Below are 114343 nucleotides of genomic sequence, written 5' to 3' on the forward strand. Positions count from 1 at the left end.
ACCTGCTCGATGTACTTCAGGAACTCCTTGTTGGGCCCGACGACCAGCGAGCCGCCCCGGCGCAGCCGGTCGCGGTGCGCGTAGAGCAGGAAGGCGACGCGGTGCAGCCCGACCGCGGTCTTCCCGGTGCCGGGCGCCCCCTGGACGCAGACGCTGACGTTGACGTCGGCCCGGACGATCTCGTCCTGCTCCGGCTGGATCGTCGACACGATGTCGCGCATCGGCCCCGAGCGCGGACGCTCGATCTCGTCGGTCAGGATGCGGCTGGCGCCGGGCTGCCCGGCGGGCGCGACCGCACCGGAAGCGGCGCCCCCGGCAGCCCCCGCGGCGTCGGACAGCGGCTCGTCCTCGTAACCGGTGATGGCCCCGTACGCGAACCCGAAGCGCCGTCGCCGGTCCAGGCCCATCGGCACCTTCGGCGTCGCCCGGTAGAAGGCGGTCGAGACCGGCGCACGCCAGTCGATGACCATCGGCTCGCCGGTGGCGTCGTGCACGTGCCGCCGCCCGATGTAGTAGCGCTCGGTACGGAACTCGCCGGCGTCGGCGCTGTCGCCGTAGTCGAGCCGGCCGAAGAACAACGGGACGTTCGGATCGTCCATCAGCGCCTTGGCCCGGGCCCTCAGGGCGGCGAGGAGGTTCTCGGTCGAGACGGCGTTGCCGCCCTGGGCCTTCAGAGTCAGTGCGTCCTCGCGCATCGCCTTCAGCGCGGCGCGGGACGCTTCGAGATGGGACTGCTCGCCGACCACGATCGGATCAGCGGCATCGCTGGATTCGGGCATGCCGGACTCCTGAAGAAGTAGAGGAAGGAACGCGCGCACGCCGGATCGGCGCCGATGCGCGTTGGAGGTTCTTCAGGCAGAGGTCCGCGCGGTTCGGTAAGAGTCGGAACCGCCGTACGTGCCGGGCAAGGCGCAGTAGCCTAGCACAAGGGCGGCGTGGAGGCGGCATCGTGAATTCTCAGTGTCCCGGGCCGCCCGACGGCACCCGGGGCACTGTGGTTGACCTGCGCCTCACTTGTCCCAGCGGTACGCGCGCTCGACCTTTGCGACATGCACCGCATAGTGCTGATACCACTTGGCCCGGCCGTTGTCGCGGGTCTCGGCGTGCTCGGGATGGCGGTACCACTGCCGGATCGACTCCTCGTCGGAGAAGTACGCGACGGTGATCCCGAAACCGTTCGCATCGCGCGTGGAGTCGGCGCCGAGGAAGCCCGGCTGGCGGGTCACCAGTTCGGCCATGCGCTCGGCGGCTTCGGCGTAGCCATCGTCGCCCTCCAGGCGCTGCGAGGCGAATACGACCATGTAGTACGGCGGCTCGGGTGTTTCCGCAGGGCGGGTGGACATCGGGACCCCCTCGGGCGACGCTCGGCGATGGAGCCCCAGTGTGGCAGAGATGATCAACTCAGGGCGGATCGCGCTACCCCAGCTGCTGGCGCCAGACCGCGACCTTCTCCGCGTCCACCGGCGAATCCCAGGTCCCTGACACCCGTACCGCGGTCCCGACGTGGAACGCGTTCAGCCCGGCGGCACGCAGCCCCGGCAGCGCCTCCCGCGTCAGGCCGCCGCCGACCAGCACCCGCGGCCCGCCGAGCTCGCGCTCGCGCTCGGCCTCGGCGCGCAGCACCTCGGTGCCGTCGCCGGAGGCCTTGAAGCCGCCGGAGGTCAGGACGGTGTCCAGGCCGGGCATCTTGCGGATCGCGTCGTACACCGCGGCGCGGTCGGGGGCGGTGTCGATCGCCTTGTGGAAGGTCCACTTCGCGCCGCCGAGGGCGTCCAGAACCGCGCGGACCGCCTCGACGTCGACCGTGCCGTCCGGATCGAGCCAACCCAGCACGAACTCGTCGGCGCCGGCCCGCCGCAGCGCCTCCGCCGTGTGCACGAGCTCTGCCACACCCTGCACGCCGCCGGCTGAGAAGCCGTCGCGGCGGCGGACCATCACCCGCAGCGGAACGTCCACGGCCGCGCGGATCGCCTCGAAGGTCTCCAGCGACGGGTCGAAGCCCGAGTACTCCATCGACGAGACCAGTTCCAGGCGGTCGGCACCGCCGGCGACCGCGGCACGGGCGTCGTCGGCGTCGACGGCGATGACTTCCAGCAGGGGCGTCGGATCAGACATAGGTGGCAGCCTGCCATGGATCGGTGATCGAGACGAACACCTGGCGGGGTGGGTTGTGTCGCTAAGTCACCGCCGGTAACTCGTCCAACTCGGGATCAGGCTCCCGCCCGGGTGTCTTCAGGTCCAAGAACTTGATCGCGAACGTGAAAAGCACGTAGTACACCACGAAGTAGATCGGCCCGATGATCAGGATCAGCCACGGTTTCGTCGCCTTCCCCCAGTTCAGCGCGAAGTCGATGAGGCCGGCCGAGAAGTTGAACCCGTCCTTGCATCCCAGCCCCCACATCAGCGACATCGAAATGCCGGTGAGGATCGCATGGATCACGTACAGCACCGGCGCCACGAACATGAACGAGAACTCCAGCGGCTCGGTGACCCCCGTGACGAACGAGGTCAGCGCCGCCGAGATCAGGATCGAGCCGGCCACCTTGCGCTTGGTCGGCAGCGCCGAGCGCCACATCGCCAGGGCCGCGCCGGGCAAGCCGAACATCATGATCGGGAAGAAGCCGGTCATGAACAGGCCGGCGGTCGGGTCGCCGTTCAGGAAGCGCGCGATGTCGCCGTGGTAGGTGCCGGTGGCGTTGGTGTACGTGCCGAACTGGAACCACGGGAAGGCGTTCAGGATGTGGTGCAGGCCGAAGGGAATCAGGGACCTGTTCAACGCGCCGTAGATGAACAGCCCGATCGAGCTGTGCCGGGTGATCCACGTCGACAGGTCGTTGATGCCCTGGCCGATCGGGGACCAGATCCAGCCCATCAGCACGCCCAGGAACAGGCAGGCCACGGCCGTGGCGATGGGCACGAAGCGCCGGCCCCCGAAGAACGCCAGCCAGGTGGGCAGCTTGATCCGGTAGTACCGCTGCCACAGCAGCGCGGCCATGATGCCGACCAGGATCCCGCCGAGCACGCCGGTGGGGTTCGGCAGGTTCATGTCCAGGCCGAACTTCAGGCCGCCGGCCGGGACCGGGTCGTTCACGCCCTGGTCCGGATTCTTGATCACCAGACCGAGGACCTGGGACTTGAGTTTGGAGCCGGAGAACATCTGCATCGAGACGGCGTTGTAGACCAGGTAGCCGACGATGGCGGCGACCGCGGTGGTGCCGTCGGACTTCTTGGCGAAGCCGATGGCCACGCCGATGGCGAAGATCACCGGGAGGTTGTTCAGCAACGAGTTGCCGCCGGTGGACATCACGGCCGCGACGTTCTTCAGGAACGTGTTGTGGAAGCGCCCGAGCATGTCGTCCTGCCCGAAGCGGACCAGAAGACCGGCGGCGGGAAGCGTGGCGATCGGCAGCATCAGGGACTTGCCGATGCGTTGCAGCACGGCGAAGGCCTTGCTCCCCCACCCCGGCTCCTTCGGGGCCGCCGCTGCGACTTCTGCGCTCATCAGGTGGTCCTCTCGGTGTGCCACGTAATGCCAAGCCCCGCTGTCGCGGGATGCGTGGTGAGCGCGCCCCGCCCGGTTACGGGTTGCGGACTATCGGACGCGCCGCCTGCGCGAGCGGCACCCAGAGCTGGTACCGGTCCGCGCGATAGGCAGACGTCGCATATTCCACTTGCACATCTTCTGCAAAAGAACGCCTCGCCATGACCAGGACTACGCCGTCAGAGCGAATGCCGAGCAGCGGCGCGTCCTCCGCGGTGGTGGTCGCGGCCTCGATCGACTGTTCGCCCCAGGTGAGTACGATCCCGTATTCCTCGGCAAGGTACCGGTATAGCGACTCCGGGGCGCCCACCTCAACCAAACCCGGCACGATCCGCTCCGGCAGGTGCGTGCGCTCGATGGCCATCGGGATGCCGTCGGCGTAGCGCAGCCGCACCAGGCGGACCACCGGCTCGCCGGATTCGACCTCCAGGTGGCCTGCGAGGGCGCTGGAGGCGTGGATGCGTTCGAAGGACAGCGTGCGGGAGCTGGCGGTCATGCCGCGGCGGCGCATGTCCTCGGTGAAGCCGACCAGGCGGATCTGCACGTCCATCTTCGGCTGCGCGACGTAGGTGCCGCGGCCGAGCCGGCGCTCCAGGCGGCCGTCGGCGACGAGCGCGTTGATCGCCTGACGCACCGTCATCCGGCTCAGGCCGTGCTGTTCGGCCAGATCGCGCTCGGACGGGATGGGGGAACCGGGCTCCATCCCGTCCGCGATCATCCGCCCCAGCAGGTCCTTGAGCTGCAGATGCTTGGGCACGGAGCTGGTCGGGTCGATGCCCGCGGCCTCATCGCTCATGTCACCGGACTAGACCACCGGGGCCACATCGGTGTCAACTGGTGCCAACCGCTCGCGCAGGCTGCACGCCGCCGTCGGCCCCCCGGCTCGCGCCGAGGCGGGCCGACGGCGGCGACGACGACCCCACAGACGGCGCAACCGGGCGATCGGCCATCAAGTCTTCGACCGTTTAGTGGGATAACGTCCGAGTTGTCAGCAACCCGGGCCCGCGGCAGCGCGGGCCCGGCGCCAGTGAGGAGAGTTGCCGTGAACAAGGCCGAGCAGATCATCGCCGGACTGGGCGGCGCCGACAACATCGTCGAGCTGGAGCCCTGCATCACCCGGCTGCGCACCGAGGTGCGGGACGGCTCCAAGGTGAACGAGGCCGTGCTCAAGGCGGCCGGGGCGCACGGCGTGATGAAGGTCGGGAACAACGTGCAGGTGGTGGTCGGCCCGGAGGCGGACACCATCGCCAACGACATCGAGGACCTGATGTAGCCGCACCCGGCACGGCACCGGCCCCGCGCGTGCGCACCCATCGGCGACCAGCGCCCCGAGCACGACGAGCGAGCACCATGGACATCTACATCTCCTCCCCGCTGACCGGCACCGCCATCGGCCTGGCCCAGGTCCCCGACCCGGTGTTCGCCGGATCCATGGTGGGCCCCGGCGCCGCCGTCGACCCCGAGCGCGCGCCGCAGGTCGCCGTGGCCCCGATCGCCGGCCGGCTGGTCAAGCTCAAGCCGCACGCCTTCGTCGTGCAGTCCGAGGACGGCCGCGGCGTGCTGGTCCACCTGGGCATCGACACGGTGAACCTGGACGGCGAGGGCTTCGAGCTGATCGCGGCCGAGGGCGACGAGCTGCGGGCCGGCCAGCCGATCGTGACCTGGAACCCGGCCCTGGTCGAGGCCGGCGGGCTGTCCCCGGTCAGCCCGGTGATCGCGCTGGACGCCGAGTCCGCGGCCATCGACGCGATCGTCAACGGCGCGGTGGCCGCCGGCGACGAGCTGTTCCACTGGCGCTGATCCGCCCTCTCCCCGAAGGACAGAAGGACCCTGACATGCCCGAGCGCACCGTGACCGTGGCCTCCAAGGTGGGGCTGCACGCCCGGCCCGCGGCCGTCTTCGTCAGGAAGGCCAAGGAGCTGCCGGTCCCGGTGACCGTGGCCAAGGACGGCGGGCGCCCGGTGAACGCCAAGTCGATGCTCGCGGTGATGTCGCTGGACGTGCGCGGCGGCGAGCGGGTGACGCTGGCCGCGGCCGACGGCGAGGGCGCGGCGGCCGCGGTGGACGAGCTGGCCGAGCTGCTGGAGACCGACCTCGATGGCTGACGGGGCGCACTCGGGACGCTCGACCGACTCGACCGGCGCGAGCAGCCCTCTCGGCGCGAGCAGTTCCCCCGGCGCGAGCGGCCCTCCCGGCGCGAACGACTTCCCCGACGCCTCCGACTCCATCGAGTACGAGGGCGTCGGCGTCGGCACCGCCGCGGTCGCCGGACCGGTCGCCCGCATGGGCCGGCCGCTGCCGGAGCCTGCCGACACCCCGGCCGCCGACTCCCCCGGCGAGGAGCGCGCCAAGGCCTTCGCCGCCCTGGCCGCGGTGGCCGCCGACCTGCGGGCCCGCGGCACGGCGGCCGGCGGGGCCACCGCCGACGTGCTCGAAGCCCAGGCCATGATGGCCGAGGACCCGGAGCTGGAGGACGGCGTCCAGGCCCGCACCGACGCCGGCAAGACCGCCGCCCGCGCCATCCACGAGACGTTCGCCGAGTTCCACGCGACGCTGGCCGCCCTCGGCGACTACATGGCCGGCCGGGTCGCCGACCTCGACGACATCGCGGCCCGCGCGATCGCGGTCGCCTCCGGCGTGCCGATGCCGGGCCTTCCCAGCCGCACCGAGCCCTACGTGCTGGTGGCCGCCGACCTGGCGCCGGCCGACACCGCGCTGCTGGACCGGCGCCTGGTGCTGGCCCTGGTCACCGCCGAGGGCGGCCCGACCTCGCACACCGCGATCCTGGCCCGCGCCATGGGCATCCCGGCCGTGGTCGGCGCCGCCGGGGTGCTGGCGCTGGCCGACGACACGCCAGTGCTGGTGGACGCTGCGACCGGGACCGTGGTGGCGCGGCCGTCGACCGAGGCGATGGAGGAGGCGGTCGCCCGCTCCTGCGCCGCGTCGGCCGCGGCCGCGCGCACCGGACCGGGCCGCACGTCCGACGGGACCAAGGTGCTGCTCCTGGCGAACATCGGCGGCGCGGACGACGTGCCGGCGGCGCTGGCGGCCGGGGCGGAGGGCGTGGGGCTGTTCCGTACCGAGTTCCTGTATCTGGACTCGGACCAGCCGCCGACCTTCGACGCGCAGGTCAAGGTCTACAAGGACGTGTTCGACGCGTTCCCGGAGGGCGCGCGGGTGGTGGTGCGGACCCTGGACGCCGGGGCCGACAAGCCGCTGCCGTTCGTTCCCCTGGGCGAGGAGCCGAACCCGGCACTGGGCGTCCGCGGACTGCGCGCGTTCCGGGCCTTCGACGGCCGCAACGAGCCGGTCCTGCGCTCCCAGCTGCTGGCGATCCGGGAGGCGGCCGGGACCAGCGCGCCGGAGGTGTGGGTGATGGCGCCGATGGTCGACGAGGCGACCGAGGCGGAGTGGTTCTGCGAGCTGGCGGCGGCCTGCGGCCTGGACGTGGCCGGCGGCCGGGTCGGGATCATGGTCGAGACCCCGGCGGCCGCGCTGACCGCCGGCCCGATCCTGGCCGGCCGCACCGGCTTCGCCTCGATCGGCACCAACGACCTGACGCAGTACACGATGGCCGCCGACCGGATGCTCGGCGCGGTCGGGACGTTGCAGGACCCGTGGCATCCGGCGGTGCTGAAACTGGTCGGGGCGGCCGGGGCCGCCGGGCGCGCCGCGGGCAAGCCGATCGGCGTGTGCGGGGAGGCGGCCGCCGATCCGCTGCTGGCGTGCGTGCTGGTCGGGCTGGGAGTCCGGTCCCTGTCGATGGCGCCTTCGGCGATCGCGGACGTGCGGGCGGCGTTGGCGGCGCAGACGCTGGAGCACTGCGAGGCGATGGCCGCGCGGGCCTCGGAAGCGGCCACGGCTCGAGACGCCCGGAAAGCCGCGGCGGCGTAGGCTGCGACCATGGCGCTGTCGCTTCACAACCGCTGGCTGGCCCTGGCCGGCATCACCCCGGAGAGCATCCGCCTGGGCGACGAGCTGGTCGCGCGCTGGTCCGAGCCGCACCGCCGCTACCACACCCTGGACCACCTGGTCCGGGTGCTGGACGGGGTGGACGAGTTCGGCGGATACGCGGACGACGTGGCGGCGGTGCGCTACGCGGCGTGGTTCCACGACGCGGTCTACGACGGCGGAACGGCGAGCGCCGACAACGAGGAGCTGAGCGCACAGCTGGCCGAGACCGAGCTACCGCCGCTGGGGATGCCCGAGGCGCGGATCGCCGAGGTGGCGCGGCTGGTGCGGCTGACGAAGGGGCACGCGGCGGCCGACGGGGACCGGAACGGCGCAGTGCTCTGCGACGCCGACCTCGCGGTCCTAGCCGGCGATGTCAGCGCGTACCGCGCCTACGCGCACGCGATCCGCCAGGAGTACGCGGAGGTGCCCGACGAGCTGTTCCGGCCGGGCCGCGCCGCGGTGCTGCGCGGGCTGCTGGAGCTGCCGAACCTGTTCCGGACGCCGGTCGCGGTGGAGCGGTACGAGCATCGCGCACGGGCGAATCTGGCTACTGAGATCGAGGAGCTGGAGGGCTAGCGCCGGATCATGCCGGCGGCCGTCAGAGGTTGCGGATGTCCCAGCCGGCGAAGATCTGACCCGGCTGGCACTCGGCGTAGCCGGTCCCCGAACCTTCCTTGATGCCGCCGTAGTAGGTGTGCTCGTAAGTGTCTTCTTGATTCGAGCAGGTGAGCGCGACGTCCCAGTGGTCGGTCGGCGCGACCCCGGTGCACGTGGCCGAGTACAGGGGGCCGTTTCCGCCGCTCCACGTGCACTGGGACTTGAGGACGGTCGCGGCGGCCGGGCCGGCCGTGTAGGCGGCGAGTCCGGCAGCCAACAGGCCTGCCGCCGCCAACGAGATACCCGCGCGAGAGAACATACGTACCCTGCTTTCCGGTGGGGAGGTGGTGCCTCACGGTTGCGGTCATCATCTGCGGCACGCCATTGACCAGCAATGTCGCACTGGTGCGACGTGCTTCCGCACTTGACAGCGCTGGGCCGGCACCGCAGACAAGTTCTCCTTCCGACCTATCCCCACTGCCCGCGCGACCGGGCCCGCACGTGCACGCGTTCCCCCTGCGGCCCGAACAGCGTCAGCACCTCCACCGGCGCGGGCCCGGCGGCGCCGAACCAGTGCGGGACGTGGGTGTCGAACTCGACCGCCTCGCCCTTGCCGAGCAGCAGATCGTGCTCGGCGAGCAGCACCCGCATGCGGCCGCTGAGCACGTACATCCACTCCCAGCCCTCGTGGGTGCGCAGCTGCGGGACCGGGTCGTCGTCGCCGCGGGGCGGGAGCGTCATCTTGTAGGCGCGCAGCCCGCCGGGCTCCTTGGTGAGCGGCACGATCACCCGGCCGTCGCCCTGCTTGCGCGGCGGCTCGGCCCGGCCGACCAGCTCGTCGAGCGAGACCTCGTAGAGGTCGGCCAGCGGCAGCAGCTGCTCCAGCGTCGCGCGCCGGCCGCCGGTCTCCAGGCGGGACAGCGTGCTGACCGAGATGCCGGTGGCCCCGGCGGCCTCGGCGAGGGTCAGGGGCCGGGCCCGGCGGGCGGTGCGCAGGCGGGTGCCGATGTCGGCGGCGAGCTGGTCGTCCATGCCCCCAGTTTGCCAAGTCGGCAATATTTCTTGCCCGCCGGCGCGCCGCCGACGCATCCTCGGCAGCGGAGGAGATCACATGAACATCATGGGCAATACGACCGATACCACCGATACGGCCACGACGGACCACCGGCAGGACTACGACGTCGTCATCGTTGGCGGCGGCGCAGCGGGCCTGTCCGCGGCGCTCATGCTCGGCCGCGCACGGCGCAGCGTGCTCGTCGTGGACGCTCGCGCGCCCCGCAACGCCAAGGCCGGCCACATGCACGGCTACCTGTCCCGCGACGGCATGCCGCCGCTGGAGCTGCTGGAGCACGGCCGCGACGAGGTGCTGTCGTACGGCGGCGTGATCGTGACGGACTACGCGGAGAAGGCCGAGCAGACCGCCGACGGCTTCCGCGTCACGCTGGCCAGCGGCTGCGTCGCGACCGGACGGCAGCTGCTGGTCACCACCGGACTGACCGACGTGCTGCCGGACGTGCCGGGCCTGGCCGAGCTGTGGGCGGGGGACGTGCACGTCTGCCCGTACTGCCACGGCTGGGAGGTCCGGGACACCCCGCTGGCGACCCTGGCGACCGGCCCGATGTCGACGCACCACACCCTGCTGATCCGCCAGTGGAGCGCGGACCTGGTGTACTTCCTGAACGGCCACCCCCTGGAGGACGCCGACCGCGCCAAGCTCACGGCGCGCGGGGTGCGGATCGAGGAGCGTCCGGTCCGGCGCCTGGTCGCCGAGGACGACCGGCTGACCGCGATCGAGCTGGCCGACGGCGCCCTGGTCCCGCGCGAGGCGGTGTTCCTGGTGCCGCGGTTCGAGCCCAACAGCACCCTGCTGGACGCGCTCGGCTGTGAGAAGGACGCTGAGACCGGCTGGCTCAAGACCGGGCCCGCCGGCCGCACCTCGGTTCCCGGGGTGTGGGCCGCCGGGAACGTCGCCGACCCGACCACCGGGGTCATCGCGGCGGCCGGGGCGGCGACCGCGACCGCCGCGCAGATCAATGCGGCGCTGGTGGAGGCGGATGTGGAGGCTGCTGTGGCGGCCCGTTCCGATGTGCTTTGATGACCGAGTGATCCTCATCGACCCGCCGACCTGGCCCGGCCACGGTCGACTGTGGTCGCACCTGGTGAGCGACACTTCTTTCGCCGAGCTGCACGCGTTCGCCGAGCGCTTGGGCGTGCCGCCGCGCGGCTTCGAACGCGACCACTACGACCTGCCTGCGCACCTCTACGAGCAGGCGGTCGCCGCCGGGGCGCTGCCGGTGCGGTCGCGGGAGTTGCTGCAGCGGCTGACGGCGGCCGGGTTGCGGCGGCCCAAGCATCCCCGGGGACCGCACGGCGCCGGCTGACACGGCCGACCGACTCCGGCCTCCGACTCCGACCGACCCCCGGCGGGCATGCCGGACCCGGCGCCCCTGGCGGGAAGCGCCGGGTCAGAACCCTGCGATCCTACGGCCCCGGCGGGCTTCGGAAGGCCGGAAGCTCAGCCGGCGGTGCAACCGAACCCGGAGGCTCAGGCGTGTCCACTGCGATGGACACTAAGGAGAGGACCCTGGTCCTGCTGATCGGCGGCCTGACCGACGGGGCCGTGGCGCACCGCCTGGGCGTCAGCGAGCGGACGGTGGAGCGGTACGTACGGGCCCTGATGGACGGCGCGGGCTGCCGCAACCGCATGCAGCTGGGCCGGTACGCGGCCCTGGCCGGCCTGCCGGCGCACGGCCCCGAGCCGGTCCCGCGCCCGCGCACCCTGGACCGCGAGACCCGCCGCCTGCTGGAGCTGATGCTCGCCGACTCCGGCGCCACCGCACCGCGCTCGCTGCACCTGAGCCGGCGCAGCGTCGAGCGCCGCATCGGGGATCTGATGACGCTGGCCGGGGCGCGGAGCCGGGTGCAGCTCGGGTGGCTGGTGACGCGGTGGGGGTGGCTGTGAAGGCCGCCGCGGGCGAAACAAGGCGGCACAGAGCGCCGTAGGGCCGCGCAGAGCGACGTGGACGGCCTGGAACAGCTGCCGAGTAGACCAGGGTGTATCAGGACTCAGCGATGCCCTACAGCCGCGGCTCACGCCTCCTGAGCGCCACCCGCGCCCAGCGCCGACCCCACCGCCGGCCGCTCCACCGCCGTCGCCGCCGTCCCCAGTGCTGCGGCTCGAAAGTCGCCGCGACTTCCTTCGCGCCGGCCTCGGCCCGCGCGGCGGCCGCCCGATCCCCGGTCGCCCGCAGTGCTTTCGCCAGGTCGGCCAGGATCTCAGCCTCCTGCCACGGCTCCTCGTAGCGGGCCGCGGTCGCCGCCGCCTCCCGGTACAGCCGCACCGCGTCGGCCGTGCGGCCCTGCGCCATCCACACCGAGGCCTGCATCCAGCGCACCCGCATCAGGCCCCACGGGTCCTGGTACCGCTCGGCCAGCGCGGCGGCGTCCTCCAGGTGCTGGTCGGCGACGTCCAGCCGGCCCTCCTCGCGGCGCGCCCAAGCGAGCACCCGCAGCGTGTAGCTCTCCCACAGGCCCAGGCCCAGCTGCTGGAACGTCTCCAGCACCGGCATCATCAGCTCCACGGCCTCCTCGACCCGGCCCTGCTCCAGGCGGAGCATCGCCAGGCGGCGGCCGACGACCGCGGTCCAGTAGCGGTAGCCGGAGTCGTTGAAGGTGTCGAAGGACTGCCACATCAGGGCCTCGGCCTCGATCGGGCGGTGCTGGCGCAGGCGCAGCATGGCCAGGTCGAAGACCGCCGAGGCGCGCCAGAACCAGTGGCCGAGCTCGGTCAGGGTGTCGACGGCGGAGGTCAGCTGGCGCTCGGCCTCGGCGAACTTGTAGCGGCGGTTCAGCAGCACGCCGAGGTCTCGGCGGGCCCGGGCGGCCTCGGCGGGCTGGCGCACGTCCCAGTCCGCGCCCTGGTCGACGGCGTCGCCCTCGAACAGCGCCAGCGCCGCGCGGATCGCCTCCTCGGCGTCGGTGAAGCGGCGCAGTCCGGCGTAGGCCTCGCACAGATCGCGCAGGACGCGGGCCTCGGCGAGCTTGTTGCCCAGCACCCGCGACAGTTCCAGGGCCTGCTCCAGGTCGTGCACCGCCTCGGCGAAGTGGCCGGCGAAGTAGTGGCCGCGGCCGATCCAGCGCAGCGTGTAGGCCTCGCCGGGGCGGTGGCCGATCTCGCGGCACAGCCGCAGCGCGACCGTGAAGTGCTGCTCGGCCTCGTCGAAGCGGTCCTGGTAGTGGCGCAGGACGCCGTAGCCCTGGTGGATGATCGACTCGGCGCGGCGGTCGTCGCGGCGGGTGGCGGCGTCCAGGCCGTCGTGCAGGACGTCGTCCCAGCGGTTCCAGACGGTGTAGACGGTCTCCAGCACCCGGGCCAGGACCACCGACAGCTCCCAGCACAGGTCCCAGAGCTGGGCGGCGTGCGCGCGCTCGACCATCCGGCCCAGGCGGCGGCAGTCGCCGAGCAGCCAGCGGGTCGGGCCGTACTCGGCGTAGCGGAGCAGGTCGGGGTCGTCGACGTGCCAGTGTTCGGCACTGGACGGCAGCGCGCCGCCGGCCCGGCCGTGGCGCGGGACGGTGGGGTCGGTGAGGTGCTCGGCGTACTCGGCCAGCGCGAGGAAGGCGCCGCCGAGCCGGGCCAGCGCGGCGCGCTGCTCGTCGGCGGCGTCCTCGGCGGCGAGGCGTTCCTCGGCGTATTCACGCACGAGGGCGTGGAAGCGGTATTCGGTGCCGTTGGAACTGCCGCGCGCCGCACGCTCCAGCAACTGGGCCTCGACGAGGTCTTCCATCACCTCCAGGGCGGCCGCCACCGGAATGTCGAGCAACGGCGCCGGGGCCCACTCCCGCAGGGATATGGAGGGGAACAGCGTCAGCAGCCGGAAGGCTCGGCGGCTGCGCGGGTCGAGCTCGGCATAGGAGACCTCGATGGCATCGCGGACGCGGACGTCGCCGGAGCGGAACTCGTCGAGGCTCAGGCGCGCGGCGAGTTCGGCGAGGGTGCGGTGGTTGTCGGCGGCCAGCCGGGCGGCGACCAGGCGCAGGGCCAGCGGCAGGCCGCCGCAGGCGCGGATGATCTGGCGGGCGGCGTCCGGCTCGTCCTCGACGCGGCGGGCCCCGACATGCCGGACCAGGAGCTCGCGCAGCGAGTCGTCGTCGAGGCCGCCGACGGTGAAGGGCTCGGCCTCCAGCAGGCCCAGAGGACGGCGGCTGGTGATGACCGTGGCGCAGCCGCGGACCCGCGCGAGCAGCGGACGCACCTGCGCGGCGGACTTGGCGTCGTCGAGGACGACCAGGACCCGGCGGCCGACGAGGCGGTCGTGGTAGAGGCGGCGGCGCGCGTCCGCATCAGGCGGCACCTCCCCGGCCCGGACGCCGAGCGCGGCCAGCAGGCGCCCGAGGGCGGTGGAGGGATCGGGGGCGTCGCGGCCGGAGGGCCCGCCGGCGCTCAGCGAGCTGAGCGAGAGGTGCAGCACCCCGCCGGGATAGTCGCTGCGCACCTCCTCGGCGAACTGCACGGCCAGCGAGGTCTTGCCGACGCCGCCCATGCCGTACAGGGCGAGAACCGGGGCCCCGCGGCCGTCATTGGCGACCCGCTCCAGCATGTCGCGCAGCTGATCGAGCTGCTGCCGCCGGCCGACGAACTGCTCGTCCGCAGGCGGCAACTCCAGACTCGGCGGCGCGGCCCCGTTGACCACCCGCGGATCCGGCCAACTGGCCCGCCGCCCCTCCGACGCCTTCCCCGCACCCTCGACGATGAGCCACTCGGTACCGATCGCGAGGATGCCGGTGATGAGCGAGACGGCGATCAGCGCCAGCGTCCACACCACAAGATTCCCGCGCGCGGAAACCTGCAGAACGATGGCACCGGAGGTGACGATCGTGTTCCCGATGACCAGGATGAACCGGCGCCGCTGCCCCGGACTCAGGCGCACCAGCCGCCGCGGATGGTTCAGCCACCGAAGAATGCGGTGGCGTCCGCGCGCTGGTGAGGCCATGCAGTCTCCCGTCTCATAAGGCTGATGTGTTCATTACGCCAGAGAGCCGAGACGGGGACAAGGGGTGGGCCGGGGGTTGGATACGGGCAACGGGGGCGGGGCGCAGCCGGTCAGAGCTCGCGGGGGCGCGGTCCCATCGGAGCGAAGTCGGTCAGCGTGAAGGAGAACGGTGCCGGGAGTTCGAGAGCGTCACCGAACGGGACGCGGATGTCAGCGCGGTAGTCCTTGGCTTCGACATCAGGATGGCTGAACAGCACCGTCTCGCCGCGACCGCGGTCGACCAGCAAATACAGCGGGATGCCCACGGCAGCGTATGCACGGCGCTTGGCCTCGCGGTCATCCGCCGGCGCGGATGACGTCACCTCGACAGCCATCAACCATCCCGAAGGTGTACCCCACGAGGGCTCGCCCTCGAAAGCTCCCGGCTCAGCCACCGCCAGATCAGGGATGAAGTTGCCGAAAGGCGTACTCAGGCCGCGATGTCCCGAAATCCAAACCGGAATCGCTGAATCACGCACAAGCTGAGTGTTCAGTTTGGCGAGCACTGATTCGTGGTCTCCGACCGGAGCTGGGTTCACGACAATCCTCCCGTCGATGAGCTCGGCGCGGTACTTGGGGCCGAGCGTCGCGTCGAACTCGAGGAAGGCTTGCCGCGTTTCCGCCGTGACCGTCATGAGTGGCTCCCTGCTGCCGCCGTGGGCATCGGAGTGTCCCGTTGTCGTCACACTCCGAGCATAGACTCACATGCGGGCCGCAGCGCGAGGGAAGCGAACCGGAAAGTAATCACCCAGAAGAGTAAATATCCGTTCGAACACGCCGAAGGCGGCCCCGGCCGAAGCCAGAGCCGCCCTCCGCGTACAGCAGTTACCGCAGTTCCGAACCAGAACCCTGAGCCGAGGCTCAGAAGTCCATGTCGCCGCCGGGCATGCCGCCGCCGGCCGCGGCCGCCGCCTTCTCCGGCTTGTCGGCGATGACCGCCTCGGTGGTCAGGAACAGGGCGGCGATGGAGGCCGCGTTCTGCAGCGCCGAGCGGGTGACCTTGGCCGGGTCCAGGATGCCGGCCTTGATCATGTCGACGTACTCGCCGGTGGCGGCGTTCAGGCCGAAGCCGGTCTCCAGGTTGCGGACCTTCTCGACCACGACGCCGCCCTCGAGGCCGGCGTTGACCGAGATCTGCTTCAGCGGGGCCTCCAGGGCCAGGCGCACGATGTTCGCGCCGGTGGCCTCGTCGCCGGCCAGGTCGATCTTCTCGAACGCCTGCTTGCCGGCCTGGATCAGGGCCACGCCGCCGCCGGCGACGATGCCCTCCTCGACGGCCGCCTTGGCGTTGCGCACCGCGTCCTCGATGCGGTGCTTGCGCTCCTTGAGCTCGACCTCGGTCGCCGCCCCGGCCTTGATCACCGCGACGCCGCCGGCCAGCTTGGCCAGGCGCTCCTGCAGCTTCTCGCGGTCGTAGTCGGAGTCCGACTTCTCGATCTCGGCGCGGATCTGGTTCTTGCGGCCCTCGATGGAGTCGCTGTCGCCGTCGCCGTCCACGATCGTGGTCTCGTCCTTGGTCACCACGACCTTGCGGGCCTTGCCCAGCATCTCCAGGCCGACGGAGTCCAGCTTCAGGCCGACCTCCTCGGAGACGACCTGGCCGCCGGTCAGGATCGCGATGTCGCCGAGCATCGCCTTGCGGCGGTCGCCGAAGCCGGGGGCCTTGACCGCGACCGACTTGAAGGTGCCGCGGATCTTGTTCACGACCAGGGTGGCCAGCGCCTCGCCCTCGACGTCCTCGGCGATGATGACCAGCGGCTTGCCGCTCTGCATCACCTTCTCCAGGATCGGCAGCACGTCCTTGACGTTGCCGATCTTGGAGTTCGCGATCAGGAGGTACGGGTCGTCGAAGGACGTCTCCATGCGCTCCAGGTCGGTGGCGAAGTAGGGCGAGATGTAGCCCTTGTCGAAGCGCATGCCCTCGGTGAGCTCCAGCTCCAGACCGAAGGTGTTGCTCTCCTCGACGGTGATGACGCCTTCCTTGCCGGCCTTGTCCATCGCCTCGGCGATCATGTCGCCGATCGCGGTGTCAGCGGCGGAGATCGAGGCGGTCGCGGCGATCTGCTCGCGGGTCTCGACGTCCTTGGCCATGCTGGACAGCTCGGCGGACACGGCCTCCACGGCCGCCTCGATGCCGCGCTTGAGCGCCATCGGGTTCGCCCCGGCGGCCACGTTGCGCAGGCCCTCGCGGACCAGCGCCTGGGCCAGCACGGTGGCGGTGGTGGTGCCGTCGCCCGCGACGTCGTCGGTCTTCTTGGCGACTTCCTTGACGAGCTCGGCCCCGATCTTCTCGTACGGGTCCTCGAGCTCGATCTCCTTGGCGATCGAGACACCGTCGTTGGTGATCGTGGGGGCGCCCCACTTCTTCTCCAGCACGACGTTGCGCCCGCGCGGGCCGAGGGTCACCTTGACCGCGTCCGCGAGCTGGTTCATGCCGCGCTCGAGGCCGCGCCGGGCTTCCTCGTCGAACGCGATGATCTTCGACATTGTGGTACAGACCTCCCACACCAGGGATTCCTTGGCGAACCGCCAGGCGCCCGCGACGGACGGCCCGTCACCCCGCCGGTCCCTGCCGGTGAGACGATGTTCGAGCCTCGCCTGAGAGGTTCTCTCGTTTGGCACTCTCGGTGTGAGACTGCCAAGGTCCATGATTAGCACTCTCCCCCGGGGAGTGCAAGCCGGTCGACAAGCTTCAGGGCCCGCTCCCGTACGTGGGAGCGGGCCCTGAAGGCTGTTGTGCGGAGTTGTCGTCGGTCGGGCGGCGGCGCGAAAGCCCCGAATGGTCGCGACCCGGTGATGGGAACCAGTGTCGATCGCAGGGATGGTCTGCTAGACGATGACCCGGACCATGTCGGCCTGCGGGCCCTTCTGCCCCTGCGAGATCTCGAACTCGACGCGCTGGTTCTCTTCCAGGCTGCGGTAGCCGTCCATCTGGATCGCGCTGTAGTGGACGAAGACGTCCGACCCGCCGTCGACCGCGATGAACCCGTAGCCCTTCTCCGCGTTGAACCACTTGACGGTGCCCTGAGCCATTCCGTACTCCCCTTGCTCCGGCTCTAGAGGAGTGGGCTACCCCCTGTGGAACCCCACCCCAATTCCGGCCCGCACCCCGCGGGCCAGGGTCGTTCGCCGCCGTACCACCCGCCGTACCAAGAGGGTTGAGCTGGAGGGATCTCGCCGAATCGTTCGACCGGCGCTGAGACTAGCCAATGTGACGCTCAGTACAACAGGTCTAAATCTCAGAGATTATTCAGAGGTTCGTAAGTGGTGCGCAGACAAATACGGACCGATCCCCGCGTATCTTCTCGCCCTGTTCACGGTGAGTAGATAACGATACGGGAACCGGCCCTCGTTCCGGGCACGCCGAAGCGCCGCCGCATCAGCCCCCTGCGACGGCCGGGATGATGGAGACGTTGCCGCCCTCCGGCACCGCCGTCCCCAGTCCTTCGGCGAAGCGCACGTCGTCGTCGTTCACGTAGACGTTCACGAAACGCCGCAGCTTGCCGTCGTCGTCCAGGACCCGCGCGCGGATCCCGGTGTGGTCGGCCTCCAGCTGGTCGATCACCTCCGCCAGAGTACCGCCCGGCACCGACACCTCGGCCTTGCCGTCGGTGTAAGTACGCAGGATGGTGGGAATCCGTACGGTGATGCTCATAGCCATGCTCCTTACTCGATCCCCTCGCGGGGCGTCATGCCGATGAAGATTGCGCGAACAGCTTGATCCGCACCCGCGCGGTGCGGGAGCCCGGAAGCGGTCAGAGCGTCGCGCGGAAGGCGTCCAGGGACGGCTTGATGACCGCCGTGGGCCCGCAGTCCGAGACCGCGTCGAGGGTCTTGAGCCCGTCGCCGGAGTTGATGACCACGGTCAGCGCGTCCGGGTCCAGCCGGCCGGCGTCGGCGAGCTTCTTCAGCACCCCCACCGTCACCCCGCCCGCGGTCTCGGCGAAGATGCCCTCGGTGCGCGCCAGCAGCTTCACACCCGCGCGGATCTCCTCGTCGGTCACGTCCTCGACCGTGCCGCCGGTGCGCCGGGCGATGTCCAGCACGTAGGGGCCGTCGGCGGGGTTGCCGATCGCCAGCGACTTGGCGATGGTGTCGGGCTGCTTCACCGGGCGGATGACGTCGATGCCGTCCTTGTAGGCCTGCGACACCGGGGAGCAGCCGGAGCCCTGGGCGCCGATCACCTTGTACGGGGTGTCCTCGACCAGGCCGAGCTTCACCAGCTCCCGGAAGCCCTTGTCGATCTTCGTGAGCTGCGATCCCGAGGCCACCGGAATCACGATCTGCTCCGGCAGCCGCCAGCCGAGCTGCTCGGCGATCTCGTACGCCAGCGTCTTGGAGCCCTCGGCGTAGTACGGCCGCAGGTTCACGTTGACGAAGCCCCACTTCTCGCCGAGCTCGTCGCCGATCAGCTCGCTGCAGAAACGGTTGACCTCGTCGTAGGTGCCGTCGATGGCGATCAGTCGGCCGCCGTAGACGGAGGCGACGACGATCTTCTCCTTCTCCAGGTCCGACGGGATGAACACGCAGGAGTCCAGCCCGGCCCGCGCCGCGGCGGCCCCGACCGCGCCGGCCAGGTTGCCGGTGGAGGAGCAGGAGAGAGTGGTGTAGCCGAAGGCGTGGGCGGCCTGCACGGCGATCGCGACGACGCGGTCCTTGAAGGAGTGCGTCGGGTTGCCGGAGTCGTCCTTGACGTGGAGGTTCGTCAGGCCGAGTTCGCGGCCGAGGTGGTGCGCGCGGACCAGGCGGGTCCAGCCGGGGTTCGTGGTGGGGCGGGTGGCGACATCGGCCGGGACCGGCAGCAGCGGGGCGTAGCGCCAGATCGACGCCGGGCCGGCCTCGATCTGCTCGCGGGTGACGGTGCCGAAGTCGTAGGAGATCTCCAGGGGGCCGAAACACTCTTCACAGGCGAACTTCGGGCCGAGCTCCGTGGTGTGACCACACTCACGACAGGACAGATGCGCCGCGGGGCCGAAGGGGGCGGTCGTGGAGGGTGCCGTCGACAGGGTTGCGGACATGACGCGAGGTTCCTTTCCTCATCTTTCCCACGGCTCGGCGGCTGCCGGGTGGGCCGGAGTTGGCACCGCGCCGTGCCACGATGAGGTGGCAGAACGGATGGTTGCCGGAGCGTCGTAGGGCCGGTCCCTCAGCTCCTCTGGATGAGCACTTATTGAGTTGTTGCTATGGAGCGTAAGCCTCCGGTGGCCAGGTGGGACCTACCCGTCCGGATCCCGAGACGACGGCGGCTCCGGCCGAGGGACGGGCCCAGGGCCCCTACTTACACACCGATCGAAGACCCGGCGAAGCCGGGTCTGGGTCGGGGGCGGGTGGGTAGGGATCTACTCTTGAAGAGGTTGCCGATAGCCGATTTCAGAGTGGAGAGCCCGGTGCTGGAAGAGGTGGAGCGGTGGCTTGACGCGCGCTCCTCGAAGGCCTCGGACTGGCCTCTGGAACGGCTGCTCGCCGCGAAGGCCGCCACCGGGGCCCGGATCAGCGTGGTACTGCCCGCGCTGGACGAGGAGGAGACCGTCGGCGCGATCGTCACCGCCATCCGCGAGGACCTGGTGGAGGCCGCGCCGCTGGTGGACGAGCTGCTGGTGGTGGACTCCGGCTCGGCCGACCGCACCGCGGAGAACGCCGCGGCGGCCGGGGCGAAGGTCCTGCACCGCGACGAGATCCTTCCCGGCATCCCGTCGGTGCGCGGCAAGGGCGAGGTGCTGTGGCGGTCGCTGGCCGCGACCACCGGCGACCTGGTCTGCTTCATAGACGCCGACCTCAGGGAGTTCTCCTCCACGGTGGTCACCGGCGTGCTCGGGCCGCTGCTCTGCTCCCCCGACAACGACGCCATCCACCTGGTCAAGGCCATGTACGACCGGCCGCTCGTGGCCGGCTCCGCGGTGCTGCCGGCCGGCGGCGGCCGGGTCACGGAGCTGGTGGCGCGGCCGATCCTGAACCTGCACTGGCCGCTGCTGGCCGGCTTCGTGCAGCCGCTGGGCGGGGAGTACGCGGCGCGCCGGACGCTGCTGGAGCGGCTGCCGTTCCCGACCGGCTACGGCGTCGAGACCGCGATGCTGATCGACACCCTGGCGCTGGTCGGGCTGGACGGCATGGCGCAGGTGGACGTCGGCGTGCGGCTGCACCACCACCAGGACGACGCCGGGCTGGGCCGGATGGCCAGCGAGATCATGCAGGTGGCGTGGGAGCGGCTGCGGCGCGAGGGGCGGATCGTGCCCGGCGGCGACGGCGCCCGACCGCACACGCTGATGACGCAGTTCCACCGCGAGGCCGAGGGGTTCGCGCCGCGGTCGACGGATGTGACGGTGGTCGAGCGGCCGCCGATGCGGACCCTTACCCGGGGCGAGGGCGCCGGGGAAGTGGTCGGGGAAGCGGTCGGGGAAACAGAGCAGTAGCCGAGCCGGCGGAACGCTCCGCCGGCTGCCGGATGTCGCGCGCCGGTCCAGCGGTCGCGCCGGTCTAGGGGTTCGCGGCCGCCGAGCCGTCCGGAGTCTCCGGTATCCGAGGTCTGAACCAGGAGACCAGGCCCTCGATCCGGACGCCGTCGGGGTCGCGCGGAAGGCTGTCGAACTCCTTGACCAGCGCCTCCAACCGCTTCTGGAAGTCCGCGGCGACATCGGCGGGCAGGGTGGAGGACAGGAACATGAGCATGCCGCTGTTCTTCGCCTCCTCCGGATCAGAAGGGATCCCCAGATCGTCCAGGTGCCGCAGGAAGCGCTTGCGGTAGTCGGCCAGGTTCTCGTCGATGATCCGGTCCATGGCCTCGCGGGTCTCGACCGGGTGCGCGGTGGGGTCGATCGTCAGCGAACCCTGCGCCGACCGGTACTTGGTCTCGACGATGCCGGACACCACCCGGGTCTCCGCGGCCTCGATCAAGCCGGCTTCCAGCAGCACCTTCAGGTGCCGGTAGAGCTTGGTCTGCGGCTGGCCGAGGTCCTCGGCCAGCTCCTTGGCCGACTTCGGCACCCGGTCGCGGGACAGCGCCCGCAGCAGTGACAGCCGCGTGGTGTCGGCGAGCGCCTTGATGGTGTCGACGTCGGTGACGGTGCGCACCACCTCCTGGATCAGCGCCACCTGTTCCCGCGCGGCGGAGACCTCTTCATGCACCTCACGAAGCGCACCGGCCACCTCGGCGTTGGCATCCCGGATCGCGGTGCGCGCCGAGTCCAGCGCCCCGGCCAGGTCGGAGGTCGTGTTCTTGCTGCCCATGGGGTCCATCTTGCCAGACGCTCACGGATGCGTCATCATTCACTCAAGCGTGAATGATGGTGAGAGGGTGAATGCTCGCGCCAACGCGAACGTTCATGAATCAGGGAGGGTTCACGATGACCGCAACAGCGCTCGAGCCGACGGGGGACGCGGCGATGGACGTGGAGGGCATGCCGGAGGACGGCGCCTGGGCCGGACGGCGGGCGGCGACCGCGAGCGCCGAGGCCGCCGGTTCGGCCGAGGAGCGCGCCGCCGAGATCGCCCCCGAGATCGCCGCCGAGGCCGCCCCCGAGCTCATCCCCCTCCGCCGCAACCGCAACTTCAACCTGCTCTGGGGCGGAGCGGTCTCGGCCCTGCTCGGCCTGAGCACCGCCGACATCGCCTACCCGCTGGTGATCCTGGCGCTGACCGGCTCGCCGTTGAAGGCCGGGCTGTTCGCGACCGTGCAGCTGATCGCGTCGGTGCTGGCGACGCTGCCGGTCGGGCAGTTGATGGACCGGAAGGACCGGCGGCGGCTGCTTCTGCTGTCGGAGTCGGTGCGGGTGGCCGCCGCGGGGTCGGTGGCCGTGGCGTACTTCCTCGGTGTCCTGACGTTCTGGCACCTGCTGCTCACCGCCGCCGCGCTCGGCGCGATCCAGCCGTTCGCCGGGGCGCGGACGCTGATGTTGCGGCAGGTGGTGGCGCCCGAGCAGATTCCGGCCGCGCTCACCGCCGAGCAGGTGCGGCAGCAGGGGTGCGAGCTGGCCGGGCCGCCGCTCGGTGGGGCGTTGTTCGGGATCTCGCGGGCGCTGCCGTTCCTGTTCGCCATGATCGCCGGGTTGGTCTCGCTGCTCACCGTGGTGCTGCTGAAGCTGCCGAAGTCCGTGACGCTGGCCGCCGACGAGGCTGCCGACCAGGCCGCGGGCCAGGCGGAAGACGCAGCGAGTACGAGCACCGACACCGAGCGCGGCGGTGCGCTCCTCGGCCTCAAGACGATCATGCGCGACCCGGTGATGCGTGCCACCACCCTGGCCCTGTGCCTGGTGAACACCGCCGGCTACCCGGTCTTCCTGAGCCTGGTCGTGCGCATGCACCAGGAGCACGCCGCGTCCGGCACCACCGGTCTGGTGATCGGCGCCATGGCGCTCGGCGGGCTGGTCGGCACCGTGCTGGTGAAGCCGCTGCACAAGGTGATGCGGCCGGGCTGGCTGCTGATCGTGGCGTGCCTGGTGTTCGCCGTCGCCAACTTCGGGATGACGTTCATCGGCGCCCCGGCCGCCGACGCCGCGTTCCTCGCGCTCAGCGGCGCCGTGATCCCGTCCGCCGTGGTCATGGTCAACGTGCTGATCCTGCAGGCGGTCCCGGACGAGCAGCGCGGCCGCACCGCCGCCGCGCTGGACATGTTCCTGCTGATCGGGATGCCGGCCGGGATGCTGGTGGCCAGCGCCGCACTGCAGTGGTTCTCACCTACTGGGACGCTGCTGGGCCTGTCTTTGCTGATGACGGTCGCGGTGCTGTACTCCGTGTCCCAGAAGGCGCTGCGGGCCGCGCAGTGGCCGGACGCTCGGTAGGCCTGAGCGTCCCCTGAGCCGGGGAGTGTCGGTCGGCGCTGTGTGGAGCGCCTGATCCGGCACTCCCCTTGTGTGTGCGGCGGGCCTCGTGGACCGCGGAATGAGCGGAACGCACGGAGTGCAGCGCGTGCAGAGAGTGCGGCAGGTGCTTGACCGGACGGTGCGCGTGCGGCCGGTGCGCCAGCCGGTCGCGGACCGGCTCGCCGGCCCGCGCGCCGAGCGAATCGGCGGCCTTCACCACGGCGGCCGCCGGCGCCGCCGGACGCGGCTTGGGCGTCGAGCCGCCGAACAGCCCGAGCCCGGCCAGCAGCCCGGTCCCGCAGACCGCGACGACCGCGGCGAGCAGCGCGGGACGGCTCATCGGCCGCGCCTCGGCGGGCTCCCGGCCGCGCTCCTCCCGGTCGAGCGGCTCCCGGTCGGGGCGACCGCGTAGCAGCTCCCGGTCGGGGCGACCGCGTAGCAGCTCCCGGTCGTACGGCTCCCGGTCAGGCGGCTCGGTCCCGGTCATGTCCTTCATTAGACACAGGCCGGGGCTCCCCGTCCGAGTCCGCGCCGATGTCGGAGACCCGTTTCACCCGTCCGGACCTGGCGCGCTGGCGCGCGGCGCGCAACCGCCGCAGACGCTTGACGACCTCCGGCTCCAGGGCCAGCGCCGCCTCGTCGTCGAGCAGTGCGTTGAGCAGCTGGTAATAACGGGTAGCAGAGATCTGGAACCGCTCCCGGATCGCCTGCTCCTTGCTACCGGCGTTGCGCCACCACTGCTTCTCGAACGCCAGGATCGCGCGGTCCCGGTCTGTCAATCCGCCCCCGGGCTCGCTGCTGTTCATGCAGAACAGAGTACGGCCGCACACCCACACGGCGTCCCACCGGGCCCATGGCGTACCGTGGGTCCGTCGATTACAGGTCTATACCAATTAACGTGTGAACCGAACCCAGCTCCGCCCGCCCCTCCGCTCCCCTTTTCTGCCGACAGGTTTGCGATGACACTGCTGACGAACGCCCGGATCGTCCTCCCCGACGGCGTGCGAGCCGACGGCTGGCTGCGCCTGGACGGCCACCGGATCGCCGAGGTGGGCCCGCAGGGCTCCAGCCCGAGACCATCCGACACGGATCCGCACGAGGCCTCCATAGACCTGGCCGGGCGCTACTTGCTGGCCGGCTACGTCGACATGCACACCCACGGCGGCGGGGGCGCCGCCTTCAGCTCCGGCGACATCGAGCAGGCGGTGCGGGCCGCGGCCTTCCACCGCGCGCACGGCACCACCACGACCGTCGCCTCGACGGTCTCCACCGAGCTGGACGACCTGCAGCGCTACCTGTCCGACCTGGCCGGCCTGGTCGAGGACGGCCTGCTGGCCGGGCTGCACCTGGAAGGCCCCTTCATCTCCAAGGCCCGCTGCGGCGCCCACGACCCGGCCCTGCTGCGCGCCCCCGACCCGGCGCTGCTGCGGCCGCTGCTGGCCGCCGGCCGCGGCACGGTGAAGATGGTGACGCTGGCCCCCGAGCTCGACTACGGCATCGAGGCCACCGCGCTGCTGGCCAATTCCGGCGTGATCGCCGCGGTCGGGCACACCGACGGCGGCTACGGCATCACCGAGGAGGCCTTCTCCCACGGCGCCCGGGTCGCCACCCACCTGTTCAACGCGATGCCCGGCGTCCACCACCGCGAGCCGGGCCCGGTGGTGGCCGCGATCGAGGACGAGAACGTGATCGTGGAGCTGGTCAACGACGGCATCCACGTGCACCCCGCGGTGATCGGCATGGTCTTCAACGCCGTCGGCCCGCACCGGGTGGCGCTGATCACCGACGCCATGGCGGCGGCCGGCCAGCCCGACGGCATGTACCGGCTCGGCGCGCTGGACGTCGAGGTCTCCGAGGGCGTGGCCCGGCTGACCGGCGGCGGCTCGATCGCCGGCAGCACCCTGACGATGGACGTCGCGCTCCGGCGCGCGGTGCGCGAGCTGGGCCTGCCGATCGAGGACGCCTCGGTGTCGGCCTCCCTGACCCCCGCGCGCGCCCTGAGCCTGGACCACGAGATCGGCTCGATCGAGATCGGCAAGTTCGCGGACCTGGTCGTGCTCGACGACGAACTGGAAGTGTGCGGCGTCATGAAGCGCGGCGAGTGGGCCGTCGCCCCGAAATGACCCGTCTTCTCAGGGCCCGCACTTCAGTGTAAGTAATTCAATACGCGCAGCCCCACGCCTGTTTGCGGATTCCCGCCGGTATTAATCGGCTGGAACGACTCAACCCTTTGAGCCGGTCTTGGCAACAGGCGAGGCCTCGGCGTGTCCACACCGCCGCGGATCAGACCCCGTCCACCTCGGGGTTCCCACCGGCATCACCCGTTCGCACTCGCGTTCCGGCCGGAGCCCGGCAGATGCGCCGCTCGGGTGAATCTTCACCGCTCCCGACCGCTTTCCAGCTATAAAAGCCGAACCCCCTGGGCGAGAATCCAAGAGTGAGCTTCATCTGAATCTGGTTTTCATCTCCCTTCGGGAACGAATGGCCCCGCCGACCCGGGCGACGGCCACTCTCCATAGCCGACCGCATCACTAGGTAGAGATTCACGCACGGCGACCGAAAAACGCCGGGCACTCGCAGGCGAAGGAGTCGCTGTCATGGTCTTCTCGGTATCCGGTGTGCTGCTGCTGGGCATCATCACCTTCATCCTGTTCCGCAAGGACGGGCTCAAGGTCTCGCACATGATCGTGTGCGCGCTGCTCGGCTTCTACCTCGCGTCCACCTCGATCGCCCCGAACATCAAGCAGAGCGGTGCCTCCATCGCCAGCTTCATCAGCAACCTGCACTTCTAGCGGTGCCAGGGCTGATCCGGCGTCGGGCCGGCCGAGCCAGCAGAGCCAGCTAGAGCTCCTCAGCTAAGGGGTCGAACACCTATGGCGGGATCGGTGGGGACCGAGAACCCCATCCAGCGCCTGGCCCGCGGCTTCCGTGACCACCCGATCACGGAGGCCGTCGGCCGTTACTCGAACACCACCCGGCACGCCTCCAAGCGCGCCAAGGCGCGGGCGATGGACATCGGGCACCCGGTGGTGGTGCTGGTCCGCGGGACCAAGCAGATGGCCGCGGACGCCAAGACGTACTGGACCGAGGCCGGCGGGCACGAGAAGCACAAGGAATGGCGGGACCTGGTGGTCTTCGTCTTCGCCGTGTGCGCGGTGGCCGTGGGCTTCCAGCCGTACGGCATCCTGCTGCTGCTCGCGGTCTGGGCCGCGGGGGCCACCTACCTGGGCCGGGACCGGCCCGACCCCGGCAAGGACCCGGAGAGCGACGCGCACGTCGCGCGGCTCCAGTCGGCGTACAACGGCCTGGTCCCCTACCTGATGGACACCCACGACCCGGACGAGCGGTTCAAGCCCGGCGGCGGCTACCGCGACGGGTTCACCGAGTGGGAGTTCGACGAGGGCGACCGGCTGGTGGCGCTCAAGCTCCAGTACTCCCCGTTCTTCAAGGACGGCGAGCACGACTCCCGAGCCAAGGTCGAGCGGGCCCTGGAGGGCAAGATCGGCCAGGCCAACGAGTACCTGTACGACTGGGACGAGGAGGGCAACAAGCTCTCCGTCCGCATCCTGCCGCCGCTGCCGATCGGGATCCCGGCGCAGCCGTGGAAGGTCGCCGAGATCGAGTACGTGCTCGGCTTCACCGACCCCACCTCGACCGCGCGCCTGATCCCGGTGCAGCTGACCGCCGAGCCCGGCGGCGAGGTGCCGGTGGTGGAGCTGGCGCCGGTGGTCTGGCGGCACGGCCGGTTCGCCGCCGAGCCGCACCTGCTGGTGGCCGGCGTGCTGGGCAGCGGCAAGTCGAACCTGTTGCGCTCGCTGGCCGCGCAGGCCCTGGGCCACGGCCACCTGGTGACCGCGATCGACGCCGAGCACACCGGGCACTTCGACGAGTTCTCCGGGCGCGACGGCGTGCTGCGCGTGGAGTCCGCGCCGGCCGCCGCGATGGACCTGCTCGACTGGGTCTGCGCGGAGTCCACGCGCCGGGCCGAGCGGCTGCGCGAGCTCGGGGACACCGAGGACACGCTGATCGCCGAGCTGGCCAAGCCGCTGTGGCTGTTCGTGGACGAGCTGGCCTCTCTCGGCGAGGCGGCGGCCCGGGCCGGGCTGGCCGACCCGCAGGACCTGCTGGCCGACCTGATGCGGGCCGGCCGCACCACCGGCGTGACCGTGGTGCTCTCCAGCCGGGCCGAGCGGGTCTCCGAGCTGCGGGCCACGGTCCGCAACCAGGCGCACGCCCGGGTCGGGCTCGGACAGCTGCCGCCCGGGGCGTCCACCGCGCTGTTCGGCGGCACGCTGGAGATCGGCGGGCCGGCCGTGCTGCCCCCGGGGCGCGGGTTCGCCCGGGTCGGCGGCGGGCCGGTGGTCCGGGTGCAGGTGCCGGTCGCGGCGGACGTGACGGCCGCGCTGCCGGTGCTGGTCGGTGCGGTCGTGAGCGGCGGGGACCCGATGGCCGACGGGTTCGACGGGTTCGACGGTGCGGACGGAACCGATGGGGCCGGCGGGTTCGGCGGGACCGGCGGGACCGGCGGTCAGGGGCCCGACGCCTTCTGAGCGGTACCACGGGGCTTCACGGGCTTCACGAGGCGGGCGGTGCGGATGCGCCGCCCGCCTCGCCGTTCCCGGCCGGGCCGTCGAGAAGTTCCCGCTCGCCCAGGTGAGGATCCTCACGGGGGTATTCGTTTGAATTCAAACTGACGACCCCCGCACGCTGGGTAGGGTTGAGGACCATGAGTATCCCCAAGCGTGCCGCGATCGGCCTCGCGGCGACGGTGACGGCCCTGATAATGACCGCCTGCTCGTCCAACGGCTCCAGCGGCTCGTCCAACGGATCCACCGGCGGTGCGGCGGCCGGCACGACGTCCGGCGCGCAGGCGGCGCCGAGCACGGCGGCCGCGGCCGACTGGTCGCGCAACCCGGACCAGACCTCGACCGCGCTCAAGGCCGGCCTGCCGATGCTCGGCAGCGAGATGCTGCAGGTCCACTACCACGCGCACCTCGACGTGATCGTCGACGGCAAGGCGGTCACCGTGCCGCAGTACGTCGGCATCGACGAGAACGCCCAGACCATCACCGCGCTGCACACCCACGACACCAGCGGCGTGATGCACATCGAGTCCGCCAAGGACACCCCCTTCAAGCTCGGCCAGTTCTTCACCGAGTGGGGCCAGCCGCTCAGCGCCACCCAGGTCGGCCCGGTCGCGATCGGCGGCACCGAGGCGCTGCACGTGATCGTGAACGGCAAGGAGCTCACCGGCGACCCGGCGCAGTACGTGCTGAAGGCGCACGACGAGATCGCGGTCTGGGTCGGCGCGAAGGGCCAGACCCCGCAGGTCCCGTCCTCCTACAACTTCCCGCCCGGCCTGTAGCAGAAGCGGGACGCGCCCGACAGCGTGATTCGCGGGCGACTCAGAACTCTGCGGTGCACACCGGGTCAGGCCCTGGTCGGACAGGGTCCTGATCCGGTGTGACATTCAGCACTCGGCACAACGGGATAACGGAACACCGAACCTCTGTGCCGGGTGGTGCGCGATGCGCTACCTTCTAAGGGTGGCGATGTCTCAGGCGAGCGGTTCGACGGCGGGTCCGATGACTCCGCCGCGGCGCGTCGGTGTGCCGCCGCTGAACCTGGGCAACCAGGCTGTGGCCGACCGGCTCGACCGGCATTTCGCGGCGATCGTGGACGCGCCGGCGGCGCTGGACGACGACAACGCCACCGAAGCCCTGGAAACCATGATCGCGGTGCTGCCCCGCACCGGCGGCGCCCGGCGTTCCGAGCGGGCGCTGTGGCTGCGCGCGCCGTTCCGGCGGCTGAAGCGCCTGATCGGGCTGTAGCAGCCCGCCACCGAACTGCGCCGCTTTGCGCGGCGGCATACGGTTGTCCCATGGCTGACACCACCAACGACGCCGGGATCGGCGCGCGCATCAAGGAACTGGTCGCGGAAGAGCATCGGCTGCGTTCGCACCCCAATCCCACCGACCAGGACCTCACCGCGCTCAAGAGCGCGGAGATCGAGCTGGACCAGTGCTGGGACCTGCTCCGGCAGCGCCGGGCCAAGCAGGAGACCGGCGGGAACCCGGGGGACGCGAAGGCCCGGGCGGTCGGCGAGGTCGAGGGGTACCTCCAGTAGGACCGAGGACATCGGGGCGGCCCGGCGCTGATGCGCCGGGCCGCCCTTGTGGTTCCCCCGCTTCCCCGTTCCCTGTCCCCCGATCCCGTTTCCCCGCGTCCCGCTTCCCCCGTGCCCCGTCCCCCGCAGCCGGGCAGCTCCCCTCTCAGGCCTCCGTGATCGCCGCGGCGACCGTCTGCCGTGCCGCCCGGCGAGCCGGGATCACCGCGGCCAGGACGCCGGCCAGGGCGCCCGCCACGACGTAGATCAGCAGCTGCGTGTACGGGATCGCCAGGCTCCCCACGCCGGTGGCCTTCGCCACCAGGTGCACCAGCGCCCAGCCGAAGCCGCCGCCCATCACGATCCCGAGGCTGACCCCCAGGACCGCCATCAGCATGGCCTCGAGCATCAGCATCCGGCGCAGCTGCTGCTTGGTCAGGCCCAGGGCGCGCAGCAGCGCGCTCTCGCGGGTGCGCTCCAGGACCGACAGCGACAGGGTGTTGGCGATGCCGATCAGCGCGATCAGGATCGCCAGCCCCAGCATCGCGGTGAACAGGGCCAGGATCTGGTTCAGGCTGCTGTTCAGCTGGTTCTTGTAGTCCGCGACGCTGTTCACGGTCAGCAGCGGGTCGTTCTCGACCGCGGCCTCGACCGCGGAACGCGTCGCGGCCAGCGTCACGCCCGGCTTGGCCAGCATGGTCACCGTGCCCGGGCCCTGAGAAGGCAGCAGCTTCTGGAAGTCCGGGACCGACAACGCGGTCTCCGGCATGCCGATCCCGCTGTCCTCGTAGGTGGCCACGACCTTCAGCGAGACGGTGCGGCCGTCGGCGGCGGTGGCCGTGACCGTCTGCCCGACGGCCGTGTGCAGGGCGGCGAGCTGGTTGTCCGGCACGGCCACGGTGCCCGGGACCACGTCGCTGATCGAGCCCTGCTTCATGATCGGGTTGATCAGCGTGTGGTAGCCGACCGCGTCGATGGCGCCGGCGTGCTCGGTGCTGCCGTTCACGGTGACCTTGCCGTCGTACTCCGCGGCGACCGTGCCCAGCTCCGGCAGGGCCTTGAGCTTCGCCACGGCGTCCGCCGGGACGGACCGGCCGGGGTCGGCGACCACCTGGTAGTCGAACGGGAAGTGCTGCCTGATGGAGTCCGTGGCCGAGGCCTTGATGGAGGCGGTGACCACGGTGAACATCGTCACCAGCGTGATGCCGATGGTGAGCGCGGCGGTGGTGGCGGCGACCCGGCGCGGGTTGCGGCCGGCGTTGGCGGTCGCCAGACGTGCCGTCGGGCCCAGCGCCCTGCCCGGCAGCCAGCCCAGCACCCGGATCACCGGCGAGGCGATCACCGGCCCCAGGGCCAGCACGCCGACGAAGGTCACCATGGCGCCGACGGTGAGGATCATGAAGCCCCGGCTGCGGTCCTGGGTCTGCATCCCCAGGTAGCCGACCGCGATGCCGGCGGCCGCCAGCAGCAGCCCGACGGTCACGCGGACCCGGCCGGCCTTGCGGGTCACCCGGGTCTCGCCGAGCTGCGCGGACAGCGCCTGCACCGGCGCCACGCGGGTGGCGGCGCGCGCCGGCAGCACCGCGGAGCCGACGGTCAGCAGCAGGCCGAGGCCGATCGAGTACAGCGCCGCGTCCGCGTTGACCACCAGGTGGTCGGTGGGCATGTTCAGCCCGGCGGCGTTGAGCAGCGCGGACAGGCCCTTGGACAGCCCGATGCCGGTGAAGAACCCGGCGACGGAGGCCAGCGTCCCGAAGACGAGGGCTTCGATGAGGGTGCTGCCGAAGACCTGGCGGCGGGTCGCTCCGACACAGCGCAGCAGGGCCAGCTCGCGGGCCCGCTGCGCGACCAGGATCTGGAAGGTGTTCTGGATGACGAGTGCCGACACCAGCGCCGCGATAATGGCGAAGACGAGCAGAAACGTGCCGAAGCCGCTGGTGTAGCCGGTGGCCTGGTTGGCCAGTTCGGTCTGGAGCTGCGCGCCGGTGTAGAAGGTGGCGCCGCTGCCGTCCAGGACCGGCAGGTCCTTGAGCTCGGTGACCAGGTGGTCCTGGCTCACGCCGGACTTGGCGCGCACGGCGATCTGGTCGTAGCCGGCGCTGCCGGTGACCCGCAGCGCGGTCGCGGTGTCGAAGCCGACCACCGACTCCCCGGCATACGTCTTGTCGGTGCTGGTGTCGAAGATGCCGACCAGGCGGAAGGTCTCGCGCCGGTCGCCGTGGTCGATCACGGTCACCTGGTCGCCGAGCGCGAAGTGCCGGTCGTCGGCGGTGGCCTTGTCCAGCGCGACGTCGGTCGCGGCCGCCGGGGCGTGGCCGGCGGCGAAGTCGAAGTAGCCGAGCTTGGCGTCGGTCGGGAAGGCGACGCCGACCCCGATGCCGCCGCTGCCCTTGACCACCTTCCCGGCCTTGTCCAGCACCGGCGCCGGGCCCAGGACCCGGCCCTCGGCCGAGGCGACGTCGGGCAGGTTCCGGACGGCGTCCAGGGCCGCCGGGTCGACCGTCTTCTTGTCCTGCTGGTTCTCGATGCTGGCGACCTGCAGGCCGCCGGCCGGGGTGACGGCGGCGTCGACGTTCTTGGCCTGCCGGGCGAAGCTGTCGAAGAAGGACTGCTTGATGGAGTCGGTGAAGATCAGCGTGCCGGCGACGAAGCCGACGCCGAGCAGCACGGTGATCGAGGACAGGAGCATGCGGGCCTTGTGGGCCCTCAGGTTCGCCAGCGCGGTCTTGAACATCGCCGGGTCACTCCCCCGCCGCGACGCGCTCGGGCCGGATCATGCGCAGCTGCGCGGTCACCGAGTCCGGCGTCGGGGAGAGCAGGTCGCCGCGCATGACACCGTCGGCCAGGAACACTACGCGGTCCGCTGCGCAGGCCGCGGTGGTGTCGTGGGTGACCATCACGACGGTCTGGCCCAGCTCGCGCACGCTCATCCGCAGGAACGCCAGCACCTCCGAGCCGGCCCGGGAGTCCAGGTTCCCGGTCGGCTCGTCCGCGAACACCACCTCCGGGCGGCTCATCAGGGCCCGGGCACAGGCCACGCGCTGCTGCTGGCCGCCGGAGAGCTCGCCGGGGCGGTGCTTGAGCCTCCCCTGGAGGTCCAGGACCCCGATCACCTGATCCCACCACTGCTTCGGCGGCTTCAGACCGGCCAGGTCCAGCGGGAGCAGGATGTTCTGCTCGGCGGTGAGGGTGGGGAGCAGGTTGAACGACTGGAAGATGAAGCCGATCCGGCGGCGCCGCAGCAGCGTCAGGGCCTTGTCGTTCAGCTTGGTCAGCTCCACCCCGCCGATCTGCACCGAGCCGGAGGTGGCGGTGTCCAGGCCCGCCAGGCAGTGCATCAGCGTGGACTTGCCGGACCCGGACGGGCCCATGATCGCGGTGAACTCGCCCTGGCCGAACCCGACGGTGACGCCGTCGAGGGCGCGGACCGCGGTGGCACCGGAACCGTAGGTCTTGACGAGGTCGCGGGCGAGGACCGCGTAGCCGCTCGCGGTCGGCTCTCGGGTGGTGGCGGACATGGGAACCCCTCCGGAAAACGTGGTGGTGGTGGCGCTGGGATGTACGTGGGCCGGGCCCGTCAGGCCCAAGAAAAAGGTAAGAACTACCAGGGGTCCGGGTCGTCGGCCGACGGGCTCGTCCCCGAGTAGTCGCCTGGCGGTGGTCGGGGTGCTCGGCGTACGACTCCAGGCTGGGGGGCCGCTGCGACTGAAGTCGTGCCCCAGGCGGAGGCGACACACCTGACCTGCGAAGACGCGCGGGTCTTCCAGGGCGGCCGGCAGAGGCGGAATCCACGGGCAATCGCCACTCGTTGGAGTGATCTCCTGCGCGAACCCGCTGATCACCTCGCTCTCGCGGCTTACGCTCTAGGACGCTGCCGACTGGCGGGAGGGACGATGCGACGGTGTCAGCATTCCTGCGGCTGCGAGGGGAACTCGGTCGGGCGTGACCCCGAGAGCGGTCTGTTGTTGTGTGCCGCTTGCCTGGGGCGCTCGATCCTCGGGACCGACTGCTCGCGGGCCCGCAAGTACTTCGGGCATGTGCCGGTGCGGTTCGTGAGCGCGGCGTGGAGCGAGCCGGTGCCGCTGCGGAACGGGGATCGGTCGGTGGTGCCGGACGGGTTCGATTCTTTTCTGACGGTACGGACCGAGCCGGGGGCGACGGCTTGGGACTTCCTGCCGCTGGCTGCGGTCGGGGGCGGAACCAAGTCCGGGGATAGGGCCGGGGCTGGGGCTGCGGCTGGGGCCGAAGCCGGGGCGGGGGCCGAGGCCGGCGTCGCCGCGAGAGTGGTGGCGGGCGTCGAGGTCCGGGTCCGGTCCGGAGTCGGCTTCGGTTTCCGGTTCGGGACCGGGTCGGCGACGAATCCGCAGCGCCCGCCGAAGGATCCGCCGTCGGGGCCGCTGCCGCCGCCCCCCGCACGCCCGGTGCAGCCGAACCCGCCGCGCCGATGAGCCGATGGCGACTGTCCGCGACGCGCTGACCGCACCGTGTGCTCCGACACCTGTTCGGCCGGGCCCCGGACGGCTAGCCTGGCGGGGAATCAAGGCTCACATTCGCAGGGGTGGACGTGACGAGCGGCTCGGGCGGCTTCGGTTTCGGGTCCGGCGGCCGGCACCGCGGCCGGTTCTCCGAGAGCGCCAAATCGGTGGCGGCCATCCTGACCGGGATCGCGGCGCTGCTCGTCGCGGTCGCGGGGATGATCACGCTGGTGTGCTCCGATCCCGAGGGGAATCCGGCTTCCGCGGTGACGACGACGGCGATCGGCGTGGGAGACGCCCCGGGCGGCGGGGACGGCGGCGCGTCGGTGTCCGGCGCGGGTTCGAGTATGGGTTCTGGTTCGAGCTCTGGTTCGAGTTCTGGTTCGAGTTCAGGTTCCGGCTCGGCGACGTCAGCCACTTCGGACCTTTCGGCTACTTCGGGCAGCAGTGGCGATCCGCCGGAGCCGCCTTCCGCCTCATCGCCGTCGTCGCTGCCGTCGTCCTTGTCCCCGACCCCGACGTCTTCGGCGTCTACCCCAGCGCCTTCCACCGGCACGCGGCCGCAGTGGGAGGGTGACGTACAGGTCGACCCGGTGGGGTACTCGCTCGCGACCGTCCCACCGAGCCCGGACCAGTCCGGAAACCCGGACATCAGCGCCAGCTTCGACGGAACCTTCGTCGCCGGCCTGGGAGCGGCGAAGTGGACCACCACAGCGGCCCCGAGCCCCGAGGGATGCGCATCGCTGCTCATGACGCGGCAGGTGACGCGCGTGACCGCCGCCCCGGGGGACGTGTACTGCGTGCGGGTGGCGCACGGGCCGTTCAACATCGGGAACCAGTACGCGGCGGTGCGGTTCCTGGAGAGGGGGCTTGATCCGACGGACCTGCCCTACGTGCGGATCCACGCCACGGTGTGGCCGGACGAGACCTGACCACGCAGGGCTTATCTGGTCCGGCGGCTTCCGCTGCTTCGACAAGGTGATCCCAGACGCCCCGATCAGCCTCGTCGCGCGGACAGCCCGGCCGACTAGGCCAGCTGCCACTGCCCGGTCTGGTCGGCGAACCCGGAGTCCAGCGAGAACTGGAAGGTCGCTGCCTTCTCACCGGTCGGCACTTCGTAGACGATGACGCCGAGCGCACTCGCACCGGGCGCGAGCTTCACGGCGCCGTCCATGGCCTGACCCAAGGTGGTGTCGCCGAAGGTGCTGCTGTAGCGCTGGCCCTGCGCGTCGACGAGCGTCGCCCCGTTGGTGGGCGAGTCGGAGTACGCGGTGGCGGCGGTGTTGGTGATGCGGATCTGCACGGCCACCCAGCGCTTTCCGCTCTGCGGCTGCATGTACTGATCGGAACTCGTCGCCGGATCGGCGACCTTGACCAGAGTGACGGTCAGCTTCTCGTCGCCGCGCATGCCGGTGAGGGCGATCGACCCGCCGATCTTGGCGGACGCCGGAGCGGCCGCGCTGGTGTGCGCGGCGGCAGCCGGAGCCGACGCCGGGCCGCCGGTGGTGATCGTGGTCGTGACCACGGAACCAGCGGCCGTGGCGGCCTTCGAACCGTGGCCGGCGCCGTAGCCGACGAACAGTCCGAGAACAAGCCCGCCGATGCCGGTCAGAACGACAGGAGTCTTGCTCCGCTTGGCCGGTGGCGACGGCATGTACGGGTACTGCGGTTGCCGCGGATAGCCGCGGCGGCGGATCGGTTCTGCGTCGGTGTCACGACCGGTTAAATCGCTGCCGCGCTCATCCATGATGCCCCCCTTGCCCGAGAAACTGGGGTGCTGAGGCTACGGCACTGCGACCCTTGATCGCCATGTTTCCGCAGGTCAAGGCATTAATGGAGGGCACAGGTCAAGGTCTTGGGCGCCGAGGCGCAACTCCTGCGGCAGGTCCGGCAGCCGGCTCCATGGCAACACCCGAAGCCCGCTTGCGCGAAAAGCCCCTCGGAACCGTCTTCCGCAGCTCAAGCTGCGAAGGGCCAGGTCGAGGGGCTCACTCTGTGGGAGCGTCCGAGCCCGCACCCGAACGCCACGAAGAGCCGCTGAGGGGACTCGAACCCCTAACCGCCTGTTTACAAGACAGGTGCGCTGCCAATTGCGCCACAGCGGCCGGACCGGGTGATCGGCGGGGCCGATCTGATCCGCCGCCATGGTACCGAACGCGGCGGGGGTTGCCCCAGTCCGTTTCGAAAGGGCGGGTGGTGGTGGGCGGCGGGGGCGGGGTTTCTGCGACCATGGACGGATGTCCAGCAGCCAGAAGCGCCTCATCGCCGCCTGTGACGGCGCCACCAAAGGGAATCCCGGTCCGTCGGCTTGGGCTTGGGTCCTGGCCGATGCCGACGGGGTCGTGCTGCGGTGGCGGGCGGGGCCGCTGGGGCACGCGACCAACAACATCGCCGAGTTGACCGCGTTGCGGGAGTTGCTGGTGGAGGTCGGTCCCGGGGCTTCGGTCGAGGCCCGGTTGGACTCGCAGTACACGATCAACGCGGTCACCAAGTGGCTGCCCGCGTGGAAGAAGAACGGGTGGATGACCGCCGGGAAGAAGCCGGTGGCCAACGCCGATCTGATCCGGGAGATCGACGGGCTGCTGGGCAGCCGGGACGTGGTGTTCGTGCACGTCGCGGCGCACCAGGTGAACGGCGACCCGTACAACGACCTCGCCGACCGGGCCGCGAGCGCCAGCGCGATCAGCCAGCAGGCGCTGGCCGGGACGGACGCCTCGCAGGTGCCGGGGACGCCGGACCGGCCCGCCGGGAGCGGCAGGGCCGGTGGCGGCGGCAGCAGGAGCAGCGCCGCCACAAGCGCCAGTAACGGCACCGGTAACGGCACCAGCAAAGGCACCGCCGGCGACGCCAAGCCGAAGAAGGCCTTCACCATCCAGGCGAAGTTCGCCGGCACCTGCGCCTGCGGCCGCGGCTACGACGCCGGGGAGAAGATCACCAAGCTCGACTCCGGACGCTGGGGACACCCCGCCTGCGCGTAACTGGGCAACCAGCAAAGCCGCAGCGCACCCGTCATTCGTTCGGAGCAACCCACCGCACAAAAGCCGACGGCGGCCGGAGCCGAAGCCCCGACCGCCGTCACGCGACAGCTGTCGTCCGAACAACCGTCGCCGAACCGACCCGACCGGCCCGGCCTCAGTCGATCGGCACCTGCACCGTCCGCAGCTCCCCGTCCCCCAGGTGCAGCAGCGCCCGGCCCGCCTGGACCTGGCCCCCCACCTGGCTCCGGTTCAGCCGCACGCCGATCAGGTCCCCGTCCATCGGCGACTGCGGCGACAGCAGCGCCCCGCGCCGTCCCCGGCGCGCGTCGACGTGCCAGCCGCTGAAGCCGCTGTTCAGGTCCTCCGCGCTGCCGGCCAGCACCAGGGCCTGGCCGCGGTCGCCGCCGAAGTTGATGATGTCGCGCAGCACCGTGCCGGCTGGCGCGTCCTTCAGCATCTCCGCGTCGTCGAGCAGCACCGCGACCGGGTGGCCGCCCGCGGCGTCCAGCGCCGAGCGCAGGTCCTCCTCGCTGAGGTCGGCGTTCTCGAAGACCGCCAGCACGCCGCGCTCGCCGGCCATCTTGCGCAGCGGCGAGTTGCGCGGGGCCACCAGCACCACCTGCGAGCCCTGCACCACCAGGGTGCGGGCGAGCGCCATCAGCATCGTGGAGCGGCCGGACTTCTGCGGCCCGGCGATGACGAACGTCGGGACGCCGTCGCCCAGGTCCGGGCCGGCGCCGATGAGCTCGTCGCCGCCGACGCCGGCCAGCGCCCACAGCGGCCGGCCCTGCGAGGCCTCGTCGCGCAGCTCCCAGGCCTCGGCCAGCGAGATGCGCGCGGGCAGCACGTCCACCCGGAACGGCCGGCGCGCCCGCGGGATCTGCGCGTCCCGGCCCCGCGCCTGCTCCGCGATGGCCGCGATGGCCGCCGCCTGCGCCTGGCCGGAGCCGTCCGCGGTCAGCAGCGCGACCTGCGTCTCCAGCCCGGTGTCGGACCGGAACGCGCGGCCGGTCGGCATCTCGTCCGGGATCTTGCGCGGGTGCAGGTTGATCAGGCCGAAGTCCTGCTTGTCCGGCAGCCGGAAGGAGAGCTTGTCCTCGGTCAGCGAGGAGATGCGGCCGCTGAAGACCTGCCGGTCGCCGGTGATGATCATGTGGACGCCGACACCCTGGCCCTCCCGCATGATCCGCTGCACCTCCTCCACCAGCGTTCCGCCGTCCAGCTCGCCCAGCGAGCCCAGGAAGCCGTCCCAGCGGTCCAGGAACACCACGATGTGCGGCAGCTTCTGGTCGGCCGGGACCGACATCCGCTGCTCGATGATCCCGGCGAACCCCTGCGCCGACAGTGACTCCTGGCGGTTGGCGATCTCCTGCTTCAACCGCGTGATCAGCCGGGTCGCGCGCTCGGACTGCTGCCGCTGCACCACCGCGCCGCAGTGCGGCAGCGCCGTCAGCGGCAACAGGGCCCCCGAGCCGCAGTCGATCCCGTAGATGTGCACGTCGGCGGTGGACTGCGTGAGCGCGATCGCCCCGGCCATGGTCCGCAGCACCTGCGAACGCCCCGACCGCGGCGCGCCAGCGATCAGCATGTGCCCCAGTCCCGCGAAGTCCAGCACCGCAGCCCGCCGCGCCTGCAGCGACGGCAGGTCGTCGATCCCCCACGGGATCGGCGCCAGGTCGTGCCCGCCGTGCCGACGCACCGGCGGCACGTCCGACAGCAGCACGGTGTCCTGCAGAGCCGGCAGCCACGGCGAGTGCTGCGGCGGGATCTGCATCGCCGCGGTCGCCTCGCGGATCGCGTCGACCAGCACCTTCAGGTCCGTGATCTCGGCGTCCGTCTCGACCTTGGGCCCCTCGGGCTTCTTCGGCGGCACGGACGCCAGCGCGGGCCAGTCCAGCCGGGTGCTCCACACCGAGGCCTGCGACACCACGTTGGCCCCGGGGCGCCGGCCGCCGACGCGGCCGGCCTGGAACGGCACCAGCGAGTTGGCACCGAGCCGGACGTAGGCCCGGCCGGGCGTCGACTTCGAGATGAAGCCGGCCGACGGGTCGTCGATCACGTCCGAGGACTCGTTGCCGTCCGTCACACGCAGCGCGATGCGCAGGTTGGTGTTGGCCCGGATCTCCGGCGACACCACACCCGAGGGCCGCTGGGTCGCCAGCAGCAGGTGGATGCCCAACGAACGACCACGCTGGGCGATGTTCACCAGACCGGTGACGAAGTCCGGCAGCTCGCGCACCATCGACGCGAACTCGTCGATCACGATCAGCAGCCGGGGCATCGGCGCCAAGTGCGTGTTCTTCTTCCGAATGTCGCCGTAATCCTCGATGTCCTTGGCCCCGGCCTCGGCCAGGATGTGCTCACGCCGCTTCAGCTCCGCGCCCAGCGACTCCAGCGCCCGCTCCACCAGGTGGTTGTCCAGGTCGGTGACCATACCCACGGTGTGCGGCAGCTGCACACAGTCCTTGAACGCCGAACCGCCCTTGTAGTCGACGAGCACGAACGTCATCGCGGTCGGCTTGTTCGCCACGGCCAGCGACGCCACGATCGTCTGCAGCAGCTCCGACTTACCGGCACCAGTGGTACCGGCGATCAGACCGTGCGGACCGTCCCGGCGGATGTCGATCCCGAACGCGCCGTCGAACGACTCGCCCAGCATCGCCATCGTCGTCTCGCCGCCCATGGTCCAGCGCGCGGCGATGGCCTGGCTGGTCGGCGGCTCCAGACCCAGCACGTCCAGCAGACGCGCCGAGTTCGGGATCCCCGAGGCCTCCTCGTTGCCGGAGACGTCGCGCACCGCGGCCAGGCCGCGCACCAGGCGCTGGCACCACACCGGCGACACCGCGTCCGGCCGCACTCCGCGCTGCATGTCCTTGCCGACCTGCTGCACCCGCAGGCCCTCGGGCTCGACGACCACGATCGCCTGGCACTCGCCGGGCAGGAAGCGGTCCTCGCCGTCCAGGCAGATCGCGCGGATGCCGACCATCGGGCCCTGCTGCAGGATCTGGATCACGCCGGGCATCGAGCGCAGCCGGCGCGAGCCGTCCAGGATCACCACGATGTCCGGGTCCTTGAACGTCACCTGCTCGGTGGGGCTGCTGGCGTTCGCCATCCGCTCCTTCATACGGAAGCCCAACTGCTGCGAGACCTCCGCGATGCGCTGCGCGACCGACTCCGCGTCGGTGCCGATCAGCGCCGTGGCGTTCTGGCCGGTGGTCGGCCGCAGGTGCGGCAGCCAGCGCATCCACTCCCAGTCCTGCCGGGCGTGGGAGTCGGTGAGCAGCACGAACTGCACGTCGTCCGGGCTCGACAGGGCCGCGGTCTGCGCGACCAGCCAGCGCGCCAGGGCCCGCGGGGTCCCGGCCGGACCGGCCACGCCGATCACGCCGCGGTCCTTCAGCGGGATGGTCACCGGCGCCTCGGGGACGGTCCAGGCGACGTTGCGCCGGTGCTCGTCCTGCTCCGGGTCCTCCAGCACCACTTCGGAGTCCTGGTCCAGGGTGCCGACGCGGAGCAGCAGGTGGTCGGCGTCGTGCCGGCGGCGCTCCCACAGCCGCTGGCGCGGCCCGATGCCGATGTCCAGCAGGGTCGCCGGGTCCGGGCTCTCCTGGCGCCGCGCGTTGCGCTCCAGGGCCAGGGCGTCGCGGGCGTCCTGCTCGATGCGCGCCTTCTTCGCCTCGTACTCGGCGACCTTCTGCACGAACGTGGACTTGCCGGACTTCTTGTCCTGCCAGAAGTTGCCCATCATCATCACCGGCGACATCGCGGCCATGATCAGGTAGCGCGGCTGGCCCATGATGACCGCCATGACCACCGACATCAGCAGCGGCGCGATCAGCATGACGATCGGGAACGGGCGCTTGCTCTCCTCGATCACCGGCTGCGGAAGCTTGAACCGCGTCTGCCGTTCCGGCGGCAGGATGCGCGGCGGCCGGTTGTAGTCGAGGAAGGCGCCGTCCTCAGAGGGGGTCAGCGCCGCGTCCGGCGGCGTGTAGTAGCCGACTTCGAGGATGGTCGTGCCGATCACGACCTGCATCCCGGGCTTCCACTCGGCCTCCCCGACCAGTGGCTGCTTCTCCAGGACCGCGGACACGCCCTCGTACGGGGCCACGCGGATCACGCCGTTCACGTCCAGGCTGACTCGCAGCGCGAAGTCGGGTATGCCCGGATCGTCGATCTTGACTCGGTTCCGTCGGGACCGCCCGATGTCGGCGTATCCCGGATTTATTCGGTGCACCCCGCCGGCGTCGGGTCCCCCGGCGACCCGAACCTCGACGGTTCCGTAGGGCTCTGCGGGCAGACACCCCGAAGGGTTGTGCAGAGAGATAACCGAACCCTCACGCAAAGGTGAGGAGGCCAATGTGTGGCGCTGGTCCACAAGATTGCCGTCCACGAACAGGAGGGGTGGTGACCCCGGGTTCGGCCCCTGCGCCCCCAGCATTCGACCCAACTGGTCCGCGACCTGCGGGATCGATGACTCCCCGTCCGCGTCCAGCAGTGCGTCCATCCAGGAGCCCTGGACAGGATCCACCACCGTCAACGTCATACGCATGACTCGGAAGTCTACGGCCAGCCGCAACAGCGGATAAGGTCCGCCCTGACAAGCGCGGATCCCCGGCCGGGACCCCCTTCCGGCCGGTTCGAACACGGCTCGCTCACGGCGGGCCGGACAGGAGGCTCCCATGGACGTCGGAGTGGCGACCGCCCTGGTCGGGGCCTTGTCCGGGCCCGCTCTGGCGCGCAGCGCGTATCAGATGTCGGTCGACGCCGGATCGCCCGCGCGGCAGCGCTGCGCGCACTGCGGGCAACGGCTGCCGGCCGGGGCGTTCCGGTTCCCGCTGTGGACGGGCCGGTGCGGCCTGTGCGGCGACCGGCTGGGCCCGCGGGTGTGGGCGGTGGCCCTGGCCGCGGCGGTCGGCGGGTTCGCGGTCGGGCACCGGCTGGGGAACGACCCGGCGGTGCTGACGTTCCTGGCCTTCGCGCTGGGCTGCGTGCTGCTGGCCTTCGTGGACCTGGCCGTGCGCCGGCTCCCGGACCAGCTGACCGCGCCGCTGGCGGTGCTCGGCGTGGTGGGCCTGGGCACCGCGAACTACCTGAACCGGGACATGACGCCGCTGCTCAGAGGGCTGATAGGGGCGGCGCTGGCCGGCGGGCTCTTCCTGGCGCTGGCCTGGGCGCGGCCGGACGGCGAGGGCATGGGGCTGGGCGACGCCAAACTGGCCGCCGTGCTCGGGCTCTTCCTGGGCTACCTGGGCTGGAGCGACCTGGTGCTCGGCTTCTTCGCCGGGACGTTCGCCGCGGCCGTGTTCGCGGTCGTCATGCTGCGCACCGGCCGGATGGACCGGAAGTCGGCGCTGACCTACGGACCGTTCCTGCTGCTCGGCGCGCTGATCGCGGTGCTGTTCGGCTGAGGTCTGACTCGCTCGGAAGACGCCGAAGGCCGCTCACTGCCGTCGCGCGGGCGGTAAGCGGCCTGCCGGACTCCGCCGCCGATCAGCTCGACGACGGCTGGAACTGCTGGTAGACCCCGGTGTTCGCCTCGGTCGAAGCCGCCACGGAGATGGTCGCGCCGCTGGCGAAGCTCAGCGCCACCGGCGAGTTGCGGCCGGGGGTCGAGCCGGAGTTGGTGAGCACCATCTTCGGGCCGGAGGGCGCGGCCAGGTTCACCGAGGCGTGCGGGCCGACGGCCAGGCCGCCGCCGGCGACCGACACCGACTTGCCGTCGACGGTGACGCCGGACAGCGTGGTCGGCTGGTCGCCGTTGTTCACCACGGTGCCGGTCACCTGCGCGGCGCCGGTGGCCGGGTCCACGACCACGACCATGTTCAGGGCCTGGACGTCCCCGCTGCTGCCGGCGGCGAAGTTGGGCTGGATCTGCAGGGTCGCCGCGCCGTCACCGGCGGCGCAGCCGGTCGCGACCGCGGCGGTGCCGGCTACGGCGGCGATGACGAGGGCGATGCGAATGCTCTTCACGGTGGAACGGCTCCTAGACGGTCCAACAAGCTCGGGCCGCCGCCGGTGTCGATCGCTGTGCTGGCGCCAGGTCGTCGCGCGTTCGTACGACTTCCCGACCACCCGATGAAACGGCGGCTCGCAGCCAGTGTAAAAGGGCCTCAGATCAGGTCCGGGCCCGGGGGCCGATCCACCGGGGTGATGTTCGCTACGCCGCGCGCCGCGGGCATGCCACAGGCCGTCGCGGCAGGTCCGGGCCGGGGCCTCGCCGGCTCCGTGCGAGGAGCGTGCGAGAGCGCGCCGGGGCGGACCGTGTCAGAACCGTGCCGCGCGCGTGCCGGCGGCACGCCGCGGCGCCGGAGCGGCAGGGCACGGGACCGTGCACCGCCGCCCCGGCGTCGTCACCAGCCGGACCTCACCAGAAGACGAGGAAGCGCAGGGCGTGCCCGACGCGCCGGCCGAGTCCGGCCAGCGCCCGGAAGGGCGAGGTCAGGGCGGATCGGCACTTCGCCCGGGCCTTGGCCCGCGCGACCTCCCGCCGGTAGGCCCGCACCTCGTCGTCGAGGGCGGAGATGTCGTCCGGGACGACCACGACCGGGAACCCGCTGCCGTCGGGGCCCGGATCGCCGAAGGAGCCGTAAGAATGATCGCCGTTGTCGCGGCCTGGACTGTTCACCAGTATCTGCACCCACCCCACGCGTCGTCGTCGGGAGCCGTAGCGTCATTGTGCGCTTTGCAGAGCGTTGTGCCCATAGCCGAGGGGCTCGTAATCACGCTGGGATTCCTCTATTTCCCCGAGCCCGCCGCGTCGACATCGATCGAGATCGATCAAGATCGACCACCGTCCCAGGTGAGATCGAAAGATGCGACATGAAGCCGATTGAGCTGCACGAGCACGGCGTATGGGGGTTTGTCAAGCCCCCACGGGTACGCTGACCTGCGCAAACGGTCTTCAGAACGGGCGTACGCCGTGGTATCCTGGAGAGCCACGGAAGGGGCACATATCACATGACGTTCAAAGTTGGCGAGACCGTGGTCTATCCCCATCACGGGGCCGCGCTCATCGAGGATATCGAGATCCGCGTGATCAAGGGCGAGCCGAAGGAATACCTCGTGCTGAAGGTGGCGCAGGGTGATCTGACCGTACGCGTGCCCTCTGAGAAGGCCGAATACGTCGGCGTGCGCGACGTGGTCGACCAGGGCGGCCTGGAGAAGGTCTTCGACGTGCTGCGCGCGCCGCACACCGAGGAGCCGACCAACTGGTCGCGCCGCTACAAGGCGAACATCGAGAAGATCCAGTCCGGCGACGTCATCAAGGTGGCCGAGGTGGTGCGCGACCTGTGGCGCCGCGACCGCGACCGCGGGCTGTCCGCCGGCGAGAAGCGGATGCTCGCCAAGGCACGGCAGATCCTGGTCAGCGAGCTGGCGCTGGCGGAGGCCACGAACGAGGACAAGGCGGACGCCATCCTCGACGAGGTTCTCGCTTCCTGACCCGCTCGGCGTTTCGACGCTTGTACTGACGATTTCTGATGGGCACGGGCAGCTGCCGGGCACCGTCGTTTCTTTTCAGCATGAGCACGCCATCCGGCCCCGCGGCACCAGCCGCCGGGGCCGGCGGCTTGTTGTGCGCTAATGTCCCAGGCCGTGAGCATGAGTACTGATCCCGCCGAGACCGGGTCCGGCCCCGCCCCGACGGCGGAGGGCGCACCCTTGGCCTCAGCCGCAGCCCCGGCCGCCGCCGCAGCCGCCGAGGCGCCCGGCCGGGTGGCCGTGATCGTCCCGGCCGCAGGCAAGGGCGAGCGCCTGGGCCCGGGCACCCCGAAGGCGCTGCGCGAGCTCGGGGGCCTGCCGCTGCTGGTGCACGCGGTCCGCACGCTGGTCGCCGCGCGCTCGGTGGACGTGGTCGTGGTGGCCGCGCCGCCGAACCCGCAGGGCCTGGCCGAGGTCCAGCGGCTGCTGGCGGACCTGCCCGGCGACACCCGGGTGGTGGCCGGCGGCCAGAGCCGGCAGGAGTCGGTGGCGCTGGCGCTGGCGGCGCTGCCCGGGGACTGCGACGTGGTGCTGGTGCACGACGCGGCGCGGGCCCTGACCCCGGTCGACGTCATCGAGGCGGTCGTGGCCGCGGTGCGCGGCGGGGCCGGCGCGGTGATCCCGGTGCTGCCGGTGGCCGACACCGTCAAGGCCGTCGACGGCGACCTCGTGACCGCGACCGTGGACCGCTCGACGCTGCGCGCTGTGCAGACCCCGCAGGGCTTCACGCGGGACATCCTCACCAAGGCGCACGCCGCGTCGAACCCGTCGCTGCCGGCCACCGACGACGCCGGGCTGGTCGAGGCGCTCGGGCTGCCGGTCCGCACGGTGCCCGGGCACGCCGAGGCTTTCAAGATCACGACGCCGTTCGACCTCGTGCTGGCCGAGGCAGTGCTGCGGAGGCGGCGATGACCGTTCTTCCCCAGGTCGGCATCGGGGTCGACGTGCACGCCTTCGAAGAGGGTCGCGAGCTGTGGATCGGCGGGCTGCACTGGCCCGGCGAGGTCGGGCTCGCCGGGCACTCGGACGCCGACGTGGTCGCGCACGCCGCCTGTAACGCGCTGTTCTCAGCAGCCGGGCTCGGCGACCTCGGGGCCCAGTTCGGGACGAGCGACCCGGAATGGGCCGGCGCCTCGGGGCTGAAGCTGCTCGGCGAGGCGGCACGGCGGGTCCGGGAGGCCGGGTTCGAGATCGGGAACGTCTCGGTCCAGCTGGTCGGGATCCGGCCGCGGATCGGCAGGCGACGCGCCGAAGCCGAACAAGTACTCAGCGAAGCGGCCGGGGCGCCGGTGCGCCTCGCCGCCGCGACCACGGACGGGCTCGGATTCACCGGGAAGGGCGAAGGGCTCGCGGGGATCGCGACGGCGATCGTGTTCCCGCTGGAGCGATCTTGAGCGATCTTGAATCTGATCCTGAGGCGACCCCGATGTGACCTTCAAGACCCGCGGAGCCCGAATCCCGCTGATCGCTCGCGCAGCGCCGTCCGCCGGTCACCGCCGGCTGACAAAAGCATGATCATCAGACGATGGCATGTCTTAATTCGCAGACCCGGCACAACGCCGAAACCCTGTGTGCTAGGAATGGAAACGTGAACCTCATATCCCGCTGCTGCGCCTACGACCCGCGTCGGCGACGCGGTCGAGAACTGCACGTGCAGCGTTGTGGCCGGGGATTCCGGACACACCGCCTCCGCGGCGCGCGCCAGCGCCGCAGATGAGGACGTTGTCGATCCCGGTCTCCACGCCCCACTTGCCCACCTGGTCCGCGCGCTCGGCGTAGGGCCAGGACAGGTCCCGGTGGAAGATGTGGCCGCCGGGCATCGCCAGCTCCTCCTGCAGGTCCTCCGTCGTCTTCGCCTCCAGGCACGGCTCGCCGTGCGCGTCCCGCGCCAGGCAGTCGGCCAGCGGCTCCTCCAGGTAGGCGTCCAGGCCGGCCACGGCCGCGCGCACCATCTCCTCCTTCGTCGCGCTCCCCGGCAGCGTGTGCAGCGAGAACAGCGTCAGCGTCTGCACGTCGGGCCGCTTGAGCAGGTCCTTGCCCAGGATCGAGCGGTCGGTGAGGGTGTGGCAGTAGACCTCGGAGGGCAGCGGGTCCGGCAGCCGCCCGGCGTGCGAGTCCTGATACGCCCGGTGCAGGTGCGCGGCGCCCTCGTCGATGTGGAAGGTGCCGGCGAAGGCCACGTGCGGGTCCACTCCGGACTTCAGGGCCGGCAGGTGGTCCAGCAGCATGTTGATCTTCAGCTGGGTGCCCTGCGGCTGCGGGGCGTCGGCGCTGCCGCGGCCGAGCAGCCGGGTCAGGACCGCCGGCGCCACTCCGGCCAGCACGTAACCGCACCTGGCCACGTGTTCGGCGCCGTTGCGGTCGCGGTAGGAGACCTCGGCCCGGCCGCCGCCGGCGTCCGGCTCGATGTGCGTCACCTCAACCCCGGTGAGGATTTTGGCGCCGGCGTCGACGGCCGACCGGTGCAGCGCCTCGGTGACGCTGCCCATGCCGCCGATCGGGACCCGCCACTCCCCGGAGCCGTTGCCCATGACGTGGTAGAGGAAGCACCGGTTCTGCTTCAGGCCGGCGTCGCCGGCCCAGGAGTCGGTGCCGATGAGCGCGTCGGTGAGGACCACGCCACGCACGGCGTCGTCGCCGAAGAAGCGCTCCACGGCGGCGCCGATCGGCTGCTCGAACACCCACTCCCAGGCCTCGCCGGCGCCCTCCTCGCGGGCCAGCGCCTCCATCTGCCCGCGGCCCAGCAGCGGGTTCAGGAGCGTCGGGGCCAGGGCCCGGGCGAGCTTGCTGAGCTGCTCGTAGAACCGGGTCCAGGCCCGGTACTCGGCGGGCCCGCCGGTCAGCTTCCGGAAGCTCTCCTCGGTCGCCGCGCCGGGCCGGCGCTCGACCAGCAGCCCGGTGTCGCCGCCGGCGCGCCGCAGCGGGGTGTAGGAGGACACCGGGCGGCTGCGCAGCTCGATGACCAGCTCCAGGTTGCGCACGATCGTGTAGGGCAGCAGCGACACCAGGTAGGAGTAGCGCGACAGGCGGGCGTCCACCCCGGCGAAGGGCGCCGCGCTCACCGCCGCGCCGCCGACCGAGTCGAGCCGTTCCAGCAGCGTGACGTGCAGCCCGGCGCGCGCCAGGTAGGCCGCGGCGACGAGCGCGTTGTGGCCGCCGCCGACCACGACGACGTCGTGCCGCGAGGCGCCCGGGCGGGGCGTGCGCTCGGCTCGTTCAGGCAGTGCCACTGTCACGTCGGGCGTCCTTCCCTCTACAGGTCCCGATCATCCCACGTCCGCCCCCTGCCACCGGTCCGCCTCTGGCATCCCGGCGCGCCGGTGGGGTATACCAGGCGTCTGATGCCGGGCGGCGAACCCGGTGGAGGGGTGGGGGGATGTCCGGCGAGTCAAACGAACAAGAGGTCTGGCACCCGGCGGCGACAATGGACGCCGCCATCAAGGCCGAAGTCCGGGCAGCCGTCAGCGCGGCCGGAGAGGTCCTCGGCACGGAGACGGAGGACGACCCGGCCGGGGACGCCGATTTCGAGCAGACCATGGTCGTGAAGTACGTTCCCCTTCCGGCGGCGGTGGAACCCGCGACTTTGTCGCCCGTGACAACATCGGGACCTCCACCCGGCTCCGACCAGATCGGCCGGCACATCGCGCGCGCCGAGGCGCTGGCCGAACTCGGGCGACGCCAGCAGGCGCTGGACGTCCTCAACGAACTGATCGTGGCGGGCAGCCAGGACGTGCGGGTCTGGCGCGCTCTGGCCGCGGTGTACCTGGAGACCGGCGACGGCGAGAAGGCCCTGCGCGCCGCGGACTGGGTCATCACCTTCGCCCCCGACGACGAGTGGGGCCACCGCCTGCGCGCCTCAGCGCTGCGACTGCTGGACCGCTTCGGCGAAGCGGTCGCGGCGGCCGAGAAGGCGGTGCGCCTGGGGCCGCAGGTCTGGCAGAGCCGCGCGAGCCTGGCCGCCGCCCTGGAAGCCAGCGGAGACCTGTCCCAGGCTGCGGCCGAGGCACGCCGGGCCACGGAACTGGCGGCGCGCCTCGACCCCGAATCCGCGACCGAGGCGAAGCAGTTCGAGGACGCGGTAACGGCGGCCGAGGAGGTCCCGGAACCGATAGCCCTGGTCGCCGACCTGGAGGCGGTCCTGGCGTCCCGGCCGGGGCCGGACGACGACAGCCTGGCGCACGTCGGCAACCTGGTGCTGCGGTCGATGGAGTTCAGCGCAGCGGCCGGCTGGCTGGTCGCCTTCGGCGGCGTGGCCATCCCCGGCTTCGACATCAGGTTCCTGATCCCCCTCGCGGTCCTGGCGGTCCTGGGCATCTGCCTGATAGGCCCGGCCCGCAAGGCCGACCGCGACCTCTGGCGGTACCTGGTCGAGTACCTGTGGCAGGACACGAAGACGCGCGTGGCGCTGGTGATGACGATCGCCGCGCACGTGTTCATGATCACCGGGAGCTCGATCGGGCACGTGGAGGGCGGGTCGACGCTGACGGTCGGTCTGATCAGCCACCTGGTCGGGCGGCTGACGCTGCACCGGAAGGCTCCGGAGCTGAGCCCGGTGCGGCGGGGTGGGGTGGCGGGCGTGGCGGGCGTGAAAACTCAGACCCGGCCCACCACGGGGGACTAGCCTCAGCGAGGTTCTGGGCCGGCCCGCCCTCAAGCCGCGGCCGGCTCCGCAACCGCCTCAAGCCGAGGCGTCCGTACCAACAGCGCCCGCATCAGAACCGCGGCCGCGCTCAAGCCGAAGATCACCAACGCCATCGGCATCCCGCTGCTCTTGCTTCCCAGCCCCGTCAGCGGCGCGAAGATCGCGCCGAACAGGAACTGCCCCGTGCCGATCAGTGCCGAGGCCGCGCCTGCCACCGCGGGTGAGTAGCCGGACAGCGCCAAGGCCGTCACCTGGGGGGTGATCACGCCGACCGATGAGACCATCAGGAACAGTCCCACCAGTGTCCCCGCGAGGTTGCCGCCGAAGGCCGCCGTCGCCGCCAGCAGGATCGTGCTGCCGCCGAAGGACATCACCAGGCCCGCGCCCAGCAGGCGCGATGGCGCGACACGTCCCACCAGGCGGCCGCTGGTCCGGCCGCCGATCATGATGCCGAGGGCGTTGGCTCCGAAGGCGAAGCTGAACTCCTGCTTCGACAGGCCGTGGATGTTCTCCAGGACGAAGGGTGAGCCTGAGATGTAAGCGAACATCGCCGCCAGGGCGAAGCCGCCCGTCAGGATGTAGCCCGTGAACGCGCGGTCGCGGAGCAGGACCCGGAACGTGCGCAGGGTCGCGGGTAGGCCGCCGCCGGACGCTCCGCGTGAATCTTTCGGGAGCGTCTCCTTGAGTCCGAGCGTCGCGGCGGCGAACAGCGCTACGCCGATCAGCGTCAGCACCACGAATACGCCGCGCCAGCTCATGAAGCGGATCAGCTGGCCGCCGAGGACCGGAGCCAGGATCGGGCCGAGGCCGTTCACCAGGATCAGTGTCGAGAAGAACTTCGTGAGGGCGTCGCCCTCGTACAGGTCGCGCACCATGGCCCGCGAGATCACCAGGCCGGCCGCGCCGGCGAAGCCCTGGAGGAGGCGCGCCGCGGTGAGCGAGTAGACGTCGGGGGCGAACGCGCAGAACAGCGATGTGGCCACGTAGGCGATCAGCCCGATCGCGAGCGGCTTCTTGCGCCCCCACGCGTCCGACATCGGGCCGGCCACCAGTTGGCCGAAGGCCAGGCCGATCATGCACGCCGTCAGCGTCAGCTGGACGTTCGACTCGGCCGTGTGGAACGAGTGCGCCAGGTCCGGCAGTGCCGGCAGGTACATGTCGAGCGACAAAGGCCCGAACATGGAAAGCGCTCCCAGTATCAGGAGCAGCTTCACCGGGGCCCGCCCAGAACGCCTCACCACCCGCTCATCTCCCACTCACCGCCCCATGGAACCACAACCCGAAAGAAGACGTTTTCGCCATCCACCCGCCGGTATCCTTGGGGAATGACTCTCCGCCTGTATGACACCGCCGCGCGAGCGACGCGCGAGTTCGTACCCGTCACACCAGGCAAGGTCTCGATCTACCTCTGTGGCGCGACCGTCCAGGCCCCGCCGCACATCGGTCACATCCGGTCCGGAGTCTCGTTCGACATCGCCCGCCGCTGGCTGGAGCACCGCGGCTACGCCGTCACCTTCGTGCGCAACGTCACCGACATCGACGACAAGATCATCCGCAAGGCGGCCGAGCAGGGCGTGGAGACCTGGCGCGTGGCGCAGGCCAACGAGTACGCCTTCCAGCTCGCCTACCGGCTGCTGGGCTGCGAGGACCCGTCCGTCGAGCCGCGTGCCACCGGCCACATCCCCGAGATGGTCGCGATGATGCAGAAGCTCATCGACGACGGCCACGCCTACGCCGCCGGCGGCGACGTCTACTTCCGGGTGCGCTCCTTCCCCGAATACGGCGCGCTGGCCCACTTCAGTGTCGACGACCTGGAGGAGCAGCCGGTCGACGACGTGGCGCCGACCACGCACAAGGAAGACCCGCACGACTTCACGCTGTGGAAGGCCTCCAAGCCCGGCGAGCCCTTCTGGGACACGCCGTGGGGCCCCGGCCGCCCCGGCTGGCACCTGGAGTGCTCCGCGATGGCGCACCGCTACCTGGGCCCGAACTTCGACATCCACGGCGGCGGCGTCGACCTGATCTTCCCGCACCACGAGAACGAGCAGGCGCAGTCGCACGCCTTCGGCGACAAGTTCACCAACTACTGGATGCACAACGGCTGGGTCACCCTCAAGAACGAGAAGATGTCCAAGTCGCTGGGCAACTCGGTGCTGGTCACCGAACTGGCCAAGCAGTACCGGCCGGTGGTCCTGCGCTACTACCTCGGCACCCCGCACTACCGCTCGATGATCGAGTACACCGAGGACTCGCTGCGCGAGGCCGACGCCGCGTACTCGCGGATCGAGGGCTTCGTCACCCGGGCGCTGGAGACGGTCGGCCCGACCGAGTCCGCGGCGGACGTGCCCGCGGCCTTCGCGGAGTCGATGGACGACGACTTCGGCGTCCCGGGCGCGGTGGCCGTGCTGTACAACACCGTCCGCGAGGGCAACACCGCCCTGGCCAACGGTGACAAGGAAGGCGTGGCCTCGCACCTCGCCTCGGTGCTGAAGATGCTGGACATCCTCGGCCTGAACCCGCTGGCCGAGCCGTGGAGCGGCGCGGCCGGCACCGCCGGGTCCGGCAGCGATCTGCGGCCGGTCGTCGACACCCTGGTCAAGGTGGCCCTGGAGCAGCGGCAGGCGGCGCGCGAGCGCAAGGACTACGCCGCCTCCGACGCCATCCGCGACCAGCTGGCCCGGGCCGGCGTCAACGTCGAGGACACTCCGAGCGGTCCGCGCTGGACCGTCAACCAATAAGAGGGCCAGTCGCCTAGGCGGCCGACTCCCACCGTGCCCCCGCCACGCTGACGGTAGCGTGGAGCGGGGGCACGGCCTGAAGTGCTGGAACTTGAAGAAAGTAAGGACATCATGGCGAGCAAAGGCGGCGGCACCGGCGGCCGGGCGAACAAGCCGGGCGCGTCGAGCTCCCGAAAGGGCGCGCAGAAGGGCTCCGGCGGCCAGCGCCGCCAGGGTCTGGAGGGCCGCGGCCCGACGCCGAAGGCCGAGGAGCGCACCGGGCATCCGGCGGCCCGCCGGGCGAAGTCGGCGGCCAAGCGCGCCGCCGCCCCGAACACCGGCCGCTCGGCGGCCGGCACGCGCAGCACGGCCCGGCCGGTCCGGCGCACCCCCGGCAAGGGCGAGGCCGAGCAGGTCGCCGGCCGCAACTCGGTGGTCGAGGCGCTGCGCGCGCAGGTGCCGGCCAAGGCCCTGTACGTCGCGCAGTACATCGACAGCGACGACCGGGTCCGCGAGAGCATGAAGCTCGCCATGGAGCAGGGCGTCCCGCTGCTGGAGGCCCCGCGCCACGAGCTGGACCGGATGACCAACGGGACCCTGCACCAGGGCGTGATGCTGGTGATGCCGCCCTACGAGTACGCGCACCCGGACGACCTGCTGGAGGAGGTGTTCGCGGCCGGCGACACCCCGCTGTTCGCGGCGCTGGACGGCGTCACGGACCCGCGCAACCTCGGCGCCGTGATGCGCTCCGTGGCGGCCTTCGGCGGGCACGGCGTGATCGTGCCGGAGCGGCGCGCGGCGGGCATGACGGCCGGCGCGTTCAAGGCCGCGGCCGGCGCCGGGGCCCGGCTGCCGGTGGCGCGCGCCGGGAACCTGACGCGCGCGCTGGAGGCGTACAAGAAGCAGGGCGTGATGGTCGCCGGGCTGGCCGCCGACGGCGCCGTGCCGCTGCACGAGCTGGAGATCGCCACCGAGCCGCTGTGCCTGGTCGTCGGGTCCGAGGGCAAGGGCATGTCGCGGCTGGTGTCCGAGCTCTGCGACGTCACGGTCTCGATCCCGATCGCGTCCTCGTCCGAGTCGCTGAACGCCGGCGTCGCGGCCGGGATCGCGTTGTACGAAGTCAACCGGCGGCGCGCCGAGGCCCGCGGCTGATCCACAGTTTCACAGCACCACAGCACCACCTAGCTAGGAGAGACAGCTCAATGGCGAGCACTGAGGCGAACACCGAAGGCGGCAGCACCGGACGTCCGGCCCCGATAGGCCCGGTCGACTCCTCGAAGACCCCGCGCTACGCGGGCTTCGCGACGTTCGCGCGGCTGCCGCGCCTGGACCAGCTCCCGGCGGGCGAGAAGGCGGACGTGGCGGTCCTGGGCGCCCCCTTCGACTCCGGCGTCTCCTACCGCCCCGGGGCCCGCTTCGCCCCGGCGGCGGTGCGCGAGGCCTCCCGGCTGCTGCGGCCGTACCACCCGGGCCTGGACTTCTCGCCGTTCCAGGCGGTGCAGGTCGCCGACGCCGGCGACATCGCCATCAACCCCTTCCTGCTGGACGAGGCGCTGGAGCAGATCGAGGCGCACTCCGGGGAGCTGGTCGGCGCCGGCTCCAAGCTGGTGACGATCGGCGGCGACCACACCATCGCGCTGCCGCTGCTGCGCACCATGGCCCGCCGGCACGGCCCGGTGGCGCTGCTGCACTTCGACGCGCACCTGGACACCTGGGACACGTACTTCGGCGCGCCGTACACGCACGGCACGCCGTTCCGCCGCGCCTTCGAGGAGGGCATCCTCGACTCCTCGGCGGTGGCGCACGTCGGCACCCGCGGCCCGCTGTACAGCAAGCAGGACCTCAGCGACGACAAGCGCATGGGCTTCGGCATCGTGACCTCGGCGGACGTGATGCGCCAGGGCGTGGACGCCGTGGTGCAGGCGCTGCGCGAGCGGATCGGCACCCGGCCGCTGTACGTCTCCATCGACATCGACGTCCTGGACCCCGCGCACGCCCCCGGCACCGGCACCCCCGAGGCCGGCGGCATGACCAGCCGCGAGCTGCTGGAGATCCTGCGCGGCCTGGACGGCCTGAACCTGATCGGCGCCGACGTGGTCGAGGTGGCCCCGCCCTACGACCACGCCGAGATCACTTCGGTCGCCGCCGCGCACGTGGCCTACGATCTTGTGACATTGCTGGCGATGCAGGGACGGTGAGGCGCCGTCCCTGAAAAGGGGGACTTCCGGTGCTGCCACCCGACAACCACGTCCACAGCGAGTACTCGTGGGACGCGCTCGCCGGCTCCATGGAGCGGACCTGCGAGCGCGCCGTCGAGCTCGGGCTGCCCTCGATCGCCTTCACCGAGCACGCGGATTTCAGCATCTCGGAACTGACCGCCGAGGACTGGTTCCCGGCCGAGTGGCAGCGCTACGTCGAGGTCGTGGACGATCGCAACATCCTGACTCCCCCGGCCGTCGACCTGACCGGCTACCTGGAGACGCTGGAGCGCTGCCGCGACCGCTTCCCGGAGCTGCGCATCCTGTCCGGCGTGGAGCTCAGTGAGGCGCACTGGTTCCCGGACCAGACCGCGGATCTGCTGAAGCGCGGCGGGTTCCAGCGGATCCTGGCCTCACTGCACACCGCGTCGCGGCGCGACGAGCCCTACGCCGACATCTCCGCGAGCATCAAGCGCGGCGACGCGGCCACGGAGTACAGCCGCTACCTCGCCGAGGCGGTGCGGCTGATCGAGGAGTACGACGGGTTCGAAGTGCTCACCCACATCGACTACCCGGTCCGGTACTGGCCCGCCGACGAGCCCTTCGACCTCACCCGGTTCGAGGACGAGATCCGCCTGGTGCTGCGGACGCTGGCGCGCGCCGACAAGGTCATGGAGTTCAACACCCGGATCCCGCTGGATCCGCGGGTGGTCGCGTGGTGGCGCCAGGAGGGCGGGAAGGGCGTGTCGTTCGCGTCCGACGCGCACCGGCCCGACGCGGTCGGCAACGGCTTCAGGGAGGCCGTGGCGGTGGCGCGGGCCGCCGGGTTCAGACCGGGCGCCGACCTGTTCGATTTCTGGGTGCGGGACTGACGCCAGGCGCGGGACTGGCCCTGGGTGCGGGACTGGCCCCAGGCGCGGGACTGGCCCTGGGTGCGGGACTGACGCGACGCCAGGCGCGGGACTGGCCCCGGACGCCGGACCAGCCAACTCAGGTCGATGCCGCCGCGTAGCGTGAACGCGCTGCCCAGGCAGCAAGCGGCTGGTTGTCTGTCAGTGCAGGCGATCACACTGGCAAAAGGGGTGAATCCCTCATAACAGAATGCCGCCCGACCCGATGTCGAACCGACCCCGCCACCCTGTCCACCACGGCGAGATGCGAACCGCCGCCCCGCACCTAGGCTGGAGACCATGACCCTCCGCCTGGCCTGCCTCCAAGCACCGGCAACCGACCACCCGAACGGCGCCCCGGACCCCGCCGCCGACCGCCGCGCCAACCTGGCCGCGCTGGCCGACGCCGCCGCCGGGGCCGCGGAGAGCGGCGCGCGCCTGCTCATCACCCCGGAGATGTACCTCACCGGCTACAACCTGGGCGCCGAGGTGATCGCCGGACTGGCCGAGGAGCGCCACGGGCCCTCGCAGCAGGAGGTGTCCGCGATCGCGGCCCGGCACGGGATCGCGATCCTGTACGGCTACCCCGAGCGCGACGGCGACGGCGTCGTGTACAACGCCGTGCAGCTGATCGGCGGCGACGGCGCCCCGGTGGCCAACTACCGCAAGACGCACCTGTTCGGCGACGTGGACCGGGCCGCGTTCGCCCCGGGCGAGGAGCTGGTGGTGCAGGCCGAGCTGGACGGCATCCGGGTCGGCTTCCTGATCTGTTACGACGTGGAGTTCCCCGAGACCGTGCGGGCGCACGCCGACGCCGGGACCGAGCTGCTGCTGGTGCCGACCGCCCTGATGCGGCCGTACGAGTTCGTGCCGCGGCAGATCGTGCCGGCGCGGGCGATCGAGTCGCAGCTGTTCGTGGCGTACGTGAACCGGGTTGGGGTGGAGCGGGACTTCGTCTACGCCGGCGAGACCCGGGTGGTGGCCCCGGACGGCCGGGAACTGGCGGTCGGCGACGACCGCGAGGAGCTGCTGCTGGCCGACGTGGACCTGGCGGACCTGACCGCCTCGCGCGATCTGAACACGTATCTGCAGGACCGCCGAACCGATCTGTACGGAGCCCAGAAGTGACGTCCGCTGTCCCGGCCACTGTCCACGAGGTCACCGACCACGTGCAGTGCGACTCGCACAAGCCGATCACCATGTTCGGCCCCGACTTCCCGTTCGCCTACGACGACTACGCCGCGCACCCGGCCGGCCTGGGCTCGGTGCCCGAGGCGGCGCACGGCACCGAGGTCGCGGTGATCGGCGGCGGCCTGTCCGGCCTGGTGGCCGCGCACGAGCTGCTGAAGCTCGGCCTGAAGCCGGTCGTGTACGAGGCCGACGAGCTGGGCGGCCGGATGCGCTCGACGCCGTTCCCCGGCGTGCCGGGCGCGATGGCCGAGATGGGCGCGATGCGGTTCCCGCCGTCGTCGACCACGCTGTTCGACTACCTCGAGCGCGCGGGGCTGCGGACCGAGCCGTTCCCGAACCCGCTGGACGCCGCGACGCCGTCCACGGTCATCGACCTCAAGGGCGACAGCCACTACGCGACCACCCTGGACGACCTGCCGGCGATCTACCACGAGGTCGCCGACGCCTGGGCCGACGCGCTGGACGACCCGGCGCACGGCGCCGAGTTCTCCGCGATGCAGCAGGCGATCCGCGAGCGGGACACCGCGACGGTGCGCGAGATCTGGAGCCGTCTGGTGCACCGGCTCGACGACACCTCGTTCTACGGCTTCCTGGCCGCGAACCCGGCCTTCAAGTCCTTCCGGCACCGGGAGGTGTTCGGCCAGGTCGGCTTCGGCACCGGCGGCTGGGACACGGACTTCCCGAACTCCATGCTGGAGATCCTGCGCGTCGTCTACACCGGCGCCGACGACCACCACCGGCGCGTGGTCGGCGGCTGCCAGCAGCTGCCGCTGGCGCTGTGGTCACAGACCCCTGACACCCTCGCGCACTGGCCGGCCGGCACCTCGGTGCGCTCGCTGCACGACGACGGCCACCCGCGGCCCGCCGTGACCCGGATGTACCGCACCAGGCGCGGCATCACCATCGCCGACGCCGCGAACGAGATCCGCACGTATCAGGCCGCCGTGTTCACCGCCCAGAGCTGGATGATGCTCTCGAAGATCAAGGTGCACGAGGCCCTCCTGCCCACCGACGTGTGGACCGCCGTCGAGCGCACGCACTACATGGGCGCCTCGAAGCTCTTCGTGGTGGTGGACCGGCCGTTCTGGCGCGACCCCTCCCCCCTGGACCCGAACCGCGACACGATGTCGATGACCCTGACCGACCGCATGCCCCGCGGCGTGTACCTGCTGGACGACGGCCCGGACAAGCCCGGCGTGATGTGCCTGTCGTACACCTGGGTCGACGACTCGATGAAGTTCGTCCCCCTGTCGCGCGAGGAGCGGCTGGAAGTCGTGCTCGCCTCGCTGGCGGAGATCTACCCGGACGTCGACATCCGGTCGCACATCATCGGCACGCCGCTGACCGTCTCGTGGGAGACGGAGCCGTACTTCATGGGCGCGTTCAAGGCGAACCTGCCGGGCCAGTACCGCTACCAGCGCAGGCTCTACACGCACTTCATGCAGGACGCACTCCCCGAGCACCAGCGCGGCCTGTTCCTGGCCGGGGACGACATCTCCTGGACCGCCGGCTGGGCCGAGGGCGCGGTGACCACGGCGCTGAACGCGGTGTGGGGCGTGATGAAGCACTTCGGCGGATCGACGAGCCCGGAGAATCCCGGGCCCGGAGACGTGTTCGACGAGATCGCGCCGCCGATGCTGGACGAGGAGTAGGCGCGGAACCCGATCACCGCGGAGTGCTCGATCAGTCGAGAATCAGTCGAGCAGCCCGCTCACCCGGAGATCCGGGTGCCGCCCCCGCACAGCAAAGGTGATCTCCCGCGTGGTCGCCGTCAAACGCGACGCCAACACGTCGATGTCCGCCCCGCTCAGCTGCTTCTGGAACCCGTACAGCGTCAGCACCATCGCGACCCGCTCGTCCGGTCCGAACACCGGCGCGGCCAGGTGTCCGATCCGGTGCGTGCTGCCGCCGAAGTCGTCCATCAGGTACGAGGTGTGCGAGAGCTCCGCGAGCAGCGGCGGCACCGCTTCGTGGTCGTCCAGCGACTGCCCGAGGCGTACGCCCAGGACGTCCGGCTCCAGCCCCACCGAGTAGCCGCGCCGCCGGACCGCGCGCACTCCGTTGCGGAAGCGCTCCAGTTCCGGCTCGGCCAGCGGCTTGCCGGACGTGCTGCGGTTCAGCCAGGTGTCCACGTCGTCCGGCAGCGACCAGGCCATGAACACCGTGCCGATCGGCGGGGCCAGCGGGATGCGCTGGCCGACGCGGACGTGCGGGCCGAAGGGCACCACCTCGCCGGCCACCGCCAGGAAGACGATCTCCTCCCCCATGGCCGAGGACACCACGCACTGCAGGCCGGTGGCCGAGGCCAGGGCCTGCATCGGCGCGCGGGCGAACTCCACCAGCTCCAGGCGGCGCGCGGCCGCCGCCGAGCCCAGGGCGATCAGCGCGGGCCCCAGCGTGTACGACTTGTCCCGCGGGTTGCGCAGCAGGAAGCCGGAGTCGGCGAGCGCCGTGAGCATCGCGTGCGCGGTGGCCTTGTTGATGTCCAGCCGGCGGCACAGCTCCGACAGCGAGAACGCCGTGTCGGGGTGTGCGGCGAGCAGGTTCAGCACCGCCACCGTGCGGTCCACCGCCGGGGCCGGACGTGCCATGGGCCTGTCCCTCTTACTCTCTCGTCTACGGTCTCGCGGCCCGCTCGGCGATGGGATCCCCGAACGCGCGCGCCATGATCCGGTGTCCTTCGTCGCCGGGGTGGATGCCGTCGGCGAGGTGCTCGGCCTTCAGGACGCCGCCGCCGCGCACCAGGTGCAGGTCGCGGTCGCCGCGCTCGCGCCGGCTGACCACCACGTCCTCGATGGCCTCGCGCAGGTCCTCCAGCGTCGCGCCGAGCTTGTTCGGCGTCTCCTCGGCGTCCGGCCGCACCACCGGCGAGCAGACCACGATCGGCACCCCCGGATGCCCGTCGCGCACCACCCGCAGGAACGCGTCCATCCCCGCCATCATCATGGTGGCGCTGTGCGGGATCCGGGTCCAGCAGTTCGTGCCGTGGTTGACGGAGATGACGGCCGGCGAGTCCAGGGCGGCGATCTGCTCGGCCGAGACGATCTCGCCGCGGGCGGCCCCGGCGTACCCGAGGTTGACCACGTCCAGGCCGTGCACGCGGCCGGCGACGGCCGGCCACGACAGCGCCGGTTCGGAGGCGGACCAACCCTCGGCGATGGAGTCGCCGTAGCAGATCCAGCGCGGCTGCTTCGGGGCCGGCAGCAGCTCGCCCTGCGTGGCCCGCAGCGACACCACCTCCGGCTTCATCCCCTCCGGCAGGTACACCGTGACCGGCAGCGACTCGTCGGCCTCGGCCAGGTCCAGCACCGCCATCCCGTCGCCGAGCATGGCGTCGGCGTAGGCGATGAACTTCTCGCCCTGGTACGCGGCGAAGAACGTGCCCGCGCCGTCGCCCCGGTATCCGAGGTCCGCGGTCTTGGTGCGGTAGGCGATCTGCACGGCGCGCGCCGCGCCCGCGAACTCCAGCCGCACGCCGACCGGCACCGTGGCGGTGCCCCAGGTGTCGATCGGCAGCCGCGAGAAGTCCCGCGGATCGGCGCGCGGGTAGACCGCGCCCTGGCCCGGCGGCCAGGCGCAGCCCGTCAGGTACGGCTCCACGGACGCGTGCCGGGAGGTGCCCCCGCGCTGGCTCCGGTCGGCGTTGGACGTTTCGGTGCGTGTGCTGTCACCCACGCCGTTGTGAGCCGTCATCGATCCGTATCAGTCCTCTCCAGGCAACGAGTACCCGAACTTGGCCGAGACTCCGCCGTCAACGACGATCGTTTGCCCAGTGATATACGACGACAAGCCTGTGCACAAGAACAAGATGACTTCCGCGATGTCCGCCGGAAACGCAGATCGGCGCAGCGGAGCGTTGCGCGCACCCCGTTCCTTCTCGGCCTCGGAAAGGTATCCGGCCACCCTCGGCGTCATGACCAGGCCCGGGGCCACGGCGTTCACCCGCAACCCCTTGGGCCCCAGCTCGACGGCGGCCGTTCGCACCAGCGACATCAGCGCCGCCTTGTACGCGCCGTAGGCGCCGTGTGAGGGCGCGGACTGCATGCCGGAAACGGAGGCGACGACGGTGAGGACGCCGCCGCCGGAGGCGATCATGCGCGGCGTGCCGAAGCGGATCGCGTTCACCGCGTGCTGGAGCACGATGCCGTGGTGCCACGCCCAGCTGTCGTGGTCGGTCTCCAGCAGCCCGGCGTACTTCGCCATGCCGATGATGTCCACGATGCCGTCGATGCGGCCCAGGGCCGTCTCCGCGTCCTGATACAGCCGCTCGGAGGAGTCCTGCTCGATGGCGTCGCCGGCCCAGGGGACGCCGCCGACCTCCTTGGCGATGTCGTCGGCCAGGCCGGCGTCCAGATCGACGCAGAACACCCGGGCGCCGACCGCGGCCAGCGCGTGGGCGGCCTGCCGGCCGATGCCCTGCCCGGCACCGAGGACGACGAAGTTCTTGCCGTCCAGGCTCAGCAGTGACCGGTAGTCGGGGACTTCGCTGTCATCGGTGCGGGTCATGGGGAGTCAGCCCTCTCGCCGGCGCGTCAGGAGGCCGGGGCCGGGGCCGGCGCGGGGGCCGGCTTGATGGTGGCGTCGACGCCCTCCTTGGCCAGCGCCGGCAGCACCTCCTTGCCGAGCAGCTCGATGGTCTTCATGACCGACTCGTGCGGCAGGTATCCGAACTGCACGTAGCAGATCAGCTGGTCCACGCCCAGCTCGGCGTACTTGAGCATCTTGGTGTAGCACTGCTCGGGGTCGCCGACGACGATCATGTCGTGGTCGCTGAAGGACTTGGGGTCGAAGTTCCCGTCGGCCTGCTGCATCAGGTACGGGAACACCTTGTCCCGCTCCTCCTGGGACAGGTGCGGCAGCTCCCACTCGGCGGTGAACTCGGCGATGTTCTTGTACCACCACCAGACCGAGTCCCAGATCCCCGATTCCTCGCACTTGGCCATCGTCTCCTCGCAGTGCACGAGGGTGTAGGCGGCGACCCGGTTGGTGGTGACGCGGGTGATCGGCTTGGGCGCGGCGGCCGCGGCCCGGTAGAGCCGGATGTGCTCGGCCATCTTGTGGATCGGCTGCAGGATCGAGAAGGACAGCAGCCCCAGGCCCTTCTCGCCGGCCACCGCCGAGGACCCCTCGGAGGTCGCGGCCATCCAGCACGGCGGGTGCGGGTCCTGCACCGGCTTGGGCGTCACCATGCGGCGCGGGAAGTCCAGGTACTTGCCGTGGAACTCGAAGTACTCGTCCTCCCACATCCCGACGACGGCCTGGATGGCCTCCTCCCACTGCGCGCGGGAGGCGTCGCGGTCCACGCCGAACGCGGTCTGCTCCATCGGCGTGGAGCGGCCGGTGCCCCACTCGACGCGGCCGCCGGACAGGATGTCGGCGGTGGCGACCTTCTCGGCCACGCGCATCGGCGGGGTGAAGGCGTGCGGCATCAGGGCCACGCCGAAGCCCAGCCGGATCTGCTCCGTGCACTGCGACAGCGCGCCGATGATCACCTCGGGCGCCGGGGAGTGCGAGCGGCCCTCGCGGAAGTGGTGCTCGACGTGCCAGGTGGTGTGGAAGCCGAGCTTGTCGCCGAGCTTGATCTGCTCGATCGCCTCACGGTACGCGCGCTGCTCGGCCTCGCGCTGGCCGTAGGGGTGGGGCTTGGCCCAGGGCTTGGGCACGTCGATCTCGTAGAGCAGGTCGAGCTTCATCCTCACGCCTCCACGTTCGGCAGCGTTTGCCGGAACAAACGCACGGTCCGCTGGTCCGAACGGACCGTATGCCGAATCTGATGGACCGTCAATAGTCATCTGCGGCCCTGTTCAGGACAGGTATGCGCAGGTCAGGGCGGGGAGAGGAAGGACGCGACGGTGTTTGCGACGGCGAACGGGTCGCCGCTGGGCCCGGTCGGGTACGCGCCCGCGCCGCGCGCCCAGGCGTCGTCGAGCGCGAACCAGTCGATCTCCGTCTTCTGCTTCGCGGCGCCGGCCTCGGTGTCGGTGTCGGTGTCGGCCTCGGTGCCGTTGTCGGCCCCGGTGAGCATCAGCTCCAAGGCCGCGAACTGCTTGCGCCAGCGCGGCAGGTAGACGTCCGCGACCAGGCCGGACAGTTCGCGGGCGCCGTAGTTGCGCAGCTGGGCGGCCGGACCGCGGTCGCCCCAGGTGGTTATCAGGGAGCGGGCCTCGTAGCCGCCGGCGCCGAGCCAGGTGCCGAGCAGGAAGCGCTTGTCGGTGGCCAGCAGGGAGTCCAGGAGCGTCATCGCTTTCAGCCAGCGGGCGGTGAGGGTGTGCCAGGCGGCCGGGTCGCGGTCGTCGTACGCCGCCTTGATCTTCGGCAGCAGCACGCGGGCGTGGTTGGACAGCGCCTGCCGGGTGAAGTCGATGACGTCGTAGCGGTAGGCGTCGACAGTGCGCAGCGACGGATCTGCTTGCAGGAGCGCCAGGACGGCCTGCTCGAAGGCCGCGGCGTCGTAGCGCAGGTCCGGGCCGCCGGGCGCCGCCGAGACCGCGGACAGGTCCGGCCAGGCGCTGAAAAGGCTGTCCTGGGCCTGGCTGTAGGCGCCGGGCGGGAGCGAGTAGGCGGTCTGTGCGAAAGCCTGCCAGGCCTTCGTCGCGGCGGCGTCGACCTTGCCGTAGCGGCGGCCGGCGTACTGGCCGAACCACTCGGTGAGGTCGAAGGCGTCGGGCCGCCAGGCGAGTTCGGCGAAGAGCTCGAAGGCCGCCGGATCGTGGCCGGAGGCCTCGGGCATCCAGGCGATGCCGGACAGCGCCGATCCCTGTGCCGCCAAGGCTTTCGCGAAGCGGTGGGTCCAGGTCGCGGCGTTGGCGCCGAGCAGCGAGCGGCCGCCGAAGTTGGTGATGGCGCCGAAGGCGTAGGCGGTGCCGCCCCAGTCGTCCTCGCGGTCGAAGGCCGGGTACTTGTCGGAGCAGCCGTCGACGATCAGGACCTTGCCGCGCGCGCAGACGGCGGAGCCGCAGGCGCGCAGGGCGTCGAGGACGTCGCGCCGCGGGTTGCCCTCCCAGCCGAGCATGACCCACGTCGCGCCGGGGCGGGCGGTCTGGAGCGCGGTCATCACCGCCACCGCGGCGTCGCCCATGGGGACGCCGGCGCTGCTGCCGCCTTCGTGCAGGAGGTCCATCTTGTAGGCGGTGGTCGCACCGTAGAGGTCGGCCTGGTGGCGGTAGAAGGACTCGGCGATCCGGGCGAAGTGCGGGTCGCGGGGGTCGAGCCAGTCAGGGCGCTGATAGCCGTCCCAGATGCCCTGTGGGAGGACGCGGGGTGGAGCTCCTGCTCCGGGGTCGCGCTCGGCGAAGCCCGGCGGGACCTGGCCGAGGTAGCCGGGCAGCACGGGCGTCATCCCGAGCTCGCGCAGGCGGGCGACGACCCGCTGGATCACCGCGACCCCGGCCTGGCGGACCCCGGGGGCCTCGGGGGCGTCGACGGCCTGCAGGTTGCCGAGCAGCCACCACGGCTGGTGGGAGGCGGCCGGGATCCAGGCGTCGATGTCGGCGGGGGTGTATCCGAACTCTGTGAAGACCCGGCGGTAGACCTCGTCCTGGCCGGCGGCGACGAGGACTTCGGTGAAGCCGTGGAGGGCCAGGACGTCGAGGGTGCGCTCCCACTCGGGCCAGGTGCGGTAGGCGCCGGCGTAGCCGTTTTCGGTGTCGTTCAGGGCGAAGCGGTGAGCGACGGCGGCGGTGCCGGAGAGCTCGCCGTGCGGGGTCGGGAGGAGTGGGGCGAGCTGCGAAAGGCTGTCGCCGGGCAGGGAGATGGTGACGTTGGCGATGTATTTGAGGTAGTGGGCGGTTCCGGCCAAGAGGGCGGAGGTGGTGGTGCCCTCGATGGTGACCGCGGTGGGCGCGGAGGCTTCGGGTGCGGGGCCGGAGAGCGCGGCGGACAGGGCCGAAGCGCGGATGCGGTAGCGGTCTGCGGTGTCAGCGGCGCTGGCAGCGTTGGCAGTTTTGGCAGTGTTGCCGCCGCTGCCGGCACCGGCGGCCGGGGACACGGCGTGCAGCTCGATCTGGCCCGCGAGGCCGGCGGGCAGCAACCGCTCGAGGACCCCGCGCGCCGGCGCCGTGTCGAAAGCCTGCACCGGAGCGTCGCCCGCGACGTGAGTGAGAGAACCGTCCACCGCACCAGTATCCGGACGCGTCCCGTGCGCCACCGACCGCGACCCGACGGCCTCACCGATCCCGACGGCCGCGAGCGCCCCCGCCGCGATGCCGTAGCCCATGACCTGACGACGTCCGACCATCTCCCGGCCCCATGTCTCCCGTGAGCCCCGTCGCCGGGACGCTGGCGCAACGCGCTGTCATAGACAGAAGGATCGGGAGGGCGGATCGCGTTGCCATCGAGATGGTTTTGAGACCTAAGTCGGGGCGGACAAAGGCCGCGGGCCCGCCGCGCCGAAGCGCAGCGGGCCCGCGGGGGTAGATCAGATCAGGAAGCGTCCCACACCAGCGCGGTCACCTCGCCGGGGGCGTTCGCCTCCCACGTCGGGTACAGGGTCGTGGCCGTGCCCTGGTGCAGCACGCCGGACTTGTCCTTCACCGTGAACACCACGTCCTCGCCGTACTCACTGACCTGGCGGCTCAGGATCTTGATGGTGGTCTTGTCCACCGTACGGTTCAGGGTCACGGCGTTGCCGAACGCTATGGCCGAGGGCTGGTCCATGCCGACCGAGTTGATCTGGAAGACCGTGGTGCCGTCCTTGTCGCGGGTGCTCCAGCCCGGGTCGTTCGAGGTCAGGGGGCGGTAGCGGGTGGCGTGGACCCAGTCCCAGGACCCGTCGGGGAGGCCGTGGCCGTTGGCGACGTCGGTGGCCTGGTTGAAGGCCCAGAACAGGGTGGTCTCGGCCGGCGGTTTGGCCAGCGGGGTCATCGCGTACTGCGTACCGCCCTGCGCCGCCAGGTACGAGGGCGACGGCGGGGCCGCCGGGGTGCTGGGCCAGGAGCCGGGGATCGAGACCGCGGCGACCACGACCACCGCCACGGCGCTGAACAGCACCTGCGGCTTCCAACGGTCGATGCGCGGCTGGTCCAGGCCGAGGAAGCGGCCGGCGGCGGTGTTCGCCAGGCCGAGGCCCAGCGCGCCACGGCGGGGCGCACGGCGGCGGGGCAGCGGCGGGACCGGCTCCTCGGCCGACTCCTCGTCGGCTTCCGACGCCGCTACGGCAGCCTTCGCCGGAACCGGGGCCGGGGCCGGCAGGAACTGGCCGAGCATCAGCTGCACCAGCGATCCGGCCCCGACGGCCGCCGCCGGGAACATGATCATCTCGTAGCGCATCAGGGTCGAGAAGCCGACGCTCGCGGTGATCACGTAGGTCGAGGCCGCGGCTCCCAGGAAGACCGCGGAGGCGTCGGACTTGAAGCGCACCACCATGCCGATGCCGGCCGCGACCAGCAGGGCGAACAGGATGTGCTCCTGGTGCCACATGTAGGTGACGGCTTCCTGCGTCACGAGCTTCAGGTTGTGGACGAACAGCCTGAGGAACCCGAACGTGGTGGTCGTGCCGTGGCTCACGGTGCCGGACGGGCTCGACTTGGTGAAGGCGAGCACGAACAGTTCCTGGCCGACCGTCACCACGCTGGTCACCACCAGCGAGCTCAGCCACCGGTTGCGCCACTGCCGGGTCCGGATCAGCTCCCACAGCCAGCCCGCGCCGGCCATCGCCGGGGCCAGCACGCCGACCTGCCGGTCCAGCGCGATGAACAATGTCGCCGAGCCCAACCACGCCAGATGGGCCTTGCCGATCGTGCGGTCGATGGGCAGCAGCGCCACGATCACCGCGGCCAGTCCCATGCCCAGGGTGTCGGTGCCGGCCCAGGCGAAGCCAAAGATCGGGCCCACCGTGCTGAACGCGCCGACCACGATCACCGCGACGGCCGGCCCGTACAGGCGCTGCACGACGGCCGCGGTGGCCCACAGGAACAGGATGTCGCCGAGCACCGGGATCGCCATCGAGCCGCCGGACAGGCCCCACAGCCACACGAACGGGATCGACAGCACCGGGTAGAGCACCCGGGAGCGGACCAGCTGCCAGGTCGGGTCGTTGTCGGCGAAGAAGTACGGCGCGACGTGCCAGGAGGAGACCGAGCGGTCCTGCTTGACCGAACCGAGCCAGCTGTGGCCCATGTCCTTGGCCATCATCGTCAGGTAGTAGCGGCTGTCCGGCGGGTGGTTCCAGCCCTGGCGGCTGACCAGCTGCATCGCCATCGACAGGATGAACACCGGCAGCACGAGGAGCAGGACTCCGGCTGAGACCCCGAATACCTGGCGGGTCAGGATCCAGGTACCCAGCCCCTGGAACCGGTCGAGGCCGGGGCTGCGACGCCGACGCGGCTCCGCCTCCTGCTTCTGCGCGACGACGGTGTCCGCACTCATCCCAGAAAACTCCTGACGGTCACGGGCGGTTCTTCAGGCGCGAGCGCCACCGCCCCATTCACAGTGATGCGCGGATACCTCGCCTTGGTTGCAAGGCATGGTATCCGCGCAACGTGAGCCCCGGGTACGACCCCGGAATTCTCAGCTGATCACGCTTCGATGCGCTCCCCGGAGGACGCGGAGAACAGGTGCGTCTCGCTGCCACGCGGCTTGACGTAAAGGGTATCGCCCTTCATGGGCACCGCACGGGCGTCCACCCGAACGATCAGGTCCACGTCCTTGTCGCCGACGTGCGCCGCGCAGTACGCGAACGCGTCCGCGCCGAGCTCCTCGACCAGGTGCACGGTGATGGCGATGGCGCCGTCGGCGTCGCCGACGAAGTCGAACGACTCCGGACGCACACCCACGGTCAGCGTCTTCGCGCCGCCGCCGGTGGCCACACCCAGCGCGTCGCGCGAGACCGGGACGGTCAGACCGTCGAACTTCACGCCGCCCTCGACGATCGGGACCTCGACGAGGTTCATCGCCGGGGAGCCGATGAAGCCGGCCACGAAGACGTTCGCAGGCTTCTCATACATCGCCCGCGGGGTGTCGCACTGCTGCAGCAGGCCGTCCTTCAGCACCGCCACGCGGTCGCCCATGGTCATGGCCTCGACCTGGTCGTGGGTGACGTAGACGGTGGTGATGCCCAGGCGGCGCTGGAGCGAGGCGATCTGCGTACGGGTCTGCACACGCAGCTTGGCGTCCAGGTTGGACAGCGGCTCGTCCATGAGGAACACCTTGGGCTCACGCACGATCGCGCGACCCATGGCGACACGCTGGCGCTGGCCACCGGACAGGGCCTTGGGCTTGCGGCCCAGGTACTCGGTGAGCTCCAGCAGCTTCGCGGCCTCCTCCACCCGCTTGGCGATGGTGGCCTTGTCGACCTTCGCGATCTTCAGCGCGAAGCCCATGTTCTCCGCGACGGTCATGTGCGGGTACAGAGCGTAGTTCTGGAACACCATCGCGATGTCCCGGTCCTTCGGCGGAAGATGCGTGACGTCGCGGTCACCGATGAAGATGCCCCCGGAGGACACTTCCTCCAGACCGGCGAGCATGCGCAGCGAGGTGGACTTGCCACAGCCGGAAGGACCGACGAGGACGAGGAACTCACCGTCCGCGATGTCCAGGTTCAGCTTGTCGACCGCGGGGCGCTCGGCACCCGGGTAGACGCAGGACGCGTCCTGGTAGACGACACCAGCCATTGTTGTACTCCCTTTCAACCGGCAGGAACGTGCCGGACGATCCGAGTTGGAAAGGCGGCCGGGGCGGATCCGCTCGGCCGTAGATGCGACCGTACCCCGGCGGGGCGGGATTGTCACCGGTGGGGCCCGGTTTCCGGCGATACGACCCGGGCCGCGGAGCCGGTTCGGCAGCCCGCACAACCGTTTCAGCCCGGTTGTCGTCTAACAGACAGGGACCCGCCCGACGGTTCCCGGGCAGCATCGCACGATCATACGAAGCAATACACGCCGTCTGTACGATGTAGCGATCGCCTGACCATGGAAAGCTGGCGCCGCGCGTTCGCCGTCGTGTCCGTGGTCCCCTTTCGCAGGAGAGTCCCGAATGAGCGTTGAAGTCGAACGCCCGCCTGCCCCGGCGCGCAGCGCCGCCGCAGACGGCGTGCTCCGGCTCCTCCGACAGGCCGCCTCCGACCCGGACGCGAGACCCACCGTGGTCCACCGGGTCTTGCTGGTCCTGGCCGCCTTCTCCATGTTCTCCACGCTGATGGGGGTCTTCGGGCCGACCGTCCGGTGGCCGGCCGTGGGGCTGCTCCTCGCCGTGTCGATGTGCGCGCTGGTCGCGGTGGCCGTCATGGGCTTCACCGCACAGACCATGCGCTGGTTCGGACGCGCGGAGCTCGTGTTGGCGGTACTGGCGGTGATCGGGCTGTCACTGTGGATGCTGTCGATGATCATCTCCTTCTCCGGTTACCGCAGTGACGAAGAAATATTCGTCCAGTACTCGGCGGACTTGCTCAGGCACGGACACAACCCGTACGCCGCGGACCTGACGCCGGCCTACGCGCAGTACCCCTCGCCGTTCCCGACCAAGCTCCTGGACGGCAGCATCACGCACCACCTGGACTACCCGGCGCTGCCCACGCTGCTGACCGCGGCGCTGACCATGATGTTCGGGACCTTCCACACCGTCGGCCTGCTGTGCACGCTGGCCCTGGCGCTCACCGTCTTCGTGATGTACTTCCTGCTGCCGCGCGGCATGCGCTCGCTGGCCGCGCTGCTCGTCGGCGGGGTGCCGGTGCTGGCCCAGGGCGCCCTCGGCGGCCTGTTGTTCGCCCTGGTGGTACCGACGCTGGCCTTCGCGGCGTACCGCTGGAAGCACACCGGCGAGGGCGGCCGGCTGTCCCGGCTGGACCTGGCCAAGGCCGTCGCGGTCGGCGCCGCGATCTCCACCACGCAGGTCGCGTGGTTCCCGATCCCGTTCCTGTTCCTCGGGATCTTCCTGGCCCGCCGGTCCGAGCTCGGGCGGCGCGGCGCGGCGATCGTCGCCGCGAAGTACATCGGCGTGGCGGCCGCCACGTTCCTGGCGATCAACGCGTTCTTCATCGTCTGGGGCCCCGGGGCCTGGCTGCGCGGCGCGTTCGCCCCGCTCACCCAGCACGCCGTGCCCGAGGGCGAGGGCCTGATCAACCTGGTGCAGTCGCTGTCCACCGGTTCGGGCAACCTGAGCCTGTACACCTACGCCGGCGCCCTGGTGATGCTGGCGCTGCTGGTGGCCTACTGGCGGCACTTCGACCGCCTGGCCTCGGCGTGCTTCGCGCTGCCGATGATCGGGCTGCTGTTCCCGACCCGCTCGTACTGGACGTACTTCATCGCCTACGCCGCGGCCTGGATCATCGGCCTGCTGAGCAACGACCCCGAGCCGGAGGCCGACCCCGCGGCCGAGGAGGCCGAGGCGCCCAAGCCGGTGCCGCTCACCGCGCGAATACCGTGGCTGAGCCGGTACGCGGCGATCACCGTCGCGGCGTTCCTGCCGGCGACCGTCGTGTTCGCCGCCGCGGTGGCCGAGCCGGCGCCGATGACCCTGAAGATTGACAGCTACCTGACCTCCGCGCAGCTCAACTCGGTGCAGACGGTCACGATCACCGCGACCAACCACTCCGACCACGCACTCGCCCCGCACTTCATGGCGGTCCACGGCAACGGCATGGTCAGCGCGAGCTGGAACGTCATCTCCGGGCCGAAGACCGTGGCGGCGCACTCCTGGGCGCAGTACGTGGTGACCGCGCCGAGCGTCACCGCGATGCCGCTGATCACCGACTCCCTGAAGCTGCAGGCGGTCACCGACTCCCCCGCGACGGTCAGCTACTCCAAGGCCCTCTCGGCGCAGCCCTACGCCACCATCCTGGTCAGCGACTCGCCGGTGACGCCGCTGCTGCCGCCGGGCGGCTCCCTGGTCCTGACCGCGCGCATAGAGTCCCAGTTCGGCGCCGAGCTGCACCGGTCCGGGGTCCGCATCTGCCTGGACCAGACCAAGTTCACCAACGCCAGCACGGCTTTCGACACCGCCTCGGTCACCCCCTCCCCGGCCGGCGACACCCCCGGCTGCGGCTTCACCGACAGCCAGGGCCAGGTCCGGTTCACGGTGGTCAGCCACGGCACCGACAGCCGCCAGCTGTACTTCCAGAGCTACGGCATGCAGGGCAGCCTCGGCCGGTTCGGGTATTCGACCTTCTTGTCGGCGGCCTGGCGGTGACCGGCGAGGCACGGACTCCGACCGGACGGACCACCATCCACACCACTGTCCACACCGCCGTCGGCGGCGGGGCGTCCGCGGAGACGGCCCGATGAGCGCCCCCGCCGACCTCCCGACCGCGCCGACGGACTCGGATCCGGACCGTCCGTCCGCCCCCGGGGGCGGACGGACGGTGCGCCCGGCTCACGTGCTGGCCGTCGCCGTCGCCGCCTCCTGGCTGGTACCGGTCGCGACCCACCTGCTGCACGCGGACATCGTGCTGCCGGTGCTCATCGTGCTGGCGACCGCGGCCCAACTGACCATCGGCTCCACGGTGCTGGACCGGCTGATCCCGGCCGTGGGTCTGGTGTCCGGCGTCGCCATCGCCGGCGGCCTGCTGTTCTCCGTGTGGCCTTGGGGACTCGATCCGGTGCCGGTCGCAGGACTGTGGCTGACGCTGCTGTCCACCACCGCCTACCTGATCCACGCCCGCACCGGCCGGCGGCCCGCGCTGCCCCGCCGGATGACCGGCTCGGATCTGCCGCTGCTGGCCGCCGCCGGATACGCGGGCTGGGTGGCCTTGGCGCCGAGCCTGCGCGGCACCCCGACCCAGGGACTGGCCTACACGACGCTGACCGGCGACCGGATGCGGCAGTTCGGCCTGTTCGACACCATCCACCGCGTCGGCGGATACCCGTTCCTGCACTGGCACGCGGCGGCGCCGGTGGTGGACCCGAAGATCGGCCGGATCTACCCGTCCGGCATGCACTACCTGTACGCGCTGCTCGACATCTTCGTCACCTCCCGCACCGACCCGGGGAACCCGGTGGCGGAGCTGGACCGCTACCGCTACTACGTCGCGCTCGGCTTCGCGTTCCTGGTGCTGTGCATCGCCTGGGGAGCCCGCCGGGTGCTCGGCGCTGGCACCGCCGGCTGGCAGCGCGCGCTGGTGGTCTCGGCCGTCGGCGCCTGGGCCGCGACCGGCGTGCTGACCACCATGCTGTGGTGCACCTGGGACGCCGAGGTGCTCGCGCTGGCCTTCCTGGCGCTGGCCGGGGCGATCGCGGTCCGGCCGATCGGGCGCCCCGCCGAACAGCTGGTGCTGGTCGGCGCGCTGGTGGCGGCCACCGGCTACACCTACAGCCTGTACGTGCCCTTCGCCTGGGCGCTGGCCGCGGTGTTCGGGTTCGTGAACCGCCGGCGGCTGCGCCCGCACCTGCGGCTGGTACTGGTCGTCGGGTCTATCAGTCTCCTGATATCGGTGCTCAGCTACCTGCTGGAGCTGCGGTACGACACCGTCAGCACCTCCGACGCGCTGCTGACGCCGGGCTTCGCGATCGCCGTCCCGCACTCCACGCTGCTGATCCTGGCGCTGCTGTGTGTCGTCGGCACGCTGTCCGCGGCAGGCCGCCGCCGGCCGACGACCGCGACGCTGGCGCTGCTGATCGGCACCGCGGCCGTCATCGTCACCGCGTTCGGCCTCTACCAGAAGGCCGAGATCGGCTTCACGACCTACTACTTCCACAAGGCGATGCACCCGGCCCTGGTGTTCGGCCTGATGGGCGCGGGCACCGCGGTCACCGCGCTCAAGCCGGGACGGCTGAGCCGGGACGCGGGGCCCTGGCGGCACCGCGCGGCCGGCACCGCCGGGGCGCTGGCCGGCGTGATCGCGGTCGGCGCGGCCCTGCCCGGACCGCTGCAGTTCCGCTACCAGGACATGTATCCGGGGCCGGACACCACCTGGGCCCGGGTCTGGACCGACGGCAAGCAGATCTTCGGTGTTCATGGCGCGGCCCTGGCCTACCTGGCGGACCGGCACCTGCTGGGCGACGGCCGGCCGACGGTCGCGCTGTGGGATCCGGCCGGGACCGAGAACCGCGACCTGACGCTGATCATGGCCTCGCTCAACCACGACTCCGGCACCATGGGGCCGATCGTCTACGGACTCACCGACATCGACGGGCTCGTGAAGATCGCGCCGCCGTCGACGCCGGACGGGCCGCTGGCCCCGGCCGCCGACCAGGCCCTGGGCTCGGTCACGAAGCTGCTCCGGACCTCGCGGGTCCCGCTGCGCGTGATCACGCCGGACCCGGTGGCTGCGGCGCGTCTGCGCGCCTTCGCCGCCGACCACCCGACGCTCAAGCTCACGGTGCTGTTCCTGCCCGACCTGCCCGGCGAACGCTCGCCGGCGTGAGGCGATCCGAATAACCGCCGCGAGTGGCCGCTCCGAGGATTCCCGACGGACACCACTTCGTCGCGCACCACTTCGTCGCGCTCGGCCTTCCGGCTCGGACCCGTCACCCGGGTCCGAGCCGGAACCAGTCCAGAACCGATTCGGAGGCGGTCGTCAGAGCCGCGGTCAGGGCCGCGGCTCGCGCCCGTCGCCGGCCTCCCGCGTTATGACAGCCCTCTGATGATATCGATCCGCATCCGCATGTCGGGGTTCTGCGCCGACCACTCGGTGAGGAGCCGGGCCAGGTAGTTGTCGCCGACCACGACCCGGAAGCCGGGGTCGTGGGCGCGAAGCCAGAGTTCGAGCCGCTGCAGCGCGTACTTGGCCGCGTCCGACAGGTCCTGCCCCTTCGCCGGCGGCTGGAGGGACACCAGGTTGTCCGATCCGTCCATCCCCAGGAATCCCATCGTCCCCAGATCATGGTTGAGGATGGAGAGGAACATCGTGGCGTGCATGTTGTCCGCGGCGCTGTCCGTATACAGCAGTGCCGTCGCCTGGCCGTCTCCGAATTGGTAGTGCTGCCCGTACATGGCCAGGGCATGGGCGTACGGCGCCGTGATGGATCCGCCGGCCCACAGCGCGGCCCAGCTCACGTCCTGGATCGGGCGCGGTCCCTGCGACCATTCCGGGCCCTTGGTGAGCGGGAAGCCGCTCGACACGGTGACGCCGAGAACGAAGGCCGCCACGGACGCCGGGATCTCGGTCGTCAGCCAGTGCCGTCGCCGGCTCACGCCGAGGCGGGACGCTCCCGCCGGTGCGGCAAGCGCGCTTTTCAGGAACAGCCCGACCGCGCCGAAAGCCACCAGCGACATCGTCCAGGTGCCTTCGACCATCTTCTCGTAGTAGTACCGGGTCATCCCCGTCGCCTGGTACCCGACGTACCCCTCGTAGGTGGAGATCGCGGTGCTGATCAAGATCACCGGAGCCACCACCCGCCACCTCGGCAGCCGGCGTCCGGCCCGCGTGGCCAGCGGTGCGACGGCCACGACTCCGAAGAACAGCGACAGCGCACGGGAGAATCGCAGCGTCGTGCCGCCCTGCGTGAACAGGCCCTGCGTGCCGTACGAGTGGATCTGGGCCATGACATACGGAACGGCCGCGATGGGGATCGCGACGACCGCGGTGACCAGGGCGAAGCGCCAGTAGCGCAGCAGTCGCTTCCGATAGACGACAGCGGCACAGACCACGATGACGCCTATGAAGATGAAATAGAGGCTGTAGGAATAGACCACGCCCACGATGAGGGCCGCCGCCAGCAGGATCTGTTCCCGGACCCGCGCCGGCGGCTGGACCACCAGGGCGAACAGCATGGCGAGGAAGGCAAGGCCGATGACTTCGCCGTCGTAGCCCTGCCAGAACAGCGCCGACATCTGGCCCAGCACCGCCATGCCGCCGACCACGGAACAGACCAGCGCCCGCCGCCAACCCGTCAGCGCGGGGCCGGCCACCCACCGGGCGGACCAGATGACCGCCATCGCGAGGAGGCCGACGCCGAGCGCCTCGTACTGGTAGTAGCGGACGAACTCGTCAACGGAGTCGCCCGGGTTGGACGAGGAGGTCCGGAACACATCGAGAATCACGTAAAGGAAGTGCGCGCCTGAAGGATAGGCGTACTCGTTCGGCGTGGTGACGTAGTGGCGCGCCGCCGCGGGGTGCGTGAACGCGTAGCCGCCGATCCGGTGGATGGCGTCGTACAGCGCGTAGTGGTTGAAGAAGTCCTGGCGTGCCGACGTGTACGGCAGCATGTTGCTGAAGCTCTGCCCCTGAACCGGCTTGCGGATCAGCACCCAGGACACCACGGGCGCCGCCAGGATGAGCAGGTCGGTCCCGAGGACCCGGCGCGGCAGCTGGGGCCGCCGGCGCAGCACCAGGCCCACGACCACCAACACGGTCAGACCGAACCAGCCGATGGCCATCGGACTCAGATGCCACGGCCAGACCGAGAAGAGCAGACCGGAGCCGATCACCGCACCGCCGAGCAGACCCGCGGCGATCATGAGCCGGTCGAGCAGGACGGTGCCGACCCGGAGCAGGCTCGCGGTGCCGAGCAGGAGCAGCGGCGGCAGCAGCCAGTCCGCGTCCACCAGCTGGAGGGCGGCGGGGATCAACCAGGCCGCTGCCAGCAGGCCTACCGCGAGCGCGGGGAACCGCGGGAAACGGCCACCCGGTCCATCGCCGCGGCGCACAGGCGCGTCAGCCTGTTCGGTCAACGCCACCATGGTGAGTGCCTTTCATCGAATCGGTCCTTGATCATGAGGGCGATCGCTCGCCGGGGAGGTTCAGAAGACCCGCGGGTATCGCGGCCGCGAGGAGGAGACACGACGCGATGATGATCTGGGTCGCACAAGCCGGCCGCCCCCGCTGCGGAGTGTCGACCGGCCTGACTCGGCCACCGCTGGTCACGCCACGGTCCGTATCTGTGACAGCGGGGTCGATACCGGGATCGTCACGGACGGCCCGTCGACGGGCTCCTCAGTCCGCGCGTCACCGTAAGAGCCCATCCACCCCACCTCAGCTCTCGGACCCGCCCCCCTGTTCGAGCCGAAATGCTACTAGAGGTCAGCGGCGATGCAGTTGTACTTGCCAGAGCCCACTTCTCATCGTTACCGGGTTGACGGCTCAGCACCATGTCACCAGGTCGGGGCCGGGGCGTACCATGGCGATGGCCGTCTTACCGGCGCTGAGACCGTAAGCCGGCTCGACGCCGACGGACGCCGGGCGGCGCCCGACCGTCCCCCGCCGGGGCTCACTCCTCCGGTTGCGGGCTGGTCACGGCATGGCGCCCAACCGGCCCGGCATCCGGACCGATGTCATATTGTGGGCCGACTGACTTCTCGACCCAACGCCACCGCAACAGGGGATTCCATGCCCGAAACCGCACAAAACGACTTCGTTCACGACGTCGTGGTCATCGGCGGGGGCGGGCACGTCGGCCTGCCGCTGGCGATCGCGCTCGCCGACCGCGGGGCCTCGGTGGTGGTCTACGACGTCAGCGCGGAGGCCGTGGACGCGGTCAACGCCGCGCGGCTGCCGTTCGACGAGCCCGGGGCCGCGCCGGTCATCGAGCGCGTGGTGGCCGCCGGACGGCTGTCGGCCTCGACGGATCCGGCGGTGGTGGCCGGCTGCGAGCACGTGGTCGTGGTCATCGGCACGCCGGTGGACGAGCACCTGAACCCGGACCAGACCGCGATCCCGCGGGCGCTGGAGACCTGCGCGCCGTTCTTGCGCGACGGGCAGATACTCGTCCTGCGCTCGACGGTGTACCCCGGGGTCACCGAGCTCGTGGAGCGGATGATCGCGCGGCTCGGCGTGGACGTGGACGTCGCCTTCTGCCCCGAGCGCATCGCCGAGGGCAAGGCCATGACCGAGCTGTTCGAGCTGCCGCAGATCGTCTCCGGCCGCACGGAGCGGGCGCAGCAGCGGGCGGAGGCACTGTTCCGCCGGCTCACCGAGAAGATCGTGCACCTGAGCCCGGAAGAGGCCGAGCTGGCCAAGCTGTTCACCAACACCTGGCGCTACATCAAGTTCGCCGCGGTGAACCAGTTCTACATGATGGCCAACGACCGCGGCCTGGACTTCGAGCGCATCCGGCAGGGCCTGTCGCAGGACTACCCGCGCGCCGCGGACATGCCCGGCGCCGGCTTCGCCGCCGGGCCGTGCCTGTTCAAGGACGCCATGCAGCTCGCGGCGTTCCACAACAACAACTTCACGCTCGGCTACGCGGCGATGACCACGAACGAGGGTCTGCCGCTGTACGTGGTGGACCGGCTGGACTCGCAGTACGACCTCAAGAACATGACGGTCGGGATCCTCGGCATGGCCTTCAAGGGCGGCTCGGACGACACCCGCTCCTCGCTGTCCTACAAGCTCAAGCGGATCCTGAAGTTCAAGGCCGCCGAGGTGCTGTGCACCGACCCGCTCGTCACCAGCGACGCCTCGCTGGTCGGCCTGGACGAGGTGCTGGAGAAGGCCGATCTGCTCATCGTCGGCGCGCCGCATCCGGAGTACCGGGGGTTGAAGGCGACGGTGCCGGTGGCGGACATCTGGAACGTCCTGGGTGACGGGGTGCGGGTATGAGCACGCCGACCGGTGCGGACAAGCCGACCGACCCGACCCGGCCGAAGGTCTCGGTCATCATCCCGGCCTACAACGAGGGCGAGGGCGTGGTCCCGGTCCTGGACCGGCTCTTCGAGTCCGTCCAGCTGCCGTGCGAGGTGCTGGTCGTGGTGGACACCGCCGAGGACACCACCATGCCGGTGATAGAGAAGTACTCGGTGACCGAGCCCAGGCTCAAGCCGTTGCTCAACACGTACGGCCGCGGCCCGGCCAACGCCATCCGGTTCGGCATCGACCACGCGCTGAGCCCGGCCGTGGTGGTCACCATGGCCGACGGCTGCGACGACCCGCGGCAGATCGACGACCTGGCCCGGCTGGTGGAGCGCGGCGTGGCGGTGGCCGCGGCCTCCCGCTACATGGCCGGCGGCCAGCAGGTCGGCGGCCCGCTTCTCAAGGGCCTGATGTCGCAGACGGCCGGCCGCTCGCTGGCCTGGTTCGCCCGGGTCGGCACGCGCGACGCGACCAACTCCTTCAAGGCCTACTCCACCGACTTCGTCCGGGAGGTCGGCATCGACTCCCGCGACGGCTTCGAGATCGGGATCGAGCTGGCCGCCAAGGCCCGCCGGCTGCGCCGCCCGGTCGCCGAGATCCCGACCATCTGGCTGGACCGCACCCAGGGCGACTCCCACTTCCATCTGCGCAAGTGGCTGCCGAAGTACCTGCGCTGGTACCGGTTCGCCTTCGGGCCGCCGCTGAGCCTCGAACAGCTCCGTTCCAGGACCAAGAGCTGACACAGCCCAAGACCTGACACAGACCAAGAGCTAATACAGACCAAGAGCTGATACAGCAGACCAAGAGCTGACACAGCCCAAGACCTGAACCGCCGGGCCCAGGCCTGAACCGGCAGAAGCAGAAAGCGAAACCATGTCTGAGAAAGTCCTCGTCTCCGGCTCCGCCGGCTTCATCGGCGGCTACGTCGTCGAGGAGCTGCTCTCGCGCGGCTACAAGGTCGTCGGGATCGACAACTACTCCAAGTACGGCAAGATCACCAAGTCCTACGACGGGCACCCGGACTACGAGTTCCACGAGGGCGACGTCCGCGACACCGACCTGATGGTCAAGCTGCTCTCGGACTGCGACCAGTTCATCGCCGGCGCGGCGCTGATCGGCGGCATCTCGTACTTCCACACCTACGCGTACGACCTGCTGGCCACCAACGAGCGCATCATGGCCTCGTCCTGCGACGCCGCGATCAAGGCGCACGACGGCGGCAAGGGCCGGCTGAAGAAGGTCACCTACATGTCGTCCTCGATGGTCTTCGAGTCGGCGCAGGAGTGGCCGTCGGTCGAGGGCTCTGAGCGCCGCGTGCCGCCGCCGCTGTCCTCGTACGGCTTCCAGAAGCTGGCCGTGGAGTACTTCGCGCGCGCCTCCTGGGACCAGTACAAGCTGCCCTACACGATCGTCCGGCCGTTCAACTGCGTCGGCATCGGCGAGTCCCGCGCACTGGGCGACGAGGAGATCCTGTCCGGCAACGTGAAGCTGGCGATGAGCCACGTGGTGCCGGACCTGGTGCAGAAGATCGTCAAGGGCCAGGACCCGCTGCACATCCTGGGCACCGGCGAGCAGGTGCGCCACTACACCTACGGCGGCGACCTGGCGCGCGGCATCGTGACCGCGATGTCGCACCCGGACGCGCTGAACGACGACTTCAACCTGTCCACCCCGGCCGGGCACTCGGTGACGCAGCTGGCCGAGGCGATCTGGACCAAGATCAAGGGCCCCGGCGTCCCGCTGACCCTGGTCTCGGACGACCCGTTCGAGTACGACGTGCAGCGCCGCGTGCCCTCGACGGAGAAGGCGAAGGACATCCTCGGCTTCGAGGCGACCACCTCGCTGGAGGAGATGCTCGACGAGGTGATCCCGTGGATCGTGGCCGCAGTCGAGAACGGCACGATCTGACGGCCGCGATGTGACGTCGGCGCCGGGCCGGTGGTGCGCACCCGTTGCGCACCACCGATCCCGAAGCGTCACGGACCGGTGGCGATCGGTCACCGCAGTACGGTGATTGGTGCACGACCAATACAGACCGTGGGATGATCCTCCACGCCAACCCGGTAAGGTCTGGTCTCGCGCACTCCTGCCCCTCGACGACCGTGCGCCGCCCCACCACAAGATCCAGCTCGCTAAAGCGATCAGCGCAGGCCACGAAGAGGTTCCCTTGTCCACTACGAGCCAGGAGGCCGGCGGCCGGGCGACCGGGCAGGCCTTGCCGCCCGCCGTGCCACGACGAATATCGGCCGTGATCTCCCGCCGGTTCCTGGAACCGGTGGCGGTGGCCTTCACGTCGGCCACTTTGCTGTTCCTCCGTCTGATGTTCCCGACGCCGGTCGGCGTGGCGGACAACTACGACGGCAGCCGTCTGCTGTGCCATCTGAGCCTGTACAGCACAGGCAGCTCCTCCGAGATGCGCATGTGGGTCAACTTCACCTACGTGATAAAGCAGCGGTCGCTCTGGAACTGTTCGAAGACCCCTTACGGCGGCGCGATCACGAACATCGACCTGCCGCAGCCGGCGTACAACTCCAGCCAGCTCATCCTGATGAACATCGGGCGGTACCTGACCCAGCTGCTCGGGCTGAAGAACTCGGTCGGCTACACCGCTCTGGACCTGCGGGTCCTGGGCGCCGTGGCGTGCGTGTTCATCGGCGCCGCGCTGGGGCTGTTGTTCGCGGTGCTGCGCTCCCGCCGCCGGTTCCGCTACCTGCTGATCGCGGCGCTGCTGGTGGTCATCGCGGACGCCAGCTTCATCGACTTCGCCGCCTCGCCGCTGAGTGAGATCTCGGCGGTCATCGGGTTGCTGTTCGTGCTGCCGGCCCTGGTGCTGCTGTTCCGCGGCGGCCGGGCCCGATGGGCCGGGGCGATCCTGGCCCTGGGCGCCGGGATGTTCCTGATCACCTCCAAGGCCCAGATGATCGTCCTGGTGGTGCCGATGGTGGTGCTGCTGGTGGCGTTCCCGCTGCCGGTACGGCGGCTCACCGGCCGGATCGGGTCGCGGGTGATCCCGGTCGGGCTGGCCCTGGTGCTGGCCGGGTCCTCGGTGGCGCTCACGCCCAAGCAGGACCCCCATTTCACCTTGCAAACCAAGGCCGACTTCGTCTTCAACGAGCTGCTGTACGTGAGCCCGAACCCGAAGGCCGACATGAAGGCCCTGGGTATCCCGGACTACTACAGCACCCAGGTCGGGCACACCGCGTGGTGCCCGCCGTACCAGCTCAGCGTGCAGGACACCGGCGTCTTCTCGCCCAGCGCCGGCGGCGACAAGTACGTGGCCCGGGCCAAGGCCGCGGACCCCGGTCTGGACAAGGCGCTGAACACCGGCAACTGGGTCAAGTTCCTGCTGCTGCACCCCGACCGCGCGGTCCGGGTCGCCAACGACGCCGCGAACTCGTTCTTCTACACGCGGCCGACCTACACCGGCAGCTGCTGGATAAAGCACTCCAAGCAGGCCATCCCGCTGGGTAACTACGACACCAATCACAGCGCGAACGCGGTGGACAAGCGCTGGACGCCGGTCACCAGCACCCTGCGGCTGTTCAGCCACGCCGGGCTGATCCCGCTGCTGCTGCTGTGGCTGCTGCCGGCCGCGGTGGCCGTCCGGCTCCTGACCCGGCGCCGGAACCGCGCCTCCGGGGAGCGCAAGACCTTCGCTTGGATGACGCTGTTCCTGTTCTCCGTGGGCCTGCTGCAATTCGGTGTCGCCGCCTACGGCGACGGCATCGACACCTCGAAGCACATGAACCTCGCGATCTTCGCCTCCGTGCTCGCCGTGGTCACCGCCGTCGCGACGGCCCGGCTGCGTCCGGTGCCGGCCGGTGCGGCCGTCGCGGCAGCCGTCCCCGACCAGAGCAGAAAGACCGAATCCGACGTGGAGAACGCCGCCAAGGACCTGAGCGTCCTGGTGATCATCCCTACTTACAACGAGGCCGAGAACCTCGAGAAGATCGTCACGCGGGTGCACGCGGCGAACACCGACGTGCACGTACTGGTGGCCGACGACAACTCCCCCGACGGCACCGGCAAACTCGCCGACGGGCTGGCCGAGAAGGACGAGCGGGTCAAGGTCCTGCACCGGGCCGGCAAGGAGGGCCTGGGCAAGGCCTACCTGGCCGGGTTCGCCTGGGGCATCGAGCACGAGTACGACGTCATCTGCGAGATGGACGCCGACGGCTCGCACCGCCCCGAGGACTTCCCGGCACTGCTGGCCGCGCTGGTCGAGCAGAACGCCGACCTGGTCCTGGGATCGCGCTACGTCCCCGGCGGCAAGACCGTGGGCTGGCCGGTACGCCGCGAGATCCTGTCGAAGGGCGGCAACGCCTGGGTCCGTCTGGTCACCGGCATGAAGCTGGCCGACGCCACCGGCGGCTACCGGCTCTTCCGCCGCGAGACGCTGGAGAAGATCGATCTGGACACCGTCGTCAGCGCCGGGTACACGTTCCAGGTGGACCTGGCCTGGCGCACCGTGCGGGCCGGGCTGAAGGTCGTCGAGGTCCCGATCACCTTCGTCGAACGCGAACTCGGCGCCTCGAAGATGAGCAGTGCCATAGTCGCCGAGGCCTTGTGGCGCACCGCTTTCTGGGGCACCTCCTACCGGCTGGGGCGCCTGGTCGGCAAGAAGTGACCCCCGGAGCCGGAGCCGACGGCCGTCGGCTCCGGCTCCGGTCCGCACGATACGAACCGAACACCCGTCGGAGTCGGTTAGTCTCTGTGGCGGACGCCGTCAGAGCCGACGCTCAGGTGTCACGCCGTCCCGGCCCGTCCGACCCGACCACCCTCCCCCCGGGGGTGCGAAGTAATGGAGCGAGTGCATGTCCTCCGGTATCGGCGCACGACTGGCCGCCATGGTCCCGCCAGGGGTGCTCCGCCTCGGCCTCGGGACCGCGGTGCTGGGCCTGGCCTCCTACATCCACCTGGCGCTCGCCGGACACGTCCTGTCCCCGAACGCCAAGTCCGCGGTCTCCGTGCTGTGGACGCTGGCCTTCTCCGTCGGTTACAGCATCTCGATGCCGATCGAGCAGGAGATGGGCCGCATCATCGCCTCAGAGGTCGAACACGGCCGGGGCACCACCGCGGTCCTCAAGCGCGGCGCGGTGCTCGGCGCGGGCCTGCTCGGCGTGGTCTGCCTGCTGCTGATGGTGCTGTCCCCGCTGCTGGCGCACAAGCTGTTCAACGGCAGCTACGGCATGGTGGCCGCGCTGGCCGGTGCGTTCGCCGGGCTGGTGGTCACCGCGGTGTGGCGCGGCGTGCTGGCCGGGCACGGGCAGTTCGCCGACTACGGCCGGCTGATGTGGATGGACGGCGCGCTGCGCATCGTGCTGGCCGCGGTCTTCGCCGCCGCCGGGGTGAAGTCGGCGATCTGGTTCAGCCTGATCCTCACCATCGCGCCGCTGACCGCGCTGGCCGCGATGACCCCGCGGGTCCGCAGGGCCCTGACACCTGGCGGCAACCTGCCCTGGTCGGCCATCACCAAGGGCATGGGCCTGCTGATCGGCTCGATGCTGCTGTCCCAGGTGGTCCTGAACATCGCGGTGATCAACGTCAAGCTGCTGGCCCCGGCCCAGGTCACGCTGGTCAGCGCGCTGCTGGCGGCGCTGGTGCTGGCCCGGGTGCCGCTGTTCGTCTTCGGCGCGCTGCAGTCCGCGCTGCTGCCGGGCCTGGCCACCGCGCACGCGGCCGGCGACACCGCCGGGTTCAGGGCGCTGGTGCGCCGCAGCACCGGCATCGTTGTGGTGCTGGGGCTGGGCAGCGCGCTGGGCTGCGTGGTGATCGGCCCCTGGTCGGTGCGCACGCTGTTCGGCATGGCCAACGAGATCGGCGTGACCGACTTCGCCTGGCTGTCCGTCGGCTCGCTGTTCTACATGCAGGCCATGGTGCTCGGACAGGCGCTGACCGCCGAGAACCGGCACCGCGAGCAGTTGTACGCCTGGATCATCGGCACGGCGGCGCTGGCCGCCGTCACCTTCGGTCCCGGCGGGGTCACCACCCGGGTGGAGCTGGCCTACGCGGTGGGCTCGATCGTCACCGCCGGCGCCATGGCGCTGATTCTGCGAAGCAGGCGGCCTGTGCGCGCCGACCTGGCGGTCTCTACCGAGGCGGAGGGCCAGGCGCACGGTATGCTGGCCGCCCATACTGGCGCGAGTGGGTGGGAACATGGAAAGTCTTGACGACGCTTGGATCGTCATCCCGGTCTATAACGAGGGCACCGTCATAGGCGGCGTGGTCGAGGAGACCCGGAAGACGTTCCCGAACATAGTCTGCGTCGACGACGGGAGTCGCGACGAATCCGCCGAACAGGCCCTGGCCGCCGGAGCGCACCTGGTGCGGCACCCGGTGAACCTGGGCCAGGGCGCGGCGCTGCAGACCGGTATCCGCTACGCGCTCAGCCAGGGTGCGGAGTACGTGGTGACCTTCGACGCCGACGGCCAGCACCGGGTCGAGGACGCGCTGACGATGGTGCGGGTCGCCAAGTCCGGCGAGGCCGACGTGGTGCTCGGCTCCCGGTTCCTGACCGGCACCGAAGAAGTCCCGATGATCAAGCGCGTGGTGCTGCGCACCGTGGTCACCCTCAGCCGCACCTCCCGCAAGCTGCAGCTGACCGACGCGCACAACGGCCTGCGCGTGCTGAACCGCAAGGCCGCCGCCCAGCTGCGCATCACCATGAACGGCATGGCCCACGCCTCGGAGATCGTCGCCTTCCTGGCGGCCTCCGGCTTGCGGGTCAAGGAGGTTCCGGTGATCGTCGTCTACACGGACTACTCCAAGTCCAAGGGACAGTCGCTGATCAACGGCGTCAACATCCTGTTCGACCTGTCCGTGCGGCAGCGAGGGGCCTGAGACCATGCTCGCCATCCAAATCGTCCTCGTGATCATGGCGCTCGCGCTGTTCGCCCTGTTCACGCAGCGTGCCCACACCGTGCGGACCCAGGCGGTCAAGCGCATAGGGTTCGTGCTGTTCATCTTCGGCGGGATCTACGCGATCCTGCGGCCGCAGGATGTCAACTGGATCGCGCACAAGCTCGGCGTCGGCCGTGGCGCGGACCTGGTCCTGTACCTGCTCGTGGTGGTCGTGGCGTTCTTCGCCGCCAACACCTTCCTGCGCTTCCGCACCCTGGAGCGCCGGTTCACCGACCTGGCGCGCTCGGTGGCGCTGAGCAACGCCGTGGTGCCCGCGCCGCGCCGGGAGTCGGACGCCCTCGCGGCCTCCGAGGCCGTCTCCGAGACCTCCGAGACCTCCGAGACCTCCGAGACCTCCACGGTCTCCGCGGCCCCCGAGGCCGGCACCGAGGCCGCGCAGCCGGTTCCGGCCGGTTCCGGGCGGCAGTCGTGACCTGGCTCGTCACCGGCGGCGCCGGCTACATCGGCGCGCACGTGGTGCGCGCGCTGCGTGCCGAGGGCCTGCCGGTGGTGGTGTTCGACGACCTGTCGACCGGCGCCAAGGAGCGGGTCCCGGACGACGTGCCGCTGATCGCCGGCAGCGTGCTGGACGGCGACCTGCTCACCGCGGTCCTGCGCGAGCACGACGTCGCCGGCGTGGTGCACATGGCCGGCAAGAAGCGCGTCGACGAGTCGGTGGCCGAGCCCACGTTCTACTACCGCGAGAACGTCGAGGGTGTCAGGTCCCTGCTGGACGCGATGGCCGCTGCCGACGTGCGGCGCCTGGTCTTCTCCTCCTCGGCCGCCGTCTACGGCATGCCGGAGCAGGAGGGGCTGGTCCGCGAGGACGCCGACTGCCGGCCGCTGAGCCCCTACGGCCAGACCAAGCTGGTCGGCGAGTGGATGGTGCGGGCCCAGGCGAAGGCGCGCGGGCTGGCCTTCGCGAACCTGCGCTACTTCAACGTGGCCGGCGCCGCCGAGCCCGCGCTGGGCGACCAGGGCGCGTTCAACCTGATCCCGATGGTGTTCGCCCGCCTGGACGCCGGCCGCCCGCCGCTGGTCTTCGGCACCGACTACCCGACCCCGGACGGCACCTGCGTCCGGGACTACATCCACGTCGCCGACCTGGCCACCGCGCACGCCGCGGCGGCCCGGCGGCTGGCCGGCGACCCGCGGGCGGCGCTGACGCTGAACGTCGGCCGCGGCGCCGGCGTCTCAGTGCTCGAAGTCCTGACCGCGGTGGCCGCGGCCACCGGCCTGGACACCACCCCCGAGGCCGCCGACCGCCGGGCCGGCGACGCCCCGAGCGTGGTGGCCGCCGCCGACCGGATCGGCGCGGAGCTGGGCTGGCACGCCGAGCACGACCTGGCCGCCATGGTGGACTCGGCCTGGGCCGCCTGGCAGGCGCGCCGCGCGTCGGGCCCGTCCGGCACGCCGGGGTCGTCGAGCTCGCCGAAGGCGGGGACCGACCGTTCGTGAGCAGTGAGGAATCCATGACCGAGTACGACGGCCCGCCGCCCCTGCTCGACATCGTCATGCCGTACTACGGCGACGTGCCGATGATGCAGGGGGCGGTGCGCAGCGTGCTGGCGCAGACCGACGCGCGCTGGCGGCTGACCGTGGTGGACGACGGCAAGGAGCCCGGCGTCCCGGAGTGGTTCGCCGAACTCGGGGCCCGGGACCCGCGGGTGCGCTACGAGCGCAACGAGCACAACCTCGGCATCACCGTGAACTTCCAGAAGTGCCTGGACGCCGCCGACGCCGACCTGGTGACGATGATCGGCTGCGACGACGAGATGCGGCCGGACTACGTCGCCACCGTGCTCGCGCTGTACGAGGCGCACCCCGAGGTGGCCATGGTGCAGCCCGGCGTCGAGGTGATCGACGAGCACGGCGCGGTCGTGGACCCGCTGGCCGACCGGATGAAGCGCAGCGTGTTCGCGCCCAAGGTCGGCGGCGTGCAGATCATGGGCGGCGAGGACCTCGCGGCCTCGCTCCTGCGCGCCAACTGGATGTACTTCCCGTCGATCTGCTGGCGCACCGAGGCGATCAAGAAGGTCGGCTTCGACCCGGCGTTCACCATCGTGCAGGACCTGAACGTGACGCTGAGCCTGGTCAAGGCCGGCGAGAAGCTCGCGGTCTCCGACCACGTGTGCTTCCGGTACCGGCGGCACCTGGCCAGCGAGTCCTCGGCACAGGCCGTGGACGGCAAGCGGTTCCGCGAGGAGCGCCGCTTCTTCCTGGCCGAGGCGGGCCGGATGGAGGAGCTGGGCTGGCACCGCGCGGCCCGCGCCGGGCGGCGGCACCTGGCCTCGCGGCTGCACGCCGCCACGCTGGTGCCCTCGGCGGCCAAGCGCGGGGACGTGGCGAGCCTGCGGCGGCTGGCGGGCTTCGCGCTGCTGCCCGCCAAGGACACCGCTGCCAAGGACGCCGCCAGGAACGCGGACAAGGGCTGAGCGGGCGCTGATCGCCGCCTCGGCGACGATCAGCGCAGCGTAACGGTTTGGCAACGATGCGCCCGGCGGTATGGTGACCACTCCGGCATCACCACGCACAAGCGGTCGATCCGTACGATGAACGGCCCTAAACTGGCGGGATGCCGTCCGCCCCGTCCCGCGCCGTCCTGCGCCTGAAACCGCGTACGACCGGGGCGAAGGCTTTCCTGCTGGCGTTCGTCGGCTTCTTCCTACTGGGGGCCGCGTGGTCCCTGGCGATGCCGTACGACGGATCCGCGGATGAGTTCCGTCACGTCGTGCGCGCCTACGGCGTGCTCGACGGACAGGTCGCCGCGCGGGTCGACGCGCAGATCACGGTGCCCAAGAGCCTGGTGCCGAACGGCATCGCGGATCAGGACCCGCAGGCGTGCATGCGCTGGAAGCTCAACGTCACCGCGGCCTGCGTGTCCGCTCCCGCGCCCGGCGACGAGCACCGCATGGTGGTCACCACCAGCGGCGCGGCGAACTACAACCCCATCTACTACGCGGTCACCGGCTGGCCGATCAAGCTCTTCCCGAACTACCAGGGGGTCATCGCCGCCCGGCTGCTGACCTGCCTGCTGACCAGCGCGCTGCTCGGCGGCGCGGTGGCGGCCGCGGCTCGGCTGGCCCGCGGTCGCGGACCGCTGGTGCTCGGCGGGGTGCTGCTGGCGGTGACGCCGGTCGCGGTGAACCTCACCGGGGCGGTGAACCCGGCCGGTCCGGAGATCGCCGCCGCGGTCGCGGTGTGGACCTCGCTGATCGCGATCTTCCTGGCCCGCGATGACTCCAGGTGGACGCTCGCGCTGTTCGGCGTCTCCGCCGGCACCCTGGCGGTGCTGCGGGAACTGGGCATCGGCTGGCTGCTGGGCGCCCTGGTGGTGGTCGCGTTCGGGGCCTCCCGGGACCGGCTGCGCGAGCTGGCCCGGCGGCGCTCGGTGCTGCTGTGGTCGGCCGTCGTGGTGGCCGCGGTCGTCGTCGGCGCGGGCTGGATACTGCTGTCCACCCAGCGCGGCCTGCCCGGCTCCGGACAGGCCAGCTCGGGGGTCCCGCACGGCGTCAAGCTGCTGGTGAAGGAACTGACACACCGGGTCCCGATGTACACCAACGGCCTGGTCGGGCTGACCTCCTTCGGAGACGTCGCGATCCCGCTGCCGCTGGTCCTGGCCTGGTTCGCGGCGGTCGGCGCACTGCTGGTCACGGCCGCGCGGCGGGCCGGCGTGCGGGTGCTGCTCCAGCTGACCGCGATCGTGGCCGGCGCCTACCTGTTCCTGATCGCCGCGGACCTGCAGGCCGCGGCCACCGGCTGGTGGTTCTCGCAGGGCCGCTACGCGCTGCCGATGCTGGTCGGGGCGCCGATCCTGGCCGGGTTCGTGCTGGCCGACCGGGGTCTGGTGGCCGTCGGCCGGCAGGCGGCGCTGATGCGCTGGGCCGCGTGGATCCTGATCCCGACCCAGGCCGTGGCGCTGTGGATCACCATGGTCCGGTTCCAGCACGGCTTCCACAGCCTGCACCCGAACCTGGTGTTCCTGTTCGACCAGACCTCGTCGGTGAACCCGTTCTCCGGGGCGTGGACGCCGCCAGGCTCCGGGGTCCCGGCGGTACTGCTCGGGATCGCCGGCGTGGTGGCGTTGCTCACCCTCGTCCTCCGGGCGGCGCGCTCCAGACCGATATCGGACATCGAAACGGTCACAATCCGTGAACGGTATATAAGGATTTCCTAAGCTCAGAGGTCCGATCCGTGGACGGGTCGGTAGCATGGACGCCACGCCCATGGCCAGCGGGGGAGCGGCCGGTTTCGTTGCGGGGCGGAACACGGATGAAGGAGTAAGACCGATGCGGTATCGGCTGGCCGCGGGCATCGCGCCCGGCACCTGGACCGCGCGTCGCGTCTGGCTCACCGCCTTCCTGGCGTTCTTCGCCCTCGCCGCGGCCTGGGCCCTGGCCTCCCCGCTGACCTCGGTCCCGGACGAGCCCTGGCACATGGTGAAGGCCGCGGCCACGGTCCGCGGCCAGTTCCACGGCACGCCGATCACCGTCACCCAGCACGGCCACGGGGGCACGACCGAGCTCCCGATGACCGGCTACCGGCTGCCGACCGCGTACTCGTTCCTGACCAACCTGCACGAGTGCTACTACGCCGACCCGCACGTGCCGGCCTCCTGCGCGCAGGTCCTGACCGCACAGTCGGGCACGGCGCTGGCCGGCACCACCGCCGGGTCCAACAACCCCCTGTACTACCTCGCGGTGGGCTGGCCGAGCCTGCTGTCCGGCGGCCCGGTGGGCATGTACGGCATGCGCCTGGTCTCGGCCGCGCTGAGCTCGGCGATGCTGGCCAGCGCGGTGGTCACGGCCTTCCAGTGGAGCCGCCGGCGGCGCTACCTGATGACCGCGGTGCTGGCCGCCGCGACCCCGATGGTGCTGTTCCTCAACGGCGCGGTGAACCCGAACTCGCTGGAGGCCACCTCGGCCATCCTGCTGTGGATGGCGGTCCTCAGCCTGCTGACGGACCCCCGCCCGGAGCTGGTCCCCCGGCTGCTCACCCGGGTCGGCGTGGCCGCGCTGGCGCTGGTGTCGGTGCGGCAGCTGGGCCCGGCCTGGGCCCTGGTGATCATCGTCTGCGCGGCCCTGGCCGGACAGCGCGGCACGCTGCGCGACACGCTGCGGCGGCGCACGGTGTGGCTGTGGACCGCGATCGTCGGCGTGGTGGGCCTGGGCTCGATCGCCTGGACCGCGCGGTTCAGCGTCCTGGGCAGCACCGCGGCCAACCACCCGAACCTGACCTTCTCCGTGGCGGCCCGCCAGACCTTCGCCGATACCACCGCCTACCTGCGGCAGATGATCGGCTACTTCGGCTGGCTGGACGTCCAGCCGCCGTACCACCTCGCATCGCTGTGGTACATCCCGGTCCTGGCGCTGCTGATCGGCGCCTGCCTGGTCGGCGGCCCGCGCGAGGTCACGGCGCTGGTGCTGCTCGCCGTCTCGGTGGTGGCGATCCCGGTCGTGGCGCAGGGCCGGCAGGCACAGACCCTCGGCTACATCTGGCAGGGCCGGTACCTGCTCGCCGTGGCCGCCGGGCTGCCGCTGCTGGCCGCCGCGATCCTGGCGAAACGCGAACCGCGGTGGGGGTGGCTGGACCGCGTGGTGAACCGGCTGCCGATGCCGGTGACGGTCTCGACGCTGGTGCTCGGGTTCCTGATGTTCGCCACCACGCTGCGGCGCTACGCGGTCGGCACGCGCGGGCCGTGGCTGACGCTGCATCCCTCGTGGTCGCCGCCGGGGAGCGTGCTGGGCGTGGTGCTGCTGTACCTGGTCGGGGCGGGTTTGGCCGGCTTGGTGGTGCTCGCCGCGGGTCGGGAGACGTCGCCGGCGCCGGTCGGGGCCGCGGACGGCGACGGCATGTCGGCCGACGCGGACTCCGCGGTGGAGGTGCCGGCGCTGGCCGGGGCGGCTGCCGGGACGGCGAACGGCACGGCCAACGGTGCGACGCAGCACCTCAACGGCTCCACCCCAGCCGCAGCCACAGCCCCGGACAGCGACACCGGGGACCGGGACACCGCGGTCGCGTCGGCTTCCTGAGCTGAGCTTGTCCGAGCTCTGGCTCGGTCCGGCTGGCTTCCTGACTTCCCGGGCTTCCCGGGCTTCCCGGCTTTCCTGGGCTTCCTGGCCGAACTCTGACAGCGCTCGGCCGGAGCTCTGAGGGGTCTCTGGCGGGTTCGGACCGGGTTGCGGGGCCCCGGGCGCCGAACTAGCGCGCCAGCGCCTCAGTCCCGCTCTGCGCCTGTCCCCCGCCCAGCAGCACGTTCCTCCGAGCCTCCGCCACCGCGTCCGCGTTCAGCGCCGCCAGACCCTTCGCGTCCAGATCGGGCAGCGGGCTGCCGAGCTCCGCGCGGGTGCGGATGTACAGGCCGACGGTCAGCGTCGGCGCGTCGGCGGGGTCGATGACGGCGTTCGGGTCCAGCCGGGGGTCGTCCCGGTCGTACCAGACCGTCTGCAGCATCGCCTTCTGGCGGACGAACTGCCGGTCGCGGCGGTCGATCGCGGTGCTCAGCGACAGCATCCCGGCGCCGCACGCGACCACCGCGACCCCGGCCGCGACCGCCCGCCACCGCGCCTGCCACGGCACGTCGTGCAGCGCCTCGGCCACGATCGGCAGCAGGAACACCGCCGCGATGTAGACGTACCGCGAGGTGCCCGCGAGCTGCGTGCCGAACTGCGCGCGCACCAGGCCGGTCATGCTGTACTGCGCGATCGCGCCGACCCCGAGCGCGATCGCCAGCGCCGCGGGGCGGCCGCGCCGGCAGGCCACGGCGAACAAGAGCACGAACACCGCGAACCCGAGCCACCACTGCCGCCAGTCGGCCCCGACCAGTCCCGCCATGCCGGAGCCGAGGCCGGTCGGCACGAACGACAGCAGCCCGGAGGCGGCTTTCAGCGACAGCGGCGAGCGGGCGATGTCGGCGTGGCGGGCGCCGTACAGCGGGTACCAGATGCCGTATGCGACCACCGGCGCGGCGAGGGCTGCCGCGGCTGTGCGGAAGCGTGCAGGGCGCCACCACGGCGCTTCTGTGTCTTCCTCGCTGCCGCTGCCGCTGTCGGCGCTGGTGCTAGTGCCGGTGCCGGCGCGCACGACCAGCAGCACGGCCGCCGCCCCGGTGAAGAACAACCCCTCGCCGGAGGACGCCAGCGACAGCACCAACGCCGCCGAGCCGCCCGCGAGGGCGCGCCGCGTGGGGCGCTCGGCGTCCAGCAGCAGCACCGCGATCAGCCCGAAGAAGACCGAGCACGAGAAGCCGATCTGGAACGCCCAGATGAAGTCGTCCGAGCCGCGCCCCAGCACCAGCAGGATCGCCGCCGCCGCGATGCCCAGGGCGTCGCCGCTGCGCCGCCGGATGATCGAGAACAGCAGGAAGGCGTTCGCGCAGTGCAGCACCAGCAGGGTCGCGCTGAACGGCAGATAACTGTGCATCCCATTCAGTCCGAGCAGCACCCGGTAGATCACCATGGGCACCGTCGACCAGTGCTCCTGGTGCGGGACGAAATAGTCGCTGAAGCGCCAGCCTTCGGCCTTGTCGACGAAATCCCACTCATCGTAGAAGAAGTCCAGTCCGCGTACTGAATACAGCAGTACGCCGAAGGCGACCACGCACATGCCGATCACTACGTGAGCAGCGTACTTATAGCGCACACGCGCAAAGGTCATCACGGACTCAGCTGGAAAAACGCATCCCGATGTCGCACAAGGTCACAGGGTACCGTCATAGCCCACGGCCTGAAGAGCGGGGCCACGGTGATGACCGCGCTATGGGCATCCGCGCTGCTACACGTCTGGGAAGCCTTGGAGAGCTGCGCAGAGAAGGAAGGCCCGGACGCTCGCCAGTGGCTGGACCGGCCGTAGCCGCCGTATATGCACAGGGCGACCAGTCCGAGAATGGCGAACGCGGGGACGGCCCTCGCTATCACTATCGCCATCGCTATACGCGGCGGCGCTATAGCCGCGTCTCTGCGTGGTACGACAAGTCCGGCCACCGCGACCAGGAACAAGCAGATCGCCGGAAGCTCATAGCGGGGTGCGGCGCTTCCGCCCTGCATGGCCAGTCCGCAGAACAGCAGAAGGCTGTGGACGAGCGCCGTGAGGACCAGCGGCCAGTTCGGCGCCGTGATCCGCAGCAGCGCCAGCAGGAGTGCGACGCCGGCGATGGCCCAGGCGACGTATTGCGTGTCCAGGGCGTTTACCGGGAGTCCTAGACGCTGGTTCACATCGCCCGTGTAGAGCCCCTGCCCCGCCACCGTCTGGAAGAACTGCTCGACCGCCCAGACGGGGTCGTAGTGCGGCTTCATGGGCCGGTTGTCCAGAGCGTGGCGGAAAACGATGCCGATCCCCTGGAACAGCATCCCGGTGCCCATGCCGATCACGGGGAGCGCACCACGGCGACCGCGCACCGTCCACCAGCGCAGGAGCGCCAGGGGGAGGAACACGCCGTCCACCGGGTCGCTGCCGATGGTGGCGAACAACACGAACGCGGCGAGGATCTGGTTGCGCTTGTGCTCCGGGTTCCAGATGACCATCCAGAACGACACGTAGAGCAGCAGGAAGTGCAGACAGGCGAAGTTGTTGGCCAGTTCCAGCTGCCCCACGTACGGCAGCGCCACCGGGGCCGCCACGGCGACGCGCAGCGCGGTCGAGGGCAGATGCCGGCTGCTGGCGCGGTAGACGAGCAGCGCGCAGGCGCTCGCCACCAGGGCGCCCATGGTCGCGATGACGGCGGCGGCCCAGGACAGGGGGAAGAACCTGACGATCTCTATGAGGGTGCGGGGGACGAAGTGCAGGTAGCCGTTGTAGGGCGTGAAGAGGAGGTCGATGTAGTTGTGCTGGAGCGTTCCCGCGTAGAACTGGCGGCCGTCCTCGGCCCATATGGTGTCGGTCGACCCGAACCCCTGCGTGCGCTTCAGCGACAACAGGACCATGGCCGCCAGGACGAGGACCGCCGCTATGGGTTTCCACCACGGCTTCCACAGGGCGGCGCGCTGCTTCAGCGCCGCCAGGGAGGACGCTGGGGAGGCCACCGCTACACGGTCGGCTACGTACACGTGTGGGTCCCCCCTGTGCGGAACACATAGAGTGCCGCGTCGCCAAGTGCCGGAAGTCTTGTAGTACTAAGCTGCGAGGCTACCTCAGCGGCTGCTGAACGGTGTCACGTCTCGTCTACGATTGGCGGATGCCGACCATCGCCGCGGTCACCACCGCGTTCCATCCCGACGAACGCCTGACCGCGGTCGTGGAGGCGGCGCTGAAGAGCTGCTCGCGGGTGGTCGTGGTGGACAACACGCCGGGTGACGGGCCGTTCCTGAGCGACACGCTGCGTGATCGCGACGGCGTCACCGTGCTGCGCGACGGGCGCAACCGAGGACTCGCGGGCGCACTGAACGCGGGCCTGGACGAGCTGAAGAGCATCGCGGCCCCGTCATCGGAGGCCCCGGACCTGGTGCTGTTCCTCGACCAGGACTCCGTCCTCACCGAAGACCTGGTCACCGGCCTCGCCGAGCACCTGACCGACCCGACCGTCGGCATCGCGGCACCGGCGCCCTGGGACGAGGAGCAGGGACGCTACTACGAACCGGGCACCGCGAACGGCCCGGACATCGCCGAACGCGAGGCGGTCATCACCTCCGGCATGCTGGTCCGCCGCACCGTCCTCACCGAAGTAGGACCATTCCGCGCCGAGTTCTTCGTCGACCACGTCGACAACGACTTCTGCCTCCGCGTCCGCACCGCCGGCTACCGCATCCTCCGCGACAAGCGCTACAAACTGGCCCACAGCCTCGGCCAACGAAACCAGCACAAGCTCGCCGGCGTCTCGGTGGCGTCGTCGCGGCACCCGACATGGCGGCTGTACTGGATCGCCCGCAACGGCACGGTGCTGATCAAGGAGCACCGCAAGGACGCCCCGGTCTGGAGCCGGAACACCGCGCTGTACCTGGTGTGGTGGTTCGCACTGCGGACCGCGATCGAGGCACCGCGCGGCCCGCGAGCGATGGCGATGCTGCGCGGGTTCCGGGACGGGGCGCGGGGGCGGACGAGTCGGCGGTATTTGCCGCCGGGGGCTGAGATTTAGGCCAGCGTGCGGCTGGGCTGGGGGGTGCTGGCGATTTTTGGGCGCTCCTGCTTGGTGTGTGGGTGTGGGTGGCTGGGGTGCGGTGGGTGCGTCAGGTGCGGTTTGTTGGTGGGGTTTTAAGGGCCTTTTACGGCTTCGCCTAAGGTTTGGTGACCTCGCTGGGGGACGCAGTTCGGTGGTGCCCCGCAGGTTGCGCTGGCGGCCGGCGGTGTTGCTGGGCACGACCGCGCACAGGTCCGAGTCACTGCGCACACGTCGGGTGGGCGGCTGGCGGCCGCGTGTGGTGGGCACCTGAAGTCAAAAGCAGGCGCCTCCGGCGGGGGCACTCGAGACTCTGAGGGATCCCCAACCCCCCGCCTCGGCGGCGGTCCGAGTGTTGGTCGCGAAGTCCCGGATCCCTCGTCGCTGACGTCGCCCTAAAGGGAACCATCCCGGCCTGGCGGGGTAAAGCCGCATCACACGCTGCTGTGGTCCAGCCTCGTCCGGCTTGACCCCGCCAGTCCGGGCTGGTTGTGCAAGCACCGCCGACAGCGACGAGGGATCCGGGACAACCCCACTGTGGTGTGGACGGGGTCCACTCGGGTGCGTGCACGTGCGGGTGGTGACGTGGCGTGCCCAAGACGAGGGAATCCTTCCCACAGGCGGGGTTGTCCCGGGTTCCCCGTCGCGTCGGCGGGCGTAGCCAAGCTGACCGGGCCGGTGGTGTCAAGTCGCACGAAACCACACCACAGCAGCAGGGGTCCGACTTGATACCACCGGACCGGTCTGCTTCCGTGAGGCGACGATGCGACGGGGAACCCGGGACACAGGCGACCACAAGCAGTGTCCGGCAGCAGACAGCGCGACCCCCCCCCTCCCCGGAGCGAGTGCCGCTCGCCGCGCAGGCGCCGCCGGAGGCCCTGTCTTTGACTTTCAGGCACCCACCAAACGCGGCCGCCAGCCGCCCACCTGACGTGTGCGCAGTGACTCGAACCCGCGCGCGGTCGTGCACACGAACAACCGCCAGCCGCCAGCGCAACCAGCGCGGCACCACCGAACTGCGCCACCCAGCGGATCCTTCTTAAAGCCCTGCGAAGCCGTAAAAAGCTCCTAAAACCCACCAACAAACCGCACCCGACGCACCCACCACACCAGCAGCGCCGATTTCTACGACTCCGCCTAAGCCTGGTGACCTCGCGGGGAATGAGCCCGAGTCCCTGCGCGCACTTTTGCTCTCGCGCGTCGCGGCAGCCGATCCGGCCGCCCCGCCCCTACCGCCGCCGCCGCTTCCCGCCGTCGGCGGTAGGTGCGGTCGTCAGCTCCGCGCCCTGCGGCAGGTACCGCATGCTGTACTTGCGCGTCATCGCATCGCGGGCGCCGCGCAGTACAGCGCCGGCGTGGGCTCGGCGGTCGTCTTCGAATGCCACCGCCTGGACGGCGGCGCGGCCTAGGTAGAGGGCTGCGGTGACGGCCCAGGCCGGGGAGAAGCGGCCTTGTTCGCGGATGGTGATCAAGCCGTTGCGGAGCTGCCAGTAGTCGCGCCAGGGGGCTTTGTGCGTGACGGCTACGTGCATGCCCAGGAAGGCGTGGGTGCGGCGTTCGCCGATGGAGTGCGGGAGCTTCAGGCGCTTGTCCTGGATGATGCGGGCTCCGGTGCGGCGGACGCGGAGGGAATACTCCAGGTCGGCGTAGTCGACGAAGAAGTCTTCGCGGAATTCGCCGACGCGCTCCAGGAGGGTGCGGCGGATCAGCATGCCGGAGGTGATGGAGATGGCGCGTTCTGACACGTCTTCGTGGCGGCCGGAGAAGGTCTCGTAGAAGCGCCCATGGACGACGTCCCAGGGTGCCGGGGTCGCGATGCCGATGGTGGGGTCCGTGAGGTGCTCGGCCAGGCGGGGGATCACGTCGGGGGCCAGGACCGAGTCCTGGTCCAGGAAGATCACCGCCTCGGTGGTGCGGGACAGGCGGGAGACGCCGAGGTTCAGGGCGTGGGCCAGGCCGCGGTTCACGCCGGGGCGCAGGACCGTGAGGGTGCCGGCGGCGGCGATCTTGTCCGCGGTGGACGGCGCTCCGTCGGGCGTGTTGTCCACGACCACGATCTCGGCGCAGGACTCCTGCACGGAGTCGACCACGGCGAGCAGGCGCTCGTCCGGGTGGTAGGCCGTCACGACGGCGGCGATTCTCACGACGTGTCCTCTCAGGCGACGGGCGTCGGGGTCGGTGCGCCGACGGCGCCGGGGTTGTCCGCACCGGGGCGGTTGTCGGCACCGGGGCGGGCGGCGATGCCGGGCCGGGCGGCGGTGCCACCGCCGGTCCCGCTGCCCGATGCGGAGCGGGCAGCCGGCACCGGCACATAGCGCCGTCGCAGCGTCCGCAGCCAGCGGGCCGGATACTGCGGGGTCCAGTTCTTCAGCTTGAGGAAGTGCTTCTCGACCAGGTGCCAGGACAGGAATGCCGCGGTCCAGGCCGCCGCCATGGCCATGGCCAGATAGGGCCAGTAGCCCCAGCGATTCCATCCCAGACTCGCCAGAACCTGTTGCCCCACCAGGCCGTATATGTAGATGCCATAGGAGTAGTCGTTCTTGCGGCCGACCCAGTGCGTCCAGCGCGGCAGCCGGCAAGCGGCCCACACCATCAGGTACACGAAGGCCGGATACCCGATCACGAACCAGCCGCCGACAAACAGCGACCCCAGGCTGAGCGCCAGAGACGCCAAGCCGAGCCCGTCATGAATCGGTACGCGGTCCCGGTACAGCTCCAGCGACCCGGCGGCGAAGAACAGGAAGCCCAGGTACACGACCCAGTGCAGGTCGATGGTGCCGAACCAGTTGGCGTCGAACCGGTCGTACTGGGCCACCTCGCCGCCGGTCCAGCCGGAGGCCAGGCGGAAGTCCATGACGATGCGGACGTACAGCACTGCCGCCATGATCGGCATCAGCCGGCGGGCGTTCCGCAGGACTCCGCTGACCAGCAAGGCCCCGACGATCAGATAGCAGAGCATCTCGTAGACCAGGGACCACAGGGCCCCGTCGAAGACGCTGGTCTTGGTCACCCGGCCCCACGGCGTGGTGCTGACGAGCAGATTGTGGATGCCGCCCTGGCGGATACCGGTCCACATGTTGAGGTGGACATAGCCGAACGGACCGCCGGCGCCGCCGCTCTCCGTCCAGAACCCGGTCAGCGAGCCCCGCTCATGCAGCGCGATCAAAGGCGCCACCACGAACGCGGTCACGATCAGGCACACCCACAGCGCCGGGAAGATGCGCAGGGCACGATGCCAGCAGTACCGCAGGAAGCCGGTACGGCGCGCACTGCGCGTGATGAGCATCCCGGACAGCACGAAGAACCCTGCGACCGCCAGGCCGCCGACCGCCTGCTGGTTGCGGAACACGCCGCCGAACAGGTCGCCGCGGTTGAATCCGAGTATCCCGCTGTGCGTGATGACGACCGACATGGCCAGGGAGAAACGGAGAAAGCCGACGCCATTCTCACGGCCGGAGAACACCTCGGAGAGAGTCCCGCGGTACCCCTTGCGGGTCCAGGACGGAAGACGCGTGCCGTAAGGGACCGCGGCCTCGGCGCCGTGCCCGTCGCCGTCGCCGCCGTCCCCGTCGTCGCTCCCCCGCGCAGCGCCCGGCACCGCGCTCGTCTGCTCCCCCACGCCTATCGACCCGTGTCCACTTCCGTCTCGGCGAGCGCCCCGTCCGATTCGGCGACCGTCGCCGCCCACAGTTCCGCGATCGCGTCGGCCAGGGACCGCCGCGGCGTCCACCCGAGCAGCGCGGCCGCCTTCTCGATCCCCATCTGCTGCCAGTCGGTCTCCGGCCCCGGCGCCGGGGCCTCGGTCAGCGTGGTCGGCACGCCGCTGGCGTCGATCAGCATGTTGACGAGCTGCCGCGCGTTGTGCGCGTGCCCGGTGCCGATGTTGACGACCTCGCCGACCGCGCCCGGGGCGGTCACCGCCGTCGCCACCGCCTCGGCCGCGTCGGTCAGCGACAGGAAGTCGCGCAGCGAGACCAGCGCGCCCAGGGTGAGTTCGGCCTGTCCGTGGCTGCGCGCCTCCAGCAGCTTCGCGGCCACCACGCCGAGCAGGCTGTGCCCCGGCTGCCCCGCGCCCACGACGTTCCCGACCCGCAGCACCACGCCGTCGGCGCCGCCCCGGGCCGCCGCGTCGAGCACCAGGTTCGAGCACTCCAGCTTGAGTTTCCCGTACGCCGTCACGGGTTCGGGCACATACGCCTCGGTCATCGACGTGCCGAGCGGCGCCAGGCCGTACTCGTGCACGCTGCCCAGCTGCACCACCCGCACCCGCGTCGGCAGCGTCTCGACCGCCGCCAGCAGGTGCGCGACCAGCGTGACGTTGGCGTCGACCATCTGCTCCTCGGTCAGACCCCACATCCCGCCGGCGGCGTTCACCACGGCGCCGACGCCCTGCGCGCCCAGCGTCGCGGCGAGCTGGTCGCGGTCGGCGGCCGCCAGGTCCAGCGGGACGAACGACGCGCCCTCGGCGACCGGCCGCGGCGTGCGCGCGATCGCGACCACCTCGTGGCCGCGCTCCAGCAGGGCGCCGCTCACCGCCTTGCCGACGAACCCGGTCCCGCCCAGGACCGCGACCTTCTCAGGCTTCGTCATCGCTTCTGCTCCGCTCGCACCCGCGTCTGCTCGGGCCTGGGCGCCGGCAGGAAAGCGTGCCGGGCCAGGTTCTTCACGCCCGGGACCGACCGCGCCTTGAGCGCCGACGGCAGCAGCGTGACGGCGTGCAGCCGCGAGGCCGTGTACCGGCGCGCCGCCTTCGCGGCCTTCGGCCAGCCCAGCGTGTTCATCTGCACGGAGGCGCCGACGAAGTAGCGCCGCGCCTCGGCGAAGCGCTTGCCGGCCATCGCCTCGGCGGCGCTGTAGCTGGCCGCGTGCCGCCGGTACTGGAAGACCAGCTCGTCGGACAGCGCCATCGTCTCGCCGGCCTCGATCAGGTCGATGACCAGCGCCAGGTCCTGGATGATGTCGAGGTCGTCGCGGAAGCTGGCGCCCTTGATCGCCGCCGAGCGCCAGCACAGCGACGGGAAGTAGAACCAGCAGCCGCGCAGCAGGCTCGCCGCCAGCTCCTCGCCGCCCATCAGCGTCGTGCCGGTGAAGCGCGGCAGGTAGATGCGGGCCTTGGCCTGGTCGGCGATGGTGTTCACGACCTGCCCGGCGCCGTCGATGATCTGCACGCCGGGCTGGATGATGCCGACCCCGGGGTGCTCCTTGACGATCCGGCGGATCGCCGCGACGTAGCCGGGCAGCATCACGTCGTCGGTGCCCATCATCACCATGTACTCGGCCTCGACCAGGCCCAGGCACTTCGTGTAGTTGCCGGTGGCGCCCAGGTTCCGCTCGTTGCGCTGGTAGGACACGCGCGGGTCGTCGAGCGCCGCGAACCACTCCGGGACGCCCGGTTCCTTGCCGTCGTCGACGACCGTCAGCCGCCAGTCCGGGTCGGACTGCGCGATGACGCTGCGCACCGCGGTCTGCATCAGGGCCACGTCGCCGTAGTACGGGAGCATGATGTCGATGGTGGTCATGGGGACTTCTGATGCCTCACGGTTCGGGATCGGGTGCGTCGGGCGGACTCGGTCATCGGCGGTTTATCGCCAGCAGCAAGGTGATCATGGCCCGCCCGAGGTAGACCGCGGCCTTGATCGGGGACTTGCTGGGCGTCCCGGCGGCGCGCGGCCGCATCGCCACCGGCACCTGGCCGACCGGGTGGCCCAGGCGGATGACCCGGACCAGGGTCTCGACGGTGTCGCCGAGGTACTCCACCGGGTACCACTGCGCGAACATCTTGATGATCTCGCGGTCGCAGGCGCGGAAGCCGGAGGTGGTGTCGTCCAGCCGGGTCTTCGCCATCCGGGACAGGACCCCGGACAGCAGGTTCATGGCCCAGCGCCGCGGTCCGCGCACCTGGTAGTCGCCCTCGCCGGCGAAGCGCGCGCCGAGCACCAGCTGGGCCTCGCCGAGGCCGTCGATGAGCTTGGGGACGTAGCGAGGGTCGTGCTGGCCGTCGGCGTCGAGCTGGATCGCCACGTCGTAGTCGTTCTCGTCGGCGTAGCGGTAGCCCAGGCGCATGGCGCCGCCGACGCCGAGGTTGTAGGGCAGCGAGACCACGCGGGCGCCGGCGTTCAGGGCCATGCGCTCGGTCTCGTCGGTGGAGCCGTCGTTGACCACCAGCACGTCGTAGGCCGGGAGTTCGTCGCGGACCTCGGCGATGACGTCGGCTATCGACGCGGCCTCGTTCCACGCCGGGATGATGATGAGGACGCGTTGGTCAGCGTTCACCGAGGACCGCCTTCCCGTCCCGTTGGGTGACGATCCCGACGGTGTGCCCGTTGGCACCGTTCGCGCCGGTCGCGCCGCCGGCCCGGGCCGCCCGGGCCTGTTCGAGCTCGGCCTCCAGATCGGCCTGCTTGTCCTTCATGTCGCGCAGGTCGGCCCGGATCAGCGCGACCTCCTCGGCCAGCGACCGGGTCTCGTCCTCCAGCCGGGAAGCCTCCCAGCTCAGGTGGATGCACACGATCAGCAGGAAGACCACGGCCAGGAACAGCACGAGGCTGGCGCCGCTGGCCACGCCCAGCCAGCTGGAGACGTTGTCCAGGGAGGAGGGGATGAAGCCCAGGGGCAGCGTGACGAGTCCGACGACCAGCCACAGCACCGCGTACTTCTCACGCAGCTGGCGGCGCCGGAGCAGCTCGAAGATCAGTGCCAGCAGCAGGAGCGCCACGACACCGGTCATTATGGCCAGCTTCATGCGGATCCACTCCCGGAGTGATGGCGCTTTCCGGAGTGATGGCGCGCAGAGCCGCGCCCCGGCGCGTCGGTAGTCGGCTGATCCCGATGGGTGAACCCGGGCAGTCTACCTGGTTCCATTCCGGGATCGCCGCGCCGCCGGCCACCCTGCCAGGGCATAGCGCTCATCCGCGCACTCCTTCGGCGACCGGCTCGGCCTGGCCGGCGTCCGGCGCGGGGGCCGGCCGCAGCGCCTCGACTGATGCCTCGACAGGCGCCTCGACCGGGGCCGGCACGGCCGCCGCCGGCTCGGCGTCGGGCCCGGTCACCGTGGGCAGCGAGCGGGTCACGAACATCACATCGGCGGCCGCGATCACGGTCACCGCGAGCGGGCCCAGGATCCCGGCCCATCCGGCGGCGGCCAGCGGCGAGAGCGGGAGCACGAAGACCAGCGCCATCGTGGCCAGACCGGCCAGCCAGGCGGCGAACACCACGCGGTGCCGGTTCAGCGCGACCTGCGCGGACTGCAGGACGAACGCGGTCATCAGGAACGCCGTGCTCAGCGCCAGGGCGGACAGGAAAAGGTGGGACAGCGGGTCGGTGGCCGCGAAATAGTGCCGGAGCAGCCACGGCCCGGCGGCGGCCACCACGACCACGCCGGCCGCGCCGGTGCCGAGGCAAGCCGCGACCAGGAAGCCGGTCTTGCGCCGCACCTCGCGGAAGTCGCCGCGCACGGCGGCGGCCGCGAGCATCGGCAGCAGCGGCGCCTGGAGCGGGAAGAGGCACAGCAGCGCCAGCCGGGACATGCCCATCGCCGAGTCGAGGGACTTGGCGTGGCCCGCGTCCAGTCGGGAGCTGATGATCAGCGGGACCGCGTTGATCAGGAGCTGGCTCAGCAGGGTGGCCAGCGTGAGCAGGATCAGCTTCTCGCGGGCGCTGCCGCCGGGCTCTTCGGCGTCGTCCGGAACGGAGGGCACCGCGGCCGACTCGGCGTCGCCGGCAGCCGCAGCCCCGACGGCGCCGGCCGCACGGACAGAACGAACGGAACCGACGGAACCGACGGCCCGCCAGGACCGGCGCAGCGCCGGCGAGGCCAGCCCGCTCACGGCGGCGACCAGCGGCGCGAGCGCGAAGACGAACGCGTACCCGAGCAGGTGCCCGCGCCCGGACGAGGTCAGGATCACGCTCGGCACAATCGTGGCGACGCCCTGCACGATCAGCGTCAGGCTGTAGTAGCGGAAGTCCTGGCAGCCCGCGAGCACCCCGCGCACCAGGAACGAGGCCCAGGTCGCGGCCAGTCCGGCGGCCAGCGCCAGCTCCAGCGTCCAGCTGTGGCCGAGCCAGCGCGAGAGCAGCAGCGGCGAGGCCGCGAGCAGCACCACGCCGGTCACCGCGACCAGGCCGGCGGCCTGCCGCAGCTGGCCGCGCACGGCGGCTCCGACCGGCCGGTTCGCCGCGTGCGTGCGCGCGACGGTCCGGGTCATCTCCTGTTCCAGGCCCGCGAGGACACCGGTGCCGATCGTGCCGACCAGGAAATAGAAGGAAAGAAGAGTCGTCGCCGAATGGGCGTCCAGCGAGCGGTTCGCTATCGCGATCCACAGGGAACCCCCCACCGTGGCCGCACCGAGCCCGATCGCCAACAGCGGGCCGGGCGTGGTCAGGCGGCTCAGCACGGAGCGAGCGACGCGGGGAAGGGGCACGAGATTCGATGGTAGTCGATGCCAATCGGCACGATATATGTTTGTAGGCGCCGCCACTGGTTCGTGGGGCGCCTACGCCGGATCGGCGAAAAGTCCTGGACCGTGGGTGAACAGAAGTCCCGGACCGCCGCGAAGTCCTAGACCGTCGCGTGTTTTCCCGATCCGGTTCCCGTCACCTTGCGCACTGTGCCCCGCAGCGTGAACGCGTGGACCACCTCGACCAGCCCGATGGCGATCAGCCAGATCCCGGTGAACACCGCCAGGGTGAAGATGGAGCCGATGGGCCAGGAGATGATGATGATCCCGCCGAGCATGGTCATGAAGCCGGCGAACAGGCCCCAGCCCCGGCCCAGCACTCCGGCCGGAGCCGAGGCGCTGGTCGCGATGGTGGCGATGCCCCACATCAGGAAGCCGATGCCGATCCACAGGCTGAGCAGCAGCACCGAGTTGTGCAGCGAGTTCCGGAAGCAGAACAGGCCCAGCAGGATCGACACCGCCCCGACGATCACGTTCAGCACCCGCATGCCGGCGCTGATGTGGTCGCCGAACGCCGCGATGATCTCCATGACCCCGCTGATCAGCAGGTAGATCCCGAACAGCACGCCGAGGACCAGCAGCGTGCGGCCGGGCCAGACCACCGCGCACACACCGATCGCGATCGCCGCCAGGCCCAGCACCATCAGCGCCTGCCACGCGGCCTGCCCGAGCATCCGGAGCGGGTTCTCGGCGTCGAAGCGCTCGGCGCGCTCGGCGCGGCCGGCGCCGTCGAACCCGCGGTCGCCGAACCCCTCGCCGCGGCCGGGGCCGCGGTCGCGCAGTTCCTCGGCCCTGCCGGGTCCGCGCTCGTCACCGTCATACATGTCGGTCATGGGGTCGTTATGTCCGACTATCCGACCGATGATGCCTGTTGCCCGGTTCCGGGTCGGCCGAATGGTCCAGCCGGACCCGGGCCGACGCGGGCTGGAGCCGGGCCGAATCCGAGCCGGTGCGGCCCGGCACCTGCCGGGCCGCGGAATCCCAGGACCTGCTCAGACCGCCCGCGACGGCGCCGCGACGCCGCTGGACGCCAGCATCTCGCGCCAGTCCCCCAGCGGCGGGAGCCCGGCCTCGGCCCAGCGCGCGTGCCCGAGCACGCTGTACTTCGGGCGCTCGGCGGGCCGGACGAACTTGTCCGAGGTGGTCGGCCGCACCCGCTCCGGGTCCAGCCCCGCCTCCTCGAAGGCCGCGCGGGCCAGGCCGAACCAGCTCGTCTGACCGGAGGCCGTGCCGTGGTAGATCCCGGCCGGGGCCTGGTCCGCCTGCCCCAGCGCGATCAGCTGCCCGGCCAGGGCGCCGGTCCAGGTCGGCTGGCCGACCTGGTCGTCGACCACGTCCAGGGTCTCGCGCTCGCCGGCCAGCCGGAGCATGGTGCGCACGAAGTTGGCGCCGTGCGCGCCGTAGAGCCAGGCCGTGCGGACGACGTAGCCGGTCTCCGGCAGCACCGCGAGCACGGCCTGCTCGCCGACCAGCTTCGAGCGGCCGTAGGCGTTGATCGGGTCGGTCGCGGCGTACTCGTCGTAGGGCTCCTCGCCCTTGCCGTCGAAGACGTAGTCGGTCGACACCGTGACGAACCGGGCTCCGGTGGCCGCGCAGGCCGTGGCCAGGGTGCTGACCGCGCCGCCGTTGACCGCGGTGGCCTGGGCCTCGTGGGTCTCGGCGCCGTCGACGTTCGTCCAGGCCGCGGTGTTCACCACCACGTCGTGGCCGGCCACCGCGGCGGCGACCGCCGCGGCGTCGGTGACGTCGAGCTCGGCCCGGGTCAGCGCGGTGACGGTGGCGGCCGGGTCGGCCCTGAGCAGGGCCGCCAGGTCCGTACCGAGCATCCCGGCGGCGCCGGTCACCAGCCACCGCCGCGGCGCCTGGCGCCCGGGCACGATCACCACCGGGCGGCTCATTTCGCCGCGCCCCCGGAGGTCTCCAGACCGGCCTTCGCCTTCAGCGGCTCCCACCACGCGCGGTTGTTCTTGTACCAGTCGATGGTCTGCGCGATGCCGTCGTCGAACCGCACCTGCGGCTCGTAGCCGAGCTCCTGCCGGATCTTCTCGATCGACAGCGAGTAGCGGCGGTCGTGGCCCTTGCGGTCCTCGACGGTGCGGACCGAGGACCAGTCGGTGCCGGTGGCGTCCAGCATCAGCTGCACGAGGTCCTTGTTGGTCAGCTCGGTGCCGCCGCCGATGTTGTAGACCTCGCCCGCCCGGCCCTGGCGCAGCGCCAGGTCGATGCCGCGGCAGTGGTCGGAGACGTGCAGCCAGTCGCGGATGTTGGCGCCGTCGCCGTAGAGCGCGACGCTGCCGCCGTCGATCAGGTTGGTCACCGACAGCGGGATCATCTTCTCCGGGAACTGGTAGTGCCCGTAGTTGTTGGAGCAGCGCGTGACCACCACGTCCATCTTGTGCGTGCGGTGGTAGGCCAGCACCAGCAGGTCCGAGCCGGCCTTGGAGGCCGAGTACGCCGAGTTCGGCGCCAGCGGCCACTCCTCGGTCCAGGAGCCCTCGTCGATGGAGCCGTAGACCTCGTCGGTGGAGACGTGCACGAAGCGGCCGACGCCGTGCTTGCGCGCGGCGTCCAGCAGCACCTGCGTGCCGACCACGTTCGTGGTCACGAACGGCCCGGCGCCCAGGATCGAGCGGTCCACGTGCGACTCGGCGGCGAAGTGCACCACGGCGTCGTGTCCGGCCATCACCTCGTCGACGACGTCGGCGTCACGGATGTCGCCGTGCCGGAAGCTGAAGCCCGGATTGTCGCGCACCGGCTCGAGATTCGCCTCGACCCCCGAATAGGTCAGTGCGTCCAGCACCGTGACCGAATCCGGCGAACCGGGACGGGATAGGAGCTGACGGACATACTCTGAGCCGATGAACCCGGCACCGCCGGTCACAAGAATCCTCACCTGCGCGATGCTACCGGGCCGCTGGGAATACTTCCCCCCGGTGGCGGATCTGAAGTGATGCTTCCGTGTACCCGGTTAGACTGCCCGGCATGCGAGGCATCATCCTAGCCGGCGGGACCGGTTCACGACTGTGGCCGATCACCAAGGGCGTCTCCAAGCAGCTCATGCCCGTCTTCGACAAGCCCATGGTGTACTACCCGTTGTCCACGCTGGTGATGGGCGGTATCTACGAGATCCTCGTCATCACCACGCCCGAGGACCAGGCGCAGTTCCAGCGGCTGCTCGGCGACGGCTCCCAGTGGGGCCTGGACCTCAAGTACATCGCGCAGGAACGGCCGGACGGCCTGGCGCAGGCCTTCATCCTCGGCGAGGACTTCATCGGCGAGGAGTCCGTCGCCCTGGTGCTCGGCGACAACATCTTCCACGGCGCGGGCCTGGGCCGGCAGCTGCGCACCCTCACCCAGCCGGCCGGCGGCGTGGTCTTCGCCTACCAGGTGGCCAACCCGCAGGAGTACGGCGTGGTCGAGTTCGACGACGCCGGCCGCGCGGTCTCCATCGAGGAGAAGCCGGAGAAGCCCAAGTCCCGCTTCGCCATTCCCGGTCTGTACTTCTACGACAACCAGGTCGTGGAGATCGCCAAGAACCTCAAGCCCAGCGCCCGCGGCGAGCTGGAGATCACCGGCGTCAACGTCGAGTACCTGAACCGCGACCAGCTGCAGGTGCAGGTCCTGGAGCGGGGCACCGCGTGGCTCGACACCGGCACCTTCGACTCCCTGGTGCAGGCCGCCGAATACGTCCGCGTCATAGAACAGCGCCAGGGCTACAAGGTCGGCTGCATAGAGGAAGTGGCGTGGCGCTCCGGCTTCATCAGCGACGCGCAACTGGCCGCCCTGGCCGAACCGCTGCGCAAGAGCGGCTACGGCGAATACCTGGTGCACCTGCTCGACCCCGCGCTCTAGAACCGACCAGTCCCCCACCGAAAACGAAGGACCGTCCCCGCATGGACATCGCGCCCCTGTCGATCGAAGGCGCCTGGGAGATCACCCCCCGCCTGCACGGCGACCCCCGAGGCCTGTTCACCGAGTGGTACCGCTTCGACCACCTCGCCGAAGCCGTGGGCCACCCCCTGGACCTGAGGCAGGGCAACCTCTCCGTCTCCGCGGCGGGCGTGGTCCGCGGCATCCACTTCGCGGACGTGCCCCCCGGGCAGGCGAAGTACATCATGTGCACCCGCGGCGCGGTCCTGGACGTGATCGTCGACATCCGCGTCGGCTCCCCGACCTTCGGCCAGTGGCAGGGCGTCCGCCTCGGCGAGGACAACCGCAAGGCGGTGTACGTCTCCGAAGGCCTCGGCCACGGCTTCTGCGCCCTCACCGACGACGCGACGCTGACCTACCTCTGCTCGGCCACCTACAACCCGGGCCACGAGCACGGCATCCACCCGCTGGACGCCGAACTCGGCATCGACTGGCCGGCCGAGGTGCCGCAGCTGTCGGAGCGGGACCTGAAGTCGCCGTCGCTGGCGGAGGCGAAGGACAGCGGCCTGCTGCCGGACTACGCGGCTTGTGTGGGGTACACGAAGAGCCTGGGGTAGCGGCACCGGCTCCCCACCGGAGCCGGCAGAACGCCAACCGGGACAACAGAAAACACTTCGGCCCGGGACGTGGTTTTCGCCGCGGTCCCGGGCCGTTTCGTTGCGACTACAGCTGATTACAGTTGACTACAGCTGACTGCCTAGCGCACCGCGGCGAAGATCACGCCGCCGATGACAATGAGCAGGAACACCCCGCCGAGGATCAGCCACAGCGACTTGTTCGACATGGGCTCCTGGCCCGGCCGGTAGCCGCCGTAGATGTTGCGGTACGGACCCGACTCCGCCTTGCCCTGGCCCACCAGGTAGGCGTGCGCCGTCATGCGGGCACCGAACTTCTTGCCGATCTTCTCGGCCGCCGCGACGTCGCCGTCGTCGTGCGTGTAGTTCGCGCGGTTCAGGATGATGGCGAGCAGGGCGTCCACCTCGTCGGCCTGGGCGTCACCGCGCGCGGCCCACTCGTCGAGCTTGGCGATCGGGTAGCCCCAGTCCTCGAGCCGGTCGCGCTTGGTCCCGCCGAGGTTCGCCAGCCGCTGCCTGACCTCGGCGGTGGCGGCCGTCGGCCGGGTCGGGTTCAACTCCCTGCTCATGCACTCATTCCTAACGAGACGGTCGATATCAGCCGGAAGACACCCAGGAGAAGTTACCCCCGGGCACGCCGTTGGCACCCAGCGGGGTGTTGGACTTCAGCCAGGCCAGCCCGTCGTCGTTGCCCAGGTTGGTGATCGGGCTCTTGTCGTTCCACCCGGGCTGGGTGGTCAGATTGGTCATGTTTGCCCAGCCCATGGCCAATGGCACAGTACCCCACGCGATGTAGCGGGCCTTGGCGCCGGTGGACATCATCGTGGTCGGGTACTTCGCGACGCCGTCCTTGACCGCGCCCCAGGCTCCCAGGTCCTTGATGTTGGCGGCGCCGTCCTTCATGCCCTGCACGTACAGCTTCGGGTTCACCGCGGCCTTGGCCATCTCGGTGTAGCGGCCCAGCCCGCTCTCCGGCAGCTCCGCCATCAGCCCCTTGGCGGCCTTCGCCATCTTCGTGGCCTTCATCCCGGTGATGCCGACGGCCTCGCCCGCCTTGGCGGCGCGCAGGGCCTTGGTCATGCCGCTGGCCCCCTTGAGACCGTTGTAGATCTCGAAGAACTTCGAGCCCTTCGCGACGTCCCCGAGCAGCCGCCCCGCACCGCCGGACAGCACGCCCAGCACGTCGATCCCGACGTCCAGCCACGTGCCCCGGCCGTCCAGCGCATTGATCACATCACAGCCCAGCGCCACCACCGAGGCGATCATCGCCGCCGCGCCCAGCAGTTCGCCGACGACCGGCACCCAGCTCAGCGCCAGGGCCAGCACGCCCAGGATGCCGGCGATCGCGCCGGCCCAGTGGCCGACGATCTGCGCGAAGTCCTCGATGCCGTGCAGGGCGTCGCTGGCGATGTCGCCGACCTTGTCCCAGAACCCGTCCTTGAGGCCGTCGTGGTTGTAGGCGTTCACGATGGCGTCGGCGAACTTGTTCGCCTGGCTGTCGCGGAAGTCGCGGGCCGCCTGCAGGTCCTTCTCGGCCTGTGCCAGGTCGCCGTCGAAGCCGGCCTTCTGGCCGTTCAGCTTCGTCAGCACCGGGTCCGGGCCGGTCGGCGGCGGGGTCCCGGGCGGCGGCGGGGGCTGCTTGGCCTGCGCCTGGTTGTGCGCGTCGATCTGGCCCTGCGCGCTGCGGCTGTTGGCCTGGGCCTCGCGGCCCTTGTTGATCGCCGCCTTGGCCATGTCCTGCGCGTGCGCCAGCGAGCCGGCCCAGTTGCCCAGCGAGCCCTGGTCCGTGCCCAGCGCGCCGGCCGCCGCGTCGTAGCGGCTGAAGGCCTTGTCCAGCTTGTCCGCGGTGTCGCCGACCATGCTCTGGAACTCGCGGCCGGAGTCGGAGTCCCAGCCCTGGCCGTTCACCAGGTTGCGCAGGTTCGCGGCCTGCTGCCGGATCGCGTCGGCGGTGTCGCGGTAGTTCTTGCCCAGCGCCGTGACCTGGCCGGGATCACCGGGGATGTTGTCGCCGGAGTTGTAGACCTCGTGGTCCCAGTCGATCGCCACGCGCTCAGCCCTTCTTCGGTGGGTCGGTCAGCGCCTTGGCCAGGTCCGAGTCCAGCCCGTCCCAGCTCTTCGCGCCCTCCGACGCGGCACTCTGCAGGTGCTGCAGGTTGGACAGCAGGCTCTTCTTGTGCACGTCCCAGTTGGTCGCGAACTGGTCCAGCGTGTCGGCCATGCGGCCCGAACCCATGTCGCCCGCAAAGTGGTGGACGATGTTTCCCGAGTTCTGGAACTGATCGACCAGCCGGCCCAGCGCGTCGCCGATGTTCGCGAGCTCCCCGGTGTTGATCTTGATGTGGTCGGCCATCAGACCTCCCCCTTCCCGTTGCCTGTGCGGCTTTGTGTGCGGCGCTCCCCGTGCGGGTTCGCGTGCGGCTCCGACGAGAATCCGCCTCAGCGAGCCGGGAGCACCTGCAGCGTCTGCGCCAGAGCGTCGGACAGCTCCAGCAGTTCCTCGCCGAGCAGGACGGCCGACCAGGTCACCGAGAGCACGACCGCGAAGTCCGTCCGCGGCGGCCGCACGGCGTAGACCACGCTGTGCAGCAGCTTGCCGTCCCCGAACTCGTCGACGTCCCCGATCACCTGCCGGATCACCCGGACCGCGGGCCCGGCCGGCAGCACGCCGCGCCAGACGGCCACCGGCGCCGTCAGCTCCAGTCCGGGATCGCTGTAGATCCGCTCCAGCCACTCCAGGGTGACCTCGGGGATCTCCTCGTCCGGATTGACGTCCACAAGCTCGATCCGCGCCATCTCCACCGGCAGGACGTCGTCCGGCAGCAGATAGGCCATGGCCACGTCGCGCGAGGCGGAATCCGCCGCGGCGGCCAGGATCTCCGCCGCGAACCGCGCGACGTCCTCTTCCTCGGCGTCAAAGCCCTGACGCGCGCGCGAGGTGCTCTCCGCCCACCCCGTCAGGTCGCCGTCCTCGTTGACCGGCAGCCGGATCGCGATCTCCGGACGGTCCATCGTGATCGTGAAGTCACCGCGTGCCGCCACGTCTCAGCCCTTCCACACGAACGACAGCGCCATCGACTCGAAGAGCTCGACCATCGCCTCGGCCAGCGGCTCCACCGGGGTGCTGAACGACAGCAACAGCTGCGAGCTGGTGCGCGGCACGTCGAAGAGCACGTCGAAGTGCGTGTTCGGGAACGTGCTGCCGTCACCGGGCCGCGGCGGGGTCTTGTACGTCCGCACCAGCGCCTTGCCCGCCGGCAGCTCGGTGACCCGGGCGTCGCGCCCCTCGGCCGCCAGCCCCAGCGCCATCTGCTCCAGCGTCGCGCGCGGCTGACCGGCCGGCCGCGGGATCAGCGTCACCAGCAGGCTGGCGGAGACCGGCACGCCGGCGACGTCCATCAAGCCCAGATACAGCTCGATCCCGCCCTTCTCCCAGGCCTCCTGGCAGCGGCCCTCCAGATCGCCCCGCATCTCCGCCTTCAGGTGCGGCGCGTTGTCGATCCCGCGGAACTGCTTGTCGACCATGACCTGGATCCGGCGCGGCCACACCTCGGGGTCCAGCGCGATACGGGTCCAGCCCTGCGAGGGGATCATCATGCGGTAGTCGCGGGGCGGCGCCTGGCCCGGGGCCTGCGCCCCGGTGTCCCCGGTGTCCCCGGCGGCGGTGTCGGGACCCGCGCTCGGGGGTTCGGTCGGTGATGTCACGGATACGGCTTCCTGATCTCAGGCGGCAAAGGGGCCCCTCCCACACCAGGGAGAGGCCCCTTCGGGGTTCGCGGCCCGCGGTGCGGGCCCGGCGGTGGTCCCTTACTTGCCCTTGATGGCGTTGGCCAGCGAGGTGTCCATGTGCTGCATCTGGTCGGCAGCCTGGTTCAGGTACTGGCACATGCCGTTCATGCCGCCGATCATCTGCGTGGCGCCCTTGGTGAAGTTGCCGTAGGCCTCGTCGAAGGCCTTGGAGGCCTGGTCGGTGACGAAGCCGCCGTTCACCAGGTTCGTGATCATGGCCTGCGCCTGCTTCAGCACGTCCTCGATCTGGTTCTCGAAGTTGGTCAGCTGCCCGGCGGCCTGCTGCATCTCGCCGTAAGTAACATTGATGTTCGCCATGTCGGCACTCCCCTAAGTCTTGCGCGCCCGGCGTCGAACGCGGCGCTCAGCCGGTCAGCTTCTGCTTCCCCAGCCCCGTGCGGAACACCCCGAAGACTGCCACCGCCACGCCGCGATTGGCAACCGGCCGTAAGGCCCTCACCAGCGGTTTCCTCGTGATTCTGCCCGGTTATGCCGGGATTGCGACTCCGCTTGTAACCGGTTCCGGGGACCCGTCCCCACCCCCGTTGAGCTGCGCAGACAGCCTTTCCCGGTCCAGGGCGTCCTCCCAGCCCGCGATGACGATGGTGCCGACGGCCGTTCCGCACAGGTTTGTCAGGGCTCTGCACTCGCTCATGAACTTGTCGATCCCGAAGATCAGCATGATGCCGGCCACCGGGATGGTCCCGACCGTGGACAGCGTCGCGGCGAGCACGATGAACCCGCTGCCGGTGACGCCGGCCGCGCCCTTGGAGGTCAGCAGCAGGACGCCGAGGATCGTCACCTGCTGCGCCAGCGACAGGTGCACGTCCAGCGCCTGCGCGATGTAGAGCGCGCCGAGCGTCAGGTAGATGCAGGTGCCGTCCAGGTTGAACGAGTACCCGGCGGGCACGGTCAGCCCGACCACGTCCCGCCGCACCCCGGCCTGCTCCATCTTGTCGATGATCCGCGGCAGCACCGTCTCGCTGGAGGACGTGCCGAGCACCACCAGCAGCTCCGGCGCGATGTACCGGACCAGCTTGAAGATGTTGACCTGCTGGGTCGCCGCGACCGCGCCGAGCACCACGAAGACGAACAGCGCCGACGTGCCGTAGAAGACCGCGATCAGCTTGCCCAGGCTGGTCAGCGTGTGCAGGCCGTACTTGCCGACGGTGAACGACATCGCGCCGAACGCGCCGACCGGGGCGGCGTACATGACGATCCCCAGCACCTTGAACAGGACCTTGCCGATCACCTCGATGCCGCGCGCCACCGGCTCGGCCGGCTCGCCGACCAGCTTGATGGCCACCGCCACCAGCACCGCGATCACCAGCACCTGCAGCACGCTGCCGGTGCTGAACGCGCCGACGATGCTGTTCGGCACCATGTCGGTCAGGTAGTGCCAGGCGGTCTGGGTCTGGCCGGTCTTGATGTAGTCCGCGGCCGCCCCGGTGGCCTTGGGCACTTTGGCGTGCACCCCGGCGCCGGGCCGCAGCACGTCCATCACCAGCAGCCCGATCGCCAGCGCGACCGTGGACAGCACCTCGAAGTAGATCAGGGACCTGATGCCGACCCGCCCCACCTCGCGCAGCTTGCCCACGCCGGCGATCCCGGTCACCACGGTCACGAACACCACCGGGGTGATGACCATCCGGATCAGGTTCACGAAGCTGTCGCCGAGCGGCTGCAGCTGGGTGGCCACGCCGGGCGCGGCGGCTCCGAGGGCGATGCCGGCGGCTATGCCGACCAGGACCCAGACGTAGAGCTGGCGGTACCAGCGGCGACGCGCCGGCGCCGGCAAGGTCGTCGAGGTCGTCGGCGGCGAAGACGTTTCGGACATTGGTCGCTCCCCAGGGACGGCCGGGTTAACGGCCCTTACGGCTGACGGACGCCGTTCACTGTGGGGCAGGTCACAGATCACTTTCGTGGTTACGCGCATTACGCGCACAGCTCCCACCCGTTACCGGGACATCACGTGATCTCGGCGTTCGCCTTTGCCGAAACCGGTTCGTCGGGGACACTGCGGGGCATGCGTCGTCTCCGGAGCCGGTTCAGCATCGCCACCCAGGTACTGCTCATGCAGTGCGTGCTGGTGCTGCTGCTGACGGCGGCCGGCTCCACCGCCGCCGTCCTGCAGGCCCACGCCACCGAGCACGACGGCGCCCGGCGCCAGGTGCTGTCCACCGCCGAGGCCCTGGCCGGCGCGCCGTCCACGGTCGCGGCGCTGCACACGGCGGACCCGACCGTCCCGCTCCAGCCCGAGACCACCGCGCTGGAGCAGCAGGCCGGCGTCGACTTCGTGGTGGTGATGACCACCGCGGGCGTCCGCTTCACGCATCCGAACCCGGCCCTGATCGGCAAGACCTTCGTCGGGCACATCGCGCCGGCCGTCGCCGGCACGTCGTTCACCGAGGACTACCGGGGCTCGCTGGGCCCGTCGGTGCGCTCGGTCGTGCCGATCCGCGATCCCCAGCACGGCGGCGCGATCATCGGCCTGGTCTCGGTCGGCATCACCCAGCACCGGCTCAGCTCCCTGTTCGGGCAGCAGCTGCCGATGGTGATGGGGATTTCGGCCGCGGCACTGGCCCTGGCCGTCCTCGGCGCGTACGCGGTCGGCCGCCGGGTGCGGCGGCAGACCCGCGGCCTGGGCCCGGTCGCGCTGGCCGAGCTGTACGAGCACCACGACGCGGTGATGCACGCGATGCGCGAAGGCCTGCTGCTGTTGGACCCCGCGGGCCGGCTCATCCTCGCCAACGACGAGGCGGTGCGGCTGCTGGACCTGCCCGACGCGCGGCAGGGGCGCACGCCGGCCGAACTCGGCGTGGACGGCTCGCTCGGCGCGGTGCTGGCCGGCGGCGCGGACGTCGCCGACGGGATCCACCTCACCGACAACCGGGTGGTCACGGTCAACCAGTCGACGGCCCGGCGGGCCGGACGCGACCTGGGCACCGTGGTGACCCTGCGGGACCGCACCGAACTGCAGGCGCTGACCGACGAGCTGGCCTCGGTGCGCGGCTTCGCCGAAGCGCTGCGCGCCTCCAACCACGAGGCGGCGAACCGGCTGCACACCGTGGTGACGCTGATCGAGCTGGACCGGCCGGGCGAGGCGGTGCGCTTCGCGACCGGCGAGCTGGCGGCCCAGCAGGAGCTCGTCGACCGGCTGCTGGCCGCGGTCGAGGAGCCGGTGCTGGCCGCGCTGGTGCTGGGCAAGGTCGCACAGGCCCGGGAGCGCGGGATCGAGCTGGGCGTCGGGGACGTGACGGCGGTGCGGGACCTGCCGCTGCCCGTGACCGACGCGGTGACGCTGGTCGGCAACCTGATCGACAACGCGCTGGAGGCGGTCGCCGGGTACGAGGCCGGGTACGAGGCCCGCTCCGGGGGCGCGGCGGCCAAGCAGGTCTGGATCGAGCTGTCCGACGACGCCTCGGGCCTGCGCGTCCAGGTCGCCGACAACGGCCCGGGCATCGCGCCGGAACTGCGCGAGGACGTGTTCGTCCGCGGATTCACCACCAAGGCCGAGGCCGGGCGCGGCCTGGGGCTGGCCCTGGTGGCCCAGATCGTGAAGCGGCACGGCGGGACGGCCTCGGTGTCCGAGGCGGAAGGCGGCGGCGCGGTGGTCGAGGTCCGGATCCCCCGGAGGGCCGAGCGGTGATACGCACTCTGGTGGTGGAGGACGATCCGGTCCTGGCCGCGGCGCACCGGGTCTACGTGGAGCGGGTCCCCGGTTTCGAGGTCGCGGACGTGGCCCGGACCGGCGCCGACGCGCTGCGCGTGCTGGCCGCGCGGGACGTGGACCTGGTGCTGCTGGACGTGTACCTCCCGGACATGACCGGCATCGACCTGTGCCGGACGCTGCGGGCCCGGGGCGACGCGACCGACGTGATCGCCGTGACCTCGGCCCGGGATCTGGCGACGGTGCGGGCCGCGGTGTCGCTGGGGATCGTGCAGTACCTGATCAAGCCGTTCCAGTTCTCGACGTTCCGCGCCCGGCTGGAGGCGTACGCCGAGTTCCGGCGGGCCACCGAGTCCGCGGACGCCAACTCCGGCTCGCTGCAACAGGACGAGCTGGACCGGATGCTGGACGGGCTGCGGTCGCCGCGTCCGGCGCAGCTGCCGAAGGGGCTGTCGGACAGCACCCTGGCGGCGCTCGTCGGGATCCTGAAGGCGGCCTCGCCGCTGACCGCCGCCGAACTCGCCGAGCGGGCCGGGGTGAGCGCGCCGACCACTCGCCGGTATCTCGAATACCTGACAGCTCGCAGGCTGGTCTCGGGACAGCCGCGCTACGGCGGGCCCGGGCGTCCGGAAACCGTCTACCAGTGGTCCGGCTGAGGACGTCGCCAGAGGGTGTGAACGTTCCCTCAGGGCATTCGTCAGCATCTATTCAAGGGCCGCCGCACCCCCGTTGACAAGCCCGTCTATCCGACGTTGAGCAAATGGTGAGCCCGGCGGCGGACAGTGGGGCGTATGCGAGTTCTCATCACCGGACTGGGTCGGCGGCGCAGCCGGACCCTCAGCGGCGGGTTGGCCGCGCTGGGGTTCGACGTGCTGGACGCCGCCGACGTCACGGG

General features: G+C 70.9%; 100 protein-coding genes, 1 tRNA gene and 1 riboswitch (2 of these 102 running past the window's edge). Of the genes, 50 read left to right on the top strand and 51 right to left on the bottom strand.

Going from position 1 to position 114343, the window contains the following annotated elements; translation table 11 throughout:
* From ABH920_RS06080 to ABH920_RS06100, 5 genes are all read right to left on the bottom strand, one after another.
* A protein-coding gene (locus ABH920_RS06080) for an AAA family ATPase (protein ID WP_370347656.1) crosses the window boundary here: on the bottom strand, positions 1–779 show its 5' end (the start). 1405 nt of this gene lie to the left of the window's left edge; 779 of the gene's 2184 nt are visible here — the first part of the coding sequence; its start codon is at positions 777–779; its stop codon lies beyond the left edge, outside the window.
* A 231-nt stretch (positions 780–1010) separates the two neighbouring features.
* Positions 1011–1343, bottom strand: a complete 333-nt coding sequence (locus ABH920_RS06085) for an antibiotic biosynthesis monooxygenase (RefSeq protein ID WP_370347658.1) — start codon at positions 1341–1343, stop codon at positions 1011–1013.
* A 73-nt stretch (positions 1344–1416) separates the two neighbouring features.
* Positions 1417–2115, bottom strand: a complete 699-nt coding sequence (locus ABH920_RS06090; protein WP_370347660.1) for a copper homeostasis protein CutC — start codon at positions 2113–2115, stop codon at positions 1417–1419.
* A 61-nt stretch (positions 2116–2176) separates the two neighbouring features.
* Entirely contained in the window at positions 2177–3505 is a 1329-nt protein-coding gene (locus ABH920_RS06095; protein WP_370348011.1) for a PTS transporter subunit EIIC, read from the bottom strand.
* 73 nt (positions 3506–3578) lie between these two features.
* On the bottom strand, positions 3579–4337 hold the full coding sequence (locus ABH920_RS06100; protein ID WP_370347662.1) for a GntR family transcriptional regulator: 759 nt from the start codon (positions 4335–4337) through the stop codon (positions 3579–3581).
* 246 nt (positions 4338–4583) lie between these two features.
* On the opposite strand from ABH920_RS06100, the gene ABH920_RS06105 reads away from it, so the two are divergent.
* From ABH920_RS06105 to ABH920_RS06125, 5 genes are all read left to right on the top strand, one after another.
* Positions 4584–4814 carry a glucose PTS transporter subunit EIIB gene (locus tag ABH920_RS06105; RefSeq protein ID WP_194919454.1) on the top strand — a complete coding sequence of 77 codons (231 nt, stop codon included), beginning with the start codon at positions 4584–4586 and terminating at the stop codon, positions 4812–4814.
* A gap of 77 nt (positions 4815–4891) precedes the next feature.
* Positions 4892–5341: a PTS glucose transporter subunit IIA gene (locus tag ABH920_RS06110; RefSeq protein WP_370347665.1), complete on the top strand. Its 450-nt coding sequence runs from the start codon at positions 4892–4894 to the stop codon at positions 5339–5341.
* A gap of 35 nt (positions 5342–5376) precedes the next feature.
* On the top strand, positions 5377–5646 hold the full coding sequence (locus ABH920_RS06115; RefSeq protein WP_370347667.1) for an HPr family phosphocarrier protein: 270 nt from the start codon (positions 5377–5379) through the stop codon (positions 5644–5646).
* Complete coding sequence (gene ptsP / locus ABH920_RS06120; protein ID WP_370347669.1) at positions 5639–7435, top strand: phosphoenolpyruvate--protein phosphotransferase; 1797 nt, start codon at positions 5639–5641, stop codon at positions 7433–7435. The genes ABH920_RS06115 and ptsP overlap by 8 nt, the downstream gene beginning before the upstream one ends.
* Positions 7436–7444: 9 nt before the next feature.
* Positions 7445–8071 carry a metal-dependent phosphohydrolase gene (locus ABH920_RS06125; RefSeq protein ID WP_370347671.1) on the top strand — a complete coding sequence of 209 codons (627 nt, stop codon included), beginning with the start codon at positions 7445–7447 and terminating at the stop codon, positions 8069–8071.
* Between the two features lie 22 nt (positions 8072–8093).
* On the opposite strand, the gene ABH920_RS06130 is transcribed toward ABH920_RS06125, so the two are convergent.
* Both ABH920_RS06130 and ABH920_RS06135 read right to left on the bottom strand, forming a co-directional pair.
* Complete coding sequence (locus ABH920_RS06130) at positions 8094–8411, bottom strand: hypothetical protein (protein WP_370347673.1); 318 nt, start codon at positions 8409–8411, stop codon at positions 8094–8096.
* Between the two features lie 149 nt (positions 8412–8560).
* Positions 8561–9124, bottom strand: coding sequence for a helix-turn-helix domain-containing protein (locus ABH920_RS06135; RefSeq protein ID WP_370347675.1), 564 nt, complete (start codon positions 9122–9124; stop codon positions 8561–8563).
* Between the two features lie 79 nt (positions 9125–9203).
* Between ABH920_RS06135 and ABH920_RS06140 the strand changes: the two genes are divergently transcribed.
* From ABH920_RS06140 to ABH920_RS06150, 3 genes are all read left to right on the top strand, one after another.
* Positions 9204–10187, top strand: a complete 984-nt coding sequence (locus tag ABH920_RS06140; protein WP_370347678.1) for an NAD(P)/FAD-dependent oxidoreductase — start codon at positions 9204–9206, stop codon at positions 10185–10187.
* Positions 10177–10473: a DUF4031 domain-containing protein gene (locus tag ABH920_RS06145; RefSeq protein ID WP_370347680.1), complete on the top strand. Its 297-nt coding sequence runs from the start codon at positions 10177–10179 to the stop codon at positions 10471–10473. Before ABH920_RS06140 ends, ABH920_RS06145 begins: the two co-directional genes overlap by 11 nt.
* Positions 10474–10655: 182 nt before the next feature.
* On the top strand, positions 10656–11054 hold the full coding sequence (locus ABH920_RS06150) for a LuxR C-terminal-related transcriptional regulator (RefSeq protein ID WP_370347682.1): 399 nt from the start codon (positions 10656–10658) through the stop codon (positions 11052–11054).
* Positions 11055–11169: 115 nt separating this feature from the next.
* On the opposite strand, the gene ABH920_RS06155 is transcribed toward ABH920_RS06150, so the two are convergent.
* The 6 genes from ABH920_RS06155 to thrC form a co-directional block, all read right to left on the bottom strand.
* Positions 11170–14085, bottom strand: a complete 2916-nt coding sequence (locus ABH920_RS06155; RefSeq protein WP_370347684.1) for a tetratricopeptide repeat protein — start codon at positions 14083–14085, stop codon at positions 11170–11172.
* 110 nt (positions 14086–14195) lie between these two features.
* The gene (locus tag ABH920_RS06160) at positions 14196–14759 is read right to left on the bottom strand and encodes a Uma2 family endonuclease (RefSeq protein WP_370347687.1); all 564 of its coding nucleotides are present in this window, start codon (positions 14757–14759) and stop codon (positions 14196–14198) included.
* Positions 14760–14985: 226 nt separating this feature from the next.
* On the bottom strand, positions 14986–16611 hold the full coding sequence (gene groL, locus ABH920_RS06165) for a chaperonin GroEL (protein WP_370347689.1): 1626 nt from the start codon (positions 16609–16611) through the stop codon (positions 14986–14988).
* Positions 16612–16953: 342 nt separating this feature from the next.
* Positions 16954–17157 carry a cold-shock protein gene (locus ABH920_RS06170; protein WP_015796671.1) on the bottom strand — a complete coding sequence of 68 codons (204 nt, stop codon included), beginning with the start codon at positions 17155–17157 and terminating at the stop codon, positions 16954–16956.
* Positions 17158–17503: 346 nt separating this feature from the next.
* Positions 17504–17779 (bottom strand): ubiquitin-like small modifier protein 1, encoded by a 276-nt coding sequence (locus tag ABH920_RS06175; protein WP_370347692.1) that lies wholly within the window; start codon positions 17777–17779, stop codon positions 17504–17506.
* 100 nt (positions 17780–17879) lie between these two features.
* Positions 17880–19142, bottom strand: coding sequence for a threonine synthase (gene thrC, locus ABH920_RS06180; RefSeq protein ID WP_370347694.1), 1263 nt, complete (start codon positions 19140–19142; stop codon positions 17880–17882).
* 15 nt (positions 19143–19157) lie between these two features.
* A riboswitch (SAM riboswitch) is annotated at positions 19158–19290 on the bottom strand.
* A gap of 221 nt (positions 19291–19511) precedes the next feature.
* Here thrC and ABH920_RS06185 point away from each other — a divergent pair.
* Positions 19512–20534 carry a glucosyl-3-phosphoglycerate synthase gene (locus ABH920_RS06185; RefSeq protein ID WP_370348012.1) on the top strand — a complete coding sequence of 341 codons (1023 nt, stop codon included), beginning with the start codon at positions 19512–19514 and terminating at the stop codon, positions 20532–20534.
* 64 nt (positions 20535–20598) lie between these two features.
* On the opposite strand, the gene ABH920_RS06190 is transcribed toward ABH920_RS06185, so the two are convergent.
* The gene (locus ABH920_RS06190) at positions 20599–21348 is read right to left on the bottom strand and encodes a helix-turn-helix domain-containing protein (protein ID WP_370347696.1); all 750 of its coding nucleotides are present in this window, start codon (positions 21346–21348) and stop codon (positions 20599–20601) included.
* Between the two features lie 116 nt (positions 21349–21464).
* On the opposite strand from ABH920_RS06190, the gene ABH920_RS06195 reads away from it, so the two are divergent.
* Together ABH920_RS06195 and ABH920_RS06200 are read left to right on the top strand one after the other, a co-directional pair.
* Complete coding sequence (locus tag ABH920_RS06195; protein WP_370347698.1) at positions 21465–22898, top strand: MFS transporter; 1434 nt, start codon at positions 21465–21467, stop codon at positions 22896–22898.
* A 100-nt stretch (positions 22899–22998) separates the two neighbouring features.
* A complete protein-coding gene (locus ABH920_RS06200) occupies positions 22999–23331 on the top strand; it encodes a hypothetical protein (protein WP_370347700.1) in 333 nt (110 codons plus the stop codon).
* Positions 23332–23383: 52 nt separating this feature from the next.
* On the opposite strand, the gene ABH920_RS06205 is transcribed toward ABH920_RS06200, so the two are convergent.
* A complete protein-coding gene (locus ABH920_RS06205) occupies positions 23384–23725 on the bottom strand; it encodes a DUF3263 domain-containing protein (protein ID WP_370347703.1) in 342 nt (113 codons plus the stop codon).
* A 153-nt stretch (positions 23726–23878) separates the two neighbouring features.
* On the opposite strand from ABH920_RS06205, the gene nagA reads away from it, so the two are divergent.
* The 6 genes from nagA (at position 23879) to ABH920_RS06235 (ending at position 29046) form a co-directional block, all read left to right on the top strand.
* On the top strand, positions 23879–25042 hold the full coding sequence (gene nagA / locus ABH920_RS06210) for an N-acetylglucosamine-6-phosphate deacetylase (RefSeq protein ID WP_370347705.1): 1164 nt from the start codon (positions 23879–23881) through the stop codon (positions 25040–25042).
* A 474-nt stretch (positions 25043–25516) separates the two neighbouring features.
* On the top strand, positions 25517–25711 hold the full coding sequence (locus tag ABH920_RS06215) for a hypothetical protein (protein ID WP_015796679.1): 195 nt from the start codon (positions 25517–25519) through the stop codon (positions 25709–25711).
* 81 nt (positions 25712–25792) lie between these two features.
* Positions 25793–27469, top strand: a complete 1677-nt coding sequence (locus ABH920_RS06220; protein ID WP_370347708.1) for an FtsK/SpoIIIE domain-containing protein — start codon at positions 25793–25795, stop codon at positions 27467–27469.
* Between the two features lie 176 nt (positions 27470–27645).
* Positions 27646–28284: a hypothetical protein gene (locus ABH920_RS06225; protein ID WP_370347710.1), complete on the top strand. Its 639-nt coding sequence runs from the start codon at positions 27646–27648 to the stop codon at positions 28282–28284.
* A 181-nt stretch (positions 28285–28465) separates the two neighbouring features.
* Entirely contained in the window at positions 28466–28750 is a 285-nt protein-coding gene (locus ABH920_RS06230) for a hypothetical protein (RefSeq protein WP_194917184.1), read from the top strand.
* Between the two features lie 50 nt (positions 28751–28800).
* Positions 28801–29046, top strand: a complete 246-nt coding sequence (locus ABH920_RS06235; protein WP_370347712.1) for a DUF2630 family protein — start codon at positions 28801–28803, stop codon at positions 29044–29046.
* A gap of 145 nt (positions 29047–29191) precedes the next feature.
* On the opposite strand, the gene ABH920_RS06240 is transcribed toward ABH920_RS06235, so the two are convergent.
* A complete protein-coding gene (locus tag ABH920_RS06240) occupies positions 29192–31759 on the bottom strand; it encodes an ABC transporter permease (RefSeq protein WP_370347714.1) in 2568 nt (855 codons plus the stop codon).
* A 7-nt stretch (positions 31760–31766) separates the two neighbouring features.
* Positions 31767–32543 carry an ABC transporter ATP-binding protein gene (locus ABH920_RS06245; protein WP_370347716.1) on the bottom strand — a complete coding sequence of 259 codons (777 nt, stop codon included), beginning with the start codon at positions 32541–32543 and terminating at the stop codon, positions 31767–31769.
* A 375-nt stretch (positions 32544–32918) separates the two neighbouring features.
* On the opposite strand from ABH920_RS06245, the gene ABH920_RS06250 reads away from it, so the two are divergent.
* Positions 32919–33473 (top strand): hypothetical protein, encoded by a 555-nt coding sequence (locus tag ABH920_RS06250; RefSeq protein ID WP_370347718.1) that lies wholly within the window; start codon positions 32919–32921, stop codon positions 33471–33473.
* Positions 33474–33583: 110 nt separating this feature from the next.
* A complete protein-coding gene (locus ABH920_RS06255) occupies positions 33584–34432 on the top strand; it encodes a hypothetical protein (RefSeq protein WP_370347720.1) in 849 nt (282 codons plus the stop codon).
* A 95-nt stretch (positions 34433–34527) separates the two neighbouring features.
* Here the strand turns inward: ABH920_RS06255 and ABH920_RS06260 are convergent, their stop codons facing one another.
* The gene (locus tag ABH920_RS06260; protein WP_370347722.1) at positions 34528–35247 is read right to left on the bottom strand and encodes a DUF4352 domain-containing protein; all 720 of its coding nucleotides are present in this window, start codon (positions 35245–35247) and stop codon (positions 34528–34530) included.
* A gap of 285 nt (positions 35248–35532) precedes the next feature.
* Positions 35533–35605, bottom strand: a tRNA-Thr gene (locus ABH920_RS06265).
* A gap of 132 nt (positions 35606–35737) precedes the next feature.
* On the opposite strand from ABH920_RS06265, the gene ABH920_RS06270 reads away from it, so the two are divergent.
* Positions 35738–36478, top strand: coding sequence for a ribonuclease H (locus ABH920_RS06270; RefSeq protein WP_370347724.1), 741 nt, complete (start codon positions 35738–35740; stop codon positions 36476–36478).
* 154 nt (positions 36479–36632) lie between these two features.
* Here the strand turns inward: ABH920_RS06270 and ABH920_RS06275 are convergent, their stop codons facing one another.
* Positions 36633–41030, bottom strand: coding sequence for an FtsK/SpoIIIE domain-containing protein (locus ABH920_RS06275; RefSeq protein ID WP_370347726.1), 4398 nt, complete (start codon positions 41028–41030; stop codon positions 36633–36635).
* A 130-nt stretch (positions 41031–41160) separates the two neighbouring features.
* Between ABH920_RS06275 and ABH920_RS06280 the strand changes: the two genes are divergently transcribed.
* A complete protein-coding gene (locus tag ABH920_RS06280; RefSeq protein WP_370347728.1) occupies positions 41161–41889 on the top strand; it encodes an A24 family peptidase in 729 nt (242 codons plus the stop codon).
* Positions 41890–41971: 82 nt separating this feature from the next.
* Here ABH920_RS06280 and ABH920_RS06285 read toward each other — a convergent pair whose 3' ends face one another.
* Positions 41972–42451 carry a hypothetical protein gene (locus tag ABH920_RS06285; protein WP_370347730.1) on the bottom strand — a complete coding sequence of 160 codons (480 nt, stop codon included), beginning with the start codon at positions 42449–42451 and terminating at the stop codon, positions 41972–41974.
* Between the two features lie 394 nt (positions 42452–42845).
* Positions 42846–43106 carry a hypothetical protein gene (locus ABH920_RS06290; RefSeq protein ID WP_370347732.1) on the bottom strand — a complete coding sequence of 87 codons (261 nt, stop codon included), beginning with the start codon at positions 43104–43106 and terminating at the stop codon, positions 42846–42848.
* A 332-nt stretch (positions 43107–43438) separates the two neighbouring features.
* On the opposite strand from ABH920_RS06290, the gene ABH920_RS06295 reads away from it, so the two are divergent.
* The 3 genes from ABH920_RS06295 (at position 43439) to ispF (ending at position 45354) form a co-directional block, all read left to right on the top strand.
* The gene (locus ABH920_RS06295; protein WP_194897915.1) at positions 43439–43921 is read left to right on the top strand and encodes a CarD family transcriptional regulator; all 483 of its coding nucleotides are present in this window, start codon (positions 43439–43441) and stop codon (positions 43919–43921) included.
* Between the two features lie 159 nt (positions 43922–44080).
* The gene (gene ispD, locus ABH920_RS06300) at positions 44081–44872 is read left to right on the top strand and encodes a 2-C-methyl-D-erythritol 4-phosphate cytidylyltransferase (protein WP_370347734.1); all 792 of its coding nucleotides are present in this window, start codon (positions 44081–44083) and stop codon (positions 44870–44872) included.
* A complete protein-coding gene (ispF, locus tag ABH920_RS06305; protein ID WP_370347736.1) occupies positions 44869–45354 on the top strand; it encodes a 2-C-methyl-D-erythritol 2,4-cyclodiphosphate synthase in 486 nt (161 codons plus the stop codon). Before ispD ends, ispF begins: the two co-directional genes overlap by 4 nt.
* Before the next feature lie 201 nt (positions 45355–45555).
* On the opposite strand, the gene ABH920_RS06310 is transcribed toward ispF, so the two are convergent.
* Positions 45556–47190, bottom strand: coding sequence for a phytoene desaturase family protein (locus tag ABH920_RS06310; RefSeq protein WP_370348013.1), 1635 nt, complete (start codon positions 47188–47190; stop codon positions 45556–45558).
* A 146-nt stretch (positions 47191–47336) separates the two neighbouring features.
* Between ABH920_RS06310 and ABH920_RS06315 the strand changes: the two genes are divergently transcribed.
* Entirely contained in the window at positions 47337–48581 is a 1245-nt protein-coding gene (locus ABH920_RS06315; protein WP_370347738.1) for a tetratricopeptide repeat protein, read from the top strand.
* 29 nt (positions 48582–48610) lie between these two features.
* On the opposite strand, the gene ABH920_RS06320 is transcribed toward ABH920_RS06315, so the two are convergent.
* On the bottom strand, positions 48611–49858 hold the full coding sequence (locus ABH920_RS06320) for a multidrug effflux MFS transporter (RefSeq protein ID WP_370347740.1): 1248 nt from the start codon (positions 49856–49858) through the stop codon (positions 48611–48613).
* Between the two features lie 69 nt (positions 49859–49927).
* Between ABH920_RS06320 and cysS the strand changes: the two genes are divergently transcribed.
* The 6 genes from cysS (at position 49928) to ABH920_RS06350 (ending at position 57250) form a co-directional block, all read left to right on the top strand.
* A complete protein-coding gene (gene cysS, locus ABH920_RS06325; protein WP_370347742.1) occupies positions 49928–51340 on the top strand; it encodes a cysteine--tRNA ligase in 1413 nt (470 codons plus the stop codon).
* Between the two features lie 111 nt (positions 51341–51451).
* A complete protein-coding gene (gene rlmB, locus ABH920_RS06330) occupies positions 51452–52471 on the top strand; it encodes a 23S rRNA (guanosine(2251)-2'-O)-methyltransferase RlmB (protein WP_370347745.1) in 1020 nt (339 codons plus the stop codon).
* Between the two features lie 50 nt (positions 52472–52521).
* Complete coding sequence (gene speB / locus ABH920_RS06335) at positions 52522–53517, top strand: agmatinase (RefSeq protein WP_370347747.1); 996 nt, start codon at positions 52522–52524, stop codon at positions 53515–53517.
* A 29-nt stretch (positions 53518–53546) separates the two neighbouring features.
* A complete protein-coding gene (locus ABH920_RS06340) occupies positions 53547–54389 on the top strand; it encodes a PHP domain-containing protein (protein WP_370347750.1) in 843 nt (280 codons plus the stop codon).
* Between the two features lie 318 nt (positions 54390–54707).
* A complete protein-coding gene (locus ABH920_RS06345; RefSeq protein ID WP_370347752.1) occupies positions 54708–55535 on the top strand; it encodes a carbon-nitrogen hydrolase family protein in 828 nt (275 codons plus the stop codon).
* On the top strand, positions 55532–57250 hold the full coding sequence (locus tag ABH920_RS06350; protein WP_370347755.1) for an FAD-dependent oxidoreductase: 1719 nt from the start codon (positions 55532–55534) through the stop codon (positions 57248–57250). The genes ABH920_RS06345 and ABH920_RS06350 overlap by 4 nt, the downstream gene beginning before the upstream one ends.
* Positions 57251–57292: 42 nt before the next feature.
* Here ABH920_RS06350 and ABH920_RS06355 read toward each other — a convergent pair whose 3' ends face one another.
* From ABH920_RS06355 to ABH920_RS06385, 7 genes are all read right to left on the bottom strand, one after another.
* Entirely contained in the window at positions 57293–58189 is an 897-nt protein-coding gene (locus tag ABH920_RS06355; RefSeq protein WP_370347757.1) for an IclR family transcriptional regulator, read from the bottom strand.
* A gap of 25 nt (positions 58190–58214) precedes the next feature.
* Entirely contained in the window at positions 58215–59291 is a 1077-nt protein-coding gene (locus tag ABH920_RS06360) for a GDSL-type esterase/lipase family protein (protein WP_370347759.1), read from the bottom strand.
* 9 nt (positions 59292–59300) lie between these two features.
* A complete protein-coding gene (locus ABH920_RS06365) occupies positions 59301–60104 on the bottom strand; it encodes an SDR family NAD(P)-dependent oxidoreductase (protein ID WP_370347761.1) in 804 nt (267 codons plus the stop codon).
* A gap of 26 nt (positions 60105–60130) precedes the next feature.
* On the bottom strand, positions 60131–61291 hold the full coding sequence (locus tag ABH920_RS06370) for an LLM class flavin-dependent oxidoreductase (protein ID WP_370348014.1): 1161 nt from the start codon (positions 61289–61291) through the stop codon (positions 60131–60133).
* A 131-nt stretch (positions 61292–61422) separates the two neighbouring features.
* The gene (locus tag ABH920_RS06375) at positions 61423–63834 is read right to left on the bottom strand and encodes an alpha-N-acetylglucosaminidase TIM-barrel domain-containing protein (RefSeq protein ID WP_370347763.1); all 2412 of its coding nucleotides are present in this window, start codon (positions 63832–63834) and stop codon (positions 61423–61425) included.
* A 185-nt stretch (positions 63835–64019) separates the two neighbouring features.
* On the bottom strand, positions 64020–65963 hold the full coding sequence (locus ABH920_RS06380) for a hypothetical protein (RefSeq protein ID WP_370347765.1): 1944 nt from the start codon (positions 65961–65963) through the stop codon (positions 64020–64022).
* Between the two features lie 149 nt (positions 65964–66112).
* Positions 66113–67207 (bottom strand): ABC transporter ATP-binding protein, encoded by a 1095-nt coding sequence (locus tag ABH920_RS06385; RefSeq protein ID WP_370347767.1) that lies wholly within the window; start codon positions 67205–67207, stop codon positions 66113–66115.
* Positions 67208–67568: 361 nt separating this feature from the next.
* Between ABH920_RS06385 and ABH920_RS06390 the strand changes: the two genes are divergently transcribed.
* Positions 67569–69719: a hypothetical protein gene (locus ABH920_RS06390; protein ID WP_370347769.1), complete on the top strand. Its 2151-nt coding sequence runs from the start codon at positions 67569–67571 to the stop codon at positions 69717–69719.
* A gap of 91 nt (positions 69720–69810) precedes the next feature.
* On the top strand, positions 69811–71892 hold the full coding sequence (locus ABH920_RS06395) for a hypothetical protein (RefSeq protein ID WP_370347771.1): 2082 nt from the start codon (positions 69811–69813) through the stop codon (positions 71890–71892).
* 203 nt (positions 71893–72095) lie between these two features.
* On the opposite strand, the gene ABH920_RS06400 is transcribed toward ABH920_RS06395, so the two are convergent.
* Positions 72096–74141: a hypothetical protein gene (locus ABH920_RS06400; RefSeq protein ID WP_370347773.1), complete on the bottom strand. Its 2046-nt coding sequence runs from the start codon at positions 74139–74141 to the stop codon at positions 72096–72098.
* A 655-nt stretch (positions 74142–74796) separates the two neighbouring features.
* Between ABH920_RS06400 and ABH920_RS06405 the strand changes: the two genes are divergently transcribed.
* The 11 genes from ABH920_RS06405 to ABH920_RS06455 all read left to right on the top strand — a co-directional run bounded on the left by ABH920_RS06405 (position 74797) and on the right by ABH920_RS06455 (position 88970).
* On the top strand, positions 74797–76008 hold the full coding sequence (locus tag ABH920_RS06405) for a nucleotide sugar dehydrogenase (protein ID WP_370347775.1): 1212 nt from the start codon (positions 74797–74799) through the stop codon (positions 76006–76008).
* Positions 76005–76778, top strand: coding sequence for a glycosyltransferase family 2 protein (locus ABH920_RS06410; protein ID WP_370347777.1), 774 nt, complete (start codon positions 76005–76007; stop codon positions 76776–76778). The genes ABH920_RS06405 and ABH920_RS06410 overlap by 4 nt, the downstream gene beginning before the upstream one ends.
* Before the next feature lie 133 nt (positions 76779–76911).
* The gene (locus tag ABH920_RS06415) at positions 76912–77946 is read left to right on the top strand and encodes an NAD-dependent epimerase/dehydratase family protein (protein ID WP_370347779.1); all 1035 of its coding nucleotides are present in this window, start codon (positions 76912–76914) and stop codon (positions 77944–77946) included.
* Between the two features lie 1966 nt (positions 77947–79912).
* Entirely contained in the window at positions 79913–80665 is a 753-nt protein-coding gene (locus ABH920_RS06420) for a polyprenol monophosphomannose synthase (protein WP_370348015.1), read from the top strand.
* Positions 80666–80852: 187 nt separating this feature from the next.
* The gene (locus tag ABH920_RS06425; RefSeq protein WP_370347781.1) at positions 80853–82208 is read left to right on the top strand and encodes a lipopolysaccharide biosynthesis protein; all 1356 of its coding nucleotides are present in this window, start codon (positions 80853–80855) and stop codon (positions 82206–82208) included.
* Positions 82195–82878 carry a glycosyltransferase family 2 protein gene (locus ABH920_RS06430; protein WP_370347783.1) on the top strand — a complete coding sequence of 228 codons (684 nt, stop codon included), beginning with the start codon at positions 82195–82197 and terminating at the stop codon, positions 82876–82878. The genes ABH920_RS06425 and ABH920_RS06430 overlap by 14 nt, the downstream gene beginning before the upstream one ends.
* 4 nt (positions 82879–82882) lie before the next feature.
* A complete protein-coding gene (locus ABH920_RS06435; RefSeq protein ID WP_370347785.1) occupies positions 82883–83371 on the top strand; it encodes a DUF2304 domain-containing protein in 489 nt (162 codons plus the stop codon).
* Positions 83368–84396: a UDP-glucose 4-epimerase GalE gene (gene galE, locus ABH920_RS06440; RefSeq protein WP_370347787.1), complete on the top strand. Its 1029-nt coding sequence runs from the start codon at positions 83368–83370 to the stop codon at positions 84394–84396. The genes ABH920_RS06435 and galE overlap by 4 nt, the downstream gene beginning before the upstream one ends.
* A 14-nt stretch (positions 84397–84410) precedes the next feature.
* Positions 84411–85373, top strand: a complete 963-nt coding sequence (locus ABH920_RS06445) for a glycosyltransferase family 2 protein (RefSeq protein ID WP_370347789.1) — start codon at positions 84411–84413, stop codon at positions 85371–85373.
* Positions 85374–85513: 140 nt separating this feature from the next.
* Complete coding sequence (locus ABH920_RS06450; RefSeq protein WP_370347791.1) at positions 85514–87115, top strand: DUF2142 domain-containing protein; 1602 nt, start codon at positions 85514–85516, stop codon at positions 87113–87115.
* A gap of 112 nt (positions 87116–87227) precedes the next feature.
* Positions 87228–88970, top strand: a complete 1743-nt coding sequence (locus ABH920_RS06455; RefSeq protein WP_370347794.1) for a DUF2142 domain-containing protein — start codon at positions 87228–87230, stop codon at positions 88968–88970.
* Positions 88971–89139: 169 nt separating this feature from the next.
* Here the strand turns inward: ABH920_RS06455 and ABH920_RS06460 are convergent, their stop codons facing one another.
* Positions 89140–90579, bottom strand: a complete 1440-nt coding sequence (locus ABH920_RS06460; protein WP_370347796.1) for a hypothetical protein — start codon at positions 90577–90579, stop codon at positions 89140–89142.
* A gap of 14 nt (positions 90580–90593) precedes the next feature.
* Complete coding sequence (locus ABH920_RS06465) at positions 90594–91958, bottom strand: hypothetical protein (protein ID WP_370347798.1); 1365 nt, start codon at positions 91956–91958, stop codon at positions 90594–90596.
* A 152-nt stretch (positions 91959–92110) separates the two neighbouring features.
* On the opposite strand from ABH920_RS06465, the gene ABH920_RS06470 reads away from it, so the two are divergent.
* Positions 92111–93007, top strand: coding sequence for a glycosyltransferase family 2 protein (locus ABH920_RS06470; protein WP_370347800.1), 897 nt, complete (start codon positions 92111–92113; stop codon positions 93005–93007).
* A 1250-nt stretch (positions 93008–94257) separates the two neighbouring features.
* On the opposite strand, the gene ABH920_RS06475 is transcribed toward ABH920_RS06470, so the two are convergent.
* From ABH920_RS06475 to rfbB, 10 genes are all read right to left on the bottom strand, one after another.
* Positions 94258–95172, bottom strand: coding sequence for a glycosyltransferase (locus ABH920_RS06475; RefSeq protein ID WP_370347802.1), 915 nt, complete (start codon positions 95170–95172; stop codon positions 94258–94260).
* Between the two features lie 11 nt (positions 95173–95183).
* Positions 95184–96647 carry an acyltransferase family protein gene (locus ABH920_RS06480; protein ID WP_370347804.1) on the bottom strand — a complete coding sequence of 488 codons (1464 nt, stop codon included), beginning with the start codon at positions 96645–96647 and terminating at the stop codon, positions 95184–95186.
* 2 nt (positions 96648–96649) lie between these two features.
* Complete coding sequence (locus ABH920_RS06485) at positions 96650–97618, bottom strand: NAD-dependent epimerase/dehydratase family protein (protein ID WP_370347806.1); 969 nt, start codon at positions 97616–97618, stop codon at positions 96650–96652.
* On the bottom strand, positions 97615–98547 hold the full coding sequence (locus ABH920_RS06490) for a glycosyltransferase family 2 protein (protein ID WP_370347808.1): 933 nt from the start codon (positions 98545–98547) through the stop codon (positions 97615–97617). Before ABH920_RS06490 ends, ABH920_RS06485 begins: the two co-directional genes overlap by 4 nt.
* Positions 98548–98599: 52 nt before the next feature.
* Positions 98600–99301 carry a glycosyltransferase family 2 protein gene (locus tag ABH920_RS06495; protein WP_370347810.1) on the bottom strand — a complete coding sequence of 234 codons (702 nt, stop codon included), beginning with the start codon at positions 99299–99301 and terminating at the stop codon, positions 98600–98602.
* Entirely contained in the window at positions 99291–99770 is a 480-nt protein-coding gene (locus ABH920_RS06500; protein WP_370347812.1) for a DUF2304 domain-containing protein, read from the bottom strand. The genes ABH920_RS06495 and ABH920_RS06500 overlap by 11 nt, the downstream gene beginning before the upstream one ends.
* A gap of 163 nt (positions 99771–99933) precedes the next feature.
* Complete coding sequence (locus ABH920_RS06505; RefSeq protein ID WP_370347814.1) at positions 99934–101448, bottom strand: hypothetical protein; 1515 nt, start codon at positions 101446–101448, stop codon at positions 99934–99936.
* A gap of 137 nt (positions 101449–101585) precedes the next feature.
* Positions 101586–102317, bottom strand: coding sequence for an HdeD family acid-resistance protein (locus ABH920_RS06510; RefSeq protein WP_370347816.1), 732 nt, complete (start codon positions 102315–102317; stop codon positions 101586–101588).
* A 159-nt stretch (positions 102318–102476) separates the two neighbouring features.
* Complete coding sequence (gene rfbD / locus ABH920_RS06515; RefSeq protein ID WP_370347818.1) at positions 102477–103382, bottom strand: dTDP-4-dehydrorhamnose reductase; 906 nt, start codon at positions 103380–103382, stop codon at positions 102477–102479.
* Positions 103379–104377: a dTDP-glucose 4,6-dehydratase gene (rfbB, locus tag ABH920_RS06520; protein ID WP_370347820.1), complete on the bottom strand. Its 999-nt coding sequence runs from the start codon at positions 104375–104377 to the stop codon at positions 103379–103381. The genes rfbD and rfbB overlap by 4 nt, the downstream gene beginning before the upstream one ends.
* 89 nt (positions 104378–104466) lie before the next feature.
* On the opposite strand from rfbB, the gene rfbA reads away from it, so the two are divergent.
* Together rfbA and rfbC are read left to right on the top strand one after the other, a co-directional pair.
* A complete protein-coding gene (gene rfbA, locus ABH920_RS06525) occupies positions 104467–105336 on the top strand; it encodes a glucose-1-phosphate thymidylyltransferase RfbA (protein ID WP_370347822.1) in 870 nt (289 codons plus the stop codon).
* 41 nt (positions 105337–105377) lie between these two features.
* On the top strand, positions 105378–105971 hold the full coding sequence (gene rfbC / locus ABH920_RS06530; RefSeq protein WP_370347824.1) for a dTDP-4-dehydrorhamnose 3,5-epimerase: 594 nt from the start codon (positions 105378–105380) through the stop codon (positions 105969–105971).
* A 140-nt stretch (positions 105972–106111) separates the two neighbouring features.
* On the opposite strand, the gene ABH920_RS06535 is transcribed toward rfbC, so the two are convergent.
* From ABH920_RS06535 to dctA, 7 genes are all read right to left on the bottom strand, one after another.
* Positions 106112–106558: a hypothetical protein gene (locus ABH920_RS06535; RefSeq protein WP_370347826.1), complete on the bottom strand. Its 447-nt coding sequence runs from the start codon at positions 106556–106558 to the stop codon at positions 106112–106114.
* Positions 106559–106586: 28 nt separating this feature from the next.
* Positions 106587–108038 carry a putative T7SS-secreted protein gene (locus ABH920_RS06540; protein WP_370347828.1) on the bottom strand — a complete coding sequence of 484 codons (1452 nt, stop codon included), beginning with the start codon at positions 108036–108038 and terminating at the stop codon, positions 106587–106589.
* Between the two features lie 4 nt (positions 108039–108042).
* Positions 108043–108342, bottom strand: a complete 300-nt coding sequence (locus ABH920_RS06545) for a hypothetical protein (RefSeq protein WP_370347830.1) — start codon at positions 108340–108342, stop codon at positions 108043–108045.
* 86 nt (positions 108343–108428) lie between these two features.
* Entirely contained in the window at positions 108429–109031 is a 603-nt protein-coding gene (locus ABH920_RS06550; RefSeq protein WP_370347832.1) for a hypothetical protein, read from the bottom strand.
* 3 nt (positions 109032–109034) lie between these two features.
* The gene (locus ABH920_RS06555) at positions 109035–109694 is read right to left on the bottom strand and encodes a hypothetical protein (RefSeq protein ID WP_370347834.1); all 660 of its coding nucleotides are present in this window, start codon (positions 109692–109694) and stop codon (positions 109035–109037) included.
* Between the two features lie 102 nt (positions 109695–109796).
* Positions 109797–110096 (bottom strand): WXG100 family type VII secretion target, encoded by a 300-nt coding sequence (locus ABH920_RS06560; protein ID WP_370347836.1) that lies wholly within the window; start codon positions 110094–110096, stop codon positions 109797–109799.
* Positions 110097–110265: 169 nt separating this feature from the next.
* Positions 110266–111615: a C4-dicarboxylate transporter DctA gene (dctA, locus tag ABH920_RS06565; protein ID WP_370347838.1), complete on the bottom strand. Its 1350-nt coding sequence runs from the start codon at positions 111613–111615 to the stop codon at positions 110266–110268.
* Between the two features lie 189 nt (positions 111616–111804).
* On the opposite strand from dctA, the gene ABH920_RS06570 reads away from it, so the two are divergent.
* The 3 genes from ABH920_RS06570 to ABH920_RS06580 form a co-directional block, all read left to right on the top strand.
* The gene (locus ABH920_RS06570; protein WP_370347840.1) at positions 111805–113427 is read left to right on the top strand and encodes an ATP-binding protein; all 1623 of its coding nucleotides are present in this window, start codon (positions 111805–111807) and stop codon (positions 113425–113427) included.
* Positions 113424–114104, top strand: a complete 681-nt coding sequence (locus tag ABH920_RS06575) for a response regulator (RefSeq protein WP_370347842.1) — start codon at positions 113424–113426, stop codon at positions 114102–114104. Before ABH920_RS06570 ends, ABH920_RS06575 begins: the two co-directional genes overlap by 4 nt.
* Positions 114105–114239: 135 nt before the next feature.
* Positions 114240–114343 carry the start of a response regulator transcription factor gene (locus ABH920_RS06580; RefSeq protein ID WP_194912026.1) on the top strand. The gene runs 646 nt beyond the window's last position, so the window shows 104 of its 750 coding nt (coding positions 1–104); the start codon lies at positions 114240–114242; the stop codon falls past the right edge of the window.

Origin of the sequence: Catenulispora sp. EB89 (genome assembly GCF_041261445.1) — a bacterium.
Classification (GTDB): domain Bacteria; phylum Actinomycetota; class Actinomycetes; order Streptomycetales; family Catenulisporaceae; genus Catenulispora.

Excerpts from the sequence above, each read along its gene's own strand:
- ABH920_RS06500 (WP_370347812.1), bottom strand. The coding sequence starts at position 99,770 with ATGAAGCTGGCCATAATGACCGGTGTCGTGGCGCTCCTGCTGCTGGCA.
- ABH920_RS06200 (WP_370347700.1), top strand. The coding sequence starts at position 22,999 with ATGAGCGGAACGCACGGAGTGCAGCGCGTGCAGAGAGTGCGGCAGGTG.
- ABH920_RS06225 (WP_370347710.1), top strand. The coding sequence starts at position 27,646 with ATGAGTATCCCCAAGCGTGCCGCGATCGGCCTCGCGGCGACGGTGACG.
- ABH920_RS06235 (WP_370347712.1), top strand. The coding sequence starts at position 28,801 with ATGGCTGACACCACCAACGACGCCGGGATCGGCGCGCGCATCAAGGAA.
- nagA (WP_370347705.1), top strand. The coding sequence starts at position 23,879 with ATGACACTGCTGACGAACGCCCGGATCGTCCTCCCCGACGGCGTGCGA.
- ABH920_RS06100 (WP_370347662.1), bottom strand. The coding sequence starts at position 4,337 with ATGAGCGATGAGGCCGCGGGCATCGACCCGACCAGCTCCGTGCCCAAG.
- ABH920_RS06240 (WP_370347714.1), bottom strand. The coding sequence starts at position 31,759 with ATGTTCAAGACCGCGCTGGCGAACCTGAGGGCCCACAAGGCCCGCATG.
- dctA (WP_370347838.1), bottom strand. The coding sequence starts at position 111,615 with ATGTCCGAAACGTCTTCGCCGCCGACGACCTCGACGACCTTGCCGGCG.
- ABH920_RS06315 (WP_370347738.1), top strand. The coding sequence starts at position 47,337 with ATGTCCGGCGAGTCAAACGAACAAGAGGTCTGGCACCCGGCGGCGACA.
- ABH920_RS06140 (WP_370347678.1), top strand. The coding sequence starts at position 9,204 with ATGAACATCATGGGCAATACGACCGATACCACCGATACGGCCACGACG.
- ABH920_RS06170 (WP_015796671.1), bottom strand. The coding sequence starts at position 17,157 with ATGGCTCAGGGCACCGTCAAGTGGTTCAACGCGGAGAAGGGCTACGGG.
- ABH920_RS06155 (WP_370347684.1), bottom strand. The coding sequence starts at position 14,085 with ATGGCCTCACCAGCGCGCGGACGCCACCGCATTCTTCGGTGGCTGAAC.
- ABH920_RS06450 (WP_370347791.1), top strand. The coding sequence starts at position 85,514 with ATGCCGTCCGCCCCGTCCCGCGCCGTCCTGCGCCTGAAACCGCGTACG.
- rfbC (WP_370347824.1), top strand. The coding sequence starts at position 105,378 with ATGGACATCGCGCCCCTGTCGATCGAAGGCGCCTGGGAGATCACCCCC.
- ABH920_RS06085 (WP_370347658.1), bottom strand. The coding sequence starts at position 1,343 with ATGTCCACCCGCCCTGCGGAAACACCCGAGCCGCCGTACTACATGGTC.
- ABH920_RS06280 (WP_370347728.1), top strand. The coding sequence starts at position 41,161 with ATGGACGTCGGAGTGGCGACCGCCCTGGTCGGGGCCTTGTCCGGGCCC.
- ABH920_RS06405 (WP_370347775.1), top strand. The coding sequence starts at position 74,797 with ATGCCCGAAACCGCACAAAACGACTTCGTTCACGACGTCGTGGTCATC.
- rlmB (WP_370347745.1), top strand. The coding sequence starts at position 51,452 with ATGGCGAGCAAAGGCGGCGGCACCGGCGGCCGGGCGAACAAGCCGGGC.
- ABH920_RS06365 (WP_370347761.1), bottom strand. The coding sequence starts at position 60,104 with ATGACCCGCACCGATGACAGCGAAGTCCCCGACTACCGGTCACTGCTG.
- ABH920_RS06275 (WP_370347726.1), bottom strand. The coding sequence starts at position 41,030 with ATGCGTATGACGTTGACGGTGGTGGATCCTGTCCAGGGCTCCTGGATG.
- ABH920_RS06360 (WP_370347759.1), bottom strand. The coding sequence starts at position 59,291 with ATGACGGCTCACAACGGCGTGGGTGACAGCACACGCACCGAAACGTCC.
- ABH920_RS06390 (WP_370347769.1), top strand. The coding sequence starts at position 67,569 with ATGAGCGTTGAAGTCGAACGCCCGCCTGCCCCGGCGCGCAGCGCCGCC.
- ABH920_RS06485 (WP_370347806.1), bottom strand. The coding sequence starts at position 97,618 with ATGACGAAGCCTGAGAAGGTCGCGGTCCTGGGCGGGACCGGGTTCGTC.
- ABH920_RS06425 (WP_370347781.1), top strand. The coding sequence starts at position 80,853 with ATGTCCTCCGGTATCGGCGCACGACTGGCCGCCATGGTCCCGCCAGGG.
- ABH920_RS06090 (WP_370347660.1), bottom strand. The coding sequence starts at position 2,115 with ATGTCTGATCCGACGCCCCTGCTGGAAGTCATCGCCGTCGACGCCGAC.
- rfbD (WP_370347818.1), bottom strand. The coding sequence starts at position 103,382 with ATGAGCCGCCCGGTGGTGATCGTGCCCGGGCGCCAGGCGCCGCGGCGG.
- ABH920_RS06190 (WP_370347696.1), bottom strand. The coding sequence starts at position 21,348 with ATGGGCAGCAAGAACACGACCTCCGACCTGGCCGGGGCGCTGGACTCG.
- ABH920_RS06125 (WP_370347671.1), top strand. The coding sequence starts at position 7,445 with ATGGCGCTGTCGCTTCACAACCGCTGGCTGGCCCTGGCCGGCATCACC.
- ABH920_RS06380 (WP_370347765.1), bottom strand. The coding sequence starts at position 65,963 with ATGAGTGCGGACACCGTCGTCGCGCAGAAGCAGGAGGCGGAGCCGCGT.
- ABH920_RS06130 (WP_370347673.1), bottom strand. The coding sequence starts at position 8,411 with ATGTTCTCTCGCGCGGGTATCTCGTTGGCGGCGGCAGGCCTGTTGGCT.
- ABH920_RS06385 (WP_370347767.1), bottom strand. The coding sequence starts at position 67,207 with ATGGCTGGTGTCGTCTACCAGGACGCGTCCTGCGTCTACCCGGGTGCC.
- ABH920_RS06245 (WP_370347716.1), bottom strand. The coding sequence starts at position 32,543 with ATGTCCGCCACCACCCGAGAGCCGACCGCGAGCGGCTACGCGGTCCTC.
- ABH920_RS06145 (WP_370347680.1), top strand. The coding sequence starts at position 10,177 with ATGTGCTTTGATGACCGAGTGATCCTCATCGACCCGCCGACCTGGCCC.
- ABH920_RS06175 (WP_370347692.1), bottom strand. The coding sequence starts at position 17,779 with ATGAGCATCACCGTACGGATTCCCACCATCCTGCGTACTTACACCGAC.
- ABH920_RS06270 (WP_370347724.1), top strand. The coding sequence starts at position 35,738 with ATGTCCAGCAGCCAGAAGCGCCTCATCGCCGCCTGTGACGGCGCCACC.
- ABH920_RS06295 (WP_194897915.1), top strand. The coding sequence starts at position 43,439 with ATGACGTTCAAAGTTGGCGAGACCGTGGTCTATCCCCATCACGGGGCC.
- ABH920_RS06545 (WP_370347830.1), bottom strand. The coding sequence starts at position 108,342 with ATGGCCGACCACATCAAGATCAACACCGGGGAGCTCGCGAACATCGGC.
- ABH920_RS06150 (WP_370347682.1), top strand. The coding sequence starts at position 10,656 with ATGGACACTAAGGAGAGGACCCTGGTCCTGCTGATCGGCGGCCTGACC.
- ptsP (WP_370347669.1), top strand. The coding sequence starts at position 5,639 with ATGGCTGACGGGGCGCACTCGGGACGCTCGACCGACTCGACCGGCGCG.
- ABH920_RS06560 (WP_370347836.1), bottom strand. The coding sequence starts at position 110,096 with ATGGCGAACATCAATGTTACTTACGGCGAGATGCAGCAGGCCGCCGGG.
- ABH920_RS06355 (WP_370347757.1), bottom strand. The coding sequence starts at position 58,189 with ATGGCACGTCCGGCCCCGGCGGTGGACCGCACGGTGGCGGTGCTGAAC.
- ABH920_RS06445 (WP_370347789.1), top strand. The coding sequence starts at position 84,411 with ATGACCGAGTACGACGGCCCGCCGCCCCTGCTCGACATCGTCATGCCG.
- ABH920_RS06470 (WP_370347800.1), top strand. The coding sequence starts at position 92,111 with ATGCCGACCATCGCCGCGGTCACCACCGCGTTCCATCCCGACGAACGC.
- speB (WP_370347747.1), top strand. The coding sequence starts at position 52,522 with ATGGCGAGCACTGAGGCGAACACCGAAGGCGGCAGCACCGGACGTCCG.
- ABH920_RS06220 (WP_370347708.1), top strand. The coding sequence starts at position 25,793 with ATGGCGGGATCGGTGGGGACCGAGAACCCCATCCAGCGCCTGGCCCGC.
- ABH920_RS06510 (WP_370347816.1), bottom strand. The coding sequence starts at position 102,317 with ATGACCGACATGTATGACGGTGACGAGCGCGGACCCGGCAGGGCCGAG.
- ABH920_RS06415 (WP_370347779.1), top strand. The coding sequence starts at position 76,912 with ATGTCTGAGAAAGTCCTCGTCTCCGGCTCCGCCGGCTTCATCGGCGGC.
- ABH920_RS06535 (WP_370347826.1), bottom strand. The coding sequence starts at position 106,558 with ATGAGCAGGGAGTTGAACCCGACCCGGCCGACGGCCGCCACCGCCGAG.
- ABH920_RS06430 (WP_370347783.1), top strand. The coding sequence starts at position 82,195 with ATGGAAAGTCTTGACGACGCTTGGATCGTCATCCCGGTCTATAACGAG.
- ABH920_RS06395 (WP_370347771.1), top strand. The coding sequence starts at position 69,811 with ATGAGCGCCCCCGCCGACCTCCCGACCGCGCCGACGGACTCGGATCCG.
- ABH920_RS06410 (WP_370347777.1), top strand. The coding sequence starts at position 76,005 with ATGAGCACGCCGACCGGTGCGGACAAGCCGACCGACCCGACCCGGCCG.
- cysS (WP_370347742.1), top strand. The coding sequence starts at position 49,928 with ATGACTCTCCGCCTGTATGACACCGCCGCGCGAGCGACGCGCGAGTTC.
- ABH920_RS06215 (WP_015796679.1), top strand. The coding sequence starts at position 25,517 with ATGGTCTTCTCGGTATCCGGTGTGCTGCTGCTGGGCATCATCACCTTC.
- ispF (WP_370347736.1), top strand. The coding sequence starts at position 44,869 with ATGACCGTTCTTCCCCAGGTCGGCATCGGGGTCGACGTGCACGCCTTC.
- groL (WP_370347689.1), bottom strand. The coding sequence starts at position 16,611 with ATGTCGAAGATCATCGCGTTCGACGAGGAAGCCCGGCGCGGCCTCGAG.
- ABH920_RS06455 (WP_370347794.1), top strand. The coding sequence starts at position 87,228 with ATGCGGTATCGGCTGGCCGCGGGCATCGCGCCCGGCACCTGGACCGCG.
- rfbA (WP_370347822.1), top strand. The coding sequence starts at position 104,467 with ATGCGAGGCATCATCCTAGCCGGCGGGACCGGTTCACGACTGTGGCCG.
- ABH920_RS06260 (WP_370347722.1), bottom strand. The coding sequence starts at position 35,247 with ATGGATGAGCGCGGCAGCGATTTAACCGGTCGTGACACCGACGCAGAA.
- ABH920_RS06135 (WP_370347675.1), bottom strand. The coding sequence starts at position 9,124 with ATGGACGACCAGCTCGCCGCCGACATCGGCACCCGCCTGCGCACCGCC.
- ABH920_RS06110 (WP_370347665.1), top strand. The coding sequence starts at position 4,892 with ATGGACATCTACATCTCCTCCCCGCTGACCGGCACCGCCATCGGCCTG.
- ABH920_RS06370 (WP_370348014.1), bottom strand. The coding sequence starts at position 61,291 with ATGAAGCTCGACCTGCTCTACGAGATCGACGTGCCCAAGCCCTGGGCC.
- ABH920_RS06435 (WP_370347785.1), top strand. The coding sequence starts at position 82,883 with ATGCTCGCCATCCAAATCGTCCTCGTGATCATGGCGCTCGCGCTGTTC.
- ABH920_RS06250 (WP_370347718.1), top strand. The coding sequence starts at position 32,919 with ATGCGACGGTGTCAGCATTCCTGCGGCTGCGAGGGGAACTCGGTCGGG.
- ABH920_RS06195 (WP_370347698.1), top strand. The coding sequence starts at position 21,465 with ATGACCGCAACAGCGCTCGAGCCGACGGGGGACGCGGCGATGGACGTG.
- ABH920_RS06205 (WP_370347703.1), bottom strand. The coding sequence starts at position 23,725 with ATGAACAGCAGCGAGCCCGGGGGCGGATTGACAGACCGGGACCGCGCG.
- ispD (WP_370347734.1), top strand. The coding sequence starts at position 44,081 with ATGAGTACTGATCCCGCCGAGACCGGGTCCGGCCCCGCCCCGACGGCG.
- ABH920_RS06160 (WP_370347687.1), bottom strand. The coding sequence starts at position 14,759 with ATGACGGTCACGGCGGAAACGCGGCAAGCCTTCCTCGAGTTCGACGCG.
- thrC (WP_370347694.1), bottom strand. The coding sequence starts at position 19,142 with ATGTCCGCAACCCTGTCGACGGCACCCTCCACGACCGCCCCCTTCGGC.
- ABH920_RS06570 (WP_370347840.1), top strand. The coding sequence starts at position 111,805 with ATGCGTCGTCTCCGGAGCCGGTTCAGCATCGCCACCCAGGTACTGCTC.
- ABH920_RS06345 (WP_370347752.1), top strand. The coding sequence starts at position 54,708 with ATGACCCTCCGCCTGGCCTGCCTCCAAGCACCGGCAACCGACCACCCG.
- ABH920_RS06115 (WP_370347667.1), top strand. The coding sequence starts at position 5,377 with ATGCCCGAGCGCACCGTGACCGTGGCCTCCAAGGTGGGGCTGCACGCC.
- ABH920_RS06490 (WP_370347808.1), bottom strand. The coding sequence starts at position 98,547 with ATGACCACCATCGACATCATGCTCCCGTACTACGGCGACGTGGCCCTG.
- ABH920_RS06375 (WP_370347763.1), bottom strand. The coding sequence starts at position 63,834 with ATGGTCGGACGTCGTCAGGTCATGGGCTACGGCATCGCGGCGGGGGCG.